General features: G+C 70.9%; 88 protein-coding genes and 3 tRNA genes (1 of these 91 running past the window's edge). 38 read left to right on the plus strand and 53 right to left on the minus strand.

What is annotated here, in order from left to right; translation table 11 throughout:
* The first annotated feature begins 119 nt into the window (after window positions 1–119).
* Window positions 120–653, plus strand: a complete 534-nt coding sequence (gene ppa / locus JX005_RS12690) for an inorganic diphosphatase (RefSeq protein WP_214467917.1) — start codon at window positions 120–122, stop codon at window positions 651–653.
* Between the two features lie 65 nt (window positions 654–718).
* Here the strand turns inward: ppa and JX005_RS12695 are convergent, their stop codons facing one another.
* On the minus strand, window positions 719–2,086 hold the full coding sequence (locus tag JX005_RS12695) for a peptidoglycan DD-metalloendopeptidase family protein (RefSeq protein ID WP_307858579.1): 1,368 nt from the start codon (window positions 2,084–2,086) through the stop codon (window positions 719–721).
* A 219-nt stretch (window positions 2,087–2,305) separates the two neighbouring features.
* On the opposite strand from JX005_RS12695, the gene JX005_RS12700 reads away from it, so the two are divergent.
* The 3 genes from JX005_RS12700 (at window position 2,306) to JX005_RS12710 (ending at window position 2,630) form a co-directional block, all read left to right on the plus strand.
* Window positions 2,306–2,378: transfer RNA gene (locus tag JX005_RS12700), tRNA-Glu, on the plus strand.
* A 28-nt stretch (window positions 2,379–2,406) separates the two neighbouring features.
* Window positions 2,407–2,480 (plus strand) — tRNA-Asp (locus JX005_RS12705).
* A gap of 77 nt (window positions 2,481–2,557) precedes the next feature.
* Window positions 2,558–2,630: transfer RNA gene (locus JX005_RS12710), tRNA-Phe, on the plus strand.
* Window positions 2,631–2,930: 300 nt separating this feature from the next.
* Here JX005_RS12710 and JX005_RS12715 read toward each other — a convergent pair.
* Window positions 2,931–3,596: a DUF305 domain-containing protein gene (locus JX005_RS12715; RefSeq protein WP_214467919.1), complete on the minus strand. Its 666-nt coding sequence runs from the start codon at window positions 3,594–3,596 to the stop codon at window positions 2,931–2,933.
* A gap of 339 nt (window positions 3,597–3,935) precedes the next feature.
* Here JX005_RS12715 and JX005_RS12720 point away from each other — a divergent pair, with 339 nt between their 5' ends.
* Window positions 3,936–5,636 (plus strand): LVIVD repeat-containing protein, encoded by a 1,701-nt coding sequence (locus JX005_RS12720; protein ID WP_214467920.1) that lies wholly within the window; start codon window positions 3,936–3,938, stop codon window positions 5,634–5,636.
* A gap of 81 nt (window positions 5,637–5,717) precedes the next feature.
* Here JX005_RS12720 and JX005_RS12725 read toward each other — a convergent pair whose 3' ends face one another.
* Window positions 5,718–6,224 carry a glycine cleavage system transcriptional repressor gene (locus tag JX005_RS12725; protein WP_214467921.1) on the minus strand — a complete coding sequence of 169 codons (507 nt, stop codon included), beginning with the start codon at window positions 6,222–6,224 and terminating at the stop codon, window positions 5,718–5,720.
* Window positions 6,225–6,270: 46 nt separating this feature from the next.
* A complete protein-coding gene (locus tag JX005_RS12730; RefSeq protein WP_214467922.1) occupies window positions 6,271–6,630 on the minus strand; it encodes a hypothetical protein in 360 nt (119 codons plus the stop codon).
* 423 nt (window positions 6,631–7,053) lie between these two features.
* Here JX005_RS12730 and JX005_RS12735 point away from each other — a divergent pair, with 423 nt between their 5' ends.
* From JX005_RS12735 to JX005_RS12755, 5 genes are all read left to right on the plus strand, one after another.
* Entirely contained in the window at window positions 7,054–8,469 is a 1,416-nt protein-coding gene (locus JX005_RS12735; RefSeq protein ID WP_307858580.1) for a sugar transferase, read from the plus strand.
* Window positions 8,470–8,674: 205 nt separating this feature from the next.
* The gene (locus JX005_RS12740; protein WP_214467924.1) at window positions 8,675–9,505 is read left to right on the plus strand and encodes a WecB/TagA/CpsF family glycosyltransferase; all 831 of its coding nucleotides are present in this window, start codon (window positions 8,675–8,677) and stop codon (window positions 9,503–9,505) included.
* A gap of 251 nt (window positions 9,506–9,756) precedes the next feature.
* Window positions 9,757–10,227: a hypothetical protein gene (locus JX005_RS12745; protein ID WP_214467925.1), complete on the plus strand. Its 471-nt coding sequence runs from the start codon at window positions 9,757–9,759 to the stop codon at window positions 10,225–10,227.
* Between the two features lie 9 nt (window positions 10,228–10,236).
* Entirely contained in the window at window positions 10,237–11,574 is a 1,338-nt protein-coding gene (locus tag JX005_RS12750) for an MFS transporter (RefSeq protein ID WP_372447341.1), read from the plus strand.
* A complete protein-coding gene (locus JX005_RS12755; RefSeq protein ID WP_246533936.1) occupies window positions 11,571–12,593 on the plus strand; it encodes a TolB-like translocation protein in 1,023 nt (340 codons plus the stop codon). Before JX005_RS12750 ends, JX005_RS12755 begins: the two co-directional genes overlap by 4 nt.
* A gap of 1 nt (window position 12,594) precedes the next feature.
* Here JX005_RS12755 and JX005_RS12760 read toward each other — a convergent pair whose 3' ends face one another.
* Entirely contained in the window at window positions 12,595–13,020 is a 426-nt protein-coding gene (locus JX005_RS12760) for a VanZ family protein (protein ID WP_214467926.1), read from the minus strand.
* Window positions 13,021–13,077: 57 nt separating this feature from the next.
* On the opposite strand from JX005_RS12760, the gene JX005_RS12765 reads away from it, so the two are divergent.
* Both JX005_RS12765 and JX005_RS12770 read left to right on the plus strand, forming a co-directional pair.
* The gene (locus JX005_RS12765; protein ID WP_214467927.1) at window positions 13,078–14,040 is read left to right on the plus strand and encodes a glycosyltransferase family 2 protein; all 963 of its coding nucleotides are present in this window, start codon (window positions 13,078–13,080) and stop codon (window positions 14,038–14,040) included.
* A complete protein-coding gene (locus JX005_RS12770; protein WP_214467928.1) occupies window positions 14,037–14,975 on the plus strand; it encodes a DUF6492 family protein in 939 nt (312 codons plus the stop codon). Before JX005_RS12765 ends, JX005_RS12770 begins: the two co-directional genes overlap by 4 nt.
* Before the next feature lie 27 nt (window positions 14,976–15,002).
* On the opposite strand, the gene JX005_RS12775 is transcribed toward JX005_RS12770, so the two are convergent.
* The 17 genes from JX005_RS12775 to JX005_RS12855 form a co-directional block, all read right to left on the minus strand.
* The gene (locus JX005_RS12775) at window positions 15,003–16,019 is read right to left on the minus strand and encodes a glycosyltransferase family 1 protein (protein ID WP_214467929.1); all 1,017 of its coding nucleotides are present in this window, start codon (window positions 16,017–16,019) and stop codon (window positions 15,003–15,005) included.
* 4 nt (window positions 16,020–16,023) lie between these two features.
* On the minus strand, window positions 16,024–17,415 hold the full coding sequence (locus JX005_RS12780) for an O-antigen ligase family protein (protein ID WP_214467930.1): 1,392 nt from the start codon (window positions 17,413–17,415) through the stop codon (window positions 16,024–16,026).
* Between the two features lie 19 nt (window positions 17,416–17,434).
* Complete coding sequence (locus JX005_RS12785; protein WP_214467931.1) at window positions 17,435–18,316, minus strand: YveK family protein; 882 nt, start codon at window positions 18,314–18,316, stop codon at window positions 17,435–17,437.
* Window positions 18,313–19,011 carry a hypothetical protein gene (locus JX005_RS12790; protein ID WP_214467932.1) on the minus strand — a complete coding sequence of 233 codons (699 nt, stop codon included), beginning with the start codon at window positions 19,009–19,011 and terminating at the stop codon, window positions 18,313–18,315. The genes JX005_RS12785 and JX005_RS12790 overlap by 4 nt, the downstream gene beginning before the upstream one ends.
* Window positions 19,008–20,057: a glycosyltransferase gene (locus JX005_RS12795; RefSeq protein ID WP_214467933.1), complete on the minus strand. Its 1,050-nt coding sequence runs from the start codon at window positions 20,055–20,057 to the stop codon at window positions 19,008–19,010. Before JX005_RS12795 ends, JX005_RS12790 begins: the two co-directional genes overlap by 4 nt.
* Window positions 20,054–21,502 carry a glycosyltransferase family 4 protein gene (locus JX005_RS12800; RefSeq protein WP_214467934.1) on the minus strand — a complete coding sequence of 483 codons (1,449 nt, stop codon included), beginning with the start codon at window positions 21,500–21,502 and terminating at the stop codon, window positions 20,054–20,056. The genes JX005_RS12795 and JX005_RS12800 overlap by 4 nt, the downstream gene beginning before the upstream one ends.
* A gap of 12 nt (window positions 21,503–21,514) precedes the next feature.
* Window positions 21,515–23,002 carry a lipopolysaccharide biosynthesis protein gene (locus tag JX005_RS12805; RefSeq protein WP_214467935.1) on the minus strand — a complete coding sequence of 496 codons (1,488 nt, stop codon included), beginning with the start codon at window positions 23,000–23,002 and terminating at the stop codon, window positions 21,515–21,517.
* A complete protein-coding gene (locus JX005_RS12810; protein ID WP_214467936.1) occupies window positions 22,996–23,988 on the minus strand; it encodes a glycosyltransferase family 2 protein in 993 nt (330 codons plus the stop codon). Before JX005_RS12810 ends, JX005_RS12805 begins: the two co-directional genes overlap by 7 nt.
* Window positions 23,989–23,992: 4 nt before the next feature.
* A complete protein-coding gene (locus JX005_RS12815) occupies window positions 23,993–25,144 on the minus strand; it encodes a DegT/DnrJ/EryC1/StrS family aminotransferase (RefSeq protein ID WP_214467937.1) in 1,152 nt (383 codons plus the stop codon).
* On the minus strand, window positions 25,141–25,767 hold the full coding sequence (locus tag JX005_RS12820) for a NeuD/PglB/VioB family sugar acetyltransferase (protein WP_214467938.1): 627 nt from the start codon (window positions 25,765–25,767) through the stop codon (window positions 25,141–25,143). The genes JX005_RS12815 and JX005_RS12820 overlap by 4 nt, the downstream gene beginning before the upstream one ends.
* Window positions 25,764–26,909, minus strand: a complete 1,146-nt coding sequence (locus tag JX005_RS12825; RefSeq protein WP_246533937.1) for a DegT/DnrJ/EryC1/StrS family aminotransferase — start codon at window positions 26,907–26,909, stop codon at window positions 25,764–25,766. The genes JX005_RS12820 and JX005_RS12825 overlap by 4 nt, the downstream gene beginning before the upstream one ends.
* Complete coding sequence (locus JX005_RS12830; RefSeq protein WP_214467939.1) at window positions 26,906–27,901, minus strand: NAD-dependent epimerase/dehydratase family protein; 996 nt, start codon at window positions 27,899–27,901, stop codon at window positions 26,906–26,908. Before JX005_RS12830 ends, JX005_RS12825 begins: the two co-directional genes overlap by 4 nt.
* Entirely contained in the window at window positions 27,898–28,962 is a 1,065-nt protein-coding gene (locus JX005_RS12835) for a Gfo/Idh/MocA family protein (RefSeq protein ID WP_214467940.1), read from the minus strand. The genes JX005_RS12830 and JX005_RS12835 overlap by 4 nt, the downstream gene beginning before the upstream one ends.
* Before the next feature lie 54 nt (window positions 28,963–29,016).
* Window positions 29,017–34,818: a DUF4082 domain-containing protein gene (locus tag JX005_RS12840; RefSeq protein ID WP_214467941.1), complete on the minus strand. Its 5,802-nt coding sequence runs from the start codon at window positions 34,816–34,818 to the stop codon at window positions 29,017–29,019.
* A 195-nt stretch (window positions 34,819–35,013) separates the two neighbouring features.
* Complete coding sequence (locus tag JX005_RS12845) at window positions 35,014–36,705, minus strand: GMC oxidoreductase (protein ID WP_214467942.1); 1,692 nt, start codon at window positions 36,703–36,705, stop codon at window positions 35,014–35,016.
* A 108-nt stretch (window positions 36,706–36,813) separates the two neighbouring features.
* Window positions 36,814–37,713 carry a glycosyltransferase family 2 protein gene (locus JX005_RS12850; protein WP_307858582.1) on the minus strand — a complete coding sequence of 300 codons (900 nt, stop codon included), beginning with the start codon at window positions 37,711–37,713 and terminating at the stop codon, window positions 36,814–36,816.
* Window positions 37,714–37,826: 113 nt separating this feature from the next.
* Window positions 37,827–38,972 (minus strand): glycosyltransferase, encoded by a 1,146-nt coding sequence (locus tag JX005_RS12855; RefSeq protein WP_214467944.1) that lies wholly within the window; start codon window positions 38,970–38,972, stop codon window positions 37,827–37,829.
* 152 nt (window positions 38,973–39,124) lie between these two features.
* Between JX005_RS12855 and JX005_RS16415 the strand changes: the two genes are divergently transcribed.
* The 8 genes from JX005_RS16415 to JX005_RS12895 all read left to right on the plus strand — a co-directional run bounded on the left by JX005_RS16415 (window position 39,125) and on the right by JX005_RS12895 (window position 49,098).
* Window positions 39,125–40,561, plus strand: a complete 1,437-nt coding sequence (locus tag JX005_RS16415; protein ID WP_307858583.1) for a M1 family metallopeptidase — start codon at window positions 39,125–39,127, stop codon at window positions 40,559–40,561.
* 56 nt (window positions 40,562–40,617) lie between these two features.
* On the plus strand, window positions 40,618–40,878 hold the full coding sequence (locus JX005_RS12865; RefSeq protein ID WP_214467945.1) for a glutaredoxin family protein: 261 nt from the start codon (window positions 40,618–40,620) through the stop codon (window positions 40,876–40,878).
* A 74-nt stretch (window positions 40,879–40,952) separates the two neighbouring features.
* On the plus strand, window positions 40,953–41,810 hold the full coding sequence (kynA, locus tag JX005_RS12870) for a tryptophan 2,3-dioxygenase (RefSeq protein WP_307858584.1): 858 nt from the start codon (window positions 40,953–40,955) through the stop codon (window positions 41,808–41,810).
* Window positions 41,807–42,826, plus strand: a complete 1,020-nt coding sequence (locus tag JX005_RS12875; RefSeq protein ID WP_214467946.1) for an amidohydrolase family protein — start codon at window positions 41,807–41,809, stop codon at window positions 42,824–42,826. Before kynA ends, JX005_RS12875 begins: the two co-directional genes overlap by 4 nt.
* On the plus strand, window positions 42,813–44,078 hold the full coding sequence (locus JX005_RS12880) for a kynureninase (protein ID WP_214467947.1): 1,266 nt from the start codon (window positions 42,813–42,815) through the stop codon (window positions 44,076–44,078). The genes JX005_RS12875 and JX005_RS12880 overlap by 14 nt, the downstream gene beginning before the upstream one ends.
* 109 nt (window positions 44,079–44,187) lie before the next feature.
* Window positions 44,188–45,612, plus strand: a complete 1,425-nt coding sequence (locus JX005_RS12885; RefSeq protein WP_214467948.1) for an MFS transporter — start codon at window positions 44,188–44,190, stop codon at window positions 45,610–45,612.
* A gap of 58 nt (window positions 45,613–45,670) precedes the next feature.
* Complete coding sequence (locus tag JX005_RS12890) at window positions 45,671–47,467, plus strand: aldehyde dehydrogenase family protein (protein WP_214467949.1); 1,797 nt, start codon at window positions 45,671–45,673, stop codon at window positions 47,465–47,467.
* Entirely contained in the window at window positions 47,464–49,098 is a 1,635-nt protein-coding gene (locus JX005_RS12895; RefSeq protein WP_214467950.1) for a GMC family oxidoreductase, read from the plus strand. Before JX005_RS12890 ends, JX005_RS12895 begins: the two co-directional genes overlap by 4 nt.
* Window positions 49,099–49,373: 275 nt before the next feature.
* On the opposite strand, the gene JX005_RS12900 is transcribed toward JX005_RS12895, so the two are convergent.
* From JX005_RS12900 to ypfJ, 3 genes are all read right to left on the minus strand, one after another.
* Window positions 49,374–50,894, minus strand: coding sequence for a DEAD/DEAH box helicase (locus tag JX005_RS12900; RefSeq protein ID WP_214467951.1), 1,521 nt, complete (start codon window positions 50,892–50,894; stop codon window positions 49,374–49,376).
* 181 nt (window positions 50,895–51,075) lie between these two features.
* Window positions 51,076–52,182 (minus strand): prolyl aminopeptidase, encoded by a 1,107-nt coding sequence (gene pip, locus JX005_RS12905; RefSeq protein WP_214467952.1) that lies wholly within the window; start codon window positions 52,180–52,182, stop codon window positions 51,076–51,078.
* Window positions 52,179–53,048 (minus strand): KPN_02809 family neutral zinc metallopeptidase, encoded by an 870-nt coding sequence (ypfJ, locus tag JX005_RS12910; protein WP_214467953.1) that lies wholly within the window; start codon window positions 53,046–53,048, stop codon window positions 52,179–52,181. The genes pip and ypfJ overlap by 4 nt, the downstream gene beginning before the upstream one ends.
* A 65-nt stretch (window positions 53,049–53,113) precedes the next feature.
* Here ypfJ and JX005_RS12915 point away from each other — a divergent pair, with 65 nt between their 5' ends.
* The 3 genes from JX005_RS12915 to JX005_RS12925 all read left to right on the plus strand — a co-directional run bounded on the left by JX005_RS12915 (window position 53,114) and on the right by JX005_RS12925 (window position 56,440).
* Complete coding sequence (locus JX005_RS12915; RefSeq protein ID WP_214467954.1) at window positions 53,114–54,127, plus strand: malate dehydrogenase; 1,014 nt, start codon at window positions 53,114–53,116, stop codon at window positions 54,125–54,127.
* 5 nt (window positions 54,128–54,132) lie between these two features.
* Window positions 54,133–55,881 (plus strand): cation:proton antiporter, encoded by a 1,749-nt coding sequence (locus JX005_RS12920; RefSeq protein WP_214467955.1) that lies wholly within the window; start codon window positions 54,133–54,135, stop codon window positions 55,879–55,881.
* 82 nt (window positions 55,882–55,963) lie between these two features.
* Entirely contained in the window at window positions 55,964–56,440 is a 477-nt protein-coding gene (locus JX005_RS12925; protein ID WP_214468078.1) for a recombinase family protein, read from the plus strand.
* Between the two features lie 10 nt (window positions 56,441–56,450).
* Here the strand turns inward: JX005_RS12925 and JX005_RS12930 are convergent, their stop codons facing one another.
* From JX005_RS12930 to JX005_RS13010, 17 genes are all read right to left on the minus strand, one after another.
* Window positions 56,451–57,182 (minus strand): hypothetical protein, encoded by a 732-nt coding sequence (locus tag JX005_RS12930; protein WP_214467956.1) that lies wholly within the window; start codon window positions 57,180–57,182, stop codon window positions 56,451–56,453.
* Window positions 57,170–58,855 carry a serine/threonine-protein kinase gene (locus tag JX005_RS12935; protein WP_214467957.1) on the minus strand — a complete coding sequence of 562 codons (1,686 nt, stop codon included), beginning with the start codon at window positions 58,853–58,855 and terminating at the stop codon, window positions 57,170–57,172. The genes JX005_RS12930 and JX005_RS12935 overlap by 13 nt, the downstream gene beginning before the upstream one ends.
* A complete protein-coding gene (locus JX005_RS12940; protein WP_214467958.1) occupies window positions 58,852–60,255 on the minus strand; it encodes an FHA domain-containing protein in 1,404 nt (467 codons plus the stop codon). The genes JX005_RS12935 and JX005_RS12940 overlap by 4 nt, the downstream gene beginning before the upstream one ends.
* Window positions 60,255–61,091 carry a PP2C family protein-serine/threonine phosphatase gene (locus JX005_RS12945; protein ID WP_214467959.1) on the minus strand — a complete coding sequence of 279 codons (837 nt, stop codon included), beginning with the start codon at window positions 61,089–61,091 and terminating at the stop codon, window positions 60,255–60,257. Before JX005_RS12945 ends, JX005_RS12940 begins: the two co-directional genes overlap by 1 nt.
* Window positions 61,088–62,272, minus strand: coding sequence for an RDD family protein (locus JX005_RS12950; protein WP_214467960.1), 1,185 nt, complete (start codon window positions 62,270–62,272; stop codon window positions 61,088–61,090). Before JX005_RS12950 ends, JX005_RS12945 begins: the two co-directional genes overlap by 4 nt.
* The gene (locus tag JX005_RS12955; protein ID WP_307858585.1) at window positions 62,269–64,662 is read right to left on the minus strand and encodes a transglutaminaseTgpA domain-containing protein; all 2,394 of its coding nucleotides are present in this window, start codon (window positions 64,660–64,662) and stop codon (window positions 62,269–62,271) included. The genes JX005_RS12950 and JX005_RS12955 overlap by 4 nt, the downstream gene beginning before the upstream one ends.
* Window positions 64,659–65,906 (minus strand): DUF58 domain-containing protein, encoded by a 1,248-nt coding sequence (locus tag JX005_RS12960; protein ID WP_214467961.1) that lies wholly within the window; start codon window positions 65,904–65,906, stop codon window positions 64,659–64,661. The genes JX005_RS12955 and JX005_RS12960 overlap by 4 nt, the downstream gene beginning before the upstream one ends.
* Window positions 65,906–66,877: an AAA family ATPase gene (locus tag JX005_RS12965; protein WP_214467962.1), complete on the minus strand. Its 972-nt coding sequence runs from the start codon at window positions 66,875–66,877 to the stop codon at window positions 65,906–65,908. The genes JX005_RS12960 and JX005_RS12965 overlap by 1 nt, the downstream gene beginning before the upstream one ends.
* A gap of 45 nt (window positions 66,878–66,922) precedes the next feature.
* On the minus strand, window positions 66,923–72,997 hold the full coding sequence (locus JX005_RS12970; protein ID WP_214467963.1) for an Ig-like domain-containing protein: 6,075 nt from the start codon (window positions 72,995–72,997) through the stop codon (window positions 66,923–66,925).
* A 173-nt stretch (window positions 72,998–73,170) separates the two neighbouring features.
* Complete coding sequence (locus JX005_RS12975; RefSeq protein WP_214467964.1) at window positions 73,171–75,522, minus strand: ATP-binding cassette domain-containing protein; 2,352 nt, start codon at window positions 75,520–75,522, stop codon at window positions 73,171–73,173.
* Between the two features lie 242 nt (window positions 75,523–75,764).
* Window positions 75,765–78,005, minus strand: a complete 2,241-nt coding sequence (locus JX005_RS12980) for an LLM class flavin-dependent oxidoreductase (protein WP_214467965.1) — start codon at window positions 78,003–78,005, stop codon at window positions 75,765–75,767.
* A gap of 39 nt (window positions 78,006–78,044) precedes the next feature.
* On the minus strand, window positions 78,045–78,683 hold the full coding sequence (locus JX005_RS12985) for a hypothetical protein (RefSeq protein WP_214467966.1): 639 nt from the start codon (window positions 78,681–78,683) through the stop codon (window positions 78,045–78,047).
* On the minus strand, window positions 78,680–79,144 hold the full coding sequence (locus tag JX005_RS12990; protein ID WP_372447342.1) for a hypothetical protein: 465 nt from the start codon (window positions 79,142–79,144) through the stop codon (window positions 78,680–78,682). Before JX005_RS12990 ends, JX005_RS12985 begins: the two co-directional genes overlap by 4 nt.
* On the minus strand, window positions 79,145–80,764 hold the full coding sequence (locus JX005_RS12995) for a hypothetical protein (RefSeq protein ID WP_214467967.1): 1,620 nt from the start codon (window positions 80,762–80,764) through the stop codon (window positions 79,145–79,147).
* On the minus strand, window positions 80,761–81,054 hold the full coding sequence (locus JX005_RS13000) for a hypothetical protein (protein ID WP_214467968.1): 294 nt from the start codon (window positions 81,052–81,054) through the stop codon (window positions 80,761–80,763). Before JX005_RS13000 ends, JX005_RS12995 begins: the two co-directional genes overlap by 4 nt.
* A gap of 103 nt (window positions 81,055–81,157) precedes the next feature.
* Window positions 81,158–81,730, minus strand: coding sequence for a DNA-3-methyladenine glycosylase I (locus tag JX005_RS13005; RefSeq protein ID WP_214467969.1), 573 nt, complete (start codon window positions 81,728–81,730; stop codon window positions 81,158–81,160).
* Window positions 81,731–81,758: 28 nt separating this feature from the next.
* Window positions 81,759–83,864, minus strand: coding sequence for an acyl-CoA dehydrogenase family protein (locus JX005_RS13010; protein ID WP_214467970.1), 2,106 nt, complete (start codon window positions 83,862–83,864; stop codon window positions 81,759–81,761).
* Between the two features lie 171 nt (window positions 83,865–84,035).
* Between JX005_RS13010 and JX005_RS13015 the strand changes: the two genes are divergently transcribed.
* From JX005_RS13015 to JX005_RS13025, 3 genes are all read left to right on the plus strand, one after another.
* A complete protein-coding gene (locus tag JX005_RS13015) occupies window positions 84,036–84,530 on the plus strand; it encodes a GNAT family N-acetyltransferase (protein WP_214467971.1) in 495 nt (164 codons plus the stop codon).
* A gap of 115 nt (window positions 84,531–84,645) precedes the next feature.
* The gene (locus JX005_RS13020) at window positions 84,646–85,911 is read left to right on the plus strand and encodes a GNAT family N-acetyltransferase (protein ID WP_214467972.1); all 1,266 of its coding nucleotides are present in this window, start codon (window positions 84,646–84,648) and stop codon (window positions 85,909–85,911) included.
* A gap of 44 nt (window positions 85,912–85,955) precedes the next feature.
* Window positions 85,956–86,435, plus strand: a complete 480-nt coding sequence (locus tag JX005_RS13025) for a GNAT family N-acetyltransferase (protein WP_214467973.1) — start codon at window positions 85,956–85,958, stop codon at window positions 86,433–86,435.
* 19 nt (window positions 86,436–86,454) lie between these two features.
* Here JX005_RS13025 and JX005_RS13030 read toward each other — a convergent pair whose 3' ends face one another.
* Window positions 86,455–88,125: a formate--tetrahydrofolate ligase gene (locus JX005_RS13030; RefSeq protein ID WP_214467974.1), complete on the minus strand. Its 1,671-nt coding sequence runs from the start codon at window positions 88,123–88,125 to the stop codon at window positions 86,455–86,457.
* A 104-nt stretch (window positions 88,126–88,229) separates the two neighbouring features.
* On the minus strand, window positions 88,230–90,233 hold the full coding sequence (recQ, locus tag JX005_RS13035) for a DNA helicase RecQ (RefSeq protein ID WP_214467975.1): 2,004 nt from the start codon (window positions 90,231–90,233) through the stop codon (window positions 88,230–88,232).
* A 224-nt stretch (window positions 90,234–90,457) separates the two neighbouring features.
* Between recQ and JX005_RS13040 the strand changes: the two genes are divergently transcribed.
* Window positions 90,458–91,333 (plus strand): SDR family oxidoreductase, encoded by an 876-nt coding sequence (locus JX005_RS13040; RefSeq protein WP_214467976.1) that lies wholly within the window; start codon window positions 90,458–90,460, stop codon window positions 91,331–91,333.
* A gap of 122 nt (window positions 91,334–91,455) precedes the next feature.
* On the opposite strand, the gene JX005_RS13045 is transcribed toward JX005_RS13040, so the two are convergent.
* Together JX005_RS13045 and JX005_RS13050 are read right to left on the minus strand one after the other, a co-directional pair.
* Window positions 91,456–93,966: a DEAD/DEAH box helicase gene (locus JX005_RS13045; RefSeq protein WP_214467977.1), complete on the minus strand. Its 2,511-nt coding sequence runs from the start codon at window positions 93,964–93,966 to the stop codon at window positions 91,456–91,458.
* An 84-nt stretch (window positions 93,967–94,050) separates the two neighbouring features.
* Window positions 94,051–94,926, minus strand: coding sequence for an SGNH/GDSL hydrolase family protein (locus tag JX005_RS13050; protein ID WP_214467978.1), 876 nt, complete (start codon window positions 94,924–94,926; stop codon window positions 94,051–94,053).
* A gap of 174 nt (window positions 94,927–95,100) precedes the next feature.
* Here JX005_RS13050 and JX005_RS13055 point away from each other — a divergent pair, with 174 nt between their 5' ends.
* From JX005_RS13055 to JX005_RS13085, 7 genes are all read left to right on the plus strand, one after another.
* Window positions 95,101–95,421 (plus strand): GNAT family N-acetyltransferase, encoded by a 321-nt coding sequence (locus tag JX005_RS13055; RefSeq protein ID WP_214467979.1) that lies wholly within the window; start codon window positions 95,101–95,103, stop codon window positions 95,419–95,421.
* A gap of 7 nt (window positions 95,422–95,428) precedes the next feature.
* A complete protein-coding gene (locus tag JX005_RS13060; protein ID WP_214467980.1) occupies window positions 95,429–96,451 on the plus strand; it encodes a pirin family protein in 1,023 nt (340 codons plus the stop codon).
* A 40-nt stretch (window positions 96,452–96,491) separates the two neighbouring features.
* Entirely contained in the window at window positions 96,492–97,043 is a 552-nt protein-coding gene (locus JX005_RS13065) for an ECF transporter S component (protein ID WP_214467981.1), read from the plus strand.
* 72 nt (window positions 97,044–97,115) lie between these two features.
* Window positions 97,116–98,933, plus strand: coding sequence for an ABC transporter ATP-binding protein (locus tag JX005_RS13070; RefSeq protein ID WP_214467982.1), 1,818 nt, complete (start codon window positions 97,116–97,118; stop codon window positions 98,931–98,933).
* Window positions 98,930–99,778 carry an energy-coupling factor transporter transmembrane component T gene (locus JX005_RS13075; protein ID WP_372447343.1) on the plus strand — a complete coding sequence of 283 codons (849 nt, stop codon included), beginning with the start codon at window positions 98,930–98,932 and terminating at the stop codon, window positions 99,776–99,778. Before JX005_RS13070 ends, JX005_RS13075 begins: the two co-directional genes overlap by 4 nt.
* Window positions 99,779–99,816: 38 nt before the next feature.
* Window positions 99,817–100,692 (plus strand): siderophore-interacting protein, encoded by an 876-nt coding sequence (locus JX005_RS13080; protein WP_214467983.1) that lies wholly within the window; start codon window positions 99,817–99,819, stop codon window positions 100,690–100,692.
* Window positions 100,689–101,261 (plus strand): ECF transporter S component, encoded by a 573-nt coding sequence (locus JX005_RS13085; RefSeq protein ID WP_214467984.1) that lies wholly within the window; start codon window positions 100,689–100,691, stop codon window positions 101,259–101,261. Before JX005_RS13080 ends, JX005_RS13085 begins: the two co-directional genes overlap by 4 nt.
* Window positions 101,262–101,404: 143 nt before the next feature.
* Here the strand turns inward: JX005_RS13085 and JX005_RS13090 are convergent, their stop codons facing one another.
* On the minus strand, window positions 101,405–102,568 hold the full coding sequence (locus tag JX005_RS13090) for an acyl-CoA dehydrogenase family protein (RefSeq protein ID WP_214467985.1): 1,164 nt from the start codon (window positions 102,566–102,568) through the stop codon (window positions 101,405–101,407).
* Between the two features lie 221 nt (window positions 102,569–102,789).
* Entirely contained in the window at window positions 102,790–103,944 is a 1,155-nt protein-coding gene (locus JX005_RS16420; RefSeq protein ID WP_214467986.1) for a M15 family metallopeptidase, read from the minus strand.
* 257 nt (window positions 103,945–104,201) lie between these two features.
* Between JX005_RS16420 and JX005_RS13100 the strand changes: the two genes are divergently transcribed.
* Entirely contained in the window at window positions 104,202–106,334 is a 2,133-nt protein-coding gene (locus JX005_RS13100; RefSeq protein ID WP_214467987.1) for an intein-containing Rv2578c family radical SAM protein, read from the plus strand.
* 14 nt (window positions 106,335–106,348) lie between these two features.
* On the opposite strand, the gene JX005_RS13105 is transcribed toward JX005_RS13100, so the two are convergent.
* Complete coding sequence (locus JX005_RS13105; RefSeq protein WP_214467988.1) at window positions 106,349–107,269, minus strand: alpha/beta fold hydrolase; 921 nt, start codon at window positions 107,267–107,269, stop codon at window positions 106,349–106,351.
* 79 nt (window positions 107,270–107,348) lie between these two features.
* Here JX005_RS13105 and JX005_RS13110 point away from each other — a divergent pair, with 79 nt between their 5' ends.
* Complete coding sequence (locus JX005_RS13110; protein WP_214467989.1) at window positions 107,349–108,005, plus strand: TetR/AcrR family transcriptional regulator; 657 nt, start codon at window positions 107,349–107,351, stop codon at window positions 108,003–108,005.
* Window positions 108,006–108,099: 94 nt separating this feature from the next.
* Here the strand turns inward: JX005_RS13110 and JX005_RS13115 are convergent, their stop codons facing one another.
* From JX005_RS13115 to JX005_RS13125, 3 genes are all read right to left on the minus strand, one after another.
* Complete coding sequence (locus JX005_RS13115) at window positions 108,100–109,869, minus strand: glycosyl hydrolase family 18 protein (protein ID WP_214467990.1); 1,770 nt, start codon at window positions 109,867–109,869, stop codon at window positions 108,100–108,102.
* A gap of 198 nt (window positions 109,870–110,067) precedes the next feature.
* A complete protein-coding gene (locus JX005_RS13120; protein ID WP_214467991.1) occupies window positions 110,068–112,143 on the minus strand; it encodes a DEAD/DEAH box helicase in 2,076 nt (691 codons plus the stop codon).
* 489 nt (window positions 112,144–112,632) lie between these two features.
* The gene (locus JX005_RS13125) at window positions 112,633–113,100 is read right to left on the minus strand and encodes a hypothetical protein (protein WP_214467992.1); all 468 of its coding nucleotides are present in this window, start codon (window positions 113,098–113,100) and stop codon (window positions 112,633–112,635) included.
* Window positions 113,101–113,253: 153 nt separating this feature from the next.
* Between JX005_RS13125 and JX005_RS13130 the strand changes: the two genes are divergently transcribed.
* Window positions 113,254–113,889: a putative antibiotic biosynthesis monooxygenase gene (locus JX005_RS13130; protein ID WP_214467993.1), complete on the plus strand. Its 636-nt coding sequence runs from the start codon at window positions 113,254–113,256 to the stop codon at window positions 113,887–113,889.
* Between the two features lie 75 nt (window positions 113,890–113,964).
* Window positions 113,965–115,041, plus strand: coding sequence for a DUF998 domain-containing protein (locus JX005_RS13135; protein WP_214467994.1), 1,077 nt, complete (start codon window positions 113,965–113,967; stop codon window positions 115,039–115,041).
* A gap of 21 nt (window positions 115,042–115,062) precedes the next feature.
* On the opposite strand, the gene JX005_RS13140 is transcribed toward JX005_RS13135, so the two are convergent.
* On the minus strand, window positions 115,063–115,343 hold the 3' end of the coding sequence (locus JX005_RS13140; protein ID WP_307858586.1) for an efflux RND transporter permease subunit. It continues 3,313 nt past the right edge of the window; only the last 281 of its 3,594 coding nucleotides appear in the window; the start codon falls outside the window, past its right edge; the stop codon is at window positions 115,063–115,065.

Genomic DNA, 115,343 nt, shown 5'->3' on the forward strand with positions numbered 1-115,343 from the left:
ACGCGGGCGCGCAGCCGAACCGGCCGCACCGGTCCTGCAATGGGTACGGCGGGCACCGGAAGGAGGCCGCGACTAGGCTTGTCGCGGCATTCCACCGTCTTTTCCGAAGGAGCACCACCATGGGCGCGTACGACGCCGTCATCGAGATCCCGCGGGGCAGCCGCGTGAAGTACGAGGTCGACCACGGCACGGGCCGCGTCTTCCTCGACCGCATCCTCTACACGCCGATGGGCTACCCCACCAACTACGGCTTCTTCGAGAACACGCTCGGCGAGGACGGCGACCCGCTCGACGTGCTCGTCATCCTCGACGTCGAGCTCTCCCCCGGCATCCTCGCGAGCGTCCGCCCCGTCGGCGTGCTGAAGATGAGCGACGAGGCCGGCGGCGACGACAAGGTCGTCGCGGTGCTCGCCAAGGACCCGCGGTGGGCGCACATCCAGGACGTGGGCGACATCCCCGAGTTCCTCCAGAAGGAGATCGCCCACTTCTTCGAGCACTACAAGGACCTCGAGCCCAACAAGTGGGTCAAGGTCGACGAGTGGGCCGACGCGGCCGAGGCCGAGCGCCTCGTGCTGGAGGCGTTCGACCGCTTCAAGCAGCACGAGGGCGAGACCCGCACCCAGGGTGAGGGCGTCGCGCCGAGCACGCTCTGACGACGATCACAAGGAGAGCGGATGCCGTCAGGCATCCGCTCTTCGTCGTCCAGGGCGCGTGCGGGTCAGACCGAGACGCCGCGGTCGCGCATGAAGTTGATCGGATTGACCGGGTAGCCGTTGACGTAGGTCTCGAAGTGGAGGTGGCAGCCGAAGGAGTTTCCGGTGTTCCCCTCGCTCGCGATGAGCTGCCCCGCGTTGACCCACTGACCCGGACGCACGAAGATGCCACCGGGCCGGATGTGGCCGTAGCCGGTGCCGATGCCGCCGCCGTGATTGATCTTGATGTAGTTGCCGTAGCCGCCGTTGTAGCCGGCGTACTCGACGGTGCCGGCATGCGCGGCGTAGATGCCCGAACCGCACCCGGCGGCCAGGTCGACGCCGTAGTGGAAGCCGCTCGAGCAGTAGCCGCTGCCGCACTGGACGGATCGCGGGCCGTAGCCCGAGCTGCGCCAGCCGGACGAGGGTCGCGCCCAGCCCGACCCGACGACCGAACCTCCGCCGCCTCCGCCACCACCGCCGCCGCCTCCGCCACCGCCCTGGTTCAGGCGATCGGCTTCCTCGCGGGCTCGGCGTGCCGCTTCCTCGGCCGCCTTGCGGCGGGCCTCTTCGGCCGCCTTGACGCCCGCCTGGTACTGCGCGACGGTGCGAGCGGTCGTGTCCTGGAGAGCGGCCAGCTGCGCTTCGAGCTCATCCCGGCGGGCGTTCTGCTCGTCGAGGGCCGCCTGCGCCTCGTCGGCTGCCCGCTGCGACGCGACCATCTTCTGCTCGGCGACCTGCTGCAGGCGGTCGCGCTCGACGCGCTGGACCTCGGCCTGGTCGCTGAGGCTCTGGGCGGAGTCGCGCGCCGTGATGGCGTCGGCGTACACCGCCTGGTTGCGCTCGATGAGCTTGTCCATCGTGCCGAGGCGCGCGAGCAGATCGTCGGCGGACGCTGCGGATCCGGAGAAGAAGAGCTCGAGGGAGGTGTCGTCGCCGCCGTTGCGGTAGAGCTGCGCGGCGACCCGGCCGGCCTTGTTCGCGGCATCCACGGCCAGCTGTGCCTGCTCGTCGGCCTGGAGCTGCAGCTGGTCGGCCCGGTAGGCCGCGTCGAAGTACTCCTGCTGGGCGACGTAGAACTCATCGGCAGCCTGCTCGGCGAGCGCGCGCTTCGCGGCGACGTCATCGGCCAGCGCCTGGATGAGGTTCTGGATCCTCGTGACCTCGGCCGCCTTGGCGGTCTCATTCGCCTTGGCGCGCTGGACGTCGTCCCACGAGGGATACTCCGCGGCGAAGGCCGGGGCGATGAGCGGCCCGCCGATCGCGCCGAGAGTCGCCAGGGCGATGGCTCCGACCCCGAGGGCGCCGCGCCGGCTCACGGCCGGCCAGAGCACACGTCGCTCGCGCGGCGACGGAGCGCAGCCGCACTCGTCGAGGGCGTCTTCGGTCTGCACCGGGCCCCCCTTCGTGACGTCGACGTCTTTCACACTAGCAACATCAGTCACATCTGCAACCGGTTCTGCGCAACCTGACTGCCGCCTCGGGACGGCGGTCACCCAGCAAGTGTCATCCGGGAGGGCGCGAGACACAAGGGCGCCACGCCCTCGATTGGCGCATTCGAGATCCATTGCGTATGCTTGACCCTCGGTAAGCGTGAGCCCCCGGGTTCACCCGGCCCCATCGTTTAGCGGCCTAGGACGCCGCCCTTTCACGGCGGTAGCACGGGTTCGAATCCCGTTGGGGTCACACTCCGAGAACACAACTTAACAAGCATGGCCCTGTAGCGCAGTTGGTTAGCGTGCCGCCCTGTCACGGCGGAGGTCGCGGGTTCAAGTCCCGTCAGGGTCGCTCCGAGCGACGGGCCCTTTTTCGAGAGGGCCTTTCGTCTAGGACGCGGCGATCGTGTTGACTCGCGGATGCTGCGCGGCTCTGTAGCTCAGTTGGTAGAGCGTTCGACTGAAAATCGAAAGGTCACCGGATCGATGCCGGTCGGAGCCACTGAAACCCTCTCCTAGCTTCTACATGGAGGGGGTTTCTTCTTTTCCCCAGTCCGAACCTCAGGAATTGCTGAAGTTCGCAGGATGGGGGTGTCCCCCATATGGGGGACACGGTACATTTGCCTCACTGCGGATCCCGGGCAAATCTGGGGAGATGGCTTCTGGGGAGCCGGCCCGAGATTCGCGGTAAAACGTAGGGGAACGTGGACTTCGGGCCACGGGATTTTTCCGCACAGGGGATGCGGACGGCCCCCGGAGGACACGGAACACCGGTCCTCCGGGGGCCGATACCTTTTCCGGCTCAGCCCTGGCGCTCTGCGAGCATCTGCTGCATGCGCGTGATCTCGATGCCCTGGTCTGCCTCGACGTGCCGGGCGAAGGTGTCGATCTCGGTCTCCTGGCCGCCGCCGGCGGCGTAGAGCTCCTCGACCATCTGGATCGCGCCCTGGTGATGGCGGATCATGAACGTCAGGAAGAGGACGTCGAACTCGTCGCCCTCCGCGGCTTCGAGCTGGGCCATCTCGGCGTCCGTCAGCAGCCCCGGCATGGAATCCGCGGCGTGCTCGTGCGAGGCATCCGGATCCCTCACCGGCTCGCCGCGCGCCTGCAGCCACTTCTCGAGCAGGACCATCTCGTCGGTCTGGCTGAGGTCCATCCGCTCCGCGAGCAGGCGGACGTCCTCGTCGTCGGTGCGCTCCTCGACATATCCGGTCATCTCGATGGCCTGTGAGTGGTGGTGAAGCATGTCACGGACGAACAGCACGTCGTCCTCGCCATGGGACGGGCTCGTCAGCTCGGCGGCCTCCTCCGGCGACAGCGTCTGGTTCGGCTCGCCGGGTGCGCCGAGCTGCACGACCGGCGTCGTCGGCAGCGGAGCGGCGTCTTCGGTCTCGGCGGTGCAGGCCGTCAGCCCGGCGATCAGGAGTGCGGCGACGCCGAGTGAGGCGAACCGGATCGGCGTCGGCATGGAGGGTACCTCTCGTCGGGGGCGTCGCTCCATCTTGCGGGCGACAGGGCGTCGGATGAAGCGTTCGAAACGAAGATTTAACGATTTCGGTAGCGGTAACGCGCTTCGCGCCGATACGTTCCATTCATATAACTCCATATCCATGCAATACGCGAAGTGCGATCGGTGCCCTCTTCGAAAGGTGCGGAATGCACTTCGGCCTGAGCAACAAACTGACATATCGATGACGCAGTGCCGATTTGGGAGGGCCTTACCCGCATGAACATACGATCACCCCAGGGATCACGCTGGAGGACACGAACGCTCGCCGCCGTCGGCGCGCTGACGCTCGGATTCTCGATGATGACCGCCACCGCGGCCGGTGCCGACACCCCCGATGCCGACCCTCGTGAGGGACTGAGCGCCGGGCTCCACGATGCGGGTCAGGCGGCGAGCAACATCGCACTGCTGTCCGCTCAGCAGAAGACCTCGCCGTTCACGACGAACTCCGACCTCGCCTTCACGGGCGACTATGCGATCTCGGGCAACTACTACGGCTTCCAGGTCTACGACGTCAGCGATCCGGCGGCGCCGGAGCTCACCGGCACCTTCGTGTGTCCCGGCGGTCAGGGCGACGTCTCGGTCTACGGCGACCTCCTGTTCATGTCGGTCGAGTCGGCCCCCGGCCGCCTGGACTGCGGCACCACGAGCGTCGGCGCGACCGACCCGCAGAACTTCCGCGGCGTGCGCGTGTTCGACATCAGCGACATCCAGAACCCGGTGCAGGTCACCGCGGTTCAGACCTGCCGCGGCTCGCACACCCACACCGTCGTGGAAGACCCCGATGACGCCGAGAACGTCTACGTCTACGTCTCGGGAACCGGCGGCGTGCGCACCACGACCACGGCGCTCGAGGGCTGCGTGAACCCGACCAACGCCAACACCGAGGCGGCGCACCTCGACGCCAACGGCAACCCGATCGACACCGCGCGTTTCCAGGTCGAGGTCATCAAGGTTCCGCTGGCCGACCCGGCGAGCGCCGCGGTCGTCAACGAGGCGCGCCTGTTCGCGGCCGAGAGCGGCAGCCCGGCGGGCCTGTGGCCCGGCGGCAGCCACGGCGCGGGACTCCAGACGACGTCGGCGACCGACGCGTGCCACGACATCACGGCGTACCCCGAGATCGGCCTGGCCGCGGGAGCCTGTGAGGGCAACGGCATCCTGATCGACATCAGCGACCCGGTGAACCCGGTGCGCATCGATGCCGTGACGGACCCGCGGTTCGCGTACTGGCACTCGGCCACGTTCAACAACGACGGCACCAAGGTCGTCTTCACCGACGAGTGGGGCGGCGGCAGCGCCGCTCGCTGCCGCGCGGTGGACCCGATGAACTGGGGCGCCAACGCCATCTTCGACATCGTCGACGGCAAGCTCGAGTTCGCCAGCTACTACAAGATGCCCGCCGCCCAGACGGCACAGGAGAACTGCGTCGCCCACAACGGCTCGCTGATCCCCGTGCCCGGTCGCGACATCATGGTGCAGGCCTGGTACCAGGGCGGTCTGTCGATCTTCGACTTCACCGACAGCGCCAACCCGGTCGAGATCGCGTACTTCGACCGTGGCCCCAACGACGCCTCGCGTCTGGTCACGGGCGGGTACTGGTCGACGTACTGGTACAACGGCAACGTGTTCGGCAACGAGATCGGCCGCGGCTTCGACAGCCTCGCACTGCAGCCGAGCGAGTTCCTGAGCGCGAACGAGATCGCCGCAGCCGGTGAGTTCCAGCTCGACGAGTTCAACGCCCAGGGCCAGCCGATGTACGGCCACGCGCCGAGCTTCGCAGTGGCGCGGTCGTACGTCGACCAGGCCGAGCGCGACGGCAGCCTGAGCGGCAAGGCCCTGACCGAGGTGCGCAAGCACGTCGACCAGGCCGAGAAGCTCGCGGCCGGCCCGGCGAACGACCGTGCGGTCAAGGCGCAGCTCGACAACGCCGCCCGAAAGTCCGGTCTGCCGGGCTCGGAGGTTCAGACGGCGCTCGCAGCGCTGGCCGGCACCTTCAGCTGATCGACCCGGGAGGTCGGCGTGAGCCGGCCTCCCACAGGGCTCGGTGGTCTTCGGACCGCCGGGCCCCTTCGTCGTCCCGGCTCAGTCGAGGGTGACGTCGACCTGGATCTCGGCCGCCAGGCGCTCGATCTCCGCGGCCACGGTCGCGACGTCGACATCAGCCGGGGCGGCGGCAATCACGGTCGCCTCGAACAGCCGACCGCCGGCCATGGCCGCATCGCGCGTCTCGGTCGTCATGCGCTCGATGCTCACGCCGTGGGCACTCAGCGCCGCGGAGAGCTCGCGCACGATGCCGGGATGGTCGTTGCCGAGCACGTGCAGCACGAGATCCTGCCGGGGCCGGGGCGCGGCATCCGTCCCCGCCTGCACCGTCACCGTGTGGAGGCCATCCAGCCCGGCGAGCGCGGCGCGCAGGGCGTCGGCGCTCTCCGCCGGCACCGACACCTCGACGATGCCGGCGAACGCGCCGGCGAGCTCGGCCAGCTGGCTGTTCTCCCAGTTGCCGCCGTGCGCGGCGACCGCGTCGGCGACCGACGCGACGATGCCGGCGCGATCGCTGCCGACCACGGTGAGCACGAGAGTTGTCATGGGCGACAGCGTAGCGACCGCACGGGACGGGTCGGGGCGGGTTGCGTCACACCCGGGGGCGGAGCTCTTGCGGGGCCGGGAACGGCAGGCGGAAGCGATCGAGCACGGCGCCCACCGCCGAGGCCGCGCCGTACTCGTCGCCGACGACGGTGATACCGCGGGAGCTCGCCTCGGAGATGCGCACCGGGCGCTCGGTGCCGTCGGCGAGCCGCAGCGTCCAGCGGTCGGCGAGGTAGCCGATGCCCAGCGCCTCGAGCAGCTCCTCCGCCTCGAGCCAGTCGACCGGTCCCCCGGTGCGCTCGCGGCCCAGCAGGTCGAAGACCCGGAAGCCGTCGCCGTCCGCCATCATCCAGCCCAGCACCTCGCCGTCGGGGCGGCGGTGTTCGATCCACTCGGGCGGCAGCATGGTCGGCACAGTATCACCGAAAAGTTCCTGGGCTTTCGCTGGAGATTCCCTCCGTATCACCTCCACGCCGATTCGTCAAGTTTTTTCTTCCCTTCAGTGCGGGCCGGGAGTACAGTGAAAGCGCGCCAGGGACTTTGGGGGTCCCGCGGTCGTTGGAACCCGAAAGGGAGGGGACCGGCGCGTTGGGGTTGAACTGAACGACGCAGTCGCCGTTCATGCTTGCGTTGGGGAAAACATGACTGCAAGGGACGCACTGACGTGCGTGCGGTGGTACGCGGACTGAAGTCGACCGTGACCGACGCGGCGTCGCCTATGGGCGACGGAGGGGGGAGCAGAAGCCTCTTCCGCCGCCCAGCGGTGCCGAGTCCGCCATGGCCGGACCTCCTGCCGGCTGCTATCGCGCCGCGCGTTCAGCCTTCGCTCGTGCGAAGGCATCAATGGGAGCGCCGTCATCGGCGGCGCCTCGCCATCACGGATGCACTCGTCGTGGCCGGAGCCACCGGGTTCACCCAGCTCCTCCTCCTGCGCGGCTCGCCCGCCGGCCTCGCCTTCGACCGCACGGCACGGGTCGCCGTGCTGGTCGCCGGCGCCTGGCTCGTCCTGCTGTGGCTCATCCGCTCACGCGAACCCGAGATCCTCGGATCCGGGGCGACGGAGTACACGCGTGTCGTCCACGCGAGCGGTCTGGCCTTCGGCATTCTGTCGATCGCCTTCCTGGTGCTCCAGCTGCCGGGGCTGCGCATGCAGATCGTCTTCGCCTTCCCCCTCGGCCTGCTGATGCTGATGGTGGTCCGCTGGCTGTGGCGGAAGCGCCTGATCCGCGAACGCGCACAGGGGGAGTGCCTGTCACGCGCCATCGTCGCGGGCACACGCGAGGACGTGCACTACGTCATCGAGAGGCTCGTTCGCGATTCCCATCACGGCTACCTGGTGATCGGAGCGACGACCACGGACGGGCTCGACTCCCCCATCTCCGTCGACGGGCGCAGCTATCCGGTCGTCGGAACGATCGACCAGACGGCGGCGTACGGCCGCATCGCGGGCGCGGACACGATCGTGGTCGCAAGCACCCCGCGTGACGACCGCGACTTCGTGCGGAGGCTCGGCTGGGAGCTGGAGGGAAGCGCTGCCGAACTGGTGCTGTGCAATCGCCTCACCGACGTCGCGGGTCCTCGGCTGTCACTGCGCCCGCTGGACGGACTGCCGCTGGTGCAGGTGAAGATCCCCGAGTTCGAGGGCGGCATGCACGCCGTCAAGCGCGCCACCGACATCGGACTCGCGCTGTTCGCGCTCGTGCCCATCCTGCTGCTCACCCCCATCCTGGCTGTGATCATCAAGCGCGGCTCACCCGGACCGGTGCTGTTCCGACAGCTCCGGGTCGGACGCGACGGCAGGCAGTTCTGGATGCTGAAGTTCCGCACCATGACAGCGGATGCCGAGGGTCAGCGCGATGCGCTGCTGGTCGGGAACGAGGCATCCGGCCCGCTGTTCAAGCTCAAGCAGGACCCGCGTGTCACGCGAGTCGGCGCGGTCCTCCGCAAGTACTCGCTCGACGAGCTGCCCCAGTTCCTCAACGTCCTGCGCGGCGACATGAGCATCGTCGGCCCGCGGCCGCCGCTACCCAGCGAGGTCACGACGTATGACGGCGCTGTGTGTCGCCGCCTGTACATCAAGCCGGGGATCACGGGGCTCTGGCAGATCAGCGGTCGCAGCGACCTGTCGTGGGACGACAGTGTCCGGCTCGACCTGCGGTACGTCGAGAACTGGTCGATCGCGACCGACCTCATGATCATGTGGCGCACCGCCAAGGTCATGATCGCTCCGAAGGGGGCGTACTGATGTCTCCCCACCAGACTCGGCCGGCGACAAGGATGTCGTCGGCCGGCATGAGCCGGATCCGCGGTCGCGTGCCGCCGCGGCGCGCCACGTGCGCACTGGCATTCCTCGGCGCGGCGGCTCTCCGTTCCCCCAGCCGGGCGCGGCCGCGGGTCCCTCGAAGGCACGTGCACGGCGATGCCGTGCGCCATCATCGGGGGCGGTCGCGATGACCGTCCCCGGGACGGACGCGGAGCTGCCGCGGACGATGGAGATCGACGGCATCCCCGTGCATCTCGTCGATGCCGGCTCCGCCCTTGCCGCGATCTCGGCGGCAAGCCGTCACGAGACGGAGAAGCCGCTCGGCGTCGTGTCGGTCAATCTCGACCACATCCACCACTTCGGGACGACGCACACAGACGCCCACCCGGCTTCAGCCTTCGTGGACCGCCACAGGGTCGACTGGCTCGATCTCATCGACGGCGCCCCGATCGCCGCGCAGGCGCGACGCCTGACGGGCCGCGTCTATCCGAAGCTCTCGGGAAGCGACCTCATCGGGCCGATCCTCGACGACGCCTCTCGATCCGGCAGGTCGGTGGGGGTGCTCGGAGGCCTGGGATCCGTCATCGACCCGCTCGCGCATCGGATGGCGGAGGAGTGGCCGAGGGTCCGCTTCGTCGGACACTGGACGCCCGAGCGGGATGACGTCTCCGATTCGCTCCGGTCGCGCGCCCTCGCCTCGGAGATCCGGGCGTCCGGCGCCGACATCCTGCTCGTCTGCCTGGGCAAGCCGAGGCAGGAACGGTGGATCAACGAGTACGGCCTGCTCACGGGGGCGGGTGCGCTGCTGGCTTTCGGCGCCGCGGTCGACTTCCTCGCCGGCACGGTCTCCCGAGCCCCCGTGTGGGTCTCGCAGTCGGGAGGCGAGTGGGCGTGGCGCCTGATGCGGGAGCCGCGCCGACTGGCGCGCCGCTATCTCGTCGACGGACCTCCGGCATACCTCGCCGTGCGGCGGGCGAGCCGCCTCCTCCAGTCGGATATGCGGCAGGTGAGTTCATGAGCGGGCGCGGTCCTGCGGTCGACGGGCCACAGGACGCGCGGCGGCGGGGGCTCACGCCCGGCATGCGACGGGTCCTGCTCATCGTCGGCGCATTGACCGCCGTCGGCCTGGCGATGACGCTCTGGCTGTCCGTAGGCGGGGGCGGCTCGCTCCTCTCCGGGACCCCGGGAGGTGGCGCTGCGGCTCCCGGTGACTCATCGTCCGGAGACAGTGCACCGGGCACCCAGCCGACGCCCTCGGATGGCGGACCCTTGCCGGAGACCACCCCCGGGCCGGTGCCGGAGGCCACGCCGACGACGGGCAGCGAGGTGCCGGATCCCGACCCGACCGCCCCGCCGGGCAACAGGCTGCCGCCGCTCCCGCAGCCATCTCCCCTCGTCGACCCGCCGCTACCGGCGTCTGCGTCGGCCTCGGGCACGCTCGTCGACGGGTTCCCCCGTGCGATCATGGCCCCCGCACCGGGGTCGGACGTGATCACCAGCGCGATCGCAACGGACGGCGACCGGATGCAGGTGACACTCGTTGCGCGCTCGGATGCCTCGGCCGACGACGTGCGAGCCCACTACAGCACCCTGTGGGCGAGCCTCGGTCTCACGGATGCGGGTTCTGCGCCCGGCGGAGCCTCGTTCTCCCATTCCTTCGCCACTCTCTCGCTTGCCTTCAGCCCCCCGGGCGGCACGGGCACCGTGTACGCGGTCTACGGCGTCTTCCGGTCGAGCTGAGGATCGCGCGTGTACATCTCCCTGACGAACGCCGCGCAGCCCGGCAGTGGGGCCGAAAGCGCGCCGGGCCACGATGGGCGTCGGTCCGCGACGCGACGCCCCGGCGTGCGCACTGTCTCCTCCACCGTCGTCAGTCTCGGCATCGTGTCGATGCTGACCGACATCTCGTCGGAGTCGGTGGCTGCGATCCTCCCCCTCTACATCACGAGCGCGCTCGGGCTGTCGGTGATCGCATTCGGGTTCATCGACGGCCTGTACCAGGGCGTGAGCGCGATCGCTCGCATCGCCGGCGGCTACACCTCCGACCGAGTCGGCAGGCCCAAGTGGATTGCGTTCTCCGGCTACGGTCTGGCGGCCGTCGCTCGGATGTTCCTCGTCTTCGCGTCCGGGTTCGCGGCCATCGCCGTCGTCATCACCGCCGACCGGATCGGGAAGGGCATCCGAACCGCTCCCCGCGACGCGCTCATCACCGCGGCGTCCCGTCCCGACAGCCTCGGCACGGCGTTCGGCGTGCACCGCACGCTCGACAACATCGGCGCCGCGATCGGCCCGCTCATCGCGTTCCTCGTTCTGCTGGTCATCCCGGACGGATTCCACACCGTCTTCCTCGCGTCGCTGGCCTTCGCGATCATCGCCGTCGCGATCCTCGGGATCCTCGTGCCGAATCTGCGCACACGGGCGGCGCCGGAGGCCACCGATGACCGCGCCAGCGGATCGCGGTTCGGCTGGGCCGCCGTGACGACCGGGCCGATGCGGCGCGTCATCGCCGGTGCAGGCATCCTGGGGCTCCTCACGATCGGCGACGGCTTCGTGTACCTCGTGCTGCAATCCCGCAGCGACTTCGCGGCGCAGTTGTTCCCGCTGCTGTACGTGGGCACGAACGTCGCATTCCTCGCGCTCGCGATCCCTCTCGGCCGACTCTCGGACCGGATCGGCCGGGGACGGGTCTTCGTGTTCGGGCACGTCGGCCTGCTCGCGGCCTACCTGGTCGCCGCCCTGCCGATCGCCGACATGGCCGCGACGATCCTCTGCCTGGTCTTCCTCGGCGGGTTCTATGCCGCGACGGACGGGGTGCTGGCCGCCCTCGCCGGCCAGCTCACCTCCCCCGAGACGCGAGCGACTGGGATCGCGGCTACGCAGACCGTCGTGGCGCTCAGCCGGTTCCTGTCAGCGAGCGCCTTCGGCTTCCTCTGGTTCGCGATCGGAAGCGAGTCCGCAGTCCTCGTGATGGCGGCGCTGCTCGCCTTCGCCGTGCCTCTCGTCGCGCTGCTCCTCAGGCCGTACCTCTCGTCGCCGGGCGACTCCCGGACCGTGGTGGACGACGAGCCGTCTGGGGTCCGCGGATGACCGAACGAGGGAAGTGGATGCTGGTGCTCGGCATCTCCATCGTCGCGCTCGGGGGGACGGCCGTCGCCGGGATCGTGGCGTGGCAGGACTACCAATCGCGTCAGAGCCGGGCGAGCGCCGCGGTGACAGCGGAAGGCGACGCGTGGGCGACAGGCGAGCGGATCGTCTTCCGCAACACCGCCATCGGGCAGGGCTACGGTCTCGTCGCGAGCGTTCCGCTCGACGATCCCGCGGGAGCGCGCAGGCTGTCTTCGACCGCGTGCGAGCGGGTGGACGCGAACGCCGAGCAGTTCGCATGCCTGCACACCGATCGAGGGGTGGTGCCCGGCTACACCGCGACGTTGCGCTCCAACGACGGCGAGGTCGTCTCGGAGTGGTCGTTGCCGGGCATTCCAAGCCGGACGCGATTCTCACCCGACGGATCGCTCGTCGCGACGACCGCGTTCGTCACCGGTCATTCCTATGCGACCGTGGGCTTCTCAACCGAGACGGTGATCCGCACGAAGGACGGCGGGACGCTCGGCACCCTCGAGGACTGGACCCTCATGATCGACGGCGCGGAGAGCGCGCTTGTCGACCGCAACTACTGGGGAGTGACCTTCGTCGATGACCAGACCTTCTATGCGACGGTCGGCATGGCCACCTCGGGCCAGACCTACCTCGTCAAGGGGGACATACCTGCGCGGACACTCACGGCTGTAGCATCCGATGTCGAATGCCCGTCCCTCTCGCCCGACGCGTCGCGCATCGCGTTCAAGCGGGTGACCTCCGGCTCGGGTGCGACCGCGCACTGGGCTCCGGCGATCATGGACCTGGCGACGGGCGACGTCCGGCTCGTGCCCGAGAGCCGCAGTGTCGACGATCAGATCGCGTGGATCGACGACGACACGGTCATGTACGGGATGCCGCGCCCCGGCGAGGCAGGCGACACCGACGTGTGGGCGGCGGATGCCGACGGGTCCGGCGATCCCTACCTCTTCATCGAGCATGCGTGGTCGCCGGCGGTGGTGCGCCGATGAGTCAGCGAGCAGGGTTGCGATCCGCCGTCTGCTCCGCGCGGCGCTCGCGCCGGATGACGAGCAGCCAGGCCAGCGCCGCGCCGAGCGCCGCTCCGAGGGCGTTGGCGAGGACGTCGCGCGGACTCGGGACGCGCGACGGGATCACGCTCTGCACGAGCTCGGCCGCCACCGAGAGCGTCAGCGCGAGGACGAATCCCCACACGTGGTGGCGCAGCAGCAGGGTGAGAAGGAAGCCGAGTGGCAGGAACATCACGACGTTCGCCGCGAACTCGACCCATCCCGCGCCGAACCACAGCCACCCGAGGTCGTTCCGCAGCCACGACCAGACGCCGACGATGATCTCGCTGTACGAGACCGGGGCGAGCAGGACTAGCGCCGCGACCACGAGGTACGCGACGAGAGCCCAGACCACCCACCGGCGCGTCATGGCCCCACCCTCCCACATAGGCGGAGCGGTGCCGAGCGCGACGCGGGGAACGACGCCATGACCGTCGCCTTCCGTACGAGCGGACCCGTGGACGTCGCCGTGGTCGTCGTCACCTACAACAGCGCGCGCGACATCGGCGCGCTCGTCGAGTCCCTGCGTGCGGAGACCCAGGACCTGTCGATGCGCGTCGTTGTGGCCGACAATGCGTCGACGGATGCGACCCTCGCCGAGCTGGCACGGCATCCCGACCTCGTCACGGTGCCCACCGGGGGCAACCTGGGATACTCCGGCGGGATCAACGTCGCGATGCGCCACGTCGGAGACGCCGACGCGGTCCTCATCCTGAACCCCGATCTCCGCGTCGAGCGGGGCGCCGTCCGCACCCTTCGCCGCTCGCTCGCGGCGCGATCCGGCGCCGGGATCGTCGCGCCCCGGATCCGCGACGCCAGCGGCGGCACAGCATCCTCCCTCCACAATGAGCCCCGCATCTCGCGATCGCTCGCCGATGCTGTTCTCGGCCGCTTTTGGCAACGTCGCCCTGCAGCCTTGTCCGAGTCCGTCCGCGACCCCGCCCAGTACGAGACAGCGCGCAGGATGGACTGGGCGACCGGCGCCGCGCTGCTCGTGTCACGGGATGCCGCAGCCACCGTCGGCGAGTGGGATGAGCGGTTCTTCCTCTACTCCGAAGAGACGGACTACTGCCGGCGGGTGCGTCGGGCGGGGTACGAGGTCTGGTACGAGCCGACGGCGATCGTCCACCATTCTCAGGGCGGATCGGGCAGCTCGGGCGCACTCGACCGGCTCCTCGCCGTCAACCGCATCCGATACGCCCGCAAGCACCACAGCGCCGCCTGGACCGCCGCGTACCGCGGAACCGTCATCATGGGCGAGTTCCTCCGGTCGGCGCGCGCGCAGCATCGCGCGACACTGCGCACCGTCGCCTCCGGGCGCACGTGGGCTTCGCTCCCGCACTCCGGCGCCGCCGCGCCGCAGCAGCCTGCTGCCGAAGGAGGCGCATGATGGAACCGCCGACGATCACTGGGGCCCACGACGTGTCGCTGCTCACCGTGAGCTATCGGGGCGATCTCGGACTCGCGCGCGAACTCTGCCGCAGCGTCGACCGGTACCTGGACCCGGCCATCGAGCACCTGCTGGTCGTCTCGCGGGTCGACGCAGCCCTCTTCGAGCCCCTCCGCTCGGACCGGCGCCGCATCGTCATCGTGGATGACGTGCTGCCCCCCGGGTACCGACGGATCCCTGCGCCGCAGGAGATCCGCATCGGACGACTGCATCGCCGCATCCGCGAGATGTGGCTCACTCCCGCCGGTCTGGCGCGCGGATGGATCGTGCAGCAGATCGTCAAGCTGGCGGCTCCCTCATATTGCGATCGGGAGGTGATCGTCTTCGCGGACAGCGACATCGAGCTGACGTCCGCCTTCGGCGGAGATCGGCTGGTGTTCGGAGGACAGGCGCGACTGTACCGGGTCCCCGGCGCGACCGCCGACAGCGATGACCACGTGCGTTGGCACCGGGTCGCCGCGCAGATGCTGGGCATGGAGCCCGACGGCTACCTCGGATCCGACTACATCGGCAACCTCATCACCTGGCGGCGCTCCGTGCTCCTGCTCCTCCAAGAGGCCATCGCCCGGAATACCGGCAGACGCTGGGACAAGGCGGTCGCATCCCGGTCGGCGTTCTCGGAGTACATCCTCTACGGCGTCTTCGTCGAGCACGTGCTCGGCGGAGCGCGATCCGGGCACCTCTTCACCACCGAGGATCTCGTGCACGCGGGCTGGTTCTACGATCTGGCCACGTCGGAGGGCCTCTCCGCCTTCATGGCCGGCATGGCGCCGCATCAGGTCGGCGTGGCGATTCAGTCCACCGAGGAGCTCAGCCTCGCGGACCGCCGTCGCATCATCGACGCGACGGTCGAAGGGCGGGACCGCCGGCCGTGACCGCGGCGCGCGCGTTCGCCGCGTCCGTCACGCCTTCGCGATCGCTCGCAGCTCCTCCTCGAGGATCGCGGACGTGATGCCGAGGTCCCGAGCGATGACCGCGATGCGAAGCCTCCAATCGAGCAGATCCCGTGCGCGGCGACGATTCGCCTCCGCCGTCTCGGGCGTCCATCCGCTGTTCGCCTCGGCGAGAAGGGCCATGCCGCCCCGCAGGTCGTCCGGGGGAAGCTCCAGCGTCGCCCCCGGCCAGAGGAGCTCGCGGGCCGTCGTACTCGCCGGGGCCGCGCCGGCCACGACCGCGCCGTGCGCGAGACCGTCCGTCCAGCGCGCGGTGAGGTAGTCCCGCGTCGGGTGCGTGTAGGACGCGCCGCTGGTCAGGTTCGAGAACGCCAGGACGAACCGCGCGACCGCGAGCGCGTCATCCACGTTGCGCTGCGCCTCCGCGTCATCCTGTCCGAAGGACGGCCGACCGCGATAGTCGAGATGCTGCGCGCGCGCCCATCCGGATCCCTCCGCATCGTCGTCCCACGCGGGCGGCATCCGTCCGAGCCGCTGGATGTCCACCGTCTTGCGCACCGGCACCGCCTGCGCGGTGTCGGCGCCCCAGGGCAGGACATGTATGGGAGTGGTGGCGCAAGCGGAGCGCCAGTCACCCACGTCGTCCTCGTCCGTCACGTAGATCCTGTCGAACCGGCCGGTCCGAGACACGTACGGGATGCGTTCGTGCCAGAACGAATCGATCACCCAGCCGACCACGCTCGCGTAGCGACTGGTGAGCGGGCCGAGCCGCAGCACAGCGGTGAGGTGCTCCGGTCGTGCGGCGATCACCAACGCGATCCGTTCGCCGCCGCGGCGAGGGGGCAGGCGCTGCCGGGCGGCGAACAGCGCCAGCTGCCGCTCGTAGCGGCGGCTGCGGAAGGTGACGAGTCGTGCGCCGAGCACGCGCGCCGTCAGGGAGGCCAGCCGAGTGATGGGAACCCATCCCCGCCCGAGGTCCGTGTACAGGACGTCGATCAGGGTGTCAGCGGGCGCCTCCGACTCCATCGCGCTACCGACCCCGGCCTTCGCGTCCGCTGTGCGGCGCGCGCTCCACGTCGGCGATCGTTGCGCGCACTCCGGCGTCGGAGAGCGCGATGCGGCGCAGGGCTGCGGCCATCCCGAGGAGGAGCACGAAGACCCCTGCGGTGATGGGGAAGCTCAGCCCGTCGAAGAAGAAGAGCAGGACGGTCACGGTGATCAGACCGGAGCTCACCGCGCCGCCGAGGACCTTCGTCTCAGGAGACCTGGAATTCCGAGACGCGCCGAGGGAGCTCCACACGGCCACGGCGATCAGCGCAGCGAAGGCGAAGGCGCCGAGCAGTCCGATCTCGACGAGCGTGGCGGCCCATTGATTGTCGAAGACGTAATAGCGGGACAGGAAGGTCCCCCACCCCTGTCCGATCAGGGGCGAAGACTCCATGAACTGCGGCAGCTTCTCGAGCGCTCCGGTGCGCGATTGCGTGCTGGTGTCCGCTGATGCGTTCACGAACAGCGCGAGGGTGGCTGTCCACATGCCGGGCACGACGACGACGACGGCCGCCGCGATGCACAGGCCACCGGCCACACTCGCGAACCGGTAGGCCCGCGGTATCCACGGCAGAACGAGCACGAGGGCCACCACCAGCCCGATGATCGCGGACCGGGAGACGGACACGAGACAGATGAAAAGGATGAGTCCCACGATCAGCCACCACAGACCTCGACGGCGCGGCTGCTGGCGGAAGCCTCCCGATATCGCCGCGGCGATCGCGATCGGCAGGACGGTCACGATCGATGAGACGAACTCGAGGGGATGCGTCGCCGTTCCGGATGCTCGCGTGAATCGGCCACGACTGTCGATGCCGCCCCAGTCGTATGACAGCCCCGGCAGCGAGCCCATCCATTCGAGCAGACTCGATCCGAGCAGGAACTGCGCGACGCCGAGCGCCGACACGCATCCCACTGCCACGACCAGGACCCGTACGACCCGGGCGGCGGCATTGTGGGTCCGGATGCCGTCCATCGCCACGAGGATGACGCCGCCCCACGACGCGAGTCGCACGAGGGAGCTGATCGCAGGACTGACCTGGTCGCCCGGCTGCCCCCGCAGCATGGCGGCTGCGAAGCTCGCCAGGATCACGAGCACGAGGAGGCCGAGCATCCAGCGGACAGGCTGGGTCGGGGTGATGACGTCGGCTCCCCTGGCCTGGAGATGGCTCAGAACCCACCACAGCAGGAGAGCGAGGCCCCAGAGGAGGGACGGCCGCCCGAGACCGCCCATGCCCGTGATCCCGATATTCGAGGGAACAGCGAACAGCAGGATGACGTACACGCACAGCATCGCGTCCGCCGTCAGCCGACGGGGCCGGCGGATTCCCCGATGGTCGAGGGCCGCCACCGGAGCGAACTGCTGCGTGCTCATGACTCGTTCGCCCCCGGGTTCATCGGCGCTTCCCGGATGGTGAGCGGACCTTCTTGCCGCCCGTCGGCGCTGACGCGGCCGGCTGCTGATCGGGGTCACCGGTGAGCTCGGCCTCCGGCAATGCGTCCGGGGCGACGACCGCGTCGGTCGGCTCCTCCGCCTCGTCGAGGTCTTCAGCACGGGGTGCGTTGGCGACAGGCAGGAACTCGGGCACCTCGCTGGGGTCGGACAGGTCACCCGCATCGTCGTCGTACTCCGTGTCGACCTGCTGGTCGATCTCCTCCGCGACCGAGGCGCGCATCCGGCGCCGGCGCTTCATCGCGAACCCGTCGACCGCGCTCGCCACGATCAGCGCGAAGAGCAGTGTCGCGAGTCCCGCGACCAGGGTCACGACGATCCGCGATCGCTCCCTGACGGTGCTCTCCTCATCGATGGAGATGTTGGAGATCGTCACCCGGTCGCCCGGCGGGATGCCCTGATCGGCCTGGAGCTCCTCGAGGGTGACCTCGGCCTGCTCCACGATGGTCGACAGCATCTCGGCAGCCACCTCATCGCTCTCGGCGGTGACCTGGATCGCCACGACCGGGCTGGAGGCGGTGGCATCCCGCGCGATGGTGACCTCTGCACCGCTCTGGACGAAGCCGCGGACCGTGTCGTCCGAGGCCACCGCGCGCGTGAGGACGTCCGCGACCGGAGACAGCCCGCCGGTGTAGAGGAACTGGTTCGTGGCGCCTTCGGGCAGCACCCCCTCGCCGGGGAGCAGCAGCTGCGACGCGTTCCGCTCGTATTGCGGCGGAGTCAGCGTCCACATCGCGAACGCCATCGTGGCGGCGAGCAGTATGCCCGGGACGACGATGTACCACCGGCGCATGAGGCCACGGAGCACGTCCAGCACGTTCATCGAGATCGACCCCCGTCACTGAATGGGTGAGCGCCGGCTCGCGCACGCGAGCGGCGGCGCAGGGCACTGCGGTCGAGCATCCACGCCGCCGTGGCGCCGCCGAGCAGACCCAGCGCCGCCATCGCCCCGAAGGCTGCGAACCGCGCCGTGCGCGACGGCCGAACGTCCTCGATCGCTCGGGTGAGCGGCTCCACGTGCACCTCGATGCGATCGCCCTCGGGAACGCTGCGGGAGCGCTGCTCCGTCGCCGCGACGCTCTCGATGCGGGCCACGATCGCGTCCTGCTGATCCTGCACCCAGTCGCGCGTGCGGCCCACGACCTGGATCTCGATCGTCGCGGAAGATGTGCTGGAGCTCCACTGGTTCCCCTCCTCCTGCACGGCGACGACGACCGCTTCGCGGATGCCGGCGCCGTACAGCGGAGCATCGCTGTTCGCGTACACCTCCGTGTGGACCCGACCGTCGTTGACCACGGTGGCGACGGTCTGGGCGAAGGCGATGAGGCTCCAGCTGTCGTTTCCGTTGTACGGCATGAGCGTGCTCGTGCCGGGCCAGGTGAACACGACCGTCGTCTTGGAGGCGTGCACGCCGCTGTCCTGCATGAACTGCCCCGTCATCGCGGCGGCCACGAGGAGTGCTGCGAGCACTGCATACCAGCGCCGCAGCATCGTCATCAGGAGAGCGCGAACCGTCATGTCTTGACCAGTTCCGCGTAGATCGCCGACAGGTCTGCGCGCAGGCCGTCAGCGCTGTATCGATCGAGAATGACCGCAGAGGCGTGCGCTCCCGCGCGCGCCAGATCGTCGAGCGGACGCCGCATGGTGCGCTCCAACTCGCGGATGAGCTCGAGGGTCGATCCGACCGGCGTGCAGTACCCGGGATCGAAGAACTCGTCGCCGCCCCCGCCGGAGTACCCGACGACGTAGCATCCGCACGCCATCGCCTCTGCTGGGGGGAGACCGAACCCGTCGCGGTCGCTGAGGCTCACGAACACGGCGGCACGGCGCAGCGCGTCCGCCAGCGCGGTCTCGGTGAGCCCGGTGAGAGGAAGAGGGCTCCACCGCGATCCTCGGGCGCGGAGCGCATGGACGACGTGGTTGAGCTCGCTCTGGCGGCGGGTCGGCACGTACGCGAAGGTCCTGTCGCGCACATCCCGCCCCGGATGGAACACCTGTGGGTCGACGACGGGCCGAGCGATGTCGATCCGGATGCCGGGGAACGAGTGCGCGAGGAGCGCGGCGCTGTCCTTCGAGACGGTGACGATCGCCTCGAGCCGCGGCACATCGAGGTAGGGCGCACCCGGACCCGTGCTGCCGTAGTCGAGCGCCTCGAATGTGTAATGGGCGCCCTGGTTGAACACCACAACCCGGATGTCGGGGTTGAGGGCGGCCAGCGAGGTGCCGTAGACGTCGGGCACCACCAGGATGTCGTCGGAGCGGAACTCGAGCTCGTCGGACGACACGACGGCGGTCGTGGACTGGAACCAGGATGGACGGTATCCGCGGCGATCGTGCAGCACCGCCGCCTTGAAGCCCAGCTCATTGAGCAGGTCGACGTGTCGGTACGCCACTCGAACCCCACCGGCCGGCTTCTTCACGTGCGGCGCGAGGTAGTAGATCGTCGGGGTGGCTGTGCCGCGCTTCACCCGCAGCTCGGGCAGCCGACGCCACCGCAGATCAGCGTAGGTCCGGTACCGTTCCGCGGCGGAGCGCGCGAGCTGACCGGGGGTGGCGAGCGTCATCGTCCTGCCTCCGCACTTCTCACCATCGCGCCCCGGTCATGCGCGACCTCGCGCAGTACGCGCGCATGCAGCGCGAGGCACCGGTCCTCGCTGAACCGCTCGGCGGCATCGGCGGCGATGACCTCGGAATCGGCGAAACGCACGGCGCCCGCGGACACCGCGATCATCGCCTCGACCAGTTCCTCCCGATTCGCCTGACGGACGAAGCGGGCCGATCCGATGGACGTCCAGTCCACGGCGAGCGGATCTCCGAGTGGATTCTTCACCAGGATGCCGCGGGACGGGCCGCCCTCGAGCTGTTCGCGCGCGCCGCCGACCTCGCTGAGGATCACCGGAACGCCCGCCGACAGCGATTCCATGCTCGCGAGCGCCCAGCCTTCGAAGAACGAATCGAGGACGAACGCGTCCGCCGCCGCGAGGAGCACGTCCGTGCGCGTGGTGCCGCCGCGGAGATGGACCCGCCCCGGGCATGCCAGACGTTCCCGCAGGGCGATGACCTGCCGCGTGTAGGCGAGGTCGTCTTCGCGTCCGCAGACGACGAGGACCGCGCGCGGATCGCGTTCCGCGACCTCGCCGAAGGCCGAGACCAGGCCGTAGGTGTTCTTCTGGAGGGCGTGCCGCGAAAGCGAGAGGAACAGGAACTCGTCGGTCAGACCCAGCGCAGCACGCGCGGCGGTGCGGCCGCCCGACGGCATGGTCACGGGTGCGATCCCATTGGGGATCGTGCGCACGCGGGTCGGGTCGATGACGGGAAACATGGACAGGTACTGCTGCCTCACCAGCTCGCTCACGCAGATGACCAGAGCAGCCCTGCGGTACCGCTCGAGCACCTCCTGCTCGGGCGCCCCGAACAGATCGTGCAAGCCGTGGAGCACGAGCACGACCGGAACGGACATCTCACCGGCGAGGTCTATGGGCCACGTGGCGTTGCCATGCACCGCGATGACGTCCGGACGCCAGGCGCGCACCCACGACACGGCCTCTGGCTGGTTGGTGGCGCCGTCGCGAACCTCGATTCCGGCGTGCCTCAGTCGCCGCGCGATCTCCCCGTCCGGCGCTCCCTCGTCGAGGGGCGCCAGCAGAGCCGCCGTCCGGATGCCGTGTGCCCGCAGCCCCTGCGCCAGGAACGCGACGAACTCATCCATGCCACCGGCGTCGAGGGTGCCCGTGACGAGCAGGCAGCGCGCAACCGGCGGAAGATCGGTCACCGACCGCTGTTCCGGCGGGAGCGCCGAGTCCGCGCGCGGGGGCCACACCACGTCTCCTCGACCGTCGAGCCGCTCCGACCATCCGGGGATGACCACTGCCTCGGACGACGTCGGGACAAGCCTGCGGGCGAACCTGCGGACCGGGACCGGCAGCCAGCGCCCCAGCCGCTCGAGGGCGAGATAGAACCCGGCGGCGGTCCTTCGACTCTCCCCCCGCGCTCGCACCGGCTGCGGCATCCCGATCACCTCCTACACCGCCCCCTGCATCCGCCGAACGCGCCCGCGGACGCCGCGCACCACTTCGAGGAACGCGCCGCGCAGGAGGATGCTCGACAGGGCCAGGTGCACGACGAAGACGGTGGCTCCGGCGGCCGCGATCTGGAGCACCGCGGGAAGGGGGGCTGCCATCGCGCCCACCGCCCATCCGGCCACGCCGGCGACCCCTGCGATCACGACCACCGCGACCGTGCGTCGAGCGACGGCCCACAACCCCAGGCCGATCGCCCTCGAAACGAGGAACCAGCGGACGATCGTCGCAAGCACCGCCACGGCGAGGAAGCCCACCGCGACCCCTGTGATGCCCGACTGCACGGCGAAGGCGGTGACGACCACCGCGCCGACATCCACCACCACCGCGTAGGCGAGCCACCGTCCGGGACGCCCGAGCCCGTAGAACAGCCCATGGTCGAGCATCGCTCCGACCGCGAAGACCGCCGCGATCGCGAGCGCCTGAGTGACGCCGATGCTCTGGGTCCACTGGGGACCGAAGAGGAGCGGCACGAGGACCGGCGCCGTTACCGCCACGGCGGTCAGCGCGGGAGTGATGAGGACGTAGGTCATGCTGATCGCCCGGTCGTACCCGCGCCGCAGTCGGGCAGGGTCGTCGCGGACCTGGGCGAACACGACTGTCGAGACGGGGGCGATGGCCGATCCGGCGAGGTCCTGCGTCGTCTGCACCAGTCGCTGGGCGACGCTCAACTGACCGAGGGCGCTCGCGCCCAGGACGTTCGACACGATCGCGTTCTCCGCCCACACGTGAGCGAGGGCAACGCCGTTCACCGCCATCACATTGGTGCCGAAGGCCGCCATGGTCCGGAACTGCCGCCACGAGAAGCCCCTTCCAGGTCGCCATCTCGACGTGATCCATGCCCCCGCCAGACCGATGATCTGCGACACCCACATCTGCGCCACGAGCGCCCAGACGCCGGCCCCTGCCAGCGCCAGCACGATGGCCACCGCCTGCGCGGCGATCGCCGCTGCGCCGTTCTGGAGCGAGAGCGCCCGGAACCGCATCCCCCGGCGAAGCAGCGCGGTGGGGACGGAGCCGAGGCTGACGAACACGACCGCGGGACTCACAGCGACGATGACGAGGGCAGCGCCCGTGATCCCGAACATCGCCTCGAGAAGGGGGGCGGTCAGGATGAGCCCCGCGCAGAGAACGACGCCTGAGCCGAGGGAGTACCAGAACGCGGTCCGCACCATGATGGGCTGGAGCGAATCGGCCTGGACGAGGAACGTGCCGAATCCGAGGTCGGCAACGAGGTACACCAGGGGCAGGACCGACATTGCCACCGCGACCAAGCCGAAGTCGGCCGGAGTCAGCAGCCGAGCGAGGAGGATCATCGTCGCGAAGCCGCCGATCTTGGCGGCCCATGTCTGGGCCGTCAGCCAGCCGATGCTGGACGCCGCGCGGGTCGTCAGGGAGACCGGAGTGGCGATGCCGTCGTCGTTCACCATCGCCCGGCTCCGTCCGGGCCTCGATCTTCGATCTCGCTCCGCAGCACGGATGCCATGCGTTGGTGCGCAGGCTGGGCCGCATGCCGCTGGGCGAAGCCGAGGAAGGGCAGAGCATCGCCCACTTCGCCCCGCTCGATCCGCGCTCTCGCGCTGCCGAGCGACTCCTCGACGAGCGACCGCACGCCTCGGGCGTGCACCTCCGTCCCCCAGTGGCCCGCGGCGGAGAGAGTCTCCGAGCGGAGCACGTCGAACGCCGCCAGCTTCTGCTGGATGTTGTCGATCCCGCCGTCGAACCGCGTGAGGTGCATGTTGCCGCCGTGCACTCGGTAGTAGGCCTGTACGGCCCCTCGGATCTGGCACACATCCCACCCGACCGCGAGCCGCAGCCAGTACTCCAGGTCGCCCGAGTGCGGCAGTCGGGGGTTGTAGCCACCCACCTCTTTCAACGCCGTCGTCCGGAGCACGGCCTCCGGGGACATGATCGGGTTGAACCCCTGCGAGACCACCTCGTCGACCCACGCCCGCCCCGGTATGATCCGCCAGACGCCCGCGCCATAGGATCTGGCCGCCGGTACGGCATCCGCGAAGCGAACCACCTTGCCGTACACGAGCCCGACGCGGGGATGACGCTCCATCACGGCGGCGGCACGATCCAGCGCTCCCGCAGCGAGTAGATCGTCCGCCGAGACGAGGGTGACGAACTCGGTGTCGACGGCCGCAAGACCGTCGTTGTAGGTGGCGATGTGCCCCCGGTTGGTCTCGTGCACGATCACGGTCACCCGTGCGTCCTCCGCTGCCAGCCGGTGGGCGACCTCCGCCGACCCGTCGAGCGAGTGATCGTCCACGATGATCACGCGGGTGTCGACCGAGCGCTGGTCCAGGGCGGCGCGGACGGCAGCCGGGAGGTAGCGACCGTAGTTGTAGCAGGGGATCACGACGGTCGCCGTGTGGCGGCGCCGCGGTGCCGAGGGCAGTCGGTAGCTCATGCCGTCATCCCTCTCGCTGTCCCACCAGCGACCGGCTGCCCGCGGGGGAACCCGTCGCCGCGCGAACGGCCGCCGCCACACTTTCCTGCTGGCTCTCCGTGAGATGGGGGAACATGGGGAGCGACAGGATGCTGCGGGCCGCGGCCTCCGCGACCGGGAACTGTCCTCGGCGATATCCGGACTGCGCGTACGCGGGCGTGAGCGGCACCGGTGTCGGGTAATGGATGCCGGTGCCGATACCAGCTGCGGTGAGGTCGGTCGCCACCCGATCCCGGTCCTGCACGCGCACCACGTACAGGTGCCACACGTCTTCGTTGCCCGGGCGCACCGACGGGAGGCGTACGGCGTCGACGTCGCCGAGCAGTTCCGCGTAGCGCGCGGCAGCAGCGCGACGCCCGGCGTTCCATACGTCGAGCCGGCGGAGCTTCGCGCGCAGCACGGTCGCCTGGACCGCATCCAGACGCGCGTTCATGCCGATCTGATCATGGACGTACTTCACCGTGCTCCCATGAGCCGCGAGGCTGCGCACCAGTGCGGCACAGTGCGCGTCATCGGTCAGCACGGCGCCGCCATCGCCGGCGGCGCCGAGATTCTTGCCGGGGTAGAAGCTCGTCGCTGCGACGCGACCCATCGTGCCGGCGCGGCCCGCGGGGCCGGACGCGCCGTGCGCCTGGGCTGCGTCCTCGACGATCGCGATGTCGTGCACGGCCGCGCACCTTGAGACGGCCTCGAGCGGCGCGGTCTGGCCGAAGAGGTGCACGGGCGCGATCGCCCGCGTCCTCAGCGTGACGGCGGCCTCGACCGCGTCCGGATCGATCAGGAGGTGGTCGACGTCGACGTCGACGAACACCGGGACCGCGCCGATGCGGGATGCCGCCTCCGCCGTCGCGATGAAGGTGTTCGCCGGCATGATGACCTCGTCGCCCGCGCCGACCCCGACGGCTCGGTAAGCGAGCTCGAGCGCGTCCGTGCCGTTCGAGACGCCGACGACGTGGCCGACGCCGATGTACTCGGCGTACTCCTGCTCGAAGGCCTCGATCTCCGGACCGCCGATGAAATCGGCTGAGGCCAGCTGAGCGCGCCATACCCGGAGGACCTCGTCGGCGATCTCCGCCTGCTGGGCGCGGAGGTCGAGGAAGGGAACATCGACGTTCATGGACGTCGCTCCAGCCGGCGGGCGGGAACGCCCGCCCACGTTTCGCCGTCGGGGACGTGGCTGAGCAGCGCGGCACCCATGCCCAGCGTGGCATCCGCCCCCACGACGAGGTGTTGTCGCACGGACGCGTTCATGCCGATGTATGCGCCCTCGCGTATGCGCACCGCGCCACCGAGGGACACGCCGGCCGCCAGGGTGACGAAGTCCTCGAGCACGGCGTCGTGCGTGATCGTGACGTTCGGCATCACGACCACGTGCCTGCCGATCGAGGCATCCGCGGTTACCACGACGGCATCGAGGAGGATGCTGCCGGGGCCGAGCCGTGAGGACCTGCCGATGCGGGCCGAGGGTGCCACGAAGGTCATGAACCGATCGGCTCCGACGCCGATCCGGCGGAGGCGTCGCACGATGTCCCGTCGCGCCGCGCCGGACCCCACGCAGACGAGCAGCCTGCCGGCGCGGTGCGCGGCATCCGCCACCCCGCCGACGACGGGGATGCCGGCGATCTCCGTGCCGTGCAGGACGGGATCGTCGTCGAGGATCCCGACGATCTCGGCCGATCCGGCCGCGATCACCTCTCGCGCCAGCCCACTGGCGCCGACCAGGATCACGCTCTCGGTCATCGCCGGCCCCCCACGGGATCGCGCAGCACGTCGATGACACGGTCCTGGTTCGCGTCGCTCAGGTGGTGGAACATGGGGAGGATCAGCGTGCGATCGGTGAGCCGCTCAGTGGCGGGAAGACCCTCCGGCGGCGTCAGATGCCGATACGGCGCCTGGCGATGTGCGGCCATGATGCCCCGTCGCGCCGAGATGTCCGCCACGGCCAGTGCCTCGAGCAGTCCCTCTCGATCCGTCGGGTATTCGTCGTCCACTTCGACCCAGAACGACTGGTAGTTGGTCGTGCCGTGCGGTGGATCGGTCACGGCGCGGAGTCCGTGCACTCCGTCGACAGCGGCCTGGTAGCGCGCGGCGATCCTGCGCCTTCGGGCCACCATCTCGGGGAGGCGCCCGAGCTGCACGATGCCGACGGCGGCCTGCAGGTCGGTCATGCGGAAGTTGTACCCGACCTCGTCGTACGTCTCCGCCGGTGGGAGGGCCGATGCGTGGCGCTCAGCGGCCGAGACGCTCATCCCGTGCTCCCGGAGATGCGCGGCGCGCACCGCCCACGACTGGTGGTTCGTCGTCAGCATGCCGCCTTCGCCCGTCGTGAGGAGCTTGCGGGGATGGAAGGACCACGCCGCGATCTCGGCACCCGCGCCGACAGGACAGCCCCTGAGGGTCGATCCCGCACCGCACGCGGCGTCCTCGATCACCACGATCCCCGCGGGGTCGGCCACCGCACGGACATCATCGAGGTCGACGGGCACGCCCCCCTGGTCGACCGCGATGACGGCGCGGGTGCGCGGTGTGAGCGCTGCGGCGACGGTGTCACCGGTGACGTTGCCGGTCACCGGATCGACGTCAGCGAAGACGGGATGAGCGCCCACGTAGCGGACCGCGTTCGTAGTCGCGATGAACGAGAAGGAGGGGATGACCACGTGGTCCCCTTCGCGGATCCCGGCCACGATGAGTGCCAGGTGGAGCGCCGTCGTGCAGCTGGTCGTCGCGACCGCGTATCGAGACCGCACGGCCGAGGCGAACTCGCGCTCGAAGCGTGCCACCCGGGGTCCTTGCGCGACCCAGCCGCTGGCGATCACCTCGGCGAGCGCTTCCTCCTCCTCGCGACCCAGCCACGGCATCATGACATTGATGCGGTCACTCATCCCGCGACCTTCTCCCGCGCCGCCGCGATCTCCTCGCGCAGGGGACTCCACCATTCGACGAGCCGGCGAAGCCCCTCATCCAGGTCGATCGAAGCCTCGAAGCCGAGATCGCGCCGGGCCGCCGTCGTGTCGGCGAGACGGCGAGCCACTCCGTTCACGGCACGTTCCGGACCGTGCTCGACACCGAGATCCGAGTCCATCGCTCGCAGGAGCGCCTGCGCGAGCTCCAGCAGGCTGGTCTCGGTGCCGCTCGCGATGTTGTACGTTCCCTCGGCGACGTCGCTGCGGGCTGCGAGGACATTGGCACGCGCGATATCGGGCACGCACACGAAATCCATCGTCTGCCGTCCGTCGCCGAAGATCAGCGGCGGGCGGCCGTCCGCGATCCGCTCCATCCAGCGCACCAGCACCTCGGTGTACACGCCGTGCGCGTCCATCCGTGGGCCGTAGACGTTGAAGTAGCGCAGCAGCACGTAGTCCAGCCCCTCCATCGCACGGAAGCTGCGCACAAGGCCCTCGTTGAAGGTCTTCGCCGCCCCGTAGATGGTGTCGTTGTTCTCGTGGTGGTGGCGTTCCGTCGTCGGAAATCGCTCTGCCATGCCGTAGACGGAGGCGCTGGATGCCGCGATGAGCTTCGTCACGCGGTGCCTGGCCGCGGACTCCACGACGTTGAACGTCCCGTCGACGAGCACCTCGAGGGCGAGCCGGGGATCCTCGGCGCATTGCGTGATGCGGATCGCCGCCTCGTGGAAGACGAAGTCCTTGCCTGCTGTCAGATCGTCCACGAGCCGGGCGTCGCGGATGTCGCCCTCGATGAGTTCGACGCGGCCCGATGCGAGAGAGCCCTCGAGATTGGCGCGGCGACCGCGGACGAGGTTGTCCAGGACGTCGACCCTCGCCACTCCGGCCTCGAGCAGCTGGTCGACGAGGGTCGACCCGATCGTCCCTGCCCCTCCCGTGACCAGGGCCCGCGTGCCTTCGAGTTCGATCATGGGACGAGCGTCCTCTCGCGATCGCGAACGGCTATCCGGATGGGCGCGCCGCCTTCGGCGAGGCTCGCCGTGGCGGCCTCGAGCACCGCGAGGACACGCAGCCCGGCCTCACCGCTGGTCCGCGCCGGCCGCTTGTCGCGGATGGCCCCCGCGAACTCCGCGGCGACGCTCGCGAGGGCTTCGCCCTCGGGAAGGGCGGGCGCCCAGGTGTCGCCCAGCCGGTACGAGACGTTCGCCGCACGGGCGTCGGCCGTCGCCTTCGACTGCAGCTGGAGGTCGACTCCGCGGTCATAGACGCTGAGGCGCTGCTGCGGATTGAGATCGTCCCAGACCAGGGTGCGCCGGGTGCCGCCGATCACCATCTGGCGGATCTTCGTCGGACTCAGCCAGTTCACGTGCACGTGTGCGATCGCGCCGTTTCGGAGCGGCATGGTCAGGTATCCGATGCAGGCCTTCCCCGTTCCGAGCGGGTCGGCGCCGTGAGCGGCGACGGCGTCCGCGTCGAGCCCGGCGGGCAGCACGAAATCCATGATCGACAGGTCATGGGGGGCGAGATCCCAGAGCACGTCGACATCGGGCTGGATCAGACCAAGGTTTATGCGGACGCTGTCCACGAAGAGGATGTCGCCCAGGAATCCCTGCTCCACCAGTTCCCGGATCTTCAGAACGGCCGGCGTATAGCAATAGGTGTGGTCGGCCATCAGCACGAGGCCGCGCTCACGGGCGCTCGCGACCATCTCTGCTCCCAGAGCCGCGGAGTCGGCGAGCGGCTTCTCCACCAGGACGTTCTTCCCGGCCTCCAGCGCGGCCAGCACGATCGGGTGGTGGGTCCGCGCCGGCGTCGCTACGGCGACGGCATCGATCGCCGTGTCTGCAAGCACCTCGCCGAGGTCCGGCGTGACGTGCACACCGCCGACGCTGTCCGAGACGCGGCGGGCTCTCTCGATGTCGAGATCGCAGATCGCGGCGAGGTTCCAGTCGACCGATGCGCGAAAGTTGCGGGCCAGGTTCGGCCCCCAGTAGCCCGCGCCGACGACCGCGACGTTCAAGCGTGATGACATGCTGTTCCCCCAAGATCCAGTAGTCAGATGGCAGTCATCCGGATTCCGCTCCGGTCAGTCATCAGGGTCGAAAACGACGTCGACCCAGAACTTGTTCGTGCTGGTGGCGGTCGGGTTGGCGGTGCCGTAGCCCGCGACACCGCCCGTGGCGATGCTCGTCAGCGGTCCCGAGACCACCGCGGAGGCGAGTCCACCGGTCGTCAGGGCATAGCGGCCGGAGGCGTTGTAGACGGTCACCCGATACTCGGTGCCGGGCTGCAGCCGGATCGGCGATGCCAGCACGGCGGTCTGCCAGCCGGTCGCCGTCTCACTCGAGAAGGTGACCTGGCCCAGGATCGTCCCCGACGCGGAGCGCAGGTATCCCCGGTGCACGCCGGTGTTGAGGTTGCCCTTGAAGAACTTGACCGAGGTCACGACCCCGGCGACCGTCGTGCGGAAGCGCGTGCCGACCTGGTACGCGAGGCCGGTGCCCGATCGCGCGTTCGCATTCGTGGGTGTCCCTGTGGCGAAGAGGCTGACCTGGTCGGCCTTGGCGGCGGTCGTGAAGGACCAGGTTCCGCCGGCGATACTCGTTCCGTTCGCCGTCACCGTCGCGGTATACGTCCTGCTCCAGAGAAGCGGCGTGCTCGGGGTGAACGAGACCGCACCGGTGGTGGCGTTGAAGCTCGACGTGCCCGGCACGCTCGCACCGGAGAGCGTCACCGTGATCGCGGCGGTCGTCGCGTTCGCGAGCGTGGCCGACACCTTGGCGGTCACCGGGTCGACGCCTGCTGCACCCGCGGCCGGCGTCCTCGCGGAGACCGTCGCGAGAGGGAGGGTCGTGAACGACCAGGTGCCCCCGGCGAGTGCAGCCCCGTTCGCCGTGGCCGTCGCGGTGTAGTTCGTCCCCCATTGGAGTGCGGTCGGCGTGAACGACACGACGCCCGAGGCGCCGTCGAAGGCGGACGCGCCGGCGACCGGCACGCCCCCTGCCGTCAGTGTCAGCGTGGCGGTGGTCGCGTGGGCGATCGTCGCCGTGACCGTGGCCGTCTGAGGGTCGACGTTGGCGGAGCCGGCCGCCGGAGCGGTGCCGGCGAGAGCCGGCACAGGAGTCGGCGGTGTGCCGAAGTCGACTTCGGCGTCCACGAAGTAGGCCGTCGAGTTCCAGGACGTCGCAGGCAGCCCCCCGTTGCTTCCGTAGGTGAACCTGCCGTTGTCCACCGCGATCCCCGTGATGCGGCCGGCTGTGCGGCTCTGCGCGAAGTACCCGCCCGTGAAGGAGTACTTCCCTGCCGGGGAGAAGTACGACACGGTGTACCTCGTGCCCGGCTGCAGCGAGACGGGGGTGCTCAGGGCGGCACGCTGCCACCCCGTCGCCGTCTCGTTGACGAACGGCACCTGTGCGAGCACTTCGCCGTCAGGCCCCCAGAGCGTCCCGCGGTGCGACCCGGTGTTGCCCGGGCCCTTGAAGAAGCGGATGGCCGTCGCGGTCCCCGGCTCTGCCACGGTGAACACGGTGCCGAGCTCGACGGCAGCCGTCTCCGTCACGGCCGGCACCACCGGCTCCTCCGAGCCGAACAGGCTCTGCACGTCGCCGCTGGCCGGCGGTTCGACGGTCTGGAATGTCCAGCTGTCCAGCGCCAGCCCGTTGAGGGTGACCGTGGCCGTGTAAGTCGTCGCGTTCGTGAGGGGTGCGGCCGGAGCGAACGTCACGCGACGGGTCGACCCGCTGTAGTTCGCCGTCCCCGTCACGGGGCCCGCGGGTCCGGCGAGTCCGAGCGACACCGCGCCGCCGCCGGGATCGCGATCCAGCATGGCGCTCACCGTGGATCCGACGGGCACGCCCGTCGCGCCCGCCGTCGGCGACATCGACGCGATGCTCGGAACCGGCTGCGTGGAGCCCGCGCCCGGCACGAACTCGACGTCTACGAAGTAGTTCGTGGAGTTCCACACCGCGGTGGGCACGACGCCGCCGGTGCCGTACCGGTACCTGCCGTTCTGCGGAGCCACCGCGGTGAGTGGTCCGTTGCTCGCCGGGTTCGCGAAGCCGCCGGACGTGTAGGAGTATCCGCCCCGAGGAGCCAGATACGACACGGTGTAGGTCCGCCCCGGCGTCAGCGACACCGGCGCGCTGAGGGCGGCCCGCTGCCAGCCGGACTCCGTCTCGCCGACGAAGGTGACCGACGCCAGCCGTGTCCCGTCGGCATCCCACAGCGAGCCCACGTGGGTGCCGGTGTTGCCGGGCGCCTTGTGGAAGCGGATCGCACTGACCTGACCGGGCACGGACGCCGTGAACGCCATGCCGAGCTCGACGGACGCGGTGCCGGCGGTTTCGGCCGACATGGGCGTCGCGTCCTCGAGCAGGGTCACCGGGTCTACCGTGGTCGCGGCGACGGTGAACGACCACGACGCATCGGCACCAGGCATCCCGGACGTGCCCACGATGTTCCTCAGGGACACTGCCACGCGTGCTCCGTTCGGGAATGGTGCGCCGGGCGTGAATGTCACCGCCTTGGCGTCGTCGGACAGCGACCATGCGCCGGTCACCGGAGAGCCGTCGGCAGTGACCGACCCGGTGTACGTGGGTGCGATCGGGGCGCTGAACGACGCGATCACCGCGGTGGAGGGGAGGATGCCCCCTGCTCCGTCCGCCGGAATCCGCTGCACGACCGTCGGGGCGACGATGATCGGCTCGAAGACGACGTCGACGCTGTAGTCGGTCGTGGACTTCTCCTGTGGGAAGTCCCCGCTGTAGGTGAAGAGAGCATCGTTCGCCGCCACGGTGAGCGGGCCGCGGACGTACTCCGAGGCGAAGGCACCGGGCGTGATCGAGTAGCCGCCGTCGGGGGCGACGTACGAGGCGACGTAGCGCGTGCCCGCCGCGACGGTCACCGGCTCGGACAGCTGAGCCGTCTGCCAGCCCGTGGTCGACTCGGCGCCGAACGTCGCACCGGCGAGCTTCTGCCCTCCGCTCGTCCACAGCGCACCCGCGTGCGCACCCGTGTTCCGCTCCCCCTTGTAGAACCTGATGGCGGTGATCCGCCCCTGCACAGCGGGGGTGAATCCGACACCCACGACGACCTTCGCCCCGTCGGTCTCGGACGCGATCGTGGGGGTTCGGCTCTCGTTGAAGAGGCTGCACGGGCACGCTCCCTCGGCACGATCCGCGGCTCTGGTCACGAAGGACCACTGCGGGTCAGCGAGGGCGATGCCCGCCATGTCCGTCGCCGACAGTGACACGGTGTAGCGGGTCTCCGCGTCGAGCGGTGCGGCGGGCGCGAACCGGACGGTCTTCGTCTGAGCGTCGTACGACGCCGTGCCCGCCACCTGCGTTCCGGCGGCGGAGGCGACGCGCACCGAGACGCTGCCGGGATCGGCGGCTCTCGTGAATGTCGCGGTGACGAGCGCGTCGAGCGCGATGCTGGAGCTGTCCGCAGCCGGCGTGCGGCTCGCGATCCGCAGCGGTGACGTGTCGGTCTTGGTCATGAGGACGTCGACGAAGTAGTTCGACTCGCTCCACGTGAGTGTGGGGCGTTGCCCCGGTTCTCCGTAGACGCCGGCGGTCGCCGTTCCGACGTTCGAGGCGACGGTCACGGGGTAGGAGGCGCGCGCGTTGTACGGCCAGTGCAGCGTCTCGATGGCGTAGCCGCCGTTGGAGGCGGTGTACGAGACCGTGTAGGCGGTGCCCCCGACGACGGCGACCGGCGCGGCGAACTCCGCGGTCTGCCAGCCGGTGGCGCTCTCGGACCGGAAGATCACGGATCCGATGCGCTCGCCCGCGCTGTTCCAGAGGGATCCGGTGTGGGTGCCGGTATTGGCGGAGCCCTTGAAGAACCGGATCGCCGTCACGAAGCCGTCGACTGCGGGGGTGAACCGCAGCCCCAGTTCAACCGCCTGGGAGTCGATTGCGGACGCCGTTGCGGGAGTTCTCGAGCCGAAGCCCGAGTACGGTCCGGTCACGTTCACGGTTCGCGTGGTGGCCGCGACCGAGTAGTTCGCGCTGTCATCGATCGCTCTCGCCTTGATCGGCGTCGGGCCGTCGCCCTGCTGGATGTACGAGAAGGACCAGTCGCTCGTGCCCGAAGCCACCCGCCAGGTCGCCCCGCCGTCCGTCGAGACCTCGACGCCGGCCACGCGACCCCCGACGTCGGATGCGGTCCCGGTCGCCGTGACCGACGTCCCATTCGGGATGGTCTGCCCCTCGGTGGGAGAGCTGATGACGGTGGTGGGCGCGGTCGCGTCGGTGCTCTTCGTCGCCGCAGCGAGTCCGGCCATGAGCGTGCCGGGCTGTACGCCCATGTCGGCGAAGAGGTTGACCTGCGACTGCTGCAGTCTCGAGTCGGCCGTGCCGTTCCCGTCGTGGTAGTCGTCGAGTCCCCAACCCCACTGCACCGTCCCCGCCGAGAACACCAGCGCGCCGCTCGGCGCACGGTACATCGTGAGGTTGTGTCGCGTCGGCCCTGGGGCGACCGTGCTCCCGTAGTCGTACATGTACTGCGTGGTGGTCGTGTTCGTGGTCGACATCCTGATCAGGCCGTGGGGTCTCATGCCGTTGTCGACGTCCTCGTCGGACTCGTAGCCGATGATCCCCTGACCGAGGTTCGCGGAGCCTCCGGTGGAAAGGCCGTTCAGCCCCGTGTTCCGCCACATACGAAGCTTGCCCTCGGACGATGTGACGGTGAGCGGGGCCGAGATGTCGTTGACCGTGTACATCGTCCCCGTGAGGGCGTTCTCCGGCTTGTGCCCGCCCTGCGCGGCGCTCGCGAACCGAGGGTCGCGCCAGGTGCCCGTCCACTCGGCCGTCGGATCGATCTTCGCGTTGCTCCACGTCTCCTTGTACGAGACCAGCGTGCGGTAGGGCGTGTGCGAGGCGTCGGCCGACGGCTCATACCGGGTGCGCCAGTAGCCCTCGTTGCCCGAGAGGAACTGGAGGTTGACGCCGGCGTCCCGCGCTGCCTCCATGTTGGCGCGCTGTGCTCCCGACCAGTACTCGTCGTGGCCCACCGACAGGAAGGCCTTGTGGTTCCGCAGGTCGCCGCCCCGGCGGTCGGTGTCGACGCCCGCGATGTAGCTCACGTCGTAGCCGTTGCGCTCGAGGAAGCGGACGCTGGCATACTCCGCACTGAAGTAGAAGCTGCGATGCTCGTAGGTCCCGCGCGTGGTGATCGGCCTGTTGTAGCTGATCTTGTAGGCGCGCCCGTTCGCGGCTCCCTGGTAGAAGTCCGACCCGCCGTACGGGTTGTACGCCTGCCACGTCGGATCCGAGGTCTGGAAGACCACGTCCGAGCGATTGCCGTCGTTGCGGACGACGAAGAGGATGTGGCTGTCGCCGCCGGTGTCGGTGCGCACCAGTCGCGCGATGTACACACCGGAGACCGCGTCAGCGGGAACAGTCCACGACGCGGAGACCCCCCAGTTGCCGCAGTCGTAGAGTTCGGTCGTGACGTCGGAGATGCACTGCGGCTGACGCTGGGGAAGGGTGGCCGAGGGATTCACCGTCGTGATGAAGCGGGCGCCGAGTCCCTGGTACCAGCCGGTGCGGTAGATCCTCACCTGGTAGGCGCGGGCATCGGTGTCGACCTTGAAGTCGACGCGCTGGCCGGCGTTCACGCTGATCTCCGTGGCGAACCCCTGAATGGATTCGTCACCCGCCTCGGTGATATCCCATTCCGCGGGGTCGGTTCCCGGTTTCTGGTTCTCGCAGACGACCGGGTTGATGTTGGCGCCGCACGGACTCGCCGCCTGCGCCGCAGGCGGCGGCGCGATCGTCACGAGTACGGCCGCGACGAGCGCGACGAGCGCGACGGACGCGGCGATCCTCGTCGGATAGGTCCGAAGGCTCGACCGAACCGACGCCAAAGGCTGGCTCTTCCCCATGTGCTTCCCAACTACCCGACGCCGAACTCGGCGCCGCCTTCACGTCGGCCACCAGCGACCGGCTGAGAAGACATCCGTGCGAATTCCCCAACGCACACGGCGGGTCCCGGGGGCATCGTACGCCCGGATCCCGCCCAAGGGAACCCACCAGCGCGATCTCGCGGAAATGACCGCTCGGGGTGGCGTGCGGCTGGGTCAGCGGCCGGTGATCGGATCGCGGTCGGCGCGGGCCGGGACCGCGGTTCCGCGTGAACCCGCGTCGGCAAGGTGGTGAGCCAGTCGCACCCCCAGGACGGTGGCGAGGAACGTCGGGTTCGCCTCCGCGCTCGTCGGGAAGACGCTGCTCGACGCGATGTAGAGGTTCTCGACACCGTGAACTCGGCAGTCGCCGTCGACGACTCCGGCCGCAGCATCCCTGCTCATGCGAGTGGTGCCGATGCTGTGGAATCCGTCGGTCGCCTGCTCCCACGCCGCGGCGCGAACCGCGTCGGGATCGCCTGCGAGGTACTCGAGACGGCCTCTCCCTGCGGAGCGCAGTTCCGCGTCCAGCATCTGATGAGCCAGCAGCAGGGAGTCGATGTCGGCCTCGAGGAAGCGGTAGTCGATGTGGAGGACGCCGCGGCCGGCAGTGTCCGTCCGCATCGTGATCCGGCTCTCCGGATTGGGCAGTTGCTCGGCGTGGTAGTGGATGGCGTACCGGCCGCCGTCGTTGCGCAGGATGAATCCCGGCTTGCGCACGCGCGAGAGGTATCGCCGTCCCAGGATGTCGGCGATGTCGGCGAGTGCACGCCATGGCTTGCGGAAGATGTTCGCGAGGTGCGCGCGGACGCGATACGGTCGCGGGCCGACGTGCCGCAGCCGGATCCCCTCCGCGAGGACGCGGCGCCCGATCGGCGGGATGGCGAGACCGAGGAACACCGCCGACAGTGTCGGGTTGCGATGCGACTCTTCGTAGAACGGCGGGTTGTCGATGTAGAACGACGTGTTGAGGATCTCGTGCTCCCGCTGGGCTTCCTCGGTCAGGGTGAAGCGCCGCCGGATGTACGTGTCATGGTCATCGCGGACGAAGTCGAGCTCGGCCGCCGAAGCCGGGTCGTCCAACACCACGTCGGCGATGCTCCCCGTTGCGTGACCCATGTAGAACCGCCCCAGAGGGCCACCGGCTCCGCCGAACGCCGTCGGCCGCGCACGCTGCACCTCGAGCAGCAGGCGCGTCGTCTCGAGGCCGCCGAGCGCGAGGACATACGCCGGTGCCTGCACGGTGGTGATCTCCCCGCCGCGTTCGATGACCAGGTGCGAGACCGACCCGCCGGGCGAGAAGGAGAGGTCGGTCACGGTCGCCCCGAACGCGGCATCCACCAGCGGATGCTCGATCACGCGGCGCCCGAGCGTGCGCGCGAGCCGCGGCTGACGGGCCCAGCGCTCGAGGTTCGACATCCGGAAGCGGCTGAGTCCGCCCCAGCCGGTCAGGGGGGAGCGGAACTCGGGCGCGCCGCAGTCCAGATGCGCCGCGGCCGCGGGATACCACGGGGCGACATCGTCCATGGCGATCGGCCAGTCCGAGCCCGGAACGTAGTCGCGCCGCTCGAAGTCGATCGGCTCGAACGCCACGCACCGGCCGCCCCAGAGCCACGTGGTTCCGCCGAGCCCCCGGCGCAAGGTCAGGTCCAGCGGCGCGTGACGCGCGGAGTCGGCGATCTCGGTGGCCGCCTGCTCATCGACGTCGATCCCGAGCCCACCGGGCGTGAGGTCACCCGCGTCGAGGAGCAGGACGCGGCGTCCGGCCTCAGCGGACTCGATCGCGAAAGCGAGCCCCACCGGACCGGCGCCCACCACGCAGCAGTCGTACGGGCCGCGCAGCCGGTCGCGCGCGCCGAGTACCGTCATCGCGTGCCCCCACCCATCGGACTTCGATCGCGTACTGAAGTGCGGGCATCCTATCCCCGCGTGCGCGCCGCCGTAACCCGTCTGCCCGGCCGTGTGGCCCCGGTGGCCTCAACCGGCGGTAGGAAGGCCGCGCCGACTGGAGCCGTCCCGCTCCCACCTGCGCTCTCCGCTGCGGCGCATGACCCGGTCGGCGCGGCGACGCGCGGCCAGGGTCAGGAGGATGTACCAGCCCGCGTCCCAGGCGCTGCGGGGCCCGCGAACCGCGCGCAGGACGGATCGCCCGCGCGATCCGGCGTGCGACGAGATGCCCAGCTCGACGTAGCCCCGGCGCTGGCGCGCCAGCACGGCCACCAGGTCGTGGGCATTGCGCGGTGTGCGAACCCGCATCGGGACGGTGGTGACGACCCGCTTCTCATCCTCGGTGAACTGCGCATCGAACCATGAGTCGTCGGCGGTCACGCGCGGGAACTCGGCGAACCGCGCGTGACCCGCCTCACCGACGGCGTAGCCGCCCGCGCCCCACAGCCGCGTGGCGGGGGCGAAGGCGCGGCCGCGCGAACGGTAGTACGCGCGCACCGGCGCCGTGGCGCCGCTGATGTCGTAGGAGTACCAGGGTCGCGCCGCGAGCACGCCCGGGGAGTCGAGCGCGTCGAACACGGCGATCACGGCGCTCGGCGAGATCTCGATGTCGGCGTCCAGGTACAGGCGCGGCCACGCCGTCGCGACGCGATCGCCCAGGTTCAGCCCCGCCACCTTGGATGCGACATCCGTCTCCGCCACGCGCACGCCCCCGAACCGGGCGGCGATCCCCGCGGTGTCGTCCGCGCAGCCGTTGCACGCCACGATCACTTCGACACCCTGAAGGGTGCAGAGCGGGGCCAGCGACCGCAGAGTGCGTGCGATGACCTCCGCCTCGTCGTGCGCGGGGATGATGACGGCCCCGTGGGCGTCGGGCGGAAGCCGATCAGCGACGGGGCCGGCTCGGAAGACTGCCGCCGAGGAGACCACCGCTCCATCGGCAGGCGGTGCGGGTGCCGCAGAGCGACGCATAAGTGTGAACCCCCTGGCTGCGTGGCTGAGAGCGTAGTCCTCCGCGGCCGCTGCCGCCCCCCTTGGAGCGCCTACAGCTCGCCGGGCGCCATCGCCTGCGCGTCGAGCTCCTCGACGAAGCGGCGCGCACGGGTCGGCTCGGCGCCGGCCTTGCGCGGAGCGTAGACGACAAGGGAGTGGAACACGAAGCGCACGACGAACGCCACGGCGAGCGTGAGCGCCGTCGCGACGACGACCGAGATGTGCCAGGACTCGACCAGCAGCGCCATGATCGGGATGCGCACGAGCGCCTCGGCGTTGTTGAACGTGAACGACTTCGCGAACCGGAGCCAGCCCCGCGAGGCGGCCTCGCGCATGTCGTGGAACACGAAGCGCTCGAGCAGCAGGAAGTTGCCGATGATCGTGGTCTCTGCGGCGATGACGGCGGCGACCACGTAGCCGACGCCCATCTCGGTGAGAGCCCACACGATCGCGATGTTCACGATCGCGCCGAGCCCGCCGATGATTGCGAACAGCGACATCTTGCCGAAGCGCAGCGCCGTGAGCTGTGCGACGAAATGCAGGCCCTGGCGCACGGAGGCCTTCGACTCGCCCGCGTGGCGGTCGGCGAAGTCGAAGGGCACCTCGGCGACCCGCAGGCTCTTGCGCGCCAGGATCTCGAGGAGGATCTTGAAGCCGCGCGGCCGCAGCGTCGACGCCTCGATCGCCCGGCGGTCGACGAGGAAGTAGCCCGTCATCGGGTCGGACACGTCGCGAAGGCGGTTGGGGAACATCGCCCGGGTGAGCGCGGTCGCGGCCTTCGACACGAGCACGCGCGTGCGATCGGCGAGTCCGGTCGCGGTGCCGCCGCCGGCGTAGCGCGACGCGATCACGACATCGGCGTCGCCGCGCGTGAACCGCTCGTACAGCACCGGGATCAGCTCGGGCGGATGCTGCAGGTCGCCGTCGATCACGAGGCACGTGTCGGCTTCGGCCAGTGCGAAGCCCTCGACGACCGCGCTCCCCAGCCCACCCGCGCGGGTCGAACGGTGCACGAGCCGCACCGGGAGAGAAGCGGATGCCGCGACCTCGCGGATCACGTCGGGAGTGTCGTCCGTGCTGTCGTCGACGAAGACGACCTCGGCCTCGATCCCCCCGACGGCCGCCGTGACACGACGGACCAGCTCCGCGACGTTGGGAGCCTCGTTGAACGTGGGAACGATGATGGACAGCTGCACTGCGATCCATCGTCGCACGGCGAACCGCCCCCGCGAACCCGGCCTGTGGAGCGACCGCTCCGGTGTGCGTTTTCGGTGACCCCCTCGACACGCTGCCGAAATGCGGCGAGGCTAGCGTCGACCTCGTTCGATGAAGTCCTGGGGAGGATGCCGTGCCCATTCCTGCGTTCCGTCGCATCACGCTCGCCGCCGCCGCCGTCGCGGTCGCGACCGCCCTCGTGGCCACGAGCTCCGCAGTCGCCGCGCCCGGGTCGCCGGGCTCGCCGCGCTACAGCCCCGGCGCCGAGGGCGCGGGCGATCCGTACTTCCCCCTTGCGGGCAACGGCGGGATCGATGTCGTGCACTACGACCTCGATCTCGACTACACCCCGCCGGCACCGGCGCCCGCTCCGCTCGAGGGGACGCTGAACGGCGTGGCCACGATCGACCTCGTCGCGACCGCGGACGTCGACCGGTTCAACCTCGATCTGCGGGGCCTCACCGCCTCGAAGGTCGTCGTGGGCGGCAAGAGCATGGCCTTCGAGCAGACGGCGAACGAGCTGGTCATCACGCCGCGCCCCAAGCTCAAGACCGGTCAGTCCGCCACGGTGGTCGTGACCTACGGCGGCACGACGACGCGCCCCACCGACATCGAAGACGCGCTCTACGGCTGGGTGACCACCCGCGACGGCGCGATGGTCGTGAGCGAGCCCGACGGGTCGGCGACCTGGTTCCCCGTCAACGACCACCCGACAGACAAGTCGACCTACTCGTACGAGATCACCGTGCCCGAGGGCCTGACCGCCGTCGCCAACGGCCTGCTCGTCGGATCGCAGACCGCGGACGGCCGCACGACGTGGACATGGGATGCCCCCGACCCGATGGCGGCCTACCTCGCGACGGCGACCGTCGGCAGGTTCGAGCTCAGGCAGTACACCGCAGCCAACGGCACCCCGATCATCGACGCGATCGACGTCACGCGCACGGCGGGCCAGGTCGGGTCGCTCGCCCGGACGAGCGACATGCTGGTGTTCTTCGAGGATCGGTTCGGCCCGTACCCCTTCGTCTCGTACGGCGCGATCGTCGACAACGACTCGGTGGGCTACGCGCTGGAGACCCAGACCCGGTCGTTCTTCTCCACCAGCGCTGCCGAGAACACCGTCGCGCACGAGCTCGCGCACCAGTGGATGGGCGACCACGTGAGCCCGGAGCGCTGGGCCGACATCTGGCTCAACGAGGGCTGGGCGACCTACGCCTCGTGGATGTGGCGCGAGCACCGCGGCACATCCTCGACCGCGACCCTCTTCACCGGCGTGATGAACCGCTCGGCGACGTCGTCCACGTGGAGCACCGTGCTCGCCGACCCCGGGCCGCTCGGCATCTTCGGCACCGCTGTCTACGACCGTGGCGCCGCCCTGCTGCACGCGCTGCGCGGCGAACTCGGCGACGCCGACTTCTTCGCGCTGGCGACGGAGTGGGTCGCCCGGTACGGCGGCGGCACGGCGACGACGGCCGACTTCATCGCCCTGTCCGAGGAGGTCTCGGGTCAGGACCTGACCGAGTTCTTCCGGGTCTGGGCGTACGAGCCGACGAAGCCAACCGTCTGGTAGCGGCAGGCAGGGGGCACCCGGCCCTCTTCCAGGATCGATACGGGAGAATGGAAGTCATGACTTCCGCCCCCTCCACGATCACGATGTTCGGCGCCGACTGGTGCCGCGACTGCGTCCGCACCAAGCGCCAGCTCGATTCGCTGGGAATCCAGTACACCTACGTGGACCTCGTGGCCGACCCCGCTGCCGCCGACGTCGCGCGCGAGATCTCGGGCCGCACGAACATCCCCGTCGTGGTGTACCCGGATGCCTCGCACCACGTCGAGCCGACGAACGACGACGTCGAGACCAAGCTCCGCGAGCTCGAGCTCATCTGACGCGGGAGCCCCGCAAGGACCGGGCCGCTCACAGGCCCTGACGAAGGAGCATCCCCCCTCGTTAGGCTGAGCGGGTGAGCGAAGGCGTCGAACGCAACACCCGGGCGATCGAGGGCACGGTCGTCACCGACTTCGCCGATCGCATGAGCTACGGGGGCTACCTCGACCTCGGAACCCTGCTGGCCGCGCAGCGGCCGCTGAGCGATCCCGAGCACCACGACGAGCTGCTGTTCATCATCCAGCACCAGACCACCGAGCTGTGGCTGAAGCTGGTGCTCCACGAGCTCGGCGCCGCCTGCCGGCTGCTGCGCGAAGACCAGCTCGCCCCCGCGCTCAAGTGCATCGCGCGCGTCAAGCACATCCAGAAGACCCTGACCGAGCAGTGGTCGGTGCTCGCGACGCTCACCCCCGCCGAGTACGCGCAGTTCCGCGGCGTGCTGGGCAACGCCTCGGGCTTCCAGTCGGCGCAGTACCGTGCCGTCGAATTCACCCTCGGCAACAAGAACGCGGCGATGCTGCGCGTCTTCGAGAACGATCCCGCCGCGCACGAGCTGATCGAGCGGGCCCTGCAGGCGCCCAGCCTCTACGACGAGTTCCTCCGGATGCTGGCGAGGTCGGGCTACCCGATCCCCACCGAGGTGCTCGAGCGCGATGTCACTCGGGCGTGGACGTTCACCCCCGAGCTCGTGCCGCTGTTCGCCGACATCTACGCCGACCCCCAGCAGCACTGGGCGGCGTACGAGACCTGCGAAGAGCTCGTCGACCTCGAGGACAACTTCCAGCTGTGGCGGTTCCGCCACCTCAAGACCGTCGAGCGCATCATCGGCTTCAAGACCGGCACCGGAGGGTCGAGCGGCGTGCCGTTCCTGCAGCGAGCGCTGCAGCTGACCTTCTTCCCCGAGCTCTTTGCCGTCCGCACGGAGATCCGATGACGGATGCCGGGCGGGACGGGTCGACGGGGAGCGCCGCGGCGCGCGGGTCGACCGAGGCACTGCAGGGGCTCCTCGGCGGCACGGCTACGCTGTGCCGCCGCGCCATCACGGGCGAGCCGGGGGTCGCGCTCCCGCCGCTGATCGACCACCACGTGCATGTGCATCTCATCGATGAGCACGCGCTGCCCGCGGGCGGCATCGCCGGCGTCGTCGACCTCGGCGGCGATCCGATCGGCTTCGCCCGCCGCGAGGGCGCGGGCATGCCGCACGTCGTGCACGCCGGTGCATTCCTCACCGCCCCCGGCGGCTATCCGTCCGGCCGCGGCTGGGCGCCGGATGCGATCGTGCGCACCGTCTCCAGCCCGTCCGCGCATCCCGGTGTGGCCGGCGGCGCGGCGACGGCGGTCGACGAGCAGGCGTCGTTCGGGGCATCCCTCATCAAGGTCGCACTCAACTCCACCGCCGGCCCCGTGTTCGGCTCCGCGACGCTCGAGGCGATCGTCGTCGCGGCGCGCGGACACGACCTGCCCGTCGTCGCGCACGTCGAAGGAGACGGGATGACGCGGCTCGCGCTCGACGCGGGCGTCGACGCCCTCGCGCACACGCCCTTCACCGAGGCTCTCGACGACGACCTCATCGGGCGCGCGGTGGCCGCCGGGCAGACCTGGATCTCGACGCTCGGCATCCATGGCGCCGACCCGGCGGCGGAGGCGAACGCGCTCGCCAATCTCGAGGCCTTCGTCGCCGCCGACGGCACGGTGCTCTACGGCACCGACCTCGGCAACGGCGACCGCCGGTTCGGCGTGCTCGTCGAGGAGCTCCGCGCCCTCGACCGGGTCGGCGTGCGCGGCGACCGGCTGATCGCCGCACTGTGCGATCCGTGGCCCGCAGCCGCCCCCGCCGGGGTCTCGACCTTCGTCCCCGGTCCGCCGCCCACCACGCTCGGCGACGTCGCCGAGTGGCTGGGGCGTGCGGCCGTCGTCCCCTCCGAGGAGCTCATCCATGACGACCACTGACCCCGGCGCGCCGGGGACCACCGCCGATCTCGAGGCCGAGGCATCCGCTCTCGACGCGGCCGACCCGCTGCGGCACCACCGCGACGCGTTCGTCGGGGCCGAGAGCTCGCTGGTGTACTTCGACGGCAACTCGCTCGGCCGTCCGCCTCGCGCGAGCGTCGACCGGCTGGCGGCCTTCGCCCGCGACGAGTGGGGCGGTCGGCTGATCCGCGGTTGGGACGAGTCGTGGATGAAGCTGCCGTTCGAGATCGGCGACACGATCGGGCGTGCGGTGATCGGCGCGGCGCCCGGCCAGACGGTGGTCGGCGACTCGACCACCGTGCTGCTCTACAAACTCGTGCGGGCGGCGTTCGACGCGCAGCACGCCGCCGATCCGGCCCGCGTCGACATCATCGTCGACCGCGACAACTTCCCGACCGACCGCTACCTCGTCGACGGCATCGCGCGCGAGCGCGGCGGACGCGTGCGGTGGATCGACGTCGACCTGGCGGCGGGCGTGACGTCCGACGCTCTGCGGGCGGCGGTCGGGCCGACGACCGCGGTGGTGCTGCTGAGCCACGTCGCGTACCGGTCGGGATATCTGGCGGATGCCGCGGCCTTCACCGAGATCATCCACGAAGCCGGCGCGCTCGCGGTGTGGGACCTGTGCCACTCCGCCGGATCGGTGCCGGTGCACGCCGACGCCTGGGGGTTCGACCTCGCCGTCGGCTGCACGTACAAGTACCTCAACGGCGGACCGGGCTCCCCGGCCTTCGCGTACGTCGCCGCCCGGCATCAGGACGCGCTGGCGCAGCCGATCCAGGGCTGGATGGGCACCGCCGACGTCTTCGCGATGGGCCCGGAGTACCGGCCGGCCGACGGCATGAGACGGTTCCTCTCGGGCACGCCGCCGATCGTCGGGATGCTCGCCATGCAGGACACCCTCGCGCTGATCGAGGAGGCGGGCATCGATGCCATCCGTGCGAAGTCGGTGGCGCTGACCGACTTCGCGGTGAGGGTCTCCGACGCGCTGCTGGGTCCGCTCGGCGTGAGTGTCGCTTCGCCACGGGATGCCGCGGCCCGCGGCGGCCACGTCACGCTGTCGCACCCCGCCATGCGGGCCGTCACCGCGCGGCTGTGGACCGAGGACGTCATCCCCGACTACCGCGACCCCGAGGGACTGCGGATCGGGCTCTCCCCGCTGTCGACGAGCTTCGCCGAGACCCTCGCGGGCCTGCGCGCCGTGCGCGACGCCGTGGCCGAGCTGGACTGACCCCCCGCGCGGGGAGACGCGACCTCCGGTCGTTGAGCGAGCGGCGCGAGACGAAACGCCCTGTCCACAGGCACGACCGCGGGAGCGGGGCCTCACCTACACTGGCGCGATGAGCACCGACGCTCCCGACGCCGGCGCGGCCGCGGCATCCGACTCCGCCTGCGCGCGCACCCGCCTCTCCACCGGCACCATCGCCCGCTACGCCACCGGCTCGCTCGGCACCGGTGGCTTCGGCACGCTGCCGGGGCTCGTGCTGACGTACTACCTCACCGACTCGCTCGGCGTCGCCGCACTGGTGGCCGGTCTTGTGATCACGCTGGCCAAGATCTGGGACGTCGTGATCGACCCGGTGATCGGGGCCCTCACCGACCGCGACCTCGCGCGCCACGGCACGCGCCGCCGGCTCATGCTCGTCGGAGCGTGCAGCATCCCGGTGCTCTTCGCCCTCACCTTCGCTGTGCCGCCCGCGCTCGGCCCCGCGGTCGCGGCGATCTGGGTCTTCTTCGCGTTCACCCTGACGGCGACGGCATTCAGCCTGTTCCAGGTGCCGTACATCGCACTCCCGGCCGAGCTCACGCCCCGCTACGACGAGCGCACGCGCCTGCTCACGTGGCGCGTCGTCGTGCTCACCCTCGCGATCCTGGCGTTCGGCGCCGGCGGCCCTGCCCTGCGCCGCGTCGCCGACGACCCCGCCACGGGGTACCTCGTGATGGGCATCGTCGCGGGCGTCGTCATCGGCCTGGGCATGCTGGTCGCGACGACGGTCGCGCGGCGTCCGGTGACGGCGACGACCCTCGGCGCCCCCGGCGGAACGCTCCCCGGCGCAGCGCGGGGGAGTCTGCGCCAGCACTACGCCGACGGCGTCCGGGCACTGCGACGCAGCGGTCCGTTCCGCGCGCTGCTCTCGACCTTCGTGCTGCAGGCGCTCGCGACCGGCCTCATGCTCGCCGGCGCGCAGTACGTCGCGACCTGGGTGCTGCACTCGGAAGCCGCCGTCGAGCTGCTGTTCGTCGCCCTCATCGCCCCCGCGCTCTTCGCCGCCCCGGCGTGGGGCGTCGTGTCCCGGCGCATCGGCAAGGAGCGCACGTTCGCGATCGCGAGCGCTGTCTTCGCCGTCGCCGCCCTGTCGATCCTCGGCGTGCTGTGGGCGCCGGGCAACTGGATCTACGCGCCCGTCGGCGTCGCGGGCATCGCCTACGCCGGCATGCAGTCGCTGCCGATGGCGATGCTGCCCGACGTGATCTCGCACGACGAGCGCACGAACGGTCCCGGGCGCGCGGGATCCTTCAGTGGCGTGTGGACGGCGGGCGAGACGGTCGGCTTCGCCCTGGGCGCGACGGTGCTGTCGCTGATCCTCGCGGCGACCGGCTACATCTCGTCGACCGCGGGCGAGTCGGTGGCGCAGCCCGCCGCCGCGGTCACCGGCATCGTCATCAGCTTCAGCCTCGCGCCGGCGGTGCTCATCGGGCTCAGCCTCCTGAGCCTGGCCAGGTACCCGCTGCGTCGCAGCGACATCGAGTCGCAGCAGGCGTGAGATCGCGTGTCAGGGCAGCCATCGTAGACTGAGACACCCCGCCCGAAGGAGAGCGCCCGTGCCCAAGGCCGTCCCGGCAACCGCCGCACCGTCCCGCGCGAAGGCGCCCGCCCTCCCTGAGGACGTGTCCGGCCCGCTCGACGCGGCGATCGCCGACCTCGAGACCGGCGCACGCACCTGGAGCCACCTCACGCTCGACCAGCGCGCCCGGCTGCTCGGCCGCATCCGCGACTCGGTCGCGACGGTCGCCGAGGAGTGGGCCGACGTCGCAGCGACGTCCAAGAGCCTCGAGCCAGGGCATCCGCTCCGTGGTGAGGAGTGGCTGTCGGGCCCCTACGCCACGCTGGTCGCCGTCGACGCGTACCGGTCGACGCTCTCGGCGCTCGCGAAGGGCGAGAGTCCGCTCCGCGGGGTGAAGACGGATGCCGCGCCCGGCGGCCGTCTGCGCGCGCACGTCTTCCCGCTCAGCCCCATCGACGGCCTCCTCCTCTCGGGCTACACCGGCGAGGTGTGGTTCGAGCCGGGTGTCACCGAGGCGCAGGCGCGCCGGACCGCCGGCCTGGGCCAGCTGTCGCCGACCGAACCGGGCGGCGTCGGACTCGTGCTCGGCGCGGGCAACGTCACGTCGATCCCGGTGCTCGACGTGATCTACGAGCTCATGGCGCACAACCGCGTCGTCATCCTCAAGGTGAATCCCACCCAGGACACGATGGTCCCGGTGTACGAGCGTGCACTGGCCCCCCTCATCGAGCCGGGCTTCCTGCGCATCGTGCGCGGCGGCGGAGACGTCGGCGCCTACCTGAGCGATCACCGCGCGATCTCGCACGTGCACATCACGGGCGCCACGCCGACGTTCGACGCGATCGTCTGGGGGTCTCCGACGGGCGCAGGGGCCGCTGCCACCGCACGTCGCCGGCGCGAGGACCGCCCGAAGCTCAAGAAGCCGATCACCGCCGAGCTCGGCGGCGTCTCGCCGATCATCATCGTGCCCGGCGAGTGGAGCGAGGCCGACCTCCGGTTCCAGGCCGAGCACGTCGCCACGATGCGGCTCTACAACTCCGGCCACAACTGCATCGCCGGGCAGATCGTGCTGCTGAGCTCCGACTGGCCGCAGCGCGAGGCCTTCCTCGACGCCCTGCGCGCGGCGCTCGACGCCGCGCCGGCACGGCCGGTCTGGTACCCGCGGTCCGACGAGAAGCTGGCGGCCGCGGCATCCGACTATCCCGATGCGTCCTGGCGCGGCGACGGCACGCGCGCTCTCGTCGAAGCGACCTCCGGACCAGGCGCGGCGGCGATCGAGAAGACCGAGTACTTCGCCCCGGTGCTCGGGGTGGTGGCGCTTCCGGGCAACGGGCAGGAGTTCCTCGACCGGGCGATAGCCCACGCGAACGAGCAGCTCGCCGGCACCCTCGGCGCGAACGTGCTCATCGATCCGGTGACGCAGGCGGCGCTGGGCGACGGGTTCGAGCACGCCATGGCCGACCTCCGCTACGGCACGATCTCGATCAACTCGTGGACCGCCTTCGGCTTCCTCACCCCCACCCTGCCGTGGGGCGGGTTCCCCGGCGCGACGCTGCAGGAGGTCGAGAGCGGGATCGGCGTGGTGCACAACGCCCTGCTGCTCGACGGCATCGAGCGTGCGGTGACCCGCGGACCGTTCCGGCCGTTCCCGCGGTCGCTCGAGCCGAAGGCGCTGGGCCGCTCGGGCGGGCGCGCCTTCTCGGTGCTTCCGAAGCCGCCGTGGTTCGTGACGTCGCGCACCGGCGCCGCCGTGAGCGAGGGATTCACGCGGTTCCGGATGGACGGCGACTACCCGAAGCTCGCGCGCACGCTCCTCAAGGCGTTCCGCGCGTGACGCGGCGGGCGCGGCGGCCGTTGATCGCCGACTACATCGTGGTGGGCGCCGGCTCGGCAGGCGCGGCGCTAGCGGCGCGGCTGAGCGAGGACCCGTCGGTATCGGTGCTGCTGCTCGAGGCAGGTGGGCCCGACAAAGCGCTCGAGCTGCACGTGCCGGCGGCGTTCTCGAAGCTCTTCCGCGGCGCCTACGACTGGAACTACGACACGGTCCCGCAGGAACGGCTCGAGGGCCGCACCGTCTACTGGCCCCGGGGCAAGACCCTCGGCGGCTCGTCGTCGCTCAACGCGATGATGTGGGTGCGCGGTTTCGCCGCCGACTACGACGAGTGGGCCGAGGGGGCCGGCCCTGCGTGGTCGTGGAAGTCGCTGGTTCCGTACTTCCGGCGGGTCGAGCGCACGCAGGACGCCGCGGACGAAACCCAGGGCTCGGACGGACCGCACTCCGTGGAGCATCAGCGCGATCCGCGCCCGCACACGGCGGCGTTCCTCGACGCGGCACGTGAGCTGGGGCATCCCGTCACCCCCGCCAATCTCGCCGAAAATCAGGGATTCAGTCAGACGATGGTGTCGCAGCGCCGCGGCGGGCGCGTGTCGACGGCCGACGCCTATCTCCGCCCGGCTCGGCGGCGTCGCAACCTGCGCGTCGTCACGCATGCGCTGGTGCGGCGGGTCACGTTCGGTCCGGGCGACGGCGACGCGCGGCGCGCGACCGGCGTCTACGTCGAGGTCGACGGGGTGACCCGTCAGGCGCTCGCTCGGCGCGAGGTGATCCTCTGCGGCGGTGCCGTCAATACCCCGCAGCTGCTGATGCTGAGCGGCATCGGGCCCGCCGAGCACCTCGCCGAGCACGGCATCCCGGTCGTCGTGGACGCGCCCGGCGTGGGCTCGAATCTGCAGGACCACCTCGTTGCGGGGCTCGCGCCGGAGGCGCACGGCGGCACGCTGTTCGGCGCCGAGCGCGCCGTCGAGCTCGCGCGGTACCTCTCGTCGCGACGCGGGATGCTGACCTCCAACGTCGCGGAGGCGTGCGGGTTCGTGCGCACCGAGGTCGCCGACCGCACCGGCATGGGGGCCGGGCTGCCCGACATCGAGATCATCTTCGCGCCGGTGCCGTACGTCGGCGAGGGCCTCGTGCCGTCGCCCGGCGAGGGGATCACCGTGGGCGCGATCCTGCTGCGACCGCGCAGCCGCGGGACGATCCGGCTCGCCTCCGCGGATCCGACCGCGAAGCCGCTCATAGACCCGGGCTACCTCACCGATCCCGACGGCATCGACGAGGCCACGATGCTCGCCGGCCTTGCGGAGTGCGAGCGTCTGATCGACACCGAGGCGCTCGGCGCGCTCACCACCGGCGGCTGGATCCAGCCCGAGGGCGGGGAGTCCCTGACACCCGCCGAGCGGGCGGAGCTGTCGCTGCGCCGCTACTCTCACACGCTGTACCACCCCGTCGGCACGGCGAGGATGGGGACGGATGCCGCCTCCGTCGTCGACCCCGAGCTGCGGGTACGCGGAGTCGACGGACTGCGGGTGGCCGACGCATCCGTCATGCCCACGGTGATCCGCGGCCACACGAACGCGCCGGCGATCGTCATCGGCGAGGTCGCCGCCGACCTCCTCCGCGCCCGCTGACCGTTCCCTCCCGCGCTGCCGCGCCCCCACCCCCGGGGTTGAGTGTCCACGACATGCCGTGTCTCCGCGCGCCGTGGCGGCGTGTCCTGGACACTCAACCCGTTCGGGTCCACGGATGGGTTGAGTGTCCACGACATGCCGTGTCTCCGCGCGCCGTGGCGGCGTGTCCTGGACACTCAACCCGTTCGGTGTCCACAAGGGGTGGGGGACGGGAAAGGGAAAGGGGAGGCACCGGGTCGCGATGACCGGGTGCCTCCCCTCCGTGGATCCTGGGGTCAGCGACCGTTGCGGCGGCTGCTGCCGTTCTGACGGACGACCGAGCCCACCATGAGCTTGCCGCCGCCGGCGCCCGCGTTCGAGGCGCGACGACCGGGCGTGCGGGGGTTGCCCTGCGGCTGAGCCGAACGGGTGTGGCCCGCGCTCTGGTCGGAGCGCTGGTGACCGGATGCGACGCGGTCGGTGCTCTGCGTGCGGCCGCCCTGTCCGCGCCCGCCCTGGCCACGGCTGGAGCGCTGCCCGCCGCCGGCGCCCTCGCGCGCGGCGCGCTTGCGCTGGGCGTTGGCGCCCTGGCTCTGTCCGCCGCCACGGGCCGGCTGCTGCACCGGCTCGGGCTTGACGTAGGGAGCGACCTCGCCGACGAGCTCGGCGACGGCGGCCGAGGTGGCCGTGACCTTCACCGGCGCGACCGAGATGGCGGCCTTGCGCAGCAGCTGCGCGACGTCCTTCTCCTGGCCGGGAAGCACGAGCGTGACCACGGCACCCTCCGCCCCCGCGCGAGCCGTGCGGCCCGAGCGGTGCAGGTACGCCTTGTGCTCCATCGGCGGATCGACGTGGATGACCAGCTCGACGTCGTCGACGTGCACGCCGCGGGCGGCGACGTCGGTCGCGACGAGCACCTTGGCGGTGCCGGCCGAGAATGCCGCGAGGTTGCGGTCGCGCTGCGGCTGCGAGAGGTTTCCGTGCAGGTCGACGGCGGGGATGCCCTGCGCCGTGAGCTGCTTCGCGAGCTTCTTCGCGTGGTGCTTGGTGCGCATGAAGAGGATGCGGCGACCCGTGCCCGATGCGAGGGCCGAGACGACGTCCTTCTTGGCGTCGGCGTCGGCCATCGTGAAGACGTGGTGCGTCATCGCGGCGACGTGCGAGGTCGCCTCGTCGACCGAGTGCAGCACCTCGTTCTGAAGGAAGCGCTTCACGAGCTTGTCCACGCCGTTGTCGAGCGTGGCACTGAAGAGCAGGCGCTGGCCGCTGGTGGGCGTGGCGCTGAGGATGCGGGTGACGACGGGGAGGAACCCGAGGTCGGCCATGTGGTCGGCCTCGTCGATCACGGTGATCTCGACGGCGTCGAGGTGCGCGTAGCCCTGCTTCATGAGGTCTTCGAGGCGGCCCGGGCAGGCGACGACGATGTCGACGCCGGCGTTGAGCGCCTGCACCTGGCGGTTCTGGTTCACGCCGCCGAAGATCGTCGTCGTGGTCAGGCCGTATGCCTTGGCGAGCGGGGCGAGCACGGCGTCGATCTGCGTCGCGAGCTCGCGGGTGGGCGCCAGGACGAGCCCGAGCGGCCGGCCCTTGCGGCGCGGGCCACCGGCGAGCTTGGTGCCGAGGCGGGCGACCATCGGGATCGAGAAGGCGAGGGTCTTGCCCGAGCCGGTCTTGCCGCGGCCGAGCACGTCGCGGCCGGCGAGGGTGTCGGGGAGCGTGTCGACCTGGATCGGGAACGCAGTGGTCTTGCCCTCGGCCGCCAGGGAGGCGACGAGGGGCTGGGGCACGCCGAGCGTGCTGAAGGTGACGTCAGTCATCGAGAATGGTCTCCGGGCGCGCATACGCACCCTGGTCGGTGGCCGGTGGCGTATTTCGCCCACGGGTCGCCGTACGAAAGTTTTCAGCCGACGGCGTCTGTGCGGGGGGGCCCGCAGACGGCGGCGAGGGAAGCGTTCTACGACGCAAGAAGCGCGGTGACGCGCTGCAAGTGAACCCAGCCTACCAGTGCTGGGGGTGAGCTTCCTGTGCGACGGCCTCACCGGTGTCGTCGCGCGGCGACTCCGCGTCGTCGGGCTCGCCGTCCGGCGCCGCCTCACCCTCCGGCTCCCACGGGTCGTCGTCCGGCTCGGCCTCGACGCCGGCGAACCGATCGGTCGCGGCCCGGAGCGCAGCGGCGATGCTCGGCTCGGATGCCGAGTGCGAGGCATCCGGAACCATCATGAACTCCGCCTCGGGCCACGCCCGGTGCAGATCCCAGGCCGTCATGGGCGGGGTGCAGACATCGTAGCGTCCCTGCACGATGACGGCCGGGATGTGGCGGATGGCGTCGACGCCGGCGATGAGCTGCCCCTCGTCGAACCAGCCGCCGTGCATGAAGTAGTGGTTCTCGATGCGGGCGAACGCGGTCGCGGCGTCGGGTTCCGTCATATCGTCGACCAGCGACGGGTCGGGCAGGAGAGTGAGAGTGGATGCCTCCCACCGCGTCCACGCGAGACCCGCCGGTCCGTGCACCGCCGGGTCGGGATCGAACAGGCGCCGGTGGTACGCGTCGATCATGCGCGAGCGCTCGAGCACCGGGATCGGCGCGATGAAGTCCTCCCACAGGTCGGGGTAGAGCACCGAGGCGCCGCCCTCGTAGAACCACTCCAGCTCATGACGGCGCAGCGTGAAGATGCCGCGCAGCACGAGCTCCGAGACGGAGTCGGGGTGCGTCTGGGCGTAGGCGAGCGCGAGGGCGCTCCCCCACGAACCGCCGAAGACCTGCCACTGCGCCACGCCGAGGTTGCGGCGGAGCAGTTCGATGTCGGCCACCAGGTGCCACGTGGTGTTGTGCCGGAGGTCGGCCCCGGGTGTGCTGGCGTGCGGCGTCGACCGCCCGCAGCCCCGCTGGTCGAAGAGGACGATGCGGTAGCGCTCGGGGTCGAAGAAGCGGCGGTGCCACGACGACGTGCCGGCCCCCGGTCCGCCGTGCAGGAACACGACCGGCTTGCCCTCGGGATTCCCGCTCTGCTCCCAGTAGACGCGGTTGCCGTCGCCCACGATGAGCACGCCGGTCTCGTACGGCTCGATGGGCGGATACAGGATGTCATCGAGGTGTTCGTTCATAGGCTTCCCCCCGGAATGCCGAAAGTCTCGCAGGCGCCGACCCCGTTGCGATACCCCGTCTCGAACCACCGCTGCCGCTGCTCGCTCGACCCGTGGGTCCAGGTCTCGGGGTTCACCACACCGCCCGACTCCTGCTGGATGTGGTCGTCGCCCACGGTCTGCGCGGCGTTGATGGCGTCGGCGATCTGCTGCTGGGTGGGTGCCTCGAGGAACGGCACGCCGTTCTCGTCGACCTGTTCGGTCATGTCGCCCACCCAGGCACCCGCGAAGCAGTCGGCCTGCAGCTCGAGCCGCACGCCGTTGCTGTCGGGACCCGTGCCTTTGTTCGGATGCGCCTCCATGATGCCCGCGATGTTCTGGACGTGATGGCCGTACTCGTGGGCGAGGACGTACAGCTGCGCGAGCGGGCCAGCCGTGGCGTCGAACTGCTGGCGCAGCAGTCCGAAGAAGGTCGGGTCGACGTAGACGGCCTGCTCGGGCGGGCAGTAGAAGGGCCCGGTCTGGTTCGAGGCGGTGCCGCACTGGGTGCTGGTGGAGCCGTCGACGACGAAGAGCTGCGGCGGCGTGTAGCCCTGCACCTGACCCTCCCAGAACTGGTCGAGCACGAGCTGTCCGGCTGCCAGGCGGCAGTCGTCGCGCTCGTTCGCGTCGGCGCCGCTCTGGCACTGCTCGATACGGGTCTCCTCGCCGCCGCCGACAGCGCCGCCGCCGCCCACGAGACCGGAGATGTCCTGTCCGGTGAAGAGCTGGAACAACAGCACCGCGATCGCCCCGACACCGGCGATGCCGCCGCCGGCGATCGCCGCTCCGCCGCCGCGACGCCGCGCGGTGCTCCCCCCGACACTGGCGTTGTCGTTGAACGTCATGGCCACACGGTACCCCGGGCATGCTTTCCCGGCGAGGAGCCTTGACACCGCAATAGGCTCTGGGCATGTCCAGCGCACCCACCACCGTGACCATCACCGGGGCCGGCGGGCAGATCGGCTACGCCCTGCTCTTCCGCATCGCCGCCGGCGACATGCTCGGCCCGGAGCGTCCGGTTCGGCTCCGGCTGCTCGAGATCCCGCAGGGGATGCGTGCCGCCGAAGGCGCGGCGCTCGAGCTGCAGGACTGCGCCTTCCCGCTCCTCCACGGCGTCGAGCTGAGCGACGACCCCCGGGTGGCGTTCGACGGCTGCGGGATCGCGATGCTCGTCGGCGCGCGACCGCGCGGACCGGGCATGGAGCGCGGCGATCTCCTCGCGGCCAACGCCGGCATCTTCGGACCGCAGGGCGCCGCGATCGGCGAGGTCGCCGCCGATGACGTACGTGCCGTCGTGGTCGGCAACCCGGCGAACACCAACGCGCTCATCGCGGCGTCCGCCGCGGCCCCCGGCGTGCCGCCCGAGCGCTTCACCGCCCTCACGCGCCTCGACCACAACCGGGCCGTCGGTCAGCTCGCCGAGGCGCTCGACGCCCGGCCCGACGCCGTCCGCGGCGTGGCGATCTGGGGCAACCACTCCGCGACCCAGTACCCCGACGTCACGCATGCGACGGTCGGCGACGTACCGGTCGTCGACGCCCTCGCCGAGCGGCTCGGCGGACCTGACGCGGCCATGGCCTGGCTCGACGACGTCTTCATCCCGCGCGTGGCGCGACGCGGGGCCGAGATCATCGAGGTCCGCGGCTCGTCGTCCGTGGCATCCGCCGCCAACGCGGCGATCGAGCACGTGCGCGACGAGCAGCTCGGCACCCGCGGTGCGACCACATCGGCCGGCGTCGTCTCGCGGGGCGAGTACGGCGTGCCGGAGGGGATCGTGTGCTCGTTCCCCGTCACCTCGGACGGAGGCGGCTATCGGGTCGTCGAGGGGCTCGAGCTCGACGCGCGCTCGCGCGCCCGGTTCGACGCCTCGGTAGCGGAGCTCGTGGCCGAGCGCGAGGCGGTCGAGGCGCTCGGAGCGCTGTAGCCGTCATGGAGATCCTCGTCCTCGCCATCCTTGCCGTCGTCGTCATCGCGCTCGCGACGGCGATCGCGCCGAAGATCAACATCGCCGGCCCGCTCATCCTGGTGCTCGTCGGCGTCGGCGTGGGCCTGCTCCCCTTCGTCGAGGTGCCCGAGATCGACCCGGAGCTGATCCTGGTCGGCGTGCTGCCTCCCCTGCTGTACTCCGCGGCCGTGGCGCTCCCGGCCATCGAGTTCCGACGCGACTTCGGCCCGATCGCGGGTCTGTCGTTCCTCCTCGTGATCCTGAGCTCGATCGTGCTCGGCTTCTTCTTCGTGCTGGTGATCCCCGGGCTGAACCCGGCCCTGGCGGTCGCGCTCGGCGCGATCCTGAGCCCCACCGACGCGGTCGCCACCTCGATCGTGAAGCGCCTCGGCGTCTCGGGCCGCGTCGTGACGATGCTCGAGGGCGAGAGCCTCCTCAACGACGCGACCGCACTCGTGCTGCTGCGAACGATGGTCGCGGCGGCCGCGCTCGCGAGCGCCGGCGCCGCGGCCGAGGACAGCGTCGGGGTCGGGTTCCTGCCCGCGTTCGCGTGGGGCGTGCTCGTCGCGGTGGTCGTCGGAGCCATCATCGGATACCTCAATCTGCGGCTCCGGTCGCTGATCCGCCATTCCGCCGCGAACACCGCGATCGGGTTCGTGATCCCGTTCGTCGCCTACCTGCCGACCGAGGAGCTCGGCGGGTCGGGCCTCGTCGCCGCCGTGGTCGCCGGCATCGTCACGGGTCAGGGCTCGGCACGCTGGTTCACACCCGAGCAGCGCAGGGCCGACGAGCACAACTGGCGCACCATCGAGCTCATGCTCGAGGGTGCGGTGTTCCTGCTCATGGGCCTCGAGCTCAAGCAGATCGTCGAGGGGAACATCCAGAACCACGACGGCCTCGGCACGGGCATCGGCATCGCGCTGGGCGCGCTGGCGATCGTCCTCGCGGTGCGCAGCGCGTACGTCGCCGTGATGGTGTGGCTGCAGAGCCGGCGCGCGCGTGGACGTCAGCGCACGCGCCTGGAGAGGATCGGCGAGCGCATCGACGAGATGGCGAGCACGACGGCGGCGGGAGAACCGCGGGAGCCTGCGGACGATCGCCGCACCCAGCGCCGCATCGCGTCGATGAGGGAGAGGGTGGCGCGGGCGATGCGCGACCTGAACTACTACCAGGCGTCCCCGCTCGGCTGGAAGCACGGCGTGATCATCGTGTGGGCGGGCATGCGCGGCGTCGTGACGCTCGCGGCGGCGCAGACGCTCCCCCGCGAGACGCCCGAGCGCGAACTGCTCATCTTCATCGCGTTCGCCGTGGCGATCGGGAGCCTCATGCTGCAGGGGTTCACACTGCCATGGCTGGTGCGGCTGCTGCGGCTCGGGTCACCGGCCGACAGCCGGCTCGAGCGAGCGGAGCAGTCCGAGCTCGACGACGAGCTGCGCACAGCGGCCGTCACCGCGATGGCCGATCCGAAGCTGCGACGCCGCGACGGGCAGCCCTTCCCGGACGAGCTCGTCGAGCGCGTCGGCTCGCGGCTGGCCAGTCCGCCCGATGACGAGACGACGTCCTCCGCGCGCGACGTCCTCGAGCTGCGGCTGGTGCTCATCGAGGCCATGCGGCGGCGGCTGAACCAGCTCTCCTCGGGCGGCCAGTACAGCACGCCTGCGCTGCGGCACGCCCTGGCCGAGCTCGACGCCGACCAACTGAGCCTCGAGCTGCGCCTCGGCGACGACGACTGACACACACCCACGGCCGTTTCGGGGAGAATGGGTCGCGGCGAAGGAGCGATGCATGAACGGTGCAGGACCAGCGGCGGATGCGATGGCGACGGATGCCGCCACCCTGCGCGCCGGGGAGCCCGAAGGCGAGGCATCCGCTCAGACGAGTCCCCTGCATCTGCCGCACGCCGCCGCCGACTGCCCGAAGTGCTTCACCGAGCTGCAGCGCGACCGCGACTGGTGGCAGGCCCGCCCCGCGGGCTCGCGACTGGTCGGTCTCGTCATCGCCCGCGACGACATGCCGTCGGTGGTCGAGCAGCGCAACGATCTGACGCGGTTCGGCGTGCCGATCGAGGGCTTCCGTCATCCCGCGCCCGAGACGATGGAGTCGTGGGAGGAGCGCCTGGTGCGGCTCTTCGGCACCCTCGTGCGCGGCGACGTCCTCGTGGTGAGCAACGTCCACGCCCTCGGACGCGACATCGATGAGGAGACGCGCACGGTCGCCGAACTGCACCGGCGCGGTGTGGTCGTGAAGGTCATCAGCCACGGCGGCCGGCACCTCTACGACTCGGGGCGCTGAGGGCCGCGACTCAGTCGTCGTCGACGGCGGACTCGCGCTCCAGGTCGAGCAGCGGCAGATCGTCGCGGGTGACGAGGCGGGCGGCGATCGCGTGCTCGACCAGGCGCACGCGACGGTTGGTGGCATACGAGCGCACCCCGCCGCGCAGGCCGGGCACGCCGATGCGGTCGAGCTTGTCGCACACGTTGTCGAGCTTGCGGTTGAAGCGGGTCAGCGTCCAGCCGAGCCGCTCCGCCGCCTGGGCCGAGGTGGGCAGCTCGCTCATGCCCGTGCCCTCGCGACGGAGGACCGGCTCGGCGAGCGCGAGGATCATCACGCGCTGACTGTGGGTGAGCGGCACGTCGCCGATGGTGCTGAGGCCGTCGTCGTGCTCGAGCTGCTGCGTCTCGCGGAACGCGGGCTCGGCCACGCTGATCGTGAGCTCGTAGGTCGTCGGCCCGGCGCTGAAGATCACCGCCGTCGCGGCGAAGACCAGCGGCAGTCGCGCGCCCGGTGCGAGCCAGGCCTGGACGCGTCCGCCCGAGTCGGTGACGGTGGCGGCCAGGCGCGTTCCCACGTTCGAGAGCAGCCACAGTCCCTGCACGTTCTCGATGGTCAGGAAGTGCCGGTGCAGGAAGAGATTGTCGTCGATCGCGAGGTCGCCCTCGCGCCCCACGGTGAAGACCGCGTCAGGACCGACCGTGAAGGCCTCGCCCGCGAACTCGACGGTCAACTCGTCGGTGCGCGCGGTCACGGAGCGCACCCCCTGACGGCATCCGATGATTGGCCGTTCTCTCGCACGAGCAGCACCTCCACGCAGGTCGTTCCCGATGGGTCGGCGGGAACCGTCGCCTCGGTCTCGGCGATCGGCTCGAAGTCGGGCTCCTCGTCGGGGCGGGTGACCACGCCGACGAGGTAGCGGTCGCCCTCGCGGGGATCGGGGTTGGTCCAGGTGAACTCGACGCCGTCGCCCGTCACGGTGCCCGCCAGGTCTTCGGGCTCGGGCACGACCGCAGACACCGGGTCCTTCGGGTCGGACGAGGTGACCGGAGTCGGCACGGGGTCGGCCCCGCCGAGGATGCCGGGAAGCGAGACGCCGACGATCACCGCGACGATCACGAGCGCCGCCGCGGCGAGCCCGATCCACAGGCCGCGACGCGACCTCGGCGCCGCACCGGCCGTCTCGCCCGCGACCGACGGCTCGGCGGGCGGCGCGTAGGCGGGCGCGGATGCCGGCGGGGACGGCGTGGATGCCGCAGCCGGAGCGGGCACGACGGATGCCGGGGCGCGCACGACGGTGTGGTCCACCGCCGGCGGGATCTCAGCCGGCGAGCGCCGGCGCGTCTCGGGGGCCGTGGTCGACGGTGTCGTCGCGCGGATGACGGTCTGGGAATCGGCCGGCTCGTAGACCGGCGGAACGGCGGGCACGCGCTCGGCAGCGGGGCTGGTCTCGGCGGACGGCCGCGTCCGACCCGCGGCGGGCGTGGTCTGGGGCGAGATGCTCACGACCCCGCGCACGCGCGTGAGGCCCTCGTCGTCGTCCTCCACCGCGTCGTCCGCGACGCCGTCGTCGAGGATGTCGACCGGCGTGACCGAGTGCGAGAGCTCGATCTGCACCTTCTGCAGCGCCCGGGCGAAGGCGATCGCCGATTCGTAGCGATCAGCCGACGACTTCGACATCGCGCGCTGGAGGGCGTGCTCGAGCGACGCCGGCACGTCGGCGCGGCCGAGAGGGGGAAGAGGCGCGGTCTCGATGCGCTGGATCAGCTCGGCAGCGGTGTTGCGCTGGCCGGGCAGCTCGAACGGCGACCGACCGGCGAGGAGCGTGTAGACGGTCGCACCCAGCGCATAGACGTCGGACTGCGGATCGCTGCGCGGCACATCGGCGAACGACTCGGGCGGCGACCACGGGATCGACAGTCCCGCGGACTCGGCCGCCGCACTGGTGGTGGACGCGATGCCGAAGTCGGTCAGTGCCGGCCGGTTGTACTCGGTGACGAGGATGTTCGCCGGCTTGATGTCGCGGTGCAGCACGCCGGCGCGGTGGGCGGTCTCGACGGCGGCAGCGACCTGCACGCCGACCCGCAGCGACTCGGCGATCGTGAAGGGCTCGCGCCGGTACCGCACCTGCAGGTTCGGCTTCGGGCAGTACTCCATCACGAGGTACGGGCGGCCGTCCTGCGCGACGCCGGCCTGGTAGATCGTCACGATGGCCGGGTGCGTCGAGAGCATCGCCATGACGTTGGCCTCGGCGGTGAACTCGGCCACCGAGCCGCTCGACATCCGCTCGGTGAGCAGCACCTTGACGGCGACCCGGCGCTTGGGCAGCGCCTGCTCGTACAGGTACACGTCGGCGAAGCCGCCGGACCCGAGCAGGTCGACATACGTGAATCCCGGCAGGTCGGGAGGCGCCATGGGCGCGCGTCTGCTGCTCACGCGAGTTCCTCGATGGCGACCGTGATGCCGTCGCCGAGGTCGATGACATCGCCCGGCACGACGACCGTGCCCTCGCCGGGGTGCAGCCGCATCGGGTCGACGCCGGCTCGGATCAGCGTCGTGCCGTTGGTGGTGTGCAGATCCGTGGCCACGATGCTGTCGCCCTCGACCCGCAGTTCCACATGACTGCGCGAGATGTCCTGCTGCGGGCTGTCGACGGCGACGAGATGCGGCAGATCGGTGCCCGACACCCGCGTCGAGCGGGGCCGCCGGCCGATCACCACCGTGCGGTCGAGCGTGACCACCTGCCCGGACGACACGCGGATGCGTCCGGGCGCCGGCGGCCGCGGCGGCGCCAGCGGCGGCACGGAGTCCGCAGCGCGCTGCGCGCGGGCCTCGGCGAGCGAGATCGTCTCGCCGTCGTGGTCGCCCAGGACGACGGGCGCGTCGGGCGCGCGCACGACGGTCGCCTCGAGCACCGGGTCGTCCGCGCCGTCGGCCGCCGCCGCCTCGGCTTCGTCGTCGCTCGGGATGAGCGTCGACTCGGCGGGAAGCAGCGTGTCGGAGTCGGCGAGCGACAGCACGGCGGCCGAGTCGATCAGCCCCGGAGAGGTGGTGGTGGCAAGGGGCGGTGTGGGAGAGAGCGGGGGGACGGATGCCGCGGCCCGCCCGCCCGGGACGAACGCCGCGCGTCCGCCCGGCGCCGGTTTCGGCTCGGGTTCCGGGCTCGGCTGGGGTTCCGGGGTCGGGGTGGGCTCCGGTGTCGGTGTGGGCTCCGGCGTGGAGTCGGGCTCCGGCGTCGGTGCGGGCTCCGCGACGGGCTCGAGCTCAGGTTCCTGCTCGGCCTCCGGCTCCGGCTCCGGCTCGGCCGCAGGCGCGACCACCGGCGTCGGCTCACGCTTCGGCGCGGGCTTCTGCTCGGCGACACCCGCTGGCTCCGCACCCGCGCTCGCACCCTCCGCAGCCCCGGCCGGAACCCACACGAGGGCCCCGGCGAGCACCACGCCGTCGGTCACGGGAAGCTCGGAGGGCGCGGCATCCGCTCCCCCATCGAGCGAGACACGGGATGCCTCGGCGACGACGCGCTCGGTCCAGGTCGTCACGCCCTCCCCCGACACGCGCTCGGGCGCCGGACCGTCGACGTCAAGGGCGAACGCGCCGCGGACGACGAGCCGCACGGAACCGCCCTCGGCGAGCGCGACGGCGAACGGGGGGACGGCGGACAGCGACGTGCCGTACGCAGCCGTCAGCGCCTCGAGGACGCCGCCCAGTCCGCGGCCTTCCGCGACGAGCGCGTGGATGCGGGCGGCGAGCGTGGGGGAGGTGTCTTCGGCGAGCGCGGCGAATCCGTGCGGGGTCACCGCGACCGGGTGCACGCCCGGCGAGTAGTGGACCGGCATCAGAACCCTCCCGTGGCGACGACGCGGGGCAGCGTGTCGCCGTCGACCTGGTCCGTGGCGGCGGCCGCCGACGGAGACGTGTGATCGCCGGGGCGGTTCGCCCGCGAGCGGACGGCCGTGGCGTCCACCACCAGCGCCGTGATGTTATCGCGTCCGCCGCGCACCATGGCCTCGTGCACGAGCCGCGTCGCGGCGGACTGCGGCTGCGTCTCGGCCGTCAGGATGGCTTGGATGGCGCTGCCGTCGAGCTCGCTGGACAGTCCGTCCGAGCACACCAGGATGCGATCACCCGGCTCGGCGGGGATGAGCCAATAGTCGGCGTCGCCGTCGCTTCCGGCGCCGATCGCCCGCGTGATGACGTTGCGCCGCGTGTCGCGCGCGGCAGCCTCGGGGTCGAGCTGGCCGGCGTCGACGAGCTCCTGCACGACCGAGTGGTCCACGCTCACCTGCTCGAAGACGCCTTCGCTCAGCCGATAGGTGCGGGAATCTCCGAGGTTGATCGCGAGCCAGTACCCCTCGCCGTCGACGTCGGCGATCACGACGCCGGTGAGCGTCGTGCCCGCACCGGCGCCCTCGCCGGCGGGCAGTGCCTCGACGCGCCGTCGCGCCTGGGCGAGAGCCGCCCGCACGTCGTCGATGTCGAGGCTGTCGCGTCCGGCGAAGCCGGCGAACTCGTCGATGACCGTGGCGCTCGCGATCTCGCCCGCCTGGTGGCCGCCCATGCCGTCGGCGACGAGGAACAGCGGTGCGACGGCGAGATACGAGTCCTCGTTGATGGCGCGGCGGAGCCCCGGGTCGGTCGCCGATCCGAAGACCACGGTCACGGGGGAGGTCATCGCGGCACGCTCACGGACGCGATGCGGTCGCCGAGTTCGAGGAGGTCGCCGTCGCGGAGCGCGGTGCGCACACCCGCATGGAGCGGATGCCGCCCCCCGTCGCGCACGAGCACGGTGCCGTTGGTCGAGTGATGGTCGCCGACCCACGCGCCGCGCGCGTCGCCGCCGACCTCGAAATGCGTCTTCGACAACGAGAGGGTCTCGTCGCGCACCGGGACGCTCACGATGCCCGGCTCGACCGCCGGATTGCGGCCGTACCGGGTGCGTCCGTAGACCGCCATGCGGGTGCCGTCGTCCCACGTGAGCACCGCGACCACCGGCGCGTCGTCGAACAGCGCGGCCCGCTGGGCCGGCGGCGGGACCGTGACCGAGCGCACGTCGTCCAGGGCGGGAAGCGTCACGGGGCGCGTGGCCGGCGTCGGCGACATCACCGGGACGGACGGAGCGGATGCCTCGGCCACCGCCACGGAGCCGTGGACGACGGCGGCGGTCATGGTCGGCGCGGACGCGGCGACGGCCGCGGAGACCGCGGGGCGCGCTGGGTGGGCGGGCACGAGCGCGGGTGCGGGCACCCGCGGGGCGGAGGGAGCGTCGAGGAACCACGGCTGCGGTTGGGGGGCGGCCGGGGCGGAGCGCGGAGCGGAGCGCCGGGCGGCGCGCGGGGCGGAGCGCTGGGCGGAGGACGCACGGACGGTCGCGGCGACGGCCGCGGCATCCGCTCTCCGCACGTCGAGGACGAGCGCACCGGCGGCTCGATCGTGCCAGCCCTGGCGGCGAGGACTCGCGTCGAAGAGCGGCGTGAACCAGCCGACGACGATCGCGCACGAAGCCGCCCACACCACGTTGCGCCAGAGCGCCCGCCAGAAGCCGATCGCGACGGGTGCGTGCGCGTCGAGCAGGCGCAGACCCAGGGCCCGCTGGCCGACGGATCCCTGGCCGCCCTGCATCGCGGTGCAGACCAGCGACCAGGCGAGCAGGGCGACCCAGGCCGCGGCCGCGGCGAGGGCGAACGCGAGCGCGAGAGTTGCGGCGTCGCCCGGGGTGCCGAAGCCGAGCACGGCTCCGAGGGTGAGCGCGGCGGTCGCGATGCCGATCGCTGCCGCGACGAGTGCGTCGATCGCGTAGGCGCCGACGCGTCGGCCGGGCGGGGCGAAGACGGGGGCGGGCGGGCGGGCGGTCATTCGTTCTCCTGGGGGGCGGCGGGCTCGGGTGCCCGGCGGGACGACTTCTCGCGGCCCTCGCGGGGCGGGCGCGGTGCGCGGGGCGCTCGGGCGGGGAGCGCGAAGCGCGTCCCGGCGAGCAGCGAGCGCAGGCTGAGGCGCGCGCCGAGGCGGTTCCAGACGGATCGGCCGGCACCCATGCCGCCCACGATCTCGTCGACCTGGCGCCAGAACTCCGCCACGTCGTCGGCGGTCGGCTCGGTCGGGCCGAAGACCTCGAGATCGGCGCGCGCGGCCAGAGTCGTGACGCGGGGCTCGGCGAACGCCTCCTCGACGACTCCGGCGTCTTCGGCGCGCGTCGCGCCCGGTGCGACCGGTGTTCCGTAGTCCTTCGCGTGGTCGACGATCTCGTCCCACCCGCCGCTGATGCGGTCGGCGGCGCGTTCGGCTTCCTTCCGGCGGCGGCGGCGCGCCGCCTTGAGCGCCCCGATGACGATGAACGGCGCGGCAAGCAGGGCGAGCACACCGAGGACACCGACGACGATGACGGCGATGAGCGCGAGCAGCGCGCCGTCGAAGGCGCTCTCGTCCTCGGACTCGCGGTCGTCGGGAACGGTCGGCGGAAGGTCGACCGGCTCCTGCGGCGGGGGCGGCGGCTGCAGCACCTGCGGCTTGGGGTCGGCGCGGGGCTTGGTGGTCTGGTCGTTGGGGACCTGGTCCTCGGGCGGGGTGGGATCGAACGTGACCCAGCCGTGCTCCGCGAACGCCACCTCGACCCACGCGTGGAGCGTGTCGCCTGTCGCGGTGAACACCGGCTCGTCGGCGGCATCCTCCTCGGGGTAGAAGCCCATCACGACGCGCGCCGGAATGCCGATCTCGCGGGCCATCAGCGCCATGGCCGTCGCGTACTGCTCGTCGTCGCCGACCATCTGGTCGGAGCCCAGGAGAGTGGAGATCCGCTCGGCGCCGTGCCCGGCGCGCGACAGGACCTCCCCTTCGAGTCCGTGACTGAAGAATCCGCCCTCGGCGAGCATCGTCTGCAGCGCGCGCACCTGCTCCACGGGGGTGGTGGCCTCGGCGACGGCCTCCGACGCGATCTCGGCGATGTCCTGCGGCACGCCCTCCTGGTCGGGGAGCGAGACGGGGGCGAAGTCGTCGCCCTCGAGGGCTTCGTCGCTGGGCGTGGACGGCACGACGCTCTCGAGCGTGTAGGCGTCGCCCTCGCCGAGCTCCCGCGTGACGACCGCGGTCTCGGTGCCCTCGTTGTAGTACGCCGAGCGCCGCAGGTCTTCCGCCCGGTCGCCGTCGAAGGCGATGCTGCGGACGGCGCCGACTTCCGGCATCCACACCCCCTCCAGCGCGTCGATCTCGACGTGCACGGTCGCGGGCGTGCCCTCGGCCTGCGCCGACATGTTGCCGCGCACCGGGCTGAACGCGCTCGACGTGCCGGCGCCCTCGTCGGACACGTTGTAGACCGTGCCGTCGTACGCGTCGACGGTCGCCAGCCGCACCCGCGCCTCCTCGGGCATGCCGGTCACCGAGAACAGCGGCTCGTCGGGGAAGTCGCGGACGTAGGCGCGGAAGGACTGCAGCGGACTGGGGTACGCGCGCACGTCGAACGGGGGGATCACGACGTCGCGCAGCACGTAGCGCGGGCTCTGCGGCGCGGCGAACGCGCTGGCGCCGACACCCACGAGCGCGGCGACCGCGACCACGGCGCCGCCGAGCAGGAGCCGCCGGGCCGCCACCCCGCGCACCGGCGTCGCGTCATCGCCGAGCGGCACCGCGCCGGTGCCGTGCTCCCAGCTCTGGCGCACCGCCAGCCACACGGCCGCGACGAGCGCGAAGACGACGCCCTGCACGACCGGGACGGCGGGCTGCGAGGTTCCGAGCGCGATCTGGGCGACGAGGAACGCCGCGGCGGGGATCAGCGCCCACGCCGGCGTGCGCAGGCGCAGTGCCAGCGAGGTCGTGATGACAGCGGCGACGAGCGCGAGCAGGAACGGCACGATCAGATGACCATCGGATGCCGCGACCGGCGCGACCGTGGTCAGCAGCTGCTTCCACGATGTGACCACGCCGAGCGCGAGCCGGCCCAGCGTGTCGATCGTGGGGATGACGCCGACGGCCGCGGTGTGCGGGAGCGCGAGCGCCCCGCCGAAGAGGAAGTAGGCGACCACCGTCAGTCCTGCGAGAGGCAGGACGCCCCACCGCAGCCACGCGCACAGCGCGGCCAGGCCCATCCCGAGCAGAGCGCCGCCCACGGCCGCCGGCAGGTACGACGGTGCGGCGAAGGTCGGCCAGAACCCGGCGATCGGGACGGCGAGGAGCGCCGCCACCGCGCTCAGGTCGAGCACCCACCGGCGCATCGGCAGCGCGGTGCGCGCGCTCTGCGCGGAGCCCGCGGTCACGAGAGCACCTTCCGCAGGGCGGCGGGCAGCTGATCGAGCGAGCCCACCGTCACGACGTCGGCATCGCCGATGCGGCGCAGTGCCGGAGTCGCTCCGGTCTCGGCGACGACGGCGAGCGTGCGCGCGCCGAAGGGGAGGCGTGCGCAGGCTGCGCGCAGCGTGTTCGCGCCGACGCCGCTGCCGCACACCAGGACGACGACGCTGGCGAGCGGGAGCGTCGCGGCGACGACGCCCGCCAGGTCGACGACGCCGCCCGCACGCGGGCGCGAGTGGACGACGCCCGAGAGGGAGTCGAGGAACTGCTTGCCCGTCGCCGACGGGAGGGCCCGCTCCTGCACGCGCACCTCGACGCGCTGCGAGTCGCGCAGAGCACGCAGCCCGAGGGATCCGGCGGCCGAGACGGCCAGCTCGAACTCCTCGTCGTCGCGGTAGTCGCCGGGGTGGGTCGAGAGTCCGATCACGAAGTGCGAGCGCCGGGTCTCCTCGTACTGGCGCACCATGACGGTTCCCGTGCGCGCGGTCGACTTCCAGTGGACGTGACGCAGGTCGTCGCCCGGCTGGTACTCGCGCAGCGCGTGGAACGAGACGTCGTCGCGCGAGAGGTCGGTCGCCGGCAGTCCTTCGAGATCGCGGAGGAATCCGAGCGACTGACCGTCGAACAGGACCGTGCGCGGGTGCACGTAGAGGTCGACGGGCTCGTCCTTGCGGTGCACGCGCTCGAAGAGGCCGAGGGGATCGCCGCGCACGACGCTCACTGGTCCGACCTCGACCACCGCGCGCCGGGTCGTGGGAATCGCGAACAGCTCCTCGGCGGATGCACCGGGGGCGAGGCGATGCACCTCGAATTCGCCGCGACCGGCCCCGACGGGCAGCACGACGCGGGACGGGAGGATGGCGCGGGTGCCGGAGTTGGACAGTGTCAGCGCACCGACCGCGCGCTCTCCGACCACCACCCGGGTGCGCGTGAGGTCGAGCGTCACGTCGTACGCCGTGCGGCCGATGAGGAAGAGGGCGCACAGCGCCAGGAGCACCGTCAGCACGGTCGCGGCGACGGTGAGCTCCCACCAGCCGAGCGTGGCTCCCGCGATCCACAGGGCGGCGGCGCCGGCGATAAGCACCCAGGCGGCGGGGCGGACGACGCCGAGCACGCCGCGCAGCCATCGCGCGGCGCGGCCGGCCGTCTCGGCCCACCATTCCCGGCGCTCCGTCGCCGGAGCCGCCGACCCGAGTGCCTCCGTGGTCATCAGGCCGCGGACCTCGCCTGCGGTGCCGCGACGTCCTCGAGCACGCGTGAGATCACGGTCTCGGCCGACGTGCCGGCGAACTCGGCCTCGGGGTCGAGCACCAGGCGGTGCGTCCACACCGGGCCGGCGAGCGCCTTGATGTCGTCGGGCGTGACGTAGTGGCGGCCCTGGGCGGCGGCCCAGACCTTCGCGATGCGGATCATGGCGAGCGAGCCTCGCACCGACACGCCCACGCGGGTCGCGGCATCCGTGCGGGTCGCCTCCGACAGCTGGGCGGTGTACCGCAGCACGGCGCCTTCGACGTGCACGGTCGAGGCGAGGTCGGCCATGTCGGCCACCGCGCCCGTCGTGATGATCGCCGGGAGGTGCGCCGACGGGTTGCGGTCGGCCGCGCCCGCGAGGATGCGCTCGGCGGCTGCGAGATCGGGGTAGCCGATCGACGTCCGGATGAGGAACCGGTCGAGCTGGGCCTCGGGCAGCTTGTACGTGCCGGCCTGCTCGATGGGGTTCTGCGTCGCGATCACGAGGAACGGGCGACCCGCTTCGTGCGTTACGCCGTCGACCGTGACGCGCGACTCCTCCATGACCTCGAGGAGGGCGGACTGGGTCTTCGGGGACGCGCGGTTGATCTCGTCGGCGAGCACGATCGACGCGAAGACGGGTCCTTTGTGGAACTCGAAGCGGTGCGACGTCTGGTCGTAGATCGTGACGCCCGTCACGTCGGAGGGCAGCAGGTCGGGGGTGAACTGGATGCGGCTGCTCGTGCCCTGCACGGTGGCGGCGAGCGACTTGGCCAGACTCGTCTTTCCCGTCCCCGGCGCGTCCTCGAGCAGCACGTGGCCCTCGGCGAGCATCGCCGACAGCACGAGCCCGACGACCTCGCGCTTGCCGAGCAGCGCGCGGTCGACGTTGTCGACGAGCCGCGCAAAGGTGCCCTGGAACCAGGCGGCCTGTTCGGGGGTCATGGTCATGGTGATGTCCTGTCCGTTGTCTTTCTCGTCATTTTCCGCACCCGGCTACCACGTGTTGCGCTCGTAGGCCTTGCCGCCGATCGTGACCCAGACCTGCTCGCCGTTGTCGCCGAAGTAGCAGCCGATCTGCACCGAGCCGTTGGCAGGGATGCTCCTGCTCGAGCCGCCGGCGAAGGGGGTTCCGCCGTACGGCCCCGTCGCGTTGCAGTACACCGCGTAGTTGCCCGCGGGGAAGTCCTGCGTATTGATGACGAAGTAGGCGCACTGCGAAGTGCTGCAGTTGTCCTGGCCCTGCGCGGACCCGCCCTTCGTGACCCACGCGCGCGGCTGCGGCGGATCCACGGTGGTCGCGGCATCCGAGACCACGGCCGACCACTGGCCGGCGGCGTCCTGGGCGCGCGCATCGATCGTATGGCGCGTGCTGTAGGCGTAGGTGTTGGTGCGCGACCCGTTGTTGGCGACGTTCTGCCAGCCGCCGCCGTCGATGCTGATCTGCATCTGGGTGATCGTGCGACCGTTCGCGTTCGGGGCGTTCCAGGTGAACGTGATGTCTCGGCCGCTGCGTGTGGCGCTCACGCTCGGGTTGCGCACCGGTCCGTACGGCGTCGCCGCGTTCGACGGGGCGGACTCGGCGCCGTCGTAGCGGACGCCGTCCAGCGCCGTGTACGCCCGGACTCGCACCGTGTACTGCTGGCCGTTGTTGAGACCGCCGATCGTGCGGCCGTCCCAGTTCGCCTGCCATCCGCCGCCGTTGAGCGAGTACTCGTACGCCATCTCGCCGGCGTTCGCCCCGTTGCCGGGCGCCGGGTTGTACGTCACGACGATGGCGCTGTTCCCGCTCGGCGTCGAAGCCTGGACGTTCGTCGGCGCACCCGGCGGGGTGAACGCACGTCGCGGTGCGGACGGCGCGCTGTCGGCACCCCAACCCGCCTTGTTGCGCGCTGCGACCGTGAAGGTGTAGTCGCTCGTCGACGCGTCGATCGCGAGGGCCTGGGACGTCTGCCCGCCCGGGATGCCCGTGATCGTGTTCACGACCGCTCCGCCGCGGAGCACGTTGAGCCGGTACTCGGCGATCGCGTCGCCGTTGTTCGCCGGGGCGCCCCAGGAGACGCGCATCTGCGCCTGGGTGCCCACCGGGTCGAGCCGCTCGACCGACGGGGCGCGGGCCGCGTCCGGAGCACGCGCCGGGATCTCGGGCGCCGACCACGCGCTCCAGCTCGACGGCTCGGGCGCACGGTTGTGGGCTCGAACCCGCACCTGGTAGTTCACGCCGTTCTCGAGCCCTTCCCACACCGTGGAGGTGCCGGTCAGGCCGGTCTTCTGCACGATGCCCGACGGCGGTGCGGGCGAGATCTCCAGGGTGAAGGACTCCACCGGCGATCCCGGCGTCGTAGGCGTGACCCACGCCACCTGGAGGCTCCGGTCGCCGAACACGAGCGTCGGCGGCTGCGGAGTGTCGGGCCGGGCGTCGGGGCGGGCCGTCTCGGACGGCGCCGACGGGTCGGACGGACCGACACGGTTGATGGCGACGACGGTGAAGTTGTACTCGACGTTGTTCGTCAGCGCGTCGAGGGTGCAGGTCGTGGACGCGCACGTCTTGGAGTAGTTGCCGGCCGTCGAGGACACCTCGTACGACGTGATCTCGGCGCCGTTGTTCGCGGGCGGTGTCCACGACAGGACGACCGTGCGGTCCTGCACGCTCGAGACCACCGGGGTCCCCGGAGCGTCGGGCTTGCCCTGCACCGTGAGGCGGATGCGCGCCTCGACCTCGCGATCGGGGTCGCCGGTCGCGTCCTGCACGCGATAGCGCACCACCATGGTGCCGAAGAAGGTCTCGTCCGGCGTGACGGTCACGCGGTCGCCCGCGACGACAGCGGTACCGCGTCCGGACTCGGTCATCGCGTCGACGACCTCGAGCGGTGTCTCCGGGAACGGATTGACGTCGTTTCCGAGCACCGGGACGCTGACGGTGTCGCCCTGGTGCGCCTCGTCGACGATGTCGTCGTTGGCGGTCGCGAGCTCTCGCGTCGAGGCGGTGACCCGCACCGTGACGGTGCCCTCGACGGGGTCGGTCTCGCCGTCGTCCACGCGGATGGTCAGTCGCTCCAGCGTCCCCTTCGGAGTTTCGGCTCCGGCCGCCACGCGCAGCTCCTGGCCGGACACAGAGGCCGAGATGCCGTCGGGAGTGCCCCCCACGATCTGGTAGCGCATGCCGTCGAGGTCCTCGACGTCGGGGTCGGTCGTGAGCGCTCGCAGATCGAGCGTCGTCGGATCCTCTCCGGGTGCGACATCCACCGAGCCGTCGACGAACTCGGGCTGCTGGTTGTCGGGCGGGAGCACCGTGATCGGCAGCGTGAGCGTCGCCTTGCGGCCGTCGGGATCGTCAGGCCCGCTGCCCGTCGTCACCTCGAACGTGAGCGCATCCTGGCCGAAGTAGCCCTTCTTCGAGGTGTAGACGAGCGTGGTCTGGTCCTTCACGAGGCTCGAGCCGTCGGCGTTGACCGCGCTGACCTTCGCCGCCTCGGTGATCACGACGTCGCCGCCGCCGGCGGTCTGGACGTACTCGCTCAGCGGCAGTTCGATGGTCTCGCCGCTGTCGACCTCGACCGCCTTTGTCGAGATGAGGGTGGGCGGCAGCGAGGTGAGCGCGGGCACGTGGATGAAAGCGGATGCCTCGAACCCGTCGCGGTCGGTGACGGTGTAGCGGATCAGCCGGTCGGTGTCGTCGAGGGTGACCCGCACCCGGCCGTCGCTGAGCGCGCGTGCCCCGTCGTCGCCGACGGTCACGTCGAGCTCGTCGACCGTGCCGTCCGGGTCCTCGTCGTTCGCGAGGACCTCCAGGTCGACACTTCCGCCGTCGACGTCGACGGCCTGGACATAGTCGTCACGGGCGATGGGACGCAGCAGGGGCACATCCTCGTCGACCGTGATCTGCAGCACCGCCTTCGACGTCGCGCCGCGCTCGTCGCGGATCGTGTACTGCAGCGAGGTCTCGAGCTCTTCCTCGGGTGCGGTGACGATGACGCGGTCGCCGGTGACCTTGGCCTTCAGGCCCTCGACCTCCGGCAGGATCAGGCCGTCGCGGAGCAGGGAGAACTCGTCGCCGTCGGGGTCGGAGTCGTTGGCCGTGACCGGCACAGCGACGATGCGACCCGGTCGCATGACGACCGCGTCCTTTGCGGCGAAGGGCGCCTGGTTCGAGGTCTCGGCGGGGGCGATGCCGACCCGGATCGATCCGGTGGCCTCGGCGCCGAGGCGATCGCGCACCCGGTACGTGAAGGCATCCACGCCCCCGGCATCGTCGAACGCCTCGTAGACGAGGTGATCCGCGCCGATCTCGACGACGCGGCCCTTCTCGGGCGGTGACGCGATCCCCTCGAGTCGCACCGAATCGCCGTCGGCGTCGATGCCGTCGAGCGGGATCGCGATGCGAACCTGGCTGCCCTCGAGGGCGCGCGCGACGATGTCGCGTGGCCGCGGCGCGGCGTTGGTCTCCTCGTTGACCGGCAGAACCTGGATCGTGACGTACCCGGCGTCCTTCTGACCCGTGCTGTCGATGACCTCGTACGTCGCGTACACGGTGCCCGGCTCGTCGGACGCGCGGAAGCGGAGCACGTCCTGCGACACGAAGATCTCGCCGTTCTCCGGGTCGACGAGCGGCGCCACCAGGTCGGGCGCGACGTGGATGGCGTCGCCGTTCGGGTGGTAGTCGTTGTCGAGCACCGGGATGTTGACGACATCGCCCGCGCGCACGACGATCTGGTCGTCGTTGGCCACCGGCGGCTGCAGCTTGGACGGCGCAGGAATCGGGATGACGATGACCTCGCCCTCGGCCGACTTCGAGCCGTTGGAGACGCGATAGGTGATCCGCACCTGAGAGCCCAGGGCAGCCTGGTCGGCGATGCGGATGGTCTCGTGGTTGATCACGGCGACGGAGAGGCCGGAGTTGGGCTCGACCGTGACCGACTGCACGACGAGGATGCCGCCTGCCGGGTCGGTGTCGTTCGTGAGCACGTTGACGAGCACCTCGCCGCCGCTCGGCAGCAGCGCGACGTCGCGCACCGCGATCGGAGGCGATGTCGTGTCGGTGTCGGCCAGCACCTGGACGCGCACGAGCCCTTCGGCGTTCTTGGACCCGGCGGCGACGAGGTACTGGACGTAGTAGTCGCCCGGCACGTCGGACAGGAAGGTGAAGGTCTTGTTGGCGAAGTCCGGGACGATCCGGGCGCCGGTGACCTCGTCGACGCGCACCAGGCGCAGCGGCTCGCGTCCTGAGCTCGTGTCGTTGGCGAGCGGGGCGATCGTCGCCACCTGCCCCGCCTGCACGACGACGCGGTCGGCGTTGGTGACCGGGTCGGTCGAGCCGACGGGACGCACGTCGAAGCGCACGATTCCGGCAGCTTCCTCCGTGCCGTCCGAGACGGTGATGGGGACGTCCTTGCGGCCCTGGGTGCCGCCCACCGCGCGATAGGTGATCCGGCCGTCGGCGGTGAAGTCCGCCTCGTCGCCCTCGAGGGGGGCCACCCCGAGCAGGAACACGTCGTCGCCGTCGGGGTCGATCCAGTCGGGGAGCACGTTGTAGGACACGACGCCGCCGGCCTCGACGACCACGTTCGTCACGCGCTTCTGCACCGGAGGCGAGTTCACGCTCCAGTCGTGCACGCTGAGCGTGACGCGTGCCGTGTCCGTTCCTCCGCGTCCGTCGTCGATCTCGTACACGAACGACGTGGTGCCCGACGCGTTCTCCGGGACGGCGACCTGCAGCGCGGCACCGTCGTTGACGGTGGTGACCTCCCCGAAGGCGGGGCCGTCGTCTGCCACGGCGGCGATCAGCACGTCGCCGTCCGGGTCGCTGTCGTTGTCGAGGACCGGCAGCAGGGTCGTCCTGCCGGGGCGCACACCGAAGTCGTCGTCGGTCGCGACGGGCGGGGTGTTGACCTCGGAACGCTCGGGCAGCGTCGTCTCGACCGTCTCCTCGGTGGTCTTCTCGTCCTCTTCGGCCTCGCCCTCGGGCGGGGTGATCTCGTTCCAGTTGTCGACGCGCTGCATGCTGTCGCTGGCCATCCAGGCCGCGCCGCCGATGACGTCGTTGAGCACGACCACGTCTCGGTTCACGCGGAACCGCAGCACTGACGACGCCTTCACGCCCTCGATGTCGACGGTGAGATCGTCGTGGTCGCCGACGCAGTCGCGGATGAACTTCGCCGATCCGTTCCATGCCGCGTACGCGCATCCCTCGAGGAAGACCGGCGCGGCCGGGCCGCCCTCCGCTCCGGCGGTCTGCACGACGGGCTCGGACCCGTCGAGCGGGACTCGGACGAGTGCGTCCGCGGTCGCGAGCACCACGGCGTCGTTCTGAGCAGAAGGCTGTTGCAGCACCGCCGTGCGGCCCCCGTCGACGCCGGTGGCCCGGCCGGCGGCGAAGAGCGTCCCGCTGTCGGCGTCGAGGATCACGGGGTGGTCGCCCACCGCCGAGACCGACACGGTCGATCCGGACTCGAGCCCTTCGACGCGCGACCGCGACGGGTCGCCCTCCGGCGCTCCCTCCGCATCCGTGCGCACCGTGACGAGTTCGGCGTCCTCGGCTGAGACGGCGTAGACGGTGCCGTCGACGCCGGCCGCGACATCCGCTTCCTTGCCCACGTTCGCGATCGGCTCCGCGCCCTCGACCTCGAATGAGCCGACGGAGGCGGACGGCACGACCCAGAGATCGCCGGATGCGGGGTCGAGGATCCCCACGGCGGTGCCGCCGAGGACGACCTTCGCACCGCCGGGCACGTCGGCGGACTCGTGGAGCGCGACCATCGCCGGGTCGACGGCGGTCACGCTCGAATCGGTCTCGTCCACGACGAGGATGTTCTGGCCCGACTGAAGGATGTCGTAGTCGGTGCTGGTCGTGCGCAACCCGCCGTCGAGCACCTGCGACTCGTGGTTGAAGTGGCCCACCAGGAGCGACGAGCGCTTGGTGACCCAGACGCCGCCGTCGTGCAGGTCGACCTCGGTCGTGGGGTTGCCCTCGTACACGAACGCCATCGTCGTGATGGCGACGGCCGCTGCCGTGAGGATGCCCGCCGAGGCGACGGCGCGTGGGCGTGATCGGAGCCACGCGAACGACTTCATCGAACCCTCGGCCTCCTCAAGGCGGTCGGTGCATGCGGGGCGAGCGCAGAGACAGGAAGTCCCAGCCTAACCCGGGGGATCCGGGCACCCTGAGGGTGGTGTCGCCTCGGAGATCGTATTCCGACGCGTGCCGTTGCGCCCATGGGGAGTTTCACCCACCCGCGCCCGACCGTTCAGCCGGCGACGTACTCCCGGAGATGCTGCGCCGTGAGACTCTCGCCCGACGCCACGAGTTCGGCGGGCGTGCCCTCGAAGACGACCTCGCCGCCGTCGTGGCCGGCGCCCGGTCCGAGGTCGATGATCCAGTCGGCGTGCGCCATGACGGCCTGGTGGTGCTCGATGACGATGACGCTGTTGCCCGCCTCGACCAGGCGGTCCAGCATCCCGAGCATGTTCTGGACGTCGGCCAGATGCAGGCCCGTCGTCGGCTCGTCGAGCACGTAGATCGCGCCCTTCTTCGCCATCGAGATCGCGAGCTTCAGTCGCTGCCGCTCACCGCCGGAAAGCGTGTTGAGCGCCTGTCCGAGCGTGAGATAGCCGAGGCCCACGTCGATCATCCGGGTGAGGATCGTGTGGGCCGGGCCCTTCGTGAAGAAGGCGGCGGCCTCGGATGCCGTCATCGCGAGCACCTCGGCGATGTTCTTGCCGTCGAGCGTGTACTCCAGGACCACGTCGCTGAAGCCGGACCCCTCGCAGAGCTCGCACAGGGTCTCGACGGTCTGCGTGAAGCCGAGGTTGGTGATGATGACGCCGAGGCCGCGGCACGCGGGGCACGCGCCCTCGGAATTGGCGCTGAACAGAGCCGGCTTCACGCCGTTCGCCTTCGCGAACGCCGTGCGCACGGTGTCGAGGATGCCGGTGTAGGTCGCCGGGCTCGAGCGCCGGTTGCCCTTGATCGGAGACTGGTCGACCACGACGACATCGTCGAAGGCCGGCACGTTGCCGTGGATGAGCGAGGACTTCCCCGAGCCGGCGACGCCCGTCACGACGGTGAGGATGCCGAGCGGGATGTCGATGTCGACGTTCTTCAGATTGTGCTGAGTCGCTCCGCGGATCTCGAGGGCGCCCTTCGCCGGACGCGTCGACTCCTTCAGCCGCGCGCGGTCGTCGAGGTGGCGGCCGGTGATCGTGCCCGAGGTGCGCAGGCCCGCGACATCCCCCTCGTACTGGATCTCGCCGCCGTTGCGCCCCGCCCCGGGCCCGAGGTCGACGATGTGGTCGGCGATCTCGATCACCTCCGGCTTGTGCTCGACCACGAGCACGGTGTTGCCCTTGTCGCGCAGCAGGAGCAGCAGCGCGTTCATCCGCTGGATGTCGTGGGGGTGCAGCCCGGCGGTCGGCTCGTCGAAGACATAGCTGATGTCGGTGAGCGCCGACCCGAGGTGGCGGATCATCTTGGTGCGCTGCGCCTCGCCGCCGGACAGCGTGCCCGAGGAGCGGTCCAGCGACAGGTACCCGAGCCCGATGTCGATGAACGACCCGATGAGGTTGCGGAGGCTCGCCATCAGCGGCGCCACCTCCGGAGCGTCGATCGATTCCAGCCACCCCGCGAGATCGGTGATCTGCATGGCCGCGGCATCCGCGATGCTGATCCCCTCGACCTTCGACGACCGCGCGCCCTCATTGAGCCGCGTGCCGCCGCACTCGGGGCAGGCCATGAACTTGACCGCGCGGTCGACGAACGCCCGGATGTGGGGTTGGAGCGAGTCGCGGTCCTTCTGGAGCATCGACTTCGTGAGCTTGGGCACGAGACCCTCGTAGGTCATGTTGATGCCGTTGATCTTGACCTTCGTCGGCTCCTTGTAGAGGAAGTCGGCGAGCTCCTGCTCGGTGTAGTCCTGGATCGCCTTGCCGGGGTCGACGAAGCCCGACTCGGTGTACCCCTTCACCATCCAGCCGTCGACGTTGTAGCCCGGGATCGTGAGTGCGCCCTCGGCCAGCGACTTGGTCTTGTCATAGAGCTCGGCGAGGTCGACGTCGCTCACCTGACCGAGGCCCTCGCAGCGCGGGCACATGCCGCCGGTGATCTCGAACGACCGGCGCTCCTTCTTGCCCTTGTCCTTGCCGACGGCGATCGTGACCGCTCCGGCGCCCGAGACCGAGGGGACGTTGAACGAGAAGGCCTGCGGCGAACCGACGTGCGGCTGCCCGAGGCGGCTGAAGAGCAGGCGCAGCATGGCGTGCGCGTCGGTCGCGGTGCCCACGGTGGAGCGCGCGTTGGCGCCCATCCGCTCCTGGTCGACGATGATCGCCGGGCTGACGTTCTCGAGCCCGTCGACCTCGGGGCGGCTGAGCTGCGCCATGAACTGCTGGACGAAGGTGGGGTAGGTCTCGTTGATGAGCCGCTGGGACTCGTTGGCGATGGTGCCGAACACCAGCGACGACTTGCCCGAGCCGCTGACGCCGGTGAAGACGGTCAGACGCCGCTTGGGGATCTCGACGTCGATGTTCTTGAGGTTGTTCTCGCGTGCGCCGATGACGCGGATGACCGCGTGGGAGTCGGCGATGTGGGGGACGGATGACATGGGGTCCTTCCGATCGATGGCGACCCTACATTGTGGCCATGATCGCGGACATCCTGCTTCCTCGATCCTGCTCGACCTGACGCGTTTCGTCTCGCTCCGCTCGCTCAACGACCCGGGTGAAGGACGCGTTTCGTCTCGCTCCGCTCGCTCAACGACCCGGGGTGAGGGCTCGGTTCGCCCAACGACCGAGAGCCGGGTCGTTGAGCGAGGGAGCGCAGCGACCGAGACGAAACGCGTCCCCGTCAGGCGGCGTCGACCGCCGGCTCGATCGCGAAGTTGTCGCGGAACACGCACGTCGGGTCGTACGCCGCCTTCACGGCGCGCAGCCGCTCGAGCGTTGCCGGGGGGAACGCCTCGGCGATGCGCTCGGGCCGCTCCGACGAGTCGAAGCTCAGGTACATGCCGGCAGTGTGGCCCGCGAGCGTCTGCCACTGCGCGTCGAGCCTCTGCGCGTCGGAGCCGAGGGCGACGACGGAGAAGTTCGCCGACCGGTGCGCGTACGCCGTCGCGTCCTCGGCGACGTCGGCCACCGCACCGCCGACGGCGCGGAGCTGGAAGAACGGGATCGCGCCGGATGCCAGCATCCGTGCCGCCGTCTCGGCGAAAGCGGGCGTGACGTGCTCGATCAGACCCGAGCGCGAGTGCGGCTCGCCGGCGCCGTGCTGCGGGCCGAGGTCGGCGTTGGCCATGATCTGCGCGTACGAGGCGACCTGCACCGACTGCTGCACGAGCGGCGCCAGCTCGGCGAACGGCTGGAGCCGCGCGATGATCGTGTCGGGGTCGTCGGAATCGACCACTCCGTAGAGCTGGACGACCTGCGGCTGCCCCGGACGCGGCCCTCCGGCCAGCAGGAACACCGTCAGATCACGGGGCGACCCCTCGACGATCCGGCCGTACCCCTCGAGGAACCCCGCGAGGTCGTCGACCTCGAACGCCAGCTGCGCCCACCCGACATCGCCGACCTCGTCGACCTCGAACTCGAACGCCATCACGATCCCGATGTTGCCGCCCGCGCCGCGCGCGGCCCAGAACAGCTCGGAGTGGGTGTCGGCGTCGGCACGCACGATCGAGCCGTCGGCCAGGACGACCTCCACGGCGCGCAGGTGGTCGATGGTGAGGCCGTGCTCGCGAGCCAGGAACCCGATGCCGCCCGCCGTCGCGAGACCGCCGACGCCGACACCGCCGTAGTCGCCGGACGTCAGCGCCCAGCCGTGCTCGCCGAGCGCGGCGGCGACCTGCATCCAGCGGGCTCCCGGCCCGATGCGGACGAGACGGCGGTCCTCATCGAGGACCTCGATGGCGTCGAGACGGCGCAGGTCGATGACGATGCCGCCGTCGTTCGTGCTGCGTCCGCTGATGCCGTGCCCACCGCTTCGCACGGCGAGCGGGAGCCCGGGGTGGCGACGCGCGAACGCGACCGCCTCGGCCACCTGCGCCGGCGAGTCCGGCTGCAGGACGATGCCGGGAGCGCCGCCGCGCATGTAGGTCGAGCGCACGTCGCCGTAGCCGAAGTCGCCGGGCTCGATCGCCGTGAGCCCCGCGGGGACGTCGTCGTACGCGATGCCCTCGCGACGGGCGGCGAGCGCCGCGGCAGGACGGACCGGCCCCTCCACGGTGCCGCGTGCGCCGCGCTCGCGCGCGACGAGCTCGCGGACCGCCGGGGCGACCTCCTGGCCGAAGCTCTGCAGCAGCCGCGGGTCGTCGCCCGCGAGGATGAACGTGCCGATGCCGTCCTCGAGCGCCAGCTGCGTGAGACGCTCGGCGAACTCGCGCGGGTCGGCGGCGAGCTGCCCGACATTGAGCAGCCGCCGGATCTCGCGCGGGTCGCGGCCCGCCGACTGGGCCGCGGTGTCGATGGCGGCGTTCCCGCGTGCGAGGTCACCCGGCTTCATGTAGCCGAGCGACGGGAGCCAGCCGTCTCCCTTGCGTCCGGTGAGAGCAAGCATGCGGGGCTTGTACGCGCCTATCCAGATCGGGATGCGGTGGGCTGGGCTCGGCCCGCGCTTCGCGCCGTGCACGCGGTGGTACTGACCGTCGGTGAAGGCGCCGCGACGCTCACTCGTGTCCCACAGCTCGCGGATGACGTCGATCGCCTCCTCCAGCGCGGTCACCGCCTGGCCGGGCGTGAGGCGACCTCCGCCCATCGCCTCGATCGCGTCCCAGAATCCGCCGGAGCCGAGGGCGAGGTCGAACCGGCCGCCCGAGAGAAGGTCGAGGCTGGCCGCCGCGCGCGCCACGACGGCGGGCGGGCGCAGCGGCACGTTGAGCACGTTGGGAGCGATGCGGATGCTGTCGGTCCGGGCCGCCACGAACGACATGAGCGTCCACGTGTCGAGGAACGCGGGCTGGTAGGGGTGGTCCTGGAAGGTGACGAGGTCGAGGCCCGAGGCCTCAGCCGCCTGCGACAGCAGGACGGGTACATCCGGGTTCGCCGCAGCGGGCGTGATGAACGCGCCGAACTCGAGCGCGTGGCCGTAATCCATGTGGGTCCTCCGCCTCAGCGAACGCTTCGGCGACCCGGATCATTCCGGGCCGAACGACGCGGCGAGCGCGATCGAGTCGAACAGGTTCAGCATCGCCGAGCGGATCTCGCCGAGCGGGGTCGTGAAGCTCGCCAGCACGACCTGCTTCGACCCTGGCACGGCGAACCAGTACTCCGCTTCCAGGCGGGATGCCACGGCCTCGACGCCGTCCTCCTCCACGCGCTCCGAGTGGACGCGGTCGATGCGGAGCATGCTCGCCCGGGGGCCGTCGAGGCGCCTCGCGGTGTCGGCCCCCTCGACCTCGAGCACGCGGAAGCTCTCCTGCAGGACCGAGAGCACGGCGTCCGCCGACGTGCCGACGGCCGGGCTCATGCGCATCCCTTCCGGGGCGTGCACCGTGAGCGACGCAGGGGTGGCGAGGTCGGGCACGATCTCGATGCACAGGAAGAGCGCGTGGGCCGAGGCATCCGCTGCTCTCTCGACGACGGTCCGCAGCTGGTCGCGCAGTCGCCGGCGCGCGATCGCGGCGTCGTCGGCCGCTCCGACCACTTCGCGCACGACCTCTTCGATGCGGACGGATGCCGCGGCCCGATCGCGCGGGTCGACGGCGAGCCATCGGCCGGGCAGCTGGAACGTGAGCCGCGGCGCGGCGCGCGTCGCCCCGTCGGTCGTCGTCACGACCCGTCGGCGATGCGGCGGACGTCGTCGGCCGAGAGACGGAGCGACTCGCTCCCCGGCTGCGTCACGCCCAGCGCTGCGGCGATCTCGGGAGTGACCGGGATCGCATCGGCGAAGGCCGCAGAGCGACCGTCGTAGTCGTCACGGTCGCCGTCGATGAAGTAGACGTTCACCTCGCGGCCGGACGACGCCGGGTCATCGGCCAGCACGGGCGCCGCGGCCTGCGCGGTTGCGACGACGGCCTCAGCGGAGGGGTCGTCCACGAACAGCAGCACCACGACCTGGATGTTCCACGGGCCCCCCGAATGCGTCGTGTACGCCAGGGCGCCGTTGACGCCGTCGACCTCCGACAGACGGGACTCGAGCCCGCCGACGTCAGGGTCGGACGCGCAGCCCGCGAGCGCGAGGGCCCCGATCGCGACGGCGATGGCGAGCACGGCGCGGAATCGCTTCATCGGCACTCAGGAACCTCTCGTGTATTCGGCGACGTACACGTCTTCGTAGCTTCCTGCGCCTTCCTCGGCGAAGAACACCTCGTCGCCAGGGCGCGGTTCGGGCAGGTACCGCTCCGCCTCTGCACCATACATTCCGGAGTCGTGCATCGGCCACGTGAGCGGCCGGTAGGTCTGCCAGTCGTTGTCGAACCGCACATAGTCGACCGGATCGAGGCCGAGGAACTCGAGCGTGTGCACCGGGTCGATGCCGTTGTTGATCTGGGTGACCCGCACGTCGGGCGGCATGTCGCTGTAGTGCTTGTCGATGGCCGAGCCCGCGGTGAACACCGACTCCACGCGGTCGGCGACCCGCGGATTCGTGGCGAGCTCGCCGGCCATCATGCCGCCGAGCGACCAGCCGGTGAACATGATCGGCGCTTCGCTCTCGAAGACGCCCGCCTCGGTCATCGCGTCCCACACCGCCTGCTCGTACTGGGTCGGCACTCCGGGGAACATCGAGAGCATGGCGTCGGTGCGCGCGTCGTTGAGCGCGCCGCCGGTGTTGAGCGGATCCCAGTTCTGGGTGCTCGGCAGCTGGATGCGCCACGAGATGACATTGCCGTCGGCATCGCGGATGGCGACCACGCGGATCTGGGTCAAGTCTTCGCCGCCCTGCGAGTCCTGCTCGGCGAGGTCGGTCATCAGCCCTTCGTAGTCCCTGGCCTCGAGCGCGTCGGCCGCGGGGTCCTGCTCCGCGTCGCCCGTGGGCGCGGTGCTGCGATGGCTGCCGGAGACCTGCTGCGGCTTGCCCAGCATCTCGCCGATGGCCAGGGTCAGCAGGGCGGCGCCGAGCAGCACGCCGAGGAGGATCACACCGACGAGGCCGAAGGCGAGGAACGCCAGCCCGACGACGAGGAGCCCGACCACCAGCAGCAGAGCGACGACCAGCGCCGACACGAGCGCGCTGAGCACCTCCATGAGCGCATCGACCACCACCGAGAGCACTTGCGACGCCCATTCGCCGACCATCTCGAAGAAGTCGCCGACACCGCTCCAGAACTGGTCCCAGTTGTCGCCGATCGAGTCCGCGCCGTGCTCGATCGCGGTCTCGATCGCGTCGATCGCGCGGCCCGCGGCATCCCAGATGTCCTGCCTCGCCTGGTTGAGCGTGCGACGCGCCGCCTCCACCTGGCCGGCCGAGTAGGCCGCGCCGTCGCTCGTCGACCACAGCTGCTCGTAGAGCGCGTCGGTCGACTCGCCCTTCGCCTCAGCGAGGGTGATGTCGTTGCGCAGATCGTCGACGTCGCCCTGCAGCCGGTAGGACCGCTCCTGGTGGAAGTCGGCGTCATCCACCGCCGCGCGCGCCGTCGTCTGGATCGGACCGAGCTCGACCGCGTACGTCGTGAGCGCCGTGGCCGTTCCGCCGTAGCGGCGTCGCGCACGACGAAGGCCGGCGGATGCCCCGGCCGCCGATTCCTCGACCGCATCGGTCGCGCGGCTGCGCTGATCGTCGACGAGGTCGCGGAGGGCATCGGCCGCGCGCGAGATGGCCTCAGCGGTGGTCTGAAGGCGGCGAGCGCGGGTCTCGAGCTCAGCGGGCCGACCGGCGAACACGTCTTCGAACTCCCCCGCGAGCCCCGAGCTCATGGCGTCGTTCCCTCGTCGACGGAGTCGCCCATGGACTGGTCGAGCTCGGTCATCGTCTCGTCGATCGCGTCGAGCCAGTCGCGCAGGGTCGTCAACTGCTCTTCGAGCTTGCCGCGGTTGTGGTCCCAGTTGCCTGCGAAGTCACGGACCTTCCCGGCCAGCCGGTGCTCGCCGGTGAGGTCGGCGAGGTCGTCGCCGACGCGGTCGGCGCTGCGGAACGTCTCGAGCGCCGCGGAGACGCGGCTGCGTGCGAGTCGCAGCGCCGTCAGGTCGAGATCGACGTCTGTCATCGGCTCCTCCGTCTCGGTGCGGCCGGGACGAGCCTATGGTCTGGGGACCGCCGCGACGATGGGGACAATCCCCCACCGTGGGGGCTGCTTCGACCCGGCGGCATCAGGCGACGCGCCAGCAGCCGACGACGTGGTCGTCGACCATGCCGGACGACTGCATGAGCGCGTACATCGTCGTCGAGCCGACGAAGCGGAAGCCGCGCTTGCGGAGGGCCTTGCTGAGGGCATCCGATTCCGGAGTCGTCGCGGGGACCTCGGCGAACGTCTCGGGCCGCTTCCCTGCCGGCGGCGCGAACGACCACATGAAGCCGTCGAGCTCACCCTCCTCCATCTCGGTGACGAGGCGCGCGTTCGAGATCGTGGCGAGGATCTTCGCCCGGTTGCGGATGATGCCGGCGTCGGCCATGAGCCGCTCCACGTCGTCGCCGCCGAACTCCGCGACGGCGACAGGATCGAACCCCGCGAACACCTCTCGGAACCGGGGGCGCTTGCGCAGGATGGTGATCCACGACAGACCGGCCTGGAACCCCTCGAGGCTCATCTTCTCGAAGAGCGCCCGATCGCCGTGCAGCGGGACGCCCCACTCCTCGTCGTGATACCGGCGGTACTCGGGGTCGTCGCCGACCCACGCGCAGCGATCGATGCCATCCGGACCGGTGCGGGTGTCGGTGCTCACCCGCTCAGCCTAGGCACCCGCGCCGACGTCACTTCTTCTTGAGCGACTTCTCCGACACCGGCGCCTCGCCCGAGGCGGCGAGGGCGGCGTAGTACTCGCGCGCCTCGTTCTGCCGCTCCAGCTCGGCACCGGAGGCGATCGGCGCGCGGACGTGCTCCGGCGCGAAGCCGTAGGCGTCGACGAGGTCCTGTGCGTGCGGGCGCAGACGCGCGGCGAGACGGTCGATGTAGCGCGAGACCGATGCGGCACGCTGTGCCGACAGGCGGCCGTTGATCAGGTACCACGCGAGGTGCTTCTCGATCAGGTGCAGCCCGAAGAGGTCGCGCAGCCAGGTGAGCACCTGGCGGGTGCCGGCATCCTCGATCCTGTGGACCCCGTCGGTGAACGCCTCCCACTGCAGGAGCTCGCCGTGCGCCCGCGCCGCCTCGATCAGCTCGGCCTGGTGGCTGTTGAACGTCGCAGCGGCCTCCGCCGGCGAGAGCTTCGACGCCGGGCGCAGGGCGGTCGCGATGTCGGCCACCACCTGCTGCACGCGGCCGGCGAGCAGGTCGTGCTGCTGGTCCTCGCGCAGGCCCAGCTCGACCGAGCGCGCGGTCGAGCCGAGATCGGCGACCGACTGCCCGAGCTGGCGCAGGCCGGCGCCGTGGAACAGCTTGCCGGCGGTCTGGCCCACCGCGTAGCGCGCGAGGGTCGCGGCATCCGCTCCCTTGAACTGCTTCGCGAAGTCGGCGAGGAGCCGCTTGCCCACGAGCTGCAGCAGGACGTTGTTGTCGCCCTCGAAGGTGACATAGACGTCCAGGTCCTGATGGAGCCCGACCATGCGGTTCTCGGCGAGGAACCCCGCACCGCCGCAGGCCTCGCGGGCCTCCTGGATCGTGTCGAGGGCGTTCCAGGTGGAGAGCGGCTTCAGCGCGGCCGCGAGGGTCTCGAGGTTCTCGCGCTCGGTGGGGGTGTCGGCGCGACCCGAGAAGACGCCGTCGAAGGTGCGCAGCAGCTCGTCGTGAGCGAAGAACTGCGCGTAGTTCTGCGCGAGCAGCGGCAGCAGGCGGCGCTGGTGCTTGCCGTAGTCCAGCAGCACCACCTCGGAGGTGCCGGCACCCGAGTCGAACTGGCGGCGCTGGTTCGCATAGGTCAGCGCGATGTGCAGCGCGAGAGCCGTGCCCGTGGTCGCGGCGCCGTCGAGCGACACGCGGCCCTGCACCAGGGCACCCAGCATCGTGAAGAAGCGGCGGCCGGGGCTCGGGATGTCGGAGCTGTAGCTTCCGTCGGGGGCGACGTCGCCGTAGCGGTTGAGCAGGTTCGTGCGGGGAACGCGCACCTGGTCGAAGTGCAGTCGGCCGTTGTCGATGCCGTTGAGCCCGCCCTTGACGCCGTCGTCCTCGCCGCCGATGCCGGGGAGGAAGTTCCCCTCCTCGTCGCGAAGCGGCACGAAGAAGCAGTGCACGCCGTAATTCACGCCGCCCGTGATGAGCTGCGCGAAGACGGTCGCCGCCTTGCCGTGCAGCGCGGCGTTGCCGAGGTAGTCCTTCCACGCGCCGCGGAACGGCGTGTGGATGACGAACTCCTCGGCCTCCGCGTCGTACGTCGCCGTGGTGCCGATGGCCGCGACGTCCGACCCGTGTCCCGTCTCGGTCATCGCGAAGGCGCCCGGCAGGCTCATGTCGATCACGCCGGCGAGCCACTTGTCGTGGTGCTCCTGGGTGCCGAGCTGGTAGATCGCCGACCCGAAGAGACCCCACTGCACGCCGGACTTGATCTGAAGGCTCGGGTCGGCGAGCACGAGCTCCTGGAACCCGGCGAGATTGGCCCCGTTGTCGTTGTGGCCGCCGTACTCCTCGGGGAACGCGCGGCGCGAGCCGCCGTGCTCGACGAGGAGGTGCAGCTGCGTCAGGGTGCGTTCGCGGTGCTCGGCCATGGGCTGGCCGTCGATGCGCCAGAACGCCGGATCCTTGATCATCTCGCGCGCCTCGCGGCGGGTCTCGGCCCACGTGCCGAGGAGAAGGTCGGTGACCGCGGCGATGTCGATGCGGGGCTCGGATGCCTCGGCAGCGCTGTGCGGTGCGGTCGGGGCCCCACCGGCAGGCGTGCGCTTGCTGGTGGCGGGCTTGCGGGAGCGGACGGCGGCGTCGGCCATATACGTCACCTCTCGGTGTCGGGGACGGAAAGTCAGTACCGACGGTAGAACTTCCACAACATGGGGCCAAACGGATTGGATGAGTTCGACAACGCTGTGGCGCGACGCCTCGCGGTCGGATTGTGCGCAGCCCACAGGGCGGCAGGATGGGCGCGAACGGAAGGATGCCGCATGCAGGTCACGCTCGTACCCTGGGGCGCCGACGACATCGAGGTGCTGCGCAGGACGAACACGGCCGAGCTCACGCGCTTCCTCGGCGGCCCGGAGCCGGACGCCGAGCTCGCGCAGCGGCACACGGAATACCTCGCCGAGGAAGGCGCGGCGTGGATGTTCCGGGTCATGGCCGACGGCGTCACCGTCGGGTACGCCGGATGGTGGGAGCAGGACCACGACGGCGAGCCGGCCTTCGAGGTGGGGTGCGTGATCGAGTCCGCATGGCAGGGACGCGGCCTGGCGTCGGCCGCACTCGCCGACGTCGTGCGCCGGGCCGTGGCTTCGGGCGGAGGACGGCCGATCGTCGGATACGCGAACGTCGGGAACGAGGCATCCCACGCCCTCTGCCGCCGAGTCGGCTTCGAGTTCGAAGGGACTGCGGCCTTTCCCGCGACGGACGGCGGCGACCCGGTGGAGGTCGCGGTGTGGGTGATCCGGCCGGAGACGGGCTAGCGCTGCGCTCAGTTGCCAGTTCGGGCGGGTCGGCGTGGCGGCAGGTCGCCCGAATCGGCAACTCGGCGGACTGGCCGGCGTGCAGGGGTCGGAGGGGGCGCCGAGAATGGGCGGGATGACCATCGAGCTGCGGCCGTGGGGCGAGGACGACCTCGCCGTTCTCCAGCGCGCGAACACACCCGAGATGACGGCGCACCTCGGCGGCCCCGAGACCGACGAGCAGGTGCGCGAGCGGCACGCCCGCTACCTGCGACTCAACGACAGCGGCGAAGCCTGCATGATGCGGATCGACGTCGACGGGAAACCCGCCGGGAGCATCGGCTACTGGCAGGTCGACCATGAGGGCGAACCCGCGTTCGAGACGGGATGGGAGGTCGAGCCCGCGTGGCAAGGACGCGGGGTCGCCCGCGAGGCGCTCCGGCAGCTCACGCGCCGGGTCGCCGCCGACGGGCGGCGCGCGCTGCTCGTCGCCTACCCGGGTGTCGACAACCCCGGCTCGAACGCGCTGTGCCGCGGGGCCGGATTCGAGCACCGCGGATCGGGCACCCTCCCCTGGCGCGGCGGGGAGCTGACGTTCAACGCGTGGGCGCTCGACGTGTCTCCGCTCGACCTCGCCGGGCGCGTGGCCGAGGTCGACGAGCGGTTCGACGGTCCATCGCTGGACGAGTCCCGCTGGTGGCCGTTCTACACACCGCACTGGTCATCGCGGGATGCCGCGGCCGCGCGCTGGTCGATCGGTCCGGGCGGGCTCGAGTTGAGGATCGACGAGGACACCGCCCCGTGGGCGCCCGAACTGGACGGCGACCTGCGGGTCTCGCACCTGCAGACCGGCCAGTTCTCCGGACCGCTCGGCAGCGGCGTGGGGCAGCACCGGTTCCGGACGGGGCTGATCGTGTCGGAGGAGCAGCCGGAGCACCGGGGGTGGCTCGTGCACCGCGGCGTGATCGAGGTGCGTCTCGCCGCGATCCGCCACCCCGACGTGATGGTCGCGTTCTGGCCCATCGGGTTCGAGGACCTGCCCGACGACTGCGGCGAGCTGTGCATCGCTGAGATCTTCGGCGGCGAGCTCGACGATCACGGCGGCTGGGTGGGCGTCGGCGTCAAGCCGCAGAACGATCCCCGCCTGCGCGAGGACTTCGAGAAGGTGCGGATCGACGGCGACCTCACAGCGATGCACGACTACGCCGTGGAGTGGACGCCGGAGCGCGTGCGGTTCTTCGTCGACGGGATGTGGGTCAAGACGGTCGTGCAGTCGATCGACTATCCGGTGCAGCTCATGCTCGAGGTCTACGAGTTCCCGCGCGCCGACGGCACACGCGACACCGCTGCGCTGCCGCACGTGCTGCGGGTGGAGCGGGTGCGGTCGTTCTCTCTCGGCTGACGGGCACCGTGGCGGTCGCGGTCCGCCCGTCGTACGGTGGCGGAATGACCGAAGTCCGACTCGCGAGCGTCGCCGACGCCGACGCCGTCGCCCGGCTGCTGCACGACTTCAACACCGAGTTCGACACCGAGAGTCCCGGGCCGACGGTTCTCGCACGGCGACTCCGCACCCTGCTGGCGGAGACGACGACCTTCGCCGTCCTCGGCGGCGACGGTCCGGACGGAATCGCACTGGTCTCGCTCCGCACGAACGTCTGGTTCGGCGGACCGGTCGCGCTCCTCGACGAGCTCTACGTCGCGGCTGGTCTGCGAGGGCGGGGGATCGGTGGCGAGATGATCCGCCTCGTCGCGGAGGAATGCGCCGGGCGAGGCGTCGAGCTGCTCGAGGTGAACGTCGACGAGGGAGACGTCGACGCGCTCCGCTTCTATGGCCGGCACGACTTCGAGCTGATCCAGCCCGAGACCGGCGAACGCGCCTTCTACCTGTCTCGGATACTGGGTCCCCGGTCGGCCGACGGCCGGTAGCGGCGAGGGGACGTCATCCTCAGAAGAGGCCGACGATCCTTCCGTCCTCGTCGACGTCGATCGACGCCGCGGCGGGCACGACCGGAAGGCCGGGCATCGTCATGACCGCGCCGCAGATCATCACGACGAACCCGGCACCCGCGGCGAGCCGCACTTCGCGGATTTCGACGACGTGTCCGGTGGGGGCGCCGCGCAGCTTGGAGTCGGTCGAGGAGGAGTACTGCGTCTTCGCGACGCAGATCGGATAGGCACCGTACCCCTCGTCCTGGAGGCGGCGGATCTGAGCGCGGACCGTGGTGCTGGCCGTGATCTCGGATGCTCCGTAGATCCGGGTGGCGATCGTCTGCATCTTCGTCCACAGGGACGCGTCGTCGGGGTAGACGAAGCGCATGCTGGAGGGCTCCTCGCACAGCCGCACGACCTCGCGCGCGAGCTCCTCGGTGCCGGCGCTGCCCTCGGCGAAGTGCCGGGCGACGACCGCGCGTGCGCCTTCCCGCTCGACGACCTCGACCAGCGCGGCGACCTCGGCGTCGGTGTCCTCCGCACGGTGGTTGATCGCGACGACGGCGGGCAGTCCCAGTGTGTCGCGCACGATACCGAGGTGCCGGATCAGGTTGGCCGCGCCCTTCTCGATCGCGGCGACGTTCTCGACGGGGAGATCGGCGACCTCCACGCCGCCGTGGTACTTGGCGGCCCGCACGGTGGCGACGATCACCGCCGCGGACGGCCGCAGACCGGAGGAGCGACAGAGGATGTCGACGAACTTCTCCGCCCCGAGGTCGGAGCCGAAGCCCGCTTCGGTCACGACGTAGTCGGCCAGCTTCAGCGCAGCCCTCGTCGCGACGAGCGAGTTGCAGCCGTGTGCGATGTTCGCGAAGGGGCCGCCGTGCACGAACGCGGGGGTGTGCTCGAGGGTCTGGACCAGATTCGGGGCCAGCGCATCGCGCAGGATCGCGGTCATCGCGCCGTGCGCGTCGAGGTCGCGCGCCCGCACCGGGCGATGGTCGCGCGTGTAGGCGACGACGATCTCGCCCAGTCGCTCCCGCAGATCCGCGAGGTCGTTCGCGAGGCAGAACACGGCCATGACCTCGCTCGCCACCACGATGTCGAAGCCGGACTCGCGGGGGTACCCGTTGTCGGGACCGAGGCCGACGACGATGTCGCGCAGGGCGCGATCGTTCACGTCGAGCACCCGGCGCCAGCTGATCCGGCGCACGTCGATGCCGAGCGCATTGCCGCGGTGGACGTGGTTGTCGATGAGGGCGGCGAGCAGGTTCGTCGCGAAGGCGATCGCGGCGAAGTCGCCGGTGAAGTGGAGGTTGATGTCCTCCATCGGCACGACCTGCGCATAGCCGCCGCCTGCGGCGCCGCCTTTCATGCCGAAGACCGGCCCGAGCGCAGGCTCGCGCAGGCAGATCATCGAACGCAGGCCGATCCTGCTGAGCGCATCACCGAGCCCGACCGTGGTCGTGGTCTTGCCCTCGCCCGCCGGAGTGGGCGACATGGCGGTCATCAGGATGAGCTTGCCGTCGGGGCGGTCCGCCAGCCCCGCGAGCCAGCGCAGCGCGACCTTCGCCTTGTAGCGCCCGTACTGCTCGAGGCTGTCCTCCGGGATGCCGAGACGTTCCGCGACCTGCTGGATCGGCAGCATCCGCGCGGCCTGGGCGATGTCGATGTTGCTCGGGTTCATGCTCCCCCTCGTCGGACGCCCTCGTCCGCCGAGGTCAGCCTATGCGCGCGGCGGCGCCAAGGTGATGAACGCGAGCCGTGGGCCGCGAACGGGCCGGACGCGCCTCAGGCCGCCGCGATGACCTCGAGCACCGCCTCGCCGTACGCCTCGCGCTTCTTCGCTCCGATGCCGGTGACGCCGTCGAGGTCGGCGAGGCTCGCGGGGCGCACCTCGGCGAGCGCGCGCAGGGTCGCGTCGCCGAACACGATGTAGGCGGGCACGCCGAGCTCCTTCGCGACGCCGGCGCGCCACTCGCGCAGCACTTCGAACAGAGCGCGATCGCCGTCGGCGAGGGTGTCGGATGCCGCGACCTTGCGCACGCGCGGGGTCGTCGACCGGCCGAGCACGTCGCGGCGCAGCGGCACCGCGGACTCGCCGCGCAGCACGCCCGCGGCGGGCTCGCCGAGAGCCAGCGTGCCGTACTCGCCGCGGGGGACGAGGATGCCTCGGGCCAGCAGCTGCCGGATCACGCTGCGCCAGTCCTGCTCGCTGAGGTCGGCGCCGAGGCCGTAGGTGGAGAGGGCGTCGTGACCCTGCTGCCGGACCCGCTCGGTCGAGGAGCCGCGCAGGATGTCGATCAGATGCCCCGCGCCGAACGCCTGGCCGCGCTCGCGCTGCAGGCGGACGATCGTCGACAGCAGCTTCTGCGCGGGCACGAGACCGTCCCATGTCTCGGGCGCCTCGATGCACGTGTCGCAGTTGCCGCACGGCGCGGAGTCCTGGCCGAAGTACGCGAGGAGGTTCTGGCGGCGGCATCCGATCGTCTCGCACAGCGCCAGCATGGCGTCGAGATGCTGCCCCAGGCGCGTCTTGTACGCGCGGTCGCCGGGGCTCTGGTCGATCATGCGCCGCTGCTGCACGACGTCTCCGAGCCCGTACGCCATCCACACCACCGAGGGATCGCCGTCACGGCCCGCGCGACCGGTCTCCTGGTAGTAGCCCTCGACCGACTTCGGAAGGTCGATGTGCGCGACGAAGCGCACGTCGGGCTTGTCGATGCCCATGCCGAACGCGATGGTCGCGACCATCACGACGCCGTCGTCGCGCAGGAACCGCGACTGATTGGCGGCGCGGACGGATGCCTCGAGCCCGGCGTGGTACGGCAGTGCATCGAACCCCTGCGTGCGCAGGAACTCGGCCGTCTGCTCGACGGACTTGCGGCTGAGCGCGTAGACGATGCCCGCGGAGCCGTCGGGCTGCGAGCGGATGAACGCCGCCAGCTGCCGGCGCGGGTCGGTCTTGGCCTCGATGCGGTACTGGATGTTGGGGCGATCGAAGCTCGCGACGAAGTGGCGCGCGTTCGGCAGCCGCAGCCGCTCGGTCAGCTCGCGATGCGTGGCCGGCGTGGCGGTCGCGGTGAGCGCGAGCCGCGGGACGCCCGGGAACCGCTCGGCCAGGTCGCCCAGCGCGAGGTAGTCGGGCCGGAAGTCGTGACCCCACTGCGACACGCAGTGCGCCTCATCGATCGCGATGACGCTGAGCCGGCCGCGGGCCAGGAACCGCAGCGTGGCCTCGGTGTTCAACCGCTCGGGGGCGACGTACAGCAGGTCGAGGTCGCCGGCGAGGTACGCCTGCTCGACGGCCGCGCGCTCGGGCGGCGACTGCGTCGAGTTGAGGTAGGCGGCCCGCACGCCGTTGACCACCAGCGCATCGACCTGGTCGTGCATGAGGGCGATGAGCGGGCTGACGACGAGGCCGGTTCCCGGGCGCACGAGGGCGGGCACCTGGTAGCAGACGCTCTTGCCGGCGCCGGTCGGCATGAGCACGACCGCATCGCCGCCCTCGACGACGTGCTCGACGATCGCGCCCTGCTCGCCGCGGAAGGCGTCGTAGCCGTAGACCTCGTGCAGCACCGCGCGGGGGTCGGCGCCGACGAAGTCGCGCCGCGGGGCTCCGGCGAACGCCGGCGCGGGCACGGCGCCGGGCGCGGCGGCCGACCCGGCTGGAGGCGCCGACGTGAATCCTCGCGACGGCTCGACGTACGGCGGCTCATCGAACTCGGGGGGCGGTGCGAGCTCGTCGGGGTCCCACACGAGGTCGGCGTACGGGTCGCCCTGCGGAATGCTCATCGGATCCAGGGTAACCGCGGCCGCCGACGCCCCGGTCGACGGCCGGCCCCGGCGGACACATCGCCGTCGAGGAGTCCTGGGGAGGAGGCGGTGCCCGCTATCCTCGGGCGTATGCAATGCCGTTGACCCGTCCTTCACCCCGTCAACCCGGCGCTTCTCCCGCGCCGACTCGATCCAGCGATGCCGCCGACGGCACGCGGGTCGAGGCATCCGAAAGGCATCGCATGTTCCCTCACGACCACCCTCTCCCGCTTCACGGGAAGACCGCCCTCGTCACCGGCGTCTCGCGCCGCCGCGGCATCGGCTTCGCCGTCGCATCGCGTTTCGCCCGGCTCGGCGCCAGCGTCTTCATCCACCACTTCCGGCCGCACGACACCGACCTGCCGTGGGGCGGCGACGACCTCGACGCCCTGCGTGCCGAGCTGCGCGACGCGCTGACCCCCGGAGCGGCGTTCGGCGATGCCGAAGCCGACCTGCGCGACGCCGCCGCGATCCCCGGGCTCGTCGAGCGCGCGCGCGGGCTCACCGGGTCGCTCGACATCCTGGTGTGCAACCACGCGCAGAGCGGCGGCGACGGATCCATCCTCGACATGACCGCCGAGCGCCTCGATGCGTTCTGGTCCGCGAACGCGCGCTCGTCGCTCCTGCTGACCCAGGCCTTCGCCGCGCTGCACCGACTCGAGGCGCCGGCCGCCCGACCCGGTGAGCGCGCGGGACGCGCCGAGCCGTTCGCCGAGCCGGTCGGACGCGTCTTCTGGATGACGTCGGGACAGATCCACGGCCCCATGCGCGGCGAGGTCGCCTACGCCACCAGCAAGGCGGCACTGGCGGGAGTCACGAAGACGGTCGCCGCCGAGCTGCTCGACCTCGGGATCATCCTCAACACCATCGATCCCGGCCCGGTGAACACCGGGTATCTCGACCCGGAAACGACCGACCGGCCGCTGGAGGAGATCACCGACTTCGTGCGGTCGACGCCGTTCGGCCGCTTCGGCGCCCCCGACGACCCTGCCCGCCTCATCGCCTGGCTCTCCAGCCCGGACGGCGCGTGGGTGGTCGGGCAGGTGCTGAGCTCCGACGGCGGGCTCGGACTCGGCTGAGCGGATGCAGCGCCCCGGCGTCGGCGCCGGCGCTCAACCGCGCCGAACTGCGCCTCCCCGCACCCGCACACCGCAAAACGGCGCGGTTGAACCCCCGACCCCGCACCCCGGCGCCCGGCCCGCTACAGCCGGACGACCTCGGTGATCCGCACGACGGCGGTGCCCTCCTCCTCGGAGGCGGCGAGGTCGACGACTCCGCGGATGCGCCAGTCGTGGTGGCCCTCGGGGTCGTCGATGGTCTGCTCGATCTTCCAGAGGCCGGTGGCCGCGGCATCCGTCTCATCGATCGTCACGAGTCGCGGCGATCGCGCCGGACCGCCGGTGAGCACCTCGTCGTGCTCGTCGAAGTAGGCGTCGAGCGCGGCTGGCCAGTCGACGTCGGGGTCGAGCTCGACCAGCTCGGCGTCGCGCTGCAGAGCGGCCAGCCGCACGCGGCGGAAGAGCTCGTTGCGCACGAGCACCAGGAACGCGCGGCGGTTGGTGAGAACTGACGGCGGTGCGGGCGGCACGACGGGCGTGGTCGGATCCTCGGCCGGGTTGACGAGCGCCTCCCACTCGTCGACGAGGCTCGAGTCGACCTGGCGCACGAGCTCTCCGAGCCACGCGACGAGGTCGTGCAGCGCCTCGGTCTGCGCCTCGACCGGGACGGTCTGGCGAATCGCCCGGTAGGCGTCGCTGAGGTAGCGCAGCACCAGGCCCTCGCTGCGGGCGAGCTGGTAGTGGTTGATCATCTCGGCGAACGACAGCGCCCGCTCGAACATGTCGCGCACGACCGACTTCGGCCTGAGCTCGAAGTCGCGGATCCACGGCTGGCTCGTGGCGAAGACCTCGTACGACTGGGTGAGCAGCTCCTCGAGGGGCTTCGGGTAGGTGACCTCCTCGAGCAGCTCCATGCGCTCGTCGTACTCGATGCCCTCGCGCTTCATGGCGGCCACGGCCTCGCCGCGCGCCAGGAACTGCTGCTGCGACAGCACCGGCCGCGGGTCGTCGAGCGTCGCCTCGATCACGCTGACGACGTCGAGGGCGTAATGGCCGGTGCCCGCGCCGCCGGGCGCTTCCTCCGGGTCGAGCAGCCCGATCGCGGCGAGCGCGAACGGTGAGAGGGGCTGATTCAGCGCGAAGTTCGGCTGCAGATCGACAGTGAGACGGATGCCCCCGCCTGGGCCCACCTCGACCACCTCCGCGGCCACCAGCGTGCGGAAGATCGCGAGGGCGCGGCGGGCGAGTTCGTACCGGCGAGCCTGCGGCTCGTGGTTGTCCTGCACGAGCGACCGCACGTTCGTGAACACGTCGCCGCCGCGCGCGATGACGTTGATGAGCATCGCCGCGGTCAGCTGCAGATGCGGCACGAGCGGTTCCGGCTCGGCGTCGACGAGCCGGTCGAACGTCGCCTCGCTCCAGTTGACGAACCCCTGCGGCGCCTTCTTGCGCACCACCTTGCGGAGCTTCTTCGGGTCGTCGCCGGCCTTCGCGACCGCCGCGGTGTTCTCGATCTCGTGGTCGGGCGCCATCACGACCACGGTGCCGGCGGTGTCGAACCCGGCGCGGCCGGCCCGCCCGGCGATCTGGTGGAATTCGCGGGCGCTGAGCTGCCGCATCCGCTGTCCGTCGTACTTGGCGAGCGCCGTCACCAGCACGGTGCGGATCGGCACGTTGATCCCGACGCCGAGCGTGTCGGTGCCGCAGATCACGCGCAGGAGGCCGCGCTGTGCGAGCGTCTCGACGAGGCGCCGGTAGCGCGGCAGCATCCCCGCGTGGTGCACGCCGATGCCGGCGCGCACGTACCGCGACAGCGTGCGGCCGAAGGCGGTCGTGAAGCGGAATCCGCCGATCGCCTCGGCGATGGCGTCGCGCTGCTCCCGCGAGACGACGCGGATCGACGAGAGCGCCTGCGCGCGCTCCATCGCCGCGGCCTGCGAGAAGTGCACGATGTACACCGGAGCCTGGCCGGTCTGCAGAAGCTCTTCGACCGTCTCGTGGACGGGCGTGCGCGCGTACGAGAAGTGCAGCGGCACGGGCCGCTCGACCCCGGTGATACGCGCGGTCGGCCGGCCCGTCCGGCGCGAGAGGTCGTCGGCGATCGCCGTGACGTCGCCGAGCGTGGCCGACATCAGCACGAACTGCGCGCGGGGCAGGAGCAGCAGCGGCACCTGCCACGCCCACCCGCGGTCGAGGTCGCCGTAGTAGTGGAACTCGTCCATCACGACCTGGTCGACCTGGGCATCCGCTCCCCGCCGCAGCGCGAGGTTGGCGAGGATCTCCGCCGTGCAGCAGATGATCGGCGCGTCGGGGTTGACCGACGAGTCGCCCGTGACCATGCCGACATTGGCCGCGCCGAAGATGTCGACGAGCGCGAAGAACTTCTCGCTCACGAGCGCCTTGATCGGCGCGGTGTAGTAGCTGCGCCCGCCGCGCGCGAGGGCGGCGGCGTGGGCCGCGACGGCGACGAGCGACTTGCCCGTGCCCGTCGGCGTCGACAGGATCACGTTCGACCCCGAGACGATCTCGATCGCCGCTTCATCCTGTGCGGGGTAGAGCGTCAGCCCCCGTTCGGCCGCCCACTCGACGAACCCGAGATAGACGGTGTCGTCGTCCGCACCGCGCGGCACGGCGTCGAGCAGCGAGAGGGACATTCCCCGAGTCTGCCAGGCCGCGCCGCCCGCACCGACGAGGAGAGCGGATGCCGCGGCCACGGCATCCGCTCCCGAAACGTTCGGCTACTCGTCGAAGGCCCAGTCCAGAGCCGACGCGAGGATCGTGCCGTACGCCCGCTGGCCCGCAGCGTTCGGGTGCAGGCTGCGCTCGAAGACCGGCGCGCCGCGGACGAAGCCGCTGATCCAGCGATCCCCTGTGTCGCAGAGCCCGTGCCCGAAGAACCCCGCCATCACATCGACGAAGGCGACGTTCGAGTCCCCTCCACTGGCGATCGCATAGACCGTGTTCTGGATCGTGAGGTGCATCGCGATGAGGATGTCCTGGGCGGCGCTCGCCTGCTGCACCGTGACCTTGACCGGAGTCCCGTCGTAGTTGCCGATGCTGCAGGTGCCGGTGAACTGGCCGAACAGCAGCGGGTAGGCGGTGAACGCGATCAATGCCTGCGGCGCCGCCTGACGCACCGCCAGCTGGACGGCCGCGATCCGCGGGCCGAGGTCGGCGAGGGCCGCCGCCAGCCCCGCGGTCGCACCCTGGCACGCGGCCGGTGTCCCGACGTTGCTGCATGCGATGAGCACCTGCTGCCAGCCCAGGTCGTTGGCGCCGACGGTGATCGTGACCAGGCGCGTGTCGGAGCCGAGGGCTCCGGCGGCATCCAGTGCGGCGACCTGCTGCAGGACGTCGGTCGTCGTGGCGCCTGCGCATGCGGCCGACACCACCGGCACGCCGAGGGCCGCGCCGACGACGGCGGGGTAGGCCTTCTTCGAGCGCAGGCACGTGGCGTCGGTGTACGGCTTGTTGCCGGTGCCCGCGGCGATCGAGTCGCCCAGGGCGACATAGGGTGCGCCGTCGGGGGCGGCGACCGCCGCCGGCGAGGCGCCGAACAGCGCGGTGACGCTGAGAGCGAGTGCCGCGAGCGCGGCGAGAGAACGTCGTTTCATGATTCCCCTTCGAATCGTCGGAACGGATCGAGCGATTCCCCCAAGAATCAGCCCGCGCAATGCGGACGAGGCTGACGATAGACCTGCGGCACCCGTCCCACCAGGGGTCCGCGTGCACGGTGGCGGAATCGTGTGGCCGCCCCGTACGTTGAGAAGGACGACGAAAGGATGCCGATGCCCGCCTCCACTGACGAGATCACCGTTGTCCGCAACGACGAGGACTCCCGCTACGAGATCCACGTCGGCGATGTCCTCGCGGGATTCACGCAGTTCCGCGTGGACCGCCAGGGACGCTACCTCTACCCGCACACCGAAGTCGACCCGGCCTTCCGCGGCCGAGGGCTCGCCCAGCGGGTGGTCGGCGACGCGATGACCGACTCCGCGGCCCGCGGCGAGACGGTCGTGCCGCACTGCCCCGTGGTCGCGAAGTACCTGCACGAGAACGACGTGCCGGGGCTGAAGATCGAGTGGCCGTCGCACGCCCGTCCGGAGTGACCCGCCCATGACCAGGCTCGACGCCGACGGCGCGGTCGCCACGACGCCGGGCCACGCGCGCGAGCCGGGTTCGGACGGCGGCGACGACTCCGCCGGCGACGGGCCGCGAGCGCTGCTGCTCGAGGCCCGCGAGGTGCCGCTCGGCGGTGTCCGGGCCATGTCGGTGCGGAGGGCGCTGCCGCAGCGCGACCTTCCCCTCGTCGGCGCCTGGTGCTTCCTCGACCGCTTCGGTCCGCAGGTGACGCGCATGCGCGTCCAGCCGCACCCGCACATCGGGCTGCAGACGGTCACCTGGCCGTTCCAGGGCGACGTGCGACATCGCGACTCGATCGGAAGCGACGTCATGGTGCGCCGCGGCGCCCTCAACCTCATGACGAGCGGTGCGGGCATCTCGCACTCCGAGTACTCGCTCGGGGAGGATGCCGCGCCCCTCGACGCCCTGCAACTGTGGGTCGCCCTGCCCGAGTCCCGCCGCCACGGCGCTCCGGCGTTCGAGCAGCACGCCGTGCTGCCGCAGGTAGCCCTCCCCGCGGAGTCCGGCAGCGACGGTGCGGCGGCGGTCGTGCTGGGCGTCTTCGCCGGCGTCGCCTCGCCGGCGACCACGTACACCCCGATCGTCGGTGCGGAGGTGCGGGTGCCGGCAGACTCGCGCCTGCGGCTGCCGCTCGAGCCGGCATGGGAGCACGCGCTGGTCGGAGTCGACGGAGACCTCTCCGTGCACACCGGAACGGACGGGAGCGTCGCCCTCGACGACGCGCACCTGCTGTACCTCGGGCTCCGGCGCGATCACGTCGAGGTGTCGAGCACCGGTGGCGCGACGGTGTTCCTGCTCGGCGGTGAGCCGTTCGAGGACGACATCGTCATGTGGTGGAACTTCGTCGGCCGCACGCACGAGGAGATCGTCGAGGCGCGCGAGGAGTGGGAGGCCGGCGGTGAGCGCTTCGGGCATGTCGTCGACCACGGCGACGAGCGGATCCCGGCACCGCCGCTGCCGGCGGTTCGCCTCACGCGCCGGCGCCGGAGGGTCTGACCCGAAGCCGGCGTCATTCCGCGGACAGTACGCTGGGCTGGTGGCCGCCGACACCCGACTCTCGACGAGCGTTCTGCTCACCTGCGCCGCCATCGGCGTCGCGACCGGAGTCCTGGGCGGCATCGCCGGCTGGATCACGGTCCCCGTGCTGGCGGCGGTCCCCATCGTCTACGGCTTCGTGCTCGGCGTGCACGTCCTTCCCGGAATCATCGCCCAGGAGGCGCTGCGCCTGCCGTGGGTCGCCCTGATCACGCACGGCGTGGCGGCCCTCGTGGGCATCGCGATCGCACCGATCTACGCCGGGCAGTACATCGGCACCGCCATCCTGTTCGGCGGCATCCAAGAGCTGGTCGCCGCGCTGGTGCGCTATCGCTCGTGGGCGCCGTGGCGCTTCTTCGTGTCGGCGTTCGTCATCGGACTCGTGGTCGCGGTCGCCGTCTTCTTCGCCGCTCACCTCGGCGCGATGCCGCTGTGGGCCCAGATCCTGTACCTGGTGCTCTCGGTGCTCGGGCCGATGGCGTGGACTGCCGTCGGCCTCGCTGTCGGCCGGGCGCTGCGTCGCGCCGGCGTCGCGCGGCCTCGCGCCCGCTGAGCAGCCGCTTCGCCCCGCGGGTTAGGGTCGGCTAAGTTAGGAGATACTTAGTCCACTCCGCCAGGAAGTCCCGTGACCGCACCTCAGCGCGACCCTGCCGCCGCGCTCGCGGCGGATTCCGGCGTTCCCCTCGTGCGGATCCACGAGCTTGCGGTCACCCATGACGGAGAGAGCACGGCGGTTCCGGCATCCGTCTCCTTCGAGATCGCCGCGGGCGAGGTCGTGCTCCTGCTCGGCCCCAGCGGGTCGGGCAAGTCCACGCTGACGCTCGCCCTCAACGGGCTGATCCCGCACGCCGTGCCCGCCGATGTGAGCGGATCGGTCGAGATCGCGGGCGTCGACACGGTCTCGACGACGGTCGCCGACCTCAGCACGCGCGTGGCGATGGTCTTCCAGGATCCCGACGCGCAGCTCGTGACCGGCACGCTCCTCGACGAGGTGGCCTTCGGCCCGGAGAATCTGCGGATGCCGGTGGCCGACGTGCTCGCCCGCGCCGAGGCCGCGCTGCGCCGGGTCGGGCTGTGGGAGCGGCGTGGCGAGAACCCCGACCGCCTGTCGGGCGGCGGACGCCAGCGGCTGGCCATCGCGTGCGCGCTCGCGATGGGATCGCCGCTGCTGGTGCTCGATGAGCCGACCGCCAACCTCGACCCGCAGGGCATCGAAGAGGTCTACGCCGCTCTGGCCGACCTCGTCGCCGCCGGGGATCGCGCGATCCTGCTGGTGGAGCACAACCTCGATGCCGCTGTGGGCTTCGTCGACCGGGTCGTCGCGCTCGACCACGACGGACGGGTCGCCGCCGACGGCAGCGTCGACGACGTTCTGCGCGGTCGCGCCGACGAGCTGCAGGCGATGGGGGTATGGCTGCCCGTCTCGACGATCGCCGCGCTGCGGCTACGCCGCGCCGGATACGAACTCGATCCCCTGCCGCTGACCCCCGACGAGCTGCGCGCCGCGCTCGACGCCGCCCCTCTACCGGTCGTCGAGCGAGCGAAGCCCCGGGTCGTTGCGCGAGCGAAGCGAGACGAAACGCCCGACGCCCGGGTCGTTGAGCGAGCGAAGCGAGACGAAACGCCCCCCGCTCCGCTCATCACCGTGCGCCACCTCTCCCTCCGGCGCGGCCGCACCGAGGTGCTGCACGACGTCGACCTCGACATCGCGGCGGGCGAGTTCGTCGCGGTGGTCGGGGCGAACGGCGCCGGCAAGACGAGCCTGATCCAGGCGCTCGCGGGCGTGGTCCCGCCGCCGAAGGGCACCGTGCACGTCGACGGCGTCGACGTCGGCCGAGCCGATTCCCGCACGCTGTCGGCCCGCATCGGCTTCGTCTTCCAGAACCCCGAGCACCAGTTCATCGCGCACACCGTCTTCGACGAGCTCGCCCACGGTCTGCGCCGCCAGCACCTGCCGGAGGACGAGGTGCGCCGCCGCACGACGGAGCTCCTCGAGCGCTTCGGCCTCGAGGGCAAGGCCGGCGCGCATCCGTTCCTGCTCTCGGGCGGTCAGAAGCGCCGCCTGTCGGTGTGCACCGCCCTCGTGGCCGGGGCACCCGTGCTCGTGCTCGACGAGCCGACCTTCGGCCAGGACCGGGCGCGCGCCGACGAGTTGCTCAAGCTGCTCGGCGAGCTGAACGACGACGGCACGACCATCGTCGTCGTGACCCACGACATGCAGCTCGTCACCGAGTACGCCCATCGCACCGTCGTCCTCGCCGACGGGCACGTGCGAGCGGTCGGCGCGACCGCCGACGTCTTCGGCGACGCCGAGCTGATCGAGGGTGCGGGCCTCCGGCTCCCGCCGCTCAGCCGGGCGCTGCGCGGTCTGGAGCGGCATCCGGAACTCGCCGGAATCGCCCGCCTCGCCGACCTGCCGGCCGCCATCGGAGACGCGACGTGACGGCGACCGGACCGCTGACGACGGGGCAGTCGCTGCGCGAGGGCTTCGACCCCTACGCCCAGCGCGCCCAGGCCTCTCCGGTGCGCTTCCTCTACGGGGTCAACCCGCTCGCCAAGCTGGCGGCGCCGCTGCCCGCGATGGTCCTGCTGGTGTTCGTGAGGGATGCCGCCACCCCGCTCGCATTCCTCGCTCTCAGCTACGCGATCCTGCTGATCGGGGTGACCTTCACCGGCCGCCTTGCGGCCATCCTGGTCGCGCTCCCTGTCGGCGCGGCGGTCGTCGGCCTCGGCTTCTCGCTGTGGACGGATGCCTCGCGCGTCGACCAGTCCGTCATCGTGTGGCAGCTCGGCTCATGGACCCTGTACGGCGGAGCACTCGAGGTGGGCATGGCGACCGGCCTGCGCATCGCCGCCATCGCGGCCCTCACGCTCATCGTCGGGCTCTCGACCACCGGGCCCGAGCTCGTGCGCGCCACCGTCCAGCAGCTGCGCGTGCCGTATCGCATCGGTTACACCGCCCTCGCGGCGTTCCGCTTCGTGCCGCGGTTCGGGCATGAGCTCGACGTCATCCGCCAGGCCCACCGCGTGCGCGGCGCCCACGGCGGACGCGGGCCGTTCGCCGCGGTCGCCCGCTGGTTCGGGTACATCGTGCCGCTGCTGGCCGGCGCCATCCGCCACGCCGAGCGGGTCGCCCTGGCGATGGACGCGCGTGCGTTCGGCGCGTATCCCGATCGCACCGAACGCCACCTCGTGCCGTTCCGCAAGCGAGACACGGTGTTCATCGTGCTCTTCTGGGCAGTCTCGGCCGCGCTGTTCTGGATGCTCGCCCCTTGGGGACTCGCCTAGGCCGCGGCATCCCACCCCAGCACCACCGACGGAGGACCATGGCACTCGCCAGCAGACTTGTGAAGCCCGAGACCCAGGGCCTCGTGCACCTGACCGTGCTGAGGCGCGAGCGCCTCTCGCCGCACTGGATGCGCGTCACCCTGGGCGGCGGCGAGATCGCCGACTTCCGGCCGATGGGGTATGACCAGTGGTTCCGCATCTTCCTGCCGCTCGGGGGGGACGAGGGACTCGATCGACTGCCTGCGAAGGCGAACAAGCTGTTCGGATACCTGAAGTACCTGCGCATCCCCGACGGTGTGCGGCCCGTGATGCGCAACTACACCGTGCGCGCGTTCCGTCCCGCCACCGACGACCGCGGCCCCGAGCTCGACGTCGACTTCGTCCTGCACGGATCGGCGGAGGACGGCACCGCCGGTCCCGCCTCGCGCTGGGCCGAGACGTGCGAGCCGGGCGAGAGCGTCGTGCTCATCGACGAAGGGCTGGCCTTCAACCCCGCACGCGGCACCGACCGCGTCGTGCTCGTCGCCGATGAGACGGGGCTGCCCGCGATCGCCGGCGTCTGCGCGTCGCTGCCGTCGCACGCGACGGGCGTGGCGATCGTCGAGGTGCCGAGCGCGGAGGACGCGCTGGAGTTCGCGCATCCCGCCGGTGTCACCGTGCGGTGGATCGTGCGCGACCACGACGCGAAGCCGGGAACCCTCGCTCTGCAGGCGCTGCGTGACGCGCCGCTGCCGGATGCCCCGTTCCACGCGTACGTCGTCGGCGAGCAGGCGCTGCCCACCGACGCCCGTCGTCACCTCGTCGGCGAGCGCGGGGTCTCGAAGGACCTCGTGAGCTTCTGCGGGTACTGGCGCGTCGGAGCCGCGTCGCCCACGCCCAAGTCGCAGGCCGCCGCTGCGGAGGCGAACGCATGAGCCGTGTCGCGACGTCGTACCTGCTGACCTGCGCCGCGATCGGCGTGGCCGGAGGCGTGCTGCTGTGGGCGGCCGGATGGATCTCGTCGGTGCTGTTCGTCACCGTGCCGTTCGCGTCGGTCGCGATCGCGGGGCTGTGGCTCCTCCCCGCGACGGTCGCCCTGCGGCTGCTCGAGCGACCCTTCGCCGGCGTGCTCGTCGGGCTGATCTCGGGGCTCGTCGTCTTCCCGTGGCTCGGCGCGGCCCTCTGGTGGGCGCTGTTCGCGGAGATCCCCTTCCTGCTCGCGATCTATCGGTCGTGGCGCACCTGGCAGTACTACGCAGGCGCCCTGTTCGTGGGCGTGGTCTATCCGATCGCCGCCGCGGCCTCGTTCGACCTCTGGTCGATGCCCGCCTGGGCGACCGTAACGTTCTTCGTGCTGACGATCGCGAGCTGCGTCGCCGGCGTCGCGCTGGGCATCCTCATCGCCGACCGACTCAAGCGCGCCGGCGTCGCGCGCCTGGCACGACGCCGCGGCCTCGCTGGCCGCGGGCTGGGTCGCGGCGCGGGTCCCGCCGGGCAGCACTGACCCGGCGCTCCCGCCGGCGCTCCCCGCCCTCCCCGCGGGCAACGGGCAGACGCGCGAGGAGTCGACCCGAGAACGACGGATGCCGCGACCCGAGCCCCCGCGAGGGGCCGGGCCGCGGCATCCGGAACCGCGTCAGCGTGCGCTCAGCGCTTGCCGACGATCTGACGCGAGACGATGTCGCGCATGATCTCGTTGGTGCCGCCGTAGATGCGGTGCACGCGGGCGTCGAGGTAGGCGCGGGCGATCGGGTACTCGGTGATGTACCCGTAGCCGCCGTGCAGCTGCACGCCGATGTCGAGGAGCTCCGCCTCGCGGTCGGTGGTCCAGAACTTGACCTTCGCGGCCTCTTCGGCGGTGAGCTTCGAGTCTTTGTAGAGCATCATCGCGCGGTCGACGTAGGCCCACATCACGTCGACGGTGGTGGCCATGTCGGCGAGGTTGAAGCGGGTGTTCTGGAAGTCGGCGATGCGCTCGCCGAACGCCTCGCGGCTCAGCGTGTAGTCACGCGTCCAGACGAACGCGGCCTCGCCGGCAGCGGCCGCCGCGACGCCGATCGAGAGACGCTCGAGCGGCAGGTTCATCATGAGCTGGACGAAGCCGAGCCCCTCTCGCCCGCTGATGAGGTTCTCCTCCGGCACGAACACGTCGGTGAACGACATCTCGGCGGTGTCCCAGCCGTGGAAGCCCATCTTCTCGAGCTTCTTGCCGTGGTCGAAGCCCTCCATGCCGTCCTCGAGGATCAGCAGGCTGAAGGCGTCGGGGCGGTTGCCCTCACCGGTCTTGACGAACGTGACCACGATGTCGGCTGTCTTGCCCGACGAGATGAACGTCTTGGCGCCGTTGACGATGTAGCCGCCGTCGACCTTCTTCGCGGTGGTCTTGATGCCGCGGAGGTCGGACCCCGCACCGGGCTCGGTCATCGCGAGCGCGCCGAGGATCTCGCCGGTCGCCATGCCGGGGAGCCACTTCTCCTTCTGCGCCTGCGTGCCCATGTGGGCGATGTAGGGGACCGCCAGGTCGTCCTGGATGCCGAGGGCTCCCGCCAGCGACCCGAGGCCTGCGCTGATCGTCTCCTCGAGCACGATCGAGCGGAAGCGGTAGTCCTGCAGCATGCCCGCGCCGCCGAACTCCTCCGGCACGGACAGGCCGATGATGCCGGCCTCGCCCGCTGCGAGCATGGTCGCCCGGTCGATCTCGCCCGCGGCATCCCACTGCTTGCGCTTCTCATCGGACGCGTAGCGCTTGATGAACTCCTTGACGACGTCGCGGAACGCCTCGTGGTCCTCGTCGTAGATGTTGCGCTCCATATGTGCGCCTTCCTCTCGTCTTCGAGCATGTCGTCGCCGACCGGGGCTTGGGCCCTCGCCGGGGTGGCTCGGACTCGATCCTAAGGGTCACGAGGTGAAGACGCCGAGCGCGCTTGTGAGATCGGATCCTATTGATCGTGAAACTCGGTACCGCCGTTTGTGGGATGCCTCAATCCGGCCCGGACCGGCCGTTTCGAGCCCTGCGACTGGGCGCCGAGGGATCAGCCGACGTAGCCGGGCGCGGGCTCGAGCCCGAAGAACTCCTCGAGCGAGGTCCACCCGCCGTCGTGATAGGTCCGCGCGAGCTCGGCGCCGATGTAGCGCAGGTGCCACGGCTCGGGCGAATAGCCGGTGACGTCGGTGGATCCCTCGCTGTACCGCACGATCCAGCCGTGCTCCCACGCGTGATCGACGATCCACGCGCCCTGCGCGCTCGCGGCCAGGTCGTCGAGCGACCCGCACTCGCCGGCGCACGCGACGACGTCGGCCGCGAGCCCGGACTGATGCTCGCTGAACCCGGGCCGCGCGCTCACCAGGTCGGCGCCCTCCTGCCCGCGCTGGGCGACCTGCCGGCCGTAGCTGCCCTCCTGCGTCTGGTACGAGCGGAAGCCGCTCTCGAGCGCGATCTCGCCGACCCCCGCTTCGCGAGCGGCGGTCACCAGGGCAGTGAGAGCGGATGCCGCATCCGACCGCAGTGCGCCACCTTCGATGCTCCGCACGCCGTCCGGCATGACCAGCCCGGTCGGGCGGTAGTCGACCGGCGAGTACGGACGCGCCTTGTTGATCACGGCCCACACCCGCGTCGGATCGGCGAGGTCGACGCAGCGGGCGCGCCCCTCGGCGACGGCGAGCCGGAAGGCCTCCGCACCGCCGGCCGCCGTGACGGCCGCGGCGTCATCATGCGCTTCGAGCGCCGTCATGACCTCCGGCACGCCGCAGATGTCCGCCGAGACCTGAGCCTGCTTCATGACCGGCACCGGCAGAGCCGCCACGGGCGGCGGGGCATCGGAGAACAGCTGCGCGTCGGCCGCGGCATCCGCTCCCCCGCCCGATACCAGCGCGGTCACCGCGGCCGTCGAGCCCAGGAGCAGAGCCCCTCCGACCGCGAGCAGCAGGACGACGCCGCCCCGCGCGATCCGGCGCGGGCGCACGTGCCGCGGCGGTGGTCCGTCCGCGTCGTCGGCAATGAGGAGACGATCGGCGCGCGCCGCTCGCCGTGCGCTCTCGCGCGCCAGAGGTGCGGCACGGCGACTGCGCCGGAGAGGGCCGGGCGGCGGGGCGGCGGGTGCGAGCGGCTGCGCGTGCTGGGCGACGGCCGCGCGGAACTCCGCGGGAAGGAGGAAGGGGCTGGACTCCGGCGCCGGCGTGATGGGCACGGCGTCGTCCTCAAGGCGAGCGCCGACGTCGATAGCGCTCCCGGCGTCCGCCGCGCGGGCGCGCCGAGCGGCCTCCTCGCGCTGCGCTCTGGCGGCACGACGAGAAACCGGGGAGTCGGACGATCCGGGCGCCGTCACATCTGCCATTCTCACCCGTGCGGGCCAGGAGCGGGTGCAGGCGCGAAGTTGCTCGCGTTCCGTTCGAACACGCGGCGCGTGATCTTGACACATCATCGAACATCTGTTCCCATGGAGCGATGAGGTGGCAGGGACAGGAACTCGGAGTGGCGGATGCCGCGGCCCTGCCGGGTCTCGAGCATCTCAACGGTCTCGTCCAGTCAGTGACGACCCCCGAGTTCGCGGGCGTGACCTTTCACGAGGTGCTCTGCAAGACGGCGCTGAACCACGTCCCCGGCGCGTCGGCGATGCCGTTCGACTGGACGGTGAACCCCTACCGCGGATGCAGTCATGCGTGTGTGTACTGCCTGGATCCCTCGACGATGATCCTCATGGCAGACGGGCGCAGCAAGGCGCTGCGAGACATCGCCGTCGGCGACCAGGTCACGGGGACGAGACGTGAGGGCTCGTACCGTCGGTACGCCGCCGCTACGGTCTCTGCGAAGTGGTCGACGCGCAAGCGCGCTCACCGCGTGCTCCTCGCGGACGGCACGGAGCTGATTGCGAGCGCCGACCATCGATTCCTGACCGAGCGCGGCTGGAAATACGTCAGGCCGGCACCGAGCGGATCACCGCAACGACCCTTCCTCACGACGAACAACAAGCTGCTGGGCTTCGGCATGGGCAGCATGACGACCGGCCTTCTCGAGTCCGACGCGTACCGCACCGGCTACCTGAGCGGCATGATCCGCGGCGACGGCATGATGCTCAGGCGCGCGTATCCCCGCTCGAATGGTCGCGGCACCTACATGGCTCACCGCTTCCGCCTCGCCCTGGCCGACCCCGAGGCGCTGGACCGATCGCGACGATATCTCGCGGCGTGCGGCGTCACGACGAACAGGCGTGTGTTCGCGGAGGCGACGGCCGGTCGACGCGCGATGGACGCCATCTTCACCTCGCGCGCGACCGACTACGAGGCCATCACTTCGATCGTGACGTGGCCCGAGAGCCCCGCTCCTGAGTGGTCCCGCGGATTCCTCGCCGGCGTCTTCGATGCGGAGGGAAGCTGCAGCCGCGGGATCCTTCGCATCTCGAACAAGGATCCGCAGATCATCGCTGCGATCCAGAGCTCACTTGTCGCGTTCGGATTCGACTTCGCCACCGAGCCGGTGCGGCCGAACGGTGTCACGTCGATCTATCTTCGCGGCGGCCTTCCGGCGCGCCGGCGCTTCTTCGAGCTCGTTCAGCCTGCGATCACCCGAAAACTCGACCTTCTCGGGGTGGCCGTGAAGTCGGACGCGCCGCTTCGGATCGTGTCGATCGAAGACCTCGGCGAGACGGTCGACATGATCGACATCACGACGTCGACCGGCGACTTCATTGCGAACGGCGTGGTGAGCCACAACTGCTTCGCCCGCGGCACGCACGAGTACCTCGAGCTCGATGCCGGGCGCGACTTCGACAGCCAGGTCATCGTGAAGATCAACGTGGCGGAGGTGCTCGAGAAGGAGCTTCGTCGGGGCTCCTGGGCGCAACCGCCCGTGATGCTCGGCACGAACACCGATCCGTACCAGCGCGCCGAAGGCCGGTACAAGCTGATGCCCGGGATCGTGAGTGCGCTGACCGAATCAGGGACGCCCTTCTCGATCCTCACCAAGGGAACGCTGATGCGACGCGACCTGCCGCTGCTGCGTGACGCTGCACAATCGGTTCGCGTCTCCCTCGCGATGTCTATCGCCGTGTTCGACGACGAGCTCCAGCACCTCGTCGAACCGGGGACGCCGACGGCCACCGCCCGGCTCGACACGGTGCGCGCCGCGACGGAGGCGGGCTTCCGCGTGACGGTGTTCCTCATGCCGATCATCCCGCACCTGACCGACTCGATCGCGGCGATCGACGACGCGCTCAGCCGCATCAAGGCGGCCGGCGCGACGCGCGTGGTCTACGGGGCGCTCCACCTGCGGCCGGGTGCGAAGCAGTGGTTCATGCAGTGGCTGGGGCAGCAGCATCCCGAGCTCGTCTCGTCGTATCTCGGGCTCTATCCGGGCGCATCCGCTCAGGCCCCGAAGGCCTACCGAGCGTGGCTGGCGAAGCGGGTGCGGCCGCTGCTGCGCGTGCACGGCCTCGACGGACGAGCCGAAGACGACCACCCCCGCGGCAATCCCGTCGCCGGGCTCGCGGCCCGCTCCGACGCGCGCGCGTCCGGAATCGTCACGACCTCGCGCGGGCGGGCGGCAGCATCGGCTGCGGCGGAGGCGCCCCGACTGTTCTGACGGCTCGGCGCGCACTATGCGGCGACGTCTTCCCGCTCGGCGCCGTCTCCCGCAGCGCTCGACTCGCTCGCGGACACCGGCTGGCCGGTGAACGCGAGCACCGCGTCGAGGAAGGCGTCGGACTCGAGGATGCGGTTGTGCCCGAACCCGCGCGTGGCGGCGATCTGCGTTCCGGCGTTCGCTTCGACGATGCGAGCGAGCTCGCCGAACGGCACCACCCGGTCGCCCTCGTCATGCGCGGCGAGCAGCGGCGTCGCGTGAGGCAACGGCCGCCGCACCGCGGACAGTCGCGCGAACGGATCGCGCTCGCCTGGGAAAAAGCGGTCGGCGAAGCGCACACGGAGAGCGGCCGCCGTCCGGTCGTCGAAGCGCAGCATCGCCTGGAACTGGGTCAGGAGCAGATCGGCGTCAGCGGGCGCGGCGACCGTCACCACCCGATCGACGGCCAGCCCGTCGGCTGCGGCGATGAGGGTCGCGAGCCCGCCGAACGAGTGCCCGACCACGGTGTGCAGGCGGCCGTACCGTCGCCGGATCGCGCCCAGTGCGTCGATCCAGTCGATGAGATACGTCCCCCGCCCGAGCGAGTCGCCGTGAGCGGGTGCGTCGAAGGCGACGACCCGGTAGCCCTCGGCGAGGAGCTCGCGCACCAGGGCGGCGAACTGACTGGCACGGCCGTCCCACCCGTGCGCGAGCACGACGACGTCACCGCTGGTTCCCCACTCGTACAGGATGACGTCGGCGCCGCTCCGAGCGAGTCCGGGGATGCGCAGCGTCGATCGCCGCGCCGCCCACATCGTGTCCTGCGCGCCCGCACCGACCGGCCGGGGCGTCGCGACGCGGGCGAAGAGCGGCAGCGCCACGGCAGCACCGAGTTCGGGCGAAAGGGCGCCTGCCGCGCGCACGGTGACGCCGGCGGTGGAGAGTCCGAGGTTCACGATGGCTCCGATCCTGAAGTTGAGGGTGTACGAACGATCGTACGTATGAATACGAACGATCGTACGGTAACCTGGAGCTATGGCGCAAGAGCAACGTGACGGACGCCGCCTGCGGGGCGACGAGTCCCGTCGCGTGATCCTCGCGCACGCGATCGACACGGCGTCGGTGGACGGTCTCGAGGGCCTGACGATCGGTCGACTGGCGGATGCCGCGGGCCACAGCAAGAGCGGAGTCGCCACGCTCTTCGGCTCGAAGGAGCAATTGCAGCTCGCGACGGTCGCCGCCGCACGTGAGGTCTTCATCGACACGGTCGTCGCACCGGCGCGCGCGAACACGGATCGCGGACTCGCCCGCGTCTGCGCGCTGCTCGAGAAGTGGCTGGACTACTCCGAGGATCGAGTCTTCAGCGGCGGATGCTTCTTCGCGGCGACGTCGGTCGAGTACGACGCCCGGCCGGGCGTCGTACGTGATGCGATCGCCGCCGCGTCATCGGAGTGGGAGGACTACCTCGCCGTCAGCATCGAGTACGCGATGAACGCCGGCGAGCTGCCGCTCCTCGACGACGCGCGTCAGCTCACGTTCGAGCTCGTGTCTTTCCTGGAGGCCGCCAACACGCGCTCCCTCCTGCACGAGAGCGCCGAGCCCTACCGGCGTGCGGCGACTGCCGCACGTGCCCGTCTCATCGCCCTGGGCGGCGACCCGGAACTCGTCGCGACGGTCGCCGACCCTTCCTGACGCGGTCGCCGCTCCTCGACGACGCGGAGCACCGCACCGCGCCGACGTCGAGACGCGGTGCGGTGCGGTGCGGTGCGGTGCGGTGAACCGAGGGTCAGCGCTTCCAGGGACCGTTCTTCGCGCCGGGCTGGTCAGCGCGGCTCCACCACTGCGCGGTGTACGTCATCCCGTCGTGCACGACCTTGTCGCCCTTGAGGTAGATCGTGTCGGCATACCAGGCCTGCACGGTGTCCGGGTCCACGCCGCACGCGGTGAGGGTCGCCCACGGCCCGCGCACCGACGCGCCGGGCGCGTCTGCCTTCGCGTACCACTGCGCCTCGAACACTCGGCCGTCGAGGTACACGAGCTCACCACCCCGATACGTGGTCTGCGCGTTCCAGGCGGCGGCCGCGGCATCCGGAGTGTTCTGACACAGCAGCGCGGGTGCACCGGCGACCGGGCCGGGAGCCGCGGCGCGCAGCACGTCGGCCGACGCGGCGGAGAGGTCGCCCGCGACATCGTTGCCGATCTCCCAGAAGTCGACTCCGCCGAGCCCCTTCGAAACGGCCCACGCGGTCTTCTCGGCCACCGCGACCTCGTCGTCGAACGACCAGAACTCCCGTGCCGCCTCGTCGTAGCCCCACGTCGCGTCGAAGTGCCCGTCGGCGGTGTACTCGTGATGGATCTCGAGGTCGCGCGCCTTCAGCTGGTCCCAGGTGATCTGGCCGAGGCCGCCGCCCGACACGGTCCAGGGCTGCGGCTCGGCGTCGCGCCAGCCCTGCCCGTACGCCGCAAGGCCGAGGTTCAGCTTGGCCGGGTCGACGCCGGCATCGACGTACGCCGCGACGACGGCGTCGAGTCCGAGACCCCAGTTGTGGGCAGGATCGCCGTGCACGTTGCCCTGGTGACCGGTCTCGGCGGCCCACGAACCCCAGAGGTCGTAGCCCTGCAGGTTGCCGTAGTCGAGGCTCGCCCACAACTCGGGCGTGTTCCACCCGCCGGCGCTGATCTGCGTCGGCCCTGCGGGGAGGAAGGCCGAGATCTCGTAGTCGGCGCCGGTCTCCGACTCCAAGGCATCGAGCTGTGCCCGCAGCTCGGCGGCGAAGGCGATGAAGTTCGCCTTGTCGTTCACCGGGTCGACGCTGTTGCCCACCTCCTGCGCCCAGTCGGGCGCACCCGGCCACTCCCAGTCGAGGTCGAAGCCGTCGAAGATGCCGGTGGCCGCCCCGTCTCCCCCGCGACCGCCGATGAGCGGCAGATCGCCTCGGATGTAGAGGTCGATGCAGGACTCGGCGAGGTTCGCGCGCAGCTCGGGCGTGGCGACGGCCTTCGAGAACGACTTCGACCACGACCACCCGCCGAGCGAGACGTTGACCTTCAGATCGGGATACAGCCGCTTGAGCTGCTTCAGCTGGTTGAAGTTGCCGGCGAGCTTCTGCTTCTTGCCGTCGGCGATGCCGAGGACGGAGTCGGCCGCGGCGAAGGCGTGGACGAAGTCGCTGTCGGCGTCGCCGGCCGTATCTGTGAGCCCCGGCCCCGCGGCCGCGGTGTCGGAGATGAAGCAGGTGAAGGGCTCGACGTCGTCGAGTCCTTCCACTCCAGCGGCGACGGCGGCGTCGAGAGCGGCCTGGTCCCCGGCGATGTTGCCGAAGGAGTAGTTGAGGTGGGTGAGACTCTCGGCCGCGGCCGTGTCGACGAAGAGGCGCTTGATGGTCGCCTTCGCCTCGCCAGTCGCGCGCCACTGGCCGTAGTAGCCGACGTTCCGATAGCCGTTGATCGTGGTCGTCGAGGTCGGATCGGGGTCGGCGGCGGTGGCGGAGGATGCCGCCAACAGGCACGCGACGAGCGCTCCGGCGACGGCGAGAGCAGGGATTCGGGGGGTCAACACAAGCTCCTTCGATTGCGCGGGGTCCGGCACCGATGCGGGACCGGGCACTCGCGAGGAGCAATTAGGCAACCGTCCTAACAAATACCCTGTGCCCATTCTGGCACGCGGTCATCTGCCAGCGGAAGAGCGATCCGCCATCCTCGCCGACGACGAAGGCCCGATCCCTTGCGGGACCGGGCCTTCTGAAACGTGCTGCTACGCGTCGACGTGCGCGAGCTGACGGCCGCTGAGTTCCTCGAGCAGGTCGTCGCCGGGGCGCACCTCTTCGAACGGCGCATCGATCTCCGCGCGGTCGAGGAGCTCGGTCATGCGGCGGCGGCGCTGACGCGTGATCAGCGTGACGACGGTGCCCGAGCGCCCCGCGCGGCCGGTGCGGCCGGAGCGGTGAAGGTACGTTTTGTACTCGTCGGGAGCGTCGGCCTGCACCACGAGATCGATGTCATCGACATGGATGCCTCGGGCCGCGACATCCGTCGCCACGAGAACCTGCACGCGACCTGACGTGAGCCGCTCCAGGTTGCGCGTGCGCTTGGCCTGATTGAGGTCGCCGTGCAGGGCGAGCGCACGGATGCCGGCGTCGTCGAGCTGCTCGGCGAGCATCTCGGCGTAGGCGCGGGTGCGGGCGAAGACGAGGGTCTTGCCCTCGCGTCCGACGAGCGACTCGAGGATCTCCGCCTTGTCGCGGTGCTCGATGACGAGGACGCGGTGCTCGATCGTGCCGGAGTCCTGGTCCTCCCCCGCCACCTCGTACACGGCGGGCTCGACGAGGAACTCGTCGACCAGCGCGGCGACCTCGCGGTCGAGCGTCGCCGAGAAGAGCAGCTTCTGGCTGGCGTCGGCGGTGAGGCGCAGGATGCGCTGCACAGGCTCGAGGAAGCCCAGTTCGCACATGTGATCGGCCTCGTCGAGCACCACGATGCGGATCTCGGACAGGTCGAGCTTGCCCTGGTTCACGAGGTCTTCGATGCGCCCGGGTGTGCCGATGATGATGTCGACGCCCTTCTTGAGCGCACCGACCTGGCGACCCTGCGGAACGCCGCCGTAGATCTGCGTCGTGAACAGGCCGACGCTGCGGGCGATGGGCTGGATCGTGCGGTCGATCTGCAGCGCGAGTTCACGCGTCGGGGCGAGGATGAGCGCCTTCGGCGCGCGGCCGAACTCGCGCCGCTGCCCGCGCTGCGAGCGCAGCACGCTCTCGACGAGAGGACCGCCGAACGCGATCGTCTTGCCAGATCCGGTGCGGCCGCGGGCGAGCACGTCCTTGCCCTCGAGGATGGACGGAATGGTGGCGGCCTGGATCGGGAAGGGGCTCGCCGCTCCGAGGTCGGCCAGGACGGCGACGATGTTCTCGCCGAGCCCGAGGTCGCCGAAGGTCACGTCCGCGACTTCACCGGCCTGCACGGCGTCAGCCTGCAGACGCTCGTGCACGACGTCGACGTGGGCTTCGTGCGCCGCCGACCGGGCGGGCGCATTCCAGTCCGAGCGGGCGGGTGCTGCGCCGCGGCGCGGGCGGTCGTCGGACGAGCGCTTGGGGCGGTCGTCGAACGAACGCTTCGGGCGGTCATCGAAGGAGCGCTTGGGGCGGTCATCGAAGGAGCGCTTGGGGCGGTCGTCGAAGGAGCGGGCCGGCCGCTCGTCGCGGCGGTAGGAGGGGCGGGCGTCGCCGAACGAACGGCGATCGTCGCGGGCGACGCGATCGAGGTGAGCGGGCCGTGCCGGACGGTCGTCACGGCGGGGGCGGTCGTCGAACGAGCGCTTCGGCCGATCGTCGAACGAACGAGCCGGACGGTCGTCCCGCTTCGGACGGTCATCGAACGAGCGCTTCGGACGGTCGTCGAACGAACGAGCCGGACGGTCGTCCCGCTTCGGACGGTCATCGAACGAGCGCTTCGGACGGTCATCGAACGAACGAGCCGGACGGTCGTCCCGCTTCGGACGGTCATCGAACGAACGCTTCGGACGGTCGTCGTACGAGCGGGCCGGACGGTCGTCGCGACGCGCGCGGTCGTCACGGCCCGCCGCCGAGTGCGTGCGGATGCCGCGTGCCTCGTCGCGGCCGGCGCGCTCCTGGGCCGACCAGCGGCGCTTGGGCGCGGCATCCGTCGACTCCTCAGGACGGTAGCCGCGGTGGCTCGGGCTCTTGCTGCCGGGCTTGCCGGCCGACGCGTCACCCGGACGGCGCTTGCGGTCCTGGTAGCTGGTCTTGGCGGCGTAGCGCGGCTCGAAGTTCTTGGCGGGGCGTCCGCCGGCGGGCTTCTTGCTCTTGGGCATGGGGGTGTCCTTCTGGGTTGTTCCGCGAGAACAGCACTCCTGAAGATCGCACGCGTGCGACGCCGCTCTGGCGGCGGGGAGTTGCCCGGACTGTCGTCGGCCGGGGGCCATTCAATCGATGGTCGTCGAGACGGAATCGTCTCCACCATCGGCCCCTAGGACTCACAAACCCATCCGCGCACAGCGCAGTGTCCAGAGCCGACCCGACGAGTTTACCGGACCCTCCTGAGAAGTCGCCTGTGACGAAAACCACACACCCTGTAGGTTCTCACTTGCGGGGCGTTATCATATGCCCAGCGGTTCATTCGCTGATCTGGGGATCAAGTCCGCGTTAGCGCGACGATCTCCGAGACGTACGACTTGGGGGGTCGGCGTGTTCGGAGTATCGCCGCACACACAGAACGTGAGTCCGTTGACCCTCCTCGCACCGCCCGAACCCTCGAGCGTCACCCAGCACGCGCGGCTGCTCGCCGTCCGCGAACACCCGCCTCATAGCGCCCACCACTTCAGCCGGAGCGCGATCACCGCGCTCGTCGCCGGCGTCCTCGTCGCCGTTCTCACCACCCGCGATCCGCTGTGGTGGCAGCTGCACTTCTCGCAGCTCGGCACGTTCGATGACTTCTCGGCCCACGTCTTCAACTCCACCGCGATCATCGCCGGCTTCCTGCTTGCCACGTACGGCGTCGTCGTCGTCACCGTGCTTCCCCGGACCACCCCCCGCCTCGTGTCTCGGGCATTCCGCACTGCGGTGGTCTCGGCGGGCCTGCACCTGACGGTCGTCGGGCTCATCCCGCTCACGGTCAGCACCGAGCTGCACGATCTCGCGGCTGCCGGCCTGGGCCTCTCGCTCCTCGCCATCGTGGCGTGGAGCCTCGGCATCCCCGGCTTCGCGCGCGTGTTCCGCCTGGCATCGAGCAGCTGCGTCGTCCTCCTCGCCTCCGGGATGGTCCTGCTCACGTGCGGCGTCATCACCCTCGCGTGCTTCGAGTTCGTCGGCTTCACGGCCGTCGGCGCCTGGCTGATCGTGCTGCCCCGCGTGCTGGCGGCGTGCGCCATCTCGCAGCCCGAGCCGGCCGCGGCCGATGGGGCGGACCCGATCGACCGTGTGGAATGGACGACATGTCAGAACCCGCAGCCCATCCCGTCACCGTCGCGATCGAGCGTCGGATCGACCCGTCCCGCACCGTCGAGGCGACGAGCTGGATGCAGGCCGGCACTGATCTCGCGACCGGCTTCGCGGGCTTCCTCGGATCGGGCTGGGTTCGAGCCGGCGAGGCGAGCGACCTCTGGTACATGCTCTACCGCTTCCGCGACATCCCGACCCTCGAGGCGTGGGAGCAGTCGCCCCAGCGCGACTGGTGGCTCGATTCGGGGCGCACGTTCGCGAGCGAAGTCCGCGTCGAGCGCCGCACCGGCATCGAGGGCTGGTTCGACGCTCCCGCCGCGACACACGTCGACACCGGTGAGTCACGGATCGAGTCGGATGCCGCAGCCCCGACCGGCCCCATCCAGCAGCCGATCCCCGCAGCGCCCCCTCGCTGGAAGCAGGCTGTCGCGATCTGGCTCGGATTCTTCCCGACGAATCTGCTGGCATCGTGGCTGCTCGGCTATGTCCCCGGCTTCGGCGAGTGGCCGCTCCTCGTGCGCGTCCTCCTCGCGACCCTGCTGCTGACGCCGGTCATGACGTACTTCGTGCTGCCGTGGGTGACGCGGATGCTGCGTCCCTGGCTCCACCGCGCCGGCTGAGCCGACCGCCCGCGCCACGGCACCCGCTTTGCGCGTGTCGCGGGACCGCGCCATCGCCGGTCCTACACTGGCGCCATGACCTCGCCCCGCACGGCGGCCGCTTCCGGCGGCACTCCCACGCCCGCCAAGCACACCGAGTCCGAGGCGATCTATCTCGCTCTCGGTGCGGGCGTGGTCGGTGGCGTCTACGGCTTCGTCGTCTCCCTCATCGCCACCTCGCTGAGCATCGCCGACGACGACCCGTTCGCCCAGTGGGCGGCGATCGGCGCGGCCGTGGTCGGCGCCGCCGTGTCGGTCGCCGGCTACTGGCGCTCGCGGAGCCGTCCGGGTCAGGAGTGGCGCCGCACCCTTCCGTCGTGGAAGTTCACCGTCAACACCGTCTCGGTCGTGATCGTGCACACCGTGCTCGCGTTCCTCACCACCTATGCCCTCTACCGCGTGCTCGCCCTCGGGTTCATCGGCCTGCCGGTGGTCACGTTCTGGGCGGTCGTGCTGATGGCGGTGACGCTCGGGATGACCGCCTACATCGTGTACCTGTCGGTGTCGAGCATGACGACGCAGCGCATGTCGTCTCTGCTCATGGCATTCATCGTGATCGGCACGCTCACCGCGATGGTGACGACGCCCGACCCCGAGTGGTGGATGGTCCACTTCAGCCAGCTCGGCACGTTCGACAACCTCTCGAGCGCGATCTTCAACGGCACGCTCATCGCGGGCGGCCTCCTGGTGACGACCTTCGCCGTCTATATCGCCAACGACATGGAGGCTCTGGCCGCCGCCGGAGTGCTCGCCAATCCCCGGGGAGTGAGGATCGTTCCCGCGCTCTTCGTCGTGATGGGCATCATGCTCGCCTGCGTCGGCATCTTCCCCGTCGACGTCAACCTCGCGCTCCACAACATCTCCGCTTCAGGGATGGCGGCGATGTTCGTGGTCCTGCTCATCAGCGGACCCGGATTGCTGAGAGGGATGCCGCGCACCTACTTCGTCTCGTCGTGGGCGTTCCTCGGCGCGACCGTGCTGTCGGTCATCCTCTTCATCCCCGTGGTCGGCTACTTCTCGCTGACCGCGTTCGAGATCATCGTCTTCGCGCTGATCTTCGGCTGGATCGCGGTGTTCATCCGCTTCCTGGGAGCCGCCGGCCGCCGCGACTGAGACGCGGCCGCACCGGCGGCGTCACTGGTCGCGCTGCGGTTCGCCGTCGCCTTCGGCGTTCTGCTCGCCGTCGACCTGCTCGACCGATGCGTCGTCGCCCATGGGCTCGGGCTCGGGCTCGGGCTCCGGCTGAGGCTCGGGCTCGGGCTCCGGCTCCGGCTCCGGCTCGGGGGCTTCGGCTTCCGCTTCAGTCTCGGCATCAGGTGCACCATCGGGCTCCGCGGGAGCCTCCGTCGCAGCATCCGACTCGCTCTCGTCACCAGCCGTGCGCTCAGCCTCACCCTCGCCCGCTTCGGCGTCAC

This window comes from Microbacterium flavescens (assembly GCF_018588945.1).
GTDB classification, from domain to species: domain Bacteria; phylum Actinomycetota; class Actinomycetes; order Actinomycetales; family Microbacteriaceae; genus Microbacterium; species Microbacterium flavescens.

Bases quoted from the DNA above. Each gene is read 5' to 3' on its own strand.
- JX005_RS12920 (WP_214467955.1), top strand. From the start codon at position 54,133: ATGGAGATCCTCGTCCTCGCCATCCTTGCCGTCGTCGTCATCGCGCTC.
- JX005_RS13025 (WP_214467973.1), top strand. From the start codon at position 85,956: ATGACCGAAGTCCGACTCGCGAGCGTCGCCGACGCCGACGCCGTCGCC.
- JX005_RS12770 (WP_214467928.1), top strand. From the start codon at position 14,037: ATGATGGAACCGCCGACGATCACTGGGGCCCACGACGTGTCGCTGCTC.
- JX005_RS12825 (WP_246533937.1), bottom strand. From the start codon at position 26,909: ATGAGTGACCGCATCAATGTCATGATGCCGTGGCTGGGTCGCGAGGAG.
- JX005_RS13015 (WP_214467971.1), top strand. From the start codon at position 84,036: ATGCAGGTCACGCTCGTACCCTGGGGCGCCGACGACATCGAGGTGCTG.
- JX005_RS12900 (WP_214467951.1), bottom strand. From the start codon at position 50,894: ATGACTGACGTCACCTTCAGCACGCTCGGCGTGCCCCAGCCCCTCGTC.
- JX005_RS12765 (WP_214467927.1), top strand. From the start codon at position 13,078: ATGACCGTCGCCTTCCGTACGAGCGGACCCGTGGACGTCGCCGTGGTC.
- JX005_RS12865 (WP_214467945.1), top strand. From the start codon at position 40,618: ATGACTTCCGCCCCCTCCACGATCACGATGTTCGGCGCCGACTGGTGC.
- JX005_RS13135 (WP_214467994.1), top strand. From the start codon at position 113,965: ATGACCTCGCCCCGCACGGCGGCCGCTTCCGGCGGCACTCCCACGCCC.
- JX005_RS13060 (WP_214467980.1), top strand. From the start codon at position 95,429: ATGACCAGGCTCGACGCCGACGGCGCGGTCGCCACGACGCCGGGCCAC.
- JX005_RS13050 (WP_214467978.1), bottom strand. From the start codon at position 94,926: ATGAAACGACGTTCTCTCGCCGCGCTCGCGGCACTCGCTCTCAGCGTC.
- JX005_RS12730 (WP_214467922.1), bottom strand. From the start codon at position 6,630: ATGCTGCCGCCCGAGTGGATCGAACACCGCCGCCCCGACGGCGAGGTG.
- JX005_RS12885 (WP_214467948.1), top strand. From the start codon at position 44,188: ATGAGCACCGACGCTCCCGACGCCGGCGCGGCCGCGGCATCCGACTCC.
- JX005_RS13045 (WP_214467977.1), bottom strand. From the start codon at position 93,966: ATGTCCCTCTCGCTGCTCGACGCCGTGCCGCGCGGTGCGGACGACGAC.
- JX005_RS12845 (WP_214467942.1), bottom strand. From the start codon at position 36,705: ATGACGGTACTCGGCGCGCGCGACCGGCTGCGCGGCCCGTACGACTGC.
- JX005_RS12725 (WP_214467921.1), bottom strand. From the start codon at position 6,224: ATGACAACTCTCGTGCTCACCGTGGTCGGCAGCGATCGCGCCGGCATC.
- JX005_RS13040 (WP_214467976.1), top strand. From the start codon at position 90,458: ATGTTCCCTCACGACCACCCTCTCCCGCTTCACGGGAAGACCGCCCTC.
- JX005_RS12815 (WP_214467937.1), bottom strand. From the start codon at position 25,144: ATGAACGTCGATGTTCCCTTCCTCGACCTCCGCGCCCAGCAGGCGGAG.
- JX005_RS12805 (WP_214467935.1), bottom strand. From the start codon at position 23,002: ATGGTGAACGACGACGGCATCGCCACTCCGGTCTCCCTGACGACCCGC.
- JX005_RS13010 (WP_214467970.1), bottom strand. From the start codon at position 83,864: ATGGCCGACGCCGCCGTCCGCTCCCGCAAGCCCGCCACCAGCAAGCGC.
- JX005_RS12760 (WP_214467926.1), bottom strand. From the start codon at position 13,020: ATGACGCGCCGGTGGGTGGTCTGGGCTCTCGTCGCGTACCTCGTGGTC.
- JX005_RS13130 (WP_214467993.1), top strand. From the start codon at position 113,254: ATGGACGACATGTCAGAACCCGCAGCCCATCCCGTCACCGTCGCGATC.
- JX005_RS13090 (WP_214467985.1), bottom strand. From the start codon at position 102,568: ATGGAGCGCAACATCTACGACGAGGACCACGAGGCGTTCCGCGACGTC.
- JX005_RS13100 (WP_214467987.1), top strand. From the start codon at position 104,202: ATGAGGTGGCAGGGACAGGAACTCGGAGTGGCGGATGCCGCGGCCCTG.
- JX005_RS13110 (WP_214467989.1), top strand. From the start codon at position 107,349: ATGGCGCAAGAGCAACGTGACGGACGCCGCCTGCGGGGCGACGAGTCC.
- JX005_RS12755 (WP_246533936.1), top strand. From the start codon at position 11,571: ATGACCGAACGAGGGAAGTGGATGCTGGTGCTCGGCATCTCCATCGTC.
- JX005_RS12820 (WP_214467938.1), bottom strand. From the start codon at position 25,767: ATGACCGAGAGCGTGATCCTGGTCGGCGCCAGTGGGCTGGCGCGAGAG.
- JX005_RS12970 (WP_214467963.1), bottom strand. From the start codon at position 72,997: ATGAAGTCGTTCGCGTGGCTCCGATCACGCCCACGCGCCGTCGCCTCG.
- ypfJ (WP_214467953.1), bottom strand. From the start codon at position 53,048: ATGACGTTCAACGACAACGCCAGTGTCGGGGGGAGCACCGCGCGGCGT.
- JX005_RS12780 (WP_214467930.1), bottom strand. From the start codon at position 17,415: ATGAGCACGCAGCAGTTCGCTCCGGTGGCGGCCCTCGACCATCGGGGA.
- JX005_RS12950 (WP_214467960.1), bottom strand. From the start codon at position 62,272: ATGACCGCCCGCCCGCCCGCCCCCGTCTTCGCCCCGCCCGGCCGACGC.
- JX005_RS13080 (WP_214467983.1), top strand. From the start codon at position 99,817: ATGGCACTCGCCAGCAGACTTGTGAAGCCCGAGACCCAGGGCCTCGTG.
- JX005_RS12740 (WP_214467924.1), top strand. From the start codon at position 8,675: ATGACCGTCCCCGGGACGGACGCGGAGCTGCCGCGGACGATGGAGATC.
- JX005_RS12715 (WP_214467919.1), bottom strand. From the start codon at position 3,596: ATGCCGACGCCGATCCGGTTCGCCTCACTCGGCGTCGCCGCACTCCTG.
- JX005_RS13000 (WP_214467968.1), bottom strand. From the start codon at position 81,054: ATGACAGACGTCGATCTCGACCTGACGGCGCTGCGACTCGCACGCAGC.
- JX005_RS12975 (WP_214467964.1), bottom strand. From the start codon at position 75,522: ATGTCATCCGTCCCCCACATCGCCGACTCCCACGCGGTCATCCGCGTC.
- JX005_RS12880 (WP_214467947.1), top strand. From the start codon at position 42,813: ATGACGACCACTGACCCCGGCGCGCCGGGGACCACCGCCGATCTCGAG.
- JX005_RS13020 (WP_214467972.1), top strand. From the start codon at position 84,646: ATGACCATCGAGCTGCGGCCGTGGGGCGAGGACGACCTCGCCGTTCTC.
- JX005_RS12775 (WP_214467929.1), bottom strand. From the start codon at position 16,019: ATGGAGTCGGAGGCGCCCGCTGACACCCTGATCGACGTCCTGTACACG.
- JX005_RS12960 (WP_214467961.1), bottom strand. From the start codon at position 65,906: ATGACCACGGAGGCACTCGGGTCGGCGGCTCCGGCGACGGAGCGCCGG.
- JX005_RS13085 (WP_214467984.1), top strand. From the start codon at position 100,689: ATGAGCCGTGTCGCGACGTCGTACCTGCTGACCTGCGCCGCGATCGGC.
- recQ (WP_214467975.1), bottom strand. From the start codon at position 90,233: ATGAGCATTCCGCAGGGCGACCCGTACGCCGACCTCGTGTGGGACCCC.
- JX005_RS12720 (WP_214467920.1), top strand. From the start codon at position 3,936: ATGATGACCGCCACCGCGGCCGGTGCCGACACCCCCGATGCCGACCCT.
- JX005_RS12965 (WP_214467962.1), bottom strand. From the start codon at position 66,877: ATGACCATGACCCCCGAACAGGCCGCCTGGTTCCAGGGCACCTTTGCG.
- JX005_RS12925 (WP_214468078.1), top strand. From the start codon at position 55,964: ATGGCGACGGATGCCGCCACCCTGCGCGCCGGGGAGCCCGAAGGCGAG.
- JX005_RS12980 (WP_214467965.1), bottom strand. From the start codon at position 78,005: ATGGATTACGGCCACGCGCTCGAGTTCGGCGCGTTCATCACGCCCGCT.
- JX005_RS12915 (WP_214467954.1), top strand. From the start codon at position 53,114: ATGTCCAGCGCACCCACCACCGTGACCATCACCGGGGCCGGCGGGCAG.
- JX005_RS12995 (WP_214467967.1), bottom strand. From the start codon at position 80,764: ATGAGCTCGGGGCTCGCGGGGGAGTTCGAAGACGTGTTCGCCGGTCGG.
- pip (WP_214467952.1), bottom strand. From the start codon at position 52,182: ATGAACGAACACCTCGATGACATCCTGTATCCGCCCATCGAGCCGTAC.
- JX005_RS12790 (WP_214467932.1), bottom strand. From the start codon at position 19,011: ATGACGGTTCGCGCTCTCCTGATGACGATGCTGCGGCGCTGGTATGCA.
- JX005_RS13030 (WP_214467974.1), bottom strand. From the start codon at position 88,125: ATGAACCCGAGCAACATCGACATCGCCCAGGCCGCGCGGATGCTGCCG.
- JX005_RS13120 (WP_214467991.1), bottom strand. From the start codon at position 112,143: ATGCCCAAGAGCAAGAAGCCCGCCGGCGGACGCCCCGCCAAGAACTTC.
- JX005_RS12830 (WP_214467939.1), bottom strand. From the start codon at position 27,901: ATGATCGAACTCGAAGGCACGCGGGCCCTGGTCACGGGAGGGGCAGGG.
- JX005_RS12785 (WP_214467931.1), bottom strand. From the start codon at position 18,316: ATGAACGTGCTGGACGTGCTCCGTGGCCTCATGCGCCGGTGGTACATC.
- ppa (WP_214467917.1), top strand. From the start codon at position 120: ATGGGCGCGTACGACGCCGTCATCGAGATCCCGCGGGGCAGCCGCGTG.
- JX005_RS12795 (WP_214467933.1), bottom strand. From the start codon at position 20,057: ATGACGCTCGCCACCCCCGGTCAGCTCGCGCGCTCCGCCGCGGAACGG.
- JX005_RS12945 (WP_214467959.1), bottom strand. From the start codon at position 61,091: ATGACCTCCCCCGTGACCGTGGTCTTCGGATCGGCGACCGACCCGGGG.
- JX005_RS12940 (WP_214467958.1), bottom strand. From the start codon at position 60,255: ATGCCGGTCCACTACTCGCCGGGCGTGCACCCGGTCGCGGTGACCCCG.
- JX005_RS12875 (WP_214467946.1), top strand. From the start codon at position 41,807: ATGACGGATGCCGGGCGGGACGGGTCGACGGGGAGCGCCGCGGCGCGC.
- JX005_RS13055 (WP_214467979.1), top strand. From the start codon at position 95,101: ATGCCCGCCTCCACTGACGAGATCACCGTTGTCCGCAACGACGAGGAC.
- JX005_RS12835 (WP_214467940.1), bottom strand. From the start codon at position 28,962: ATGTCATCACGCTTGAACGTCGCGGTCGTCGGCGCGGGCTACTGGGGG.
- JX005_RS12840 (WP_214467941.1), bottom strand. From the start codon at position 34,818: ATGGGGAAGAGCCAGCCTTTGGCGTCGGTTCGGTCGAGCCTTCGGACC.
- JX005_RS12800 (WP_214467934.1), bottom strand. From the start codon at position 21,502: ATGCCGCAGCCGGTGCGAGCGCGGGGGGAGAGTCGAAGGACCGCCGCC.
- JX005_RS12810 (WP_214467936.1), bottom strand. From the start codon at position 23,988: ATGAGCTACCGACTGCCCTCGGCACCGCGGCGCCGCCACACGGCGACC.